Here is a 115,343-nt window from a genome sequence, read left to right as displayed (position 1 = left end):
TGCAAGATGACGGATGTCGCATCGGCAGAGCCCGGATCCATCAGGATCGTCTGTGCGGCAAAGCCTTTTTCCTTGGCGAGCAAAGCGACGCCATCACACGACCAGGTACCGACATTCGGGATGTTCGGTGCGATGCAGACGACCGATTTGGCATGGAGCTTGTCAAGCGCATAGCCCATCGCACCCAGCATGGAGACGCGCGGTCCGGCGTTGGTCGGCGCGATGTTGTCGGCAAAGAAGCATTCGCGCGGCACGCCGACACCGGCCAGGACCAGAATGCCAGCCTTCTTGTAGAGCTCGGCATTGGCGCCGCATTCGACATAGCTCGAATTGCCGACCATCAGCACGGCCTTCTGATCATTGACGAGCTTGGCTGCCAGCTGCGCGGCGATCTCCGGGTTCCACTGGTCGTCCTCGATCAGATATTTGACCGGCCGCCCCTTGATGCCGCCATTGGCGTTGAGGCAATCGAAATAGGCCTTTGCCGATTTGGTCGAGTTCGAGAAATCGTCCGGACCGGTCTTGCCGGTGATGGCCCCGATGATGATCGGCTCGCCGGTTGCCGGCTTGCCGGTGTTGTCGCCGCAGGATGCAGCCGCATGCGCGCTGAACGCCGAAACGAGCGTCAGGAAAAGGCCGATCGCCAGCCCTCTGAGATTGATAGGCATTGTCTCCTCCAGTTTGTTGTCCCGCTCCCCACGGGATCTTTGCTTCAATGATCTCCGGCTCAGCCGGAAATCGCCTTTCCTGTCATGAAGGCCGCAGCCTTCGCCGCAATCATCATCGTCGGCGCGTTGGTGTTGCCCGAGACCAGGGTCGGCATGACAGAGGCGTCGCAGACCCGCAGGCCTTCGATGCCGCGCACCTTCAAGTCCGGTCCAACCACAGCATTGGGATCGTCCGCCCGGCCCATGCGGGCCGTGCCTGCAGGGTGGAACACCGTCTTGCAGGATTGGCGGATGTAGTCCCGCAGCGCGTCCGGATCCTCCTCAACACCGGGCTTCGGCAGCACGCGGCGCTTGACCAGCGTGGCAAGGGCCGGTGCATCGAGGATGCGGATCGCCGTTTCGACGCCGCGCACCAAGGTCTCGACATCGGCGGGGTCGGAAAGCAGATTGGCGTTGAAATCCGTCTGCTCCGTCGGATCGGCACTCTTCAACCGAATCCAGCCGCGCGACCTTGGCCGCAGATAGCAGGGCCCGATGCTGAGGCCATGTCCGGGCTCCGGATCACGATCGACAAAACCGATCAAGACTGGCAGCACATGGAACTGCACGTCCGGCTGTCCCGTGCCTGCCGTGTCGACAAAACCACCGCACTCGACAACGTTGGAGGACAGCAACCCGCGATGCGACGTCAGATAGCGCAACATGTGGCCAGCGGCCCGCAGACCCTTGTCATGACCTAGGATCGAGATCGGCTCATGGGTTTCGCCCTGCACCGGCACTTCCAAGTGGTCCTGATAGTTGGCGCCGACGCCCGGCAGGTCGGCGACGACCTTGATGCCAAGTGACGAAAGATGCCCGGCGTTGCCGATGCCGGATAGCTGCAGGATTTTCGGCGTGGCGATCGCGCCGGCAGTGAGCGCGATTTCACGCTGTGCCTTGAAGATCGTACCGTCGAGCAGTTCGACCCCAACGGCCTTTTTTCCTTCGAACAGGATGCGAGCAACCTTGCGTTGCGTCAGCACAGTCAGGTTCGGCCGCTTCTCCGCTTCGCGCAGGAAGGCCTGGGCGGAGCTCCAGCGACGGCCGCCATAGGTCGTGCTTTGATAAAAGCCGACGCCAGCCTGATCGGCGCCGTTGAAATCGTCATTGTGCGGAATGCCGATTTCGGTCGCAGCTTTGATAAAGGCCTCGCTCAGCGGATGGCGATGACGCGGATCCGAAACGTGCAGCCCGCCTTTACTGCCATGAAAATGGCCGTTCAGTCGCTCGTTGTTTTCAAGCGAGCGGAAGGCAGGCAACACGTCGTCATAGGACCAGCCCTGGCACCCCATTTGCGACCAGGTATCGTAATCGTTTCGATGACCGCGAATATAGATCATCGCGTTCACCGAACTGCCGCCGCCAAGCACGTTGCCCTGCGGAGTGATGCTCGGACGCCCGTTCAAGCCCCTGTCGGGGTTCGAGGCATAGGGATGGATATCGATCCCCTTGCCCAGCACCTTGAAGAAGGTTGCGGGAATATGGATCCAGGGATCGGCGTCCCGCCGGCCGGACTCGATCAATAGAACCTTGTGCGCCGGGTTTTCCGAGAGCCGGTTCGCCAGCACGCAGCCCGAGGATCCGCCACCGACGATGATGTAGTCATAGGTCGCCATCACTTAGCTCAGCACCGTCTGGATTGTCGTGAATTCCTTCAGCCCCTCAGCGCCAAACTCGACCCCCATGCCGGACTGCTTTACGCCGCCGAAGGGTGCGTTGGGCTGAATGGTGCCGTGCTTGTTGATCCAGACGGAGCCGCATTCGAGCTGCATCGCATAGCGCCTCGCCTTCTGGGCATCCGCAGACCAGACGGAGCCGCCGAGGCCTGCCGGATTCTGATTGGCGCGGGCAATCACCTCATCGATATCGCTGTATCGGATGATCGGAAGAGCCGGGCCGAACTGCTCTTCATCGACCAGCCGCACGCCATGGTCGACATCGGCAACGAGCGTAATCGGATAGAAGTATCCAGGCCGGTCCATCGGCGCGCCGCCAGTCAGGATACGGCCGCCATTGGCGCGCGCATCGTCAACGAGTTCACGCACCTTATTGAACTGCATTTCGTTCTGCACGGGACCGAGAATGCTCGCCTCGTCCAGCCCGTCACCGACGGCGATCTTGCCGGCATAATCGGCGAGCCCGCTGCAGACCTCTTCATAGATACTGTCATGCACATAGAGGCGCTTCAACGCCGCGCAGGTCTGGCCATTGTTGATGAAAGCACCCCAGAAGAGCCCCTCGACGATGGCCTTCGGGTCAGCATCGGGTAGAACGATACCCGCATCGTTGCCGCCAAGTTCCAGCGTCAGCCGTTTCAAGGTTGCAACAGCCGACGCCATGACCTTCTTGCCGGTTTCCGTCGAGCCGGTGAAGGTCATCTTGGAAATGCCCGGATGGGCGGAAAGTGCGGCGCCGATGCTATTTTCACCGGTAATAACATTGACAACGCCGGGCGGGAGAACCTCGTTCATGATTTCGACGAGGCGGATGGTCGACAGCGGCGTCAGCGGCGACGGCTTGATGACGACGGTATTGCCCGCGCGCACGGCCGGCACGATATGCCAGCAGGCAATCATGACAGGCCAATTCCAGGGCGCGATCGAACCGACGACACCGATCGGCTTGCGATGCAGCTCGACGCGGCCTTCATTGTCGTCCTGAAGCACCTCGACCGGCAGGTCGAGTTCGGCAGTATGCCGCGTCCAGGCAAGCGCACCACCGATTTCGAAGCGTGAACCAAGGCCGTTGAGCGGCTTACCCTGCTCCCGGGTCAGGATCTGGGCAAGCTCCTCCGCATATTCGTTGATCTTCTCTGCAACCGCACGGCAAGCGATCGCGCGCGCTTCGTTCGAAGCCTGCGACCATGTCTTGAAAGCTTCGGCCGCGGCGGCAACCGCCCGATCAAGATCCGCTTCACTGCCAAGCGGCATATAGCCGACCACATCGCCGCTCGACGGATTTGCGACCGGTGCATGATGGGACGTGGCAACATGCTCGCCGCCGATAAGCAGGGTATACTGCTTCACGATATTCTCCTCCCGTGACTTTCGAGAGGACTATGACTTTTGCAGAAAGACCCGTCTTGGGGAGAAACGCGCCTCGTCTTGGACTGGAGCGCAGACTGCGCTCAGTCCAACCTATGAGCCGGCTCGGCGGAGCGCAGCAGCTCGCTCGGGGCGCAATCGAACAGCTCCTTGAAGCTGCGATTGAAATAGGAAATGTCGTTGAAACCAGCCGAATAGGCGACTTCGGCTATCGTTGTCGGGTTGCGCCGCTCCTTGAGCTGCTCGATCTTTTCGCGGGCAAAGCGCAAGCGCTTGTCACGGATGACGGTCGTGCAGGTCATTCCCATGCCCTGGAAATCCTGTTGTAGGGTGCGGATCGACACGCCAAGCCTGGTCGCCAGCCATTTGGCGTTGAGGTCCGTATCGGTCAGGTGCTTGTCGATCAGAATATCGACCATCTGCATGCGCCTGCTGGCGCTGTCATGCAGCGAATTCAAACTCGTCGCCTGGACGCTTGTCGACAGAAAGGCCTGGCGGGTCGTATCGAACATCAGCTGACGCAGATGCGGAGAGGCCACATCGCTTTCCGGTGTGGTCATCATCTTGGCAATCAGCGCCCGCAGCATCATCGCCATCGGATCGGATGCGACAAGCTTGCGAGCGACGTCAAAATCGATCCTGCTGTCCGAGTACATCAATTGCCGTGGCAGATGCAGCGACAGATGATTGGAGAAATGCCCGCGAAAATAGAAGGTGGTCGGTCGGGTGGAATCCACGAGAATGCATTCGCCGACATCGAGAATGTTCTGCTGGCCGGAATGTTCGACGCCGCAAACGCCCTCGAGCTGCAGGATCAGGAACAGGTGCTCGTTGGCATCGCGCCGGATGTCGTCCCAATCGCGATGAACATAGTCGAGGTCGTTGGAGACGTGGGCGAACTCCATGCCGCAGACATCGATGCGGCTCGCCGTGCCGATGACGCTATCACCGCGCTGCATCACATGCGGGTTGAAATTCCCGCAGATGCTTTGAAGGTCGTCCACCCATTGATCATAGGGTATTGGCGACCAGGTCCGTTCGATGAGGCTGCGATTCTGCAACAGATCCAACTCTGCCTCCCAACAGTGTCAGCGCTGATGGAGACTGCTATAGATCCTCGGTCCCGTCAATTAAATACTTAACACATTAATAAATCGAGGGAAGTGTTTACTCTTCCCCAACCGAGCCGTTCTCCAGCTTCAGCGATGCCAGTTCCTCCAGCATGTCCAAAAGCTGTTCCACACGCTGCACACCGAAACGCGCGTCGATATCGGCATAGACCTTCAGGCTCTCCGGCATGACCTCCGTTACGATCCCCTCGCCTGCCGGTGTGATCTGCAGAAGCACCCTGCGGCCATCCGCTTCGTCCTTGTGCTTGGTGATGAAGCCACGCTCCTCAAGCAGCCGGATCATCCGCGTCAGGCTCGGCGCCAGAATGGATGCCTTGTCGGCCAGTTCCGTCGCATCGAGCTTGCCGGCCTCGTAGAGGACGCGGATAACACGCCATTGCTGTTCGGTAACGTCATGCGCTGCCAGGATCGGCCGGAAATGGCTCATGACCGCTTCGCGGGCACGCAGAAGCCCGATAGCCAGGGAACGACGGGGTTCTCGCAGCGATCGCTTGGGCTTTGCTGCTGCAGTATCGGATGCTGATGGCTGTTTGGCGTCGCTGTCTGTTTTATTCTGCATCGGTTTCGTATGTTCGCTGAGACTACTAATCTCATTGATTAACATGAGAATCACTCAAAGCAAGATGATCGGGTGACATCGATTGAACTCAGGGGACAACGGTCGCCGCATCGCAGCGACCTTTCCAATTGGTGACGAGCGGCCCGACAGGCTGACGTCGAATTTGGACATGGACCAGCCCGGATGGCAATCCAAGCTCAACCTGCCGCCCTCCAGCCTCACATGATCGAGAAGAGCAGGATTGCCGCTGACGACGGCTTCCGCCTTTCCGCCGGGCTGATAGTGCACGGAAGCCGGTATATCGATTGCCAGGCTACCGTCCGAGTTGAAGGGCAGGACGATCTGCTGTTTACTCGACCCTTGCGAACCGCAACTGAATTGCGCGCCATCCCACCAATACCTTCTGCATGCCGACGACGCAGCAATTACCGCTGCGGCGGAGATCGAGGAAATTCGCTGGGTATCGCCCGCTCATCCGGGCGCCATAGCCATGGCGCCCCTGACTGAACATCATATCCTGCCGCTTCACCGGCAGTGAAAGTCCCTCTGGAGAACAGGGCTGGTCGTTGAGACCAGCCAGCATGCCGTAAGGGATTGCGATCAAAACCTATAGGATCTCGGCGGTCTTGGCATTGACGGTAATCGCGCGACCGGCAAACCAGCCGTTGATGGCAGCGCAAAGACCGAGCAGGACGAACAGAACGGAGCACCAGGCAAAGCTACCCGTCCAGCCATGGATCATGCCGACAATGAGCGGGCCGATGGCTGCAAGCAGATAGCCGACGAATTGCGCCATGCCGGAAAGATGCGCGGCGATATGTGCATCCGGGGAACGTAACACGATGACGGTCAGCGCCACGGCGATCAGTCCGCCCTGCCCGATGCCCTGAAGTACTGCCCAGAACCAGACCGTCCAAAGCGGAGCAAAGAGCAAGCCAAGCAACGCAACGACAGCGATCGCGCAGAGGATGACATTGATGGCGCGCTGATCCTTACCCTTGACGGCGATATGGGGGGCAACCAGGCAGGCGGCGGCCTGTACCATGACCGAGACGGAGACAATGGCGCCAGCTGTCACACCATCGAGGCCGCGTTCGCGCAGAATGGGGACGAGCCAGCCGAAGACGCAATAAGCGAGCGCCGATTGCAGCCCCATGAAGAGCGTCACCTGCCAGGCGATGGGATCGGTCCACAGGCCCGTTACGCGAAAACCGCTGCGACGAACCTGGTTGCGCGTTCCGATGACCTGCGGCAGCCAGAGAAGCCCGACCACCACAGCCGGGAGAGCCCAGACAGCCAGCGCACCACCCAGCGATCCGCCAAGCGCATGCTCGATGGGAAGCGTCAGCCCCGCCGCACTCGCCGCGCCGGCACACAGCGCCATCGTGTAGCAGCCCGTCATCAGGGCTGCCTTGTCCGGGAAATCGCGCTTGACGACGCCGGGTAAAAGCACGTTGCCGATCGCGATGCACGCGCCGGCCAGCGCAGTTCCGAAGAACAGCATTGGAATCGAGGAGAAGCCGCGCAGCGCCGTGCCCAAAGCGAGCAGCAGGATCACGCCAAGCAGGACGCGCTCCGTTCCCAACCGCTGCGCGAGCCTGGGCGCAAGCGGTGAAAACAATCCCAGGCAGACCACCGGCAATGTCGTGAGGATGCTGGTGCCGGACGCCGACAGGCCAAGCCCGGCCCGGATCTCCGGCAGCAGCGCCGACGCGCTGGAAAAGACCGGCCGGAGACTGAATGCAATCAGGACCAGGCTCACGCCAAGAATAAATCTGCCAATCGGCGATTTACCCCTGTGAGGCTGCGGCGGCGGAATTTCATCGGCCTCGGCGTCGATCATTTCGAGGGAGGCGGCATTTTGCGGAGACATGGTCATGACATCAGTAACCGATCAAGTGTGGCAATAACGGGAGCCATGAAGCGGCGCACTGCAGCATCGGCCGCTTCAGGATTACCGGACGCAATGGCGTCGACGACGGCGACATGCGCCTGCATGTCCGGCTCCGGAACCTCTTCCCCGAGCGTCGCCTCGATGGTTTCCGCGATCGACATGGAGAAGAAATCGTAAATCTCGACCAGCGCCAAGTTCCGCGAGGCGGCAACGACCGCCTTATGGAAGGCAAGATCGCGCTTGATGAAGCCCGCCTTGTCTTCCCCGCTGTAATTTCCTCGCGCAGCAAGCAGCGCGTGCAATTGCGAAATCACCTCCGGAGTATGGCGCAGAGCAGTCAGCCGCGCGGCTTCGACCTCGAGAGCCAGTCGGGCTTCGAATTGGTCCCTCAATCCGGCGCGACGCGCCACGTCGAGCGGACGACCGAAATCAGCCGTCGAGCGCACATAGGTGCCAGACCCCTGCCGCGTCTCAAGATAGCCCTGCGAAGCCAGCACTCGCACAGCTTCGCGGATTGTGCCGCGACTGACGGAAAGCATCGAGGAAAGAGCGGCCTCATTCGGCAGCTTTTCGCCGACACCCCAGCGTTGGGCAATGATTTCGCTGCGAATTGCCTCCACGGCTGTATCCGCGAGCGTCGTTTTGGTCAGAGCGCGCATGATTGAATTTCATCAAGTCATCAGATGACTTTACAACTAGCTGAATGCCATCCGTTCGTCAACGGATGTTCAGGTCCGCAGCGAATCGTCGGAAAAGGCTCGTGATATCCCTATCGACGCCGTCTCACGCCGTCGCAGTAGAGCAGCATGGCGAGCCCAGACAGTCCGGCGAAAGCGCCGATAATTGCTGTTCCGGAATAGCTGCTCACGGCCGTTCCAAGCGCAAAAAGGAGCGCGCTCAGGCCGGCGCTCAAGAAAATATTGACCGAAATCAAGGCGCTGCCGAGCCCAGGGCGCTCGGCAATCAGGTCCTGCAAGTATGTGATCGGAATACTGATAAGAGCCGCCGCGCCGATGCCGCTGACCAGCGTCAGGGCATACATATGCCATGGCGCCGATGCCAGGCCGAGCAGCAGCAGATAAATCACATAGATCACCGTGCCGATCGCGAGCGCCGTGACGTGGCTCATGATCCGCTGGGCGCGTCCCCATACGACGATGAAGATGACTTCGAGAAGCGCGACGATCCCGACGAGAACCCCGATGTCGGCGACGGTTCCATGCGCCGCGCCGGTGACGACAAGAGGCAGGATAGCGCCATTGACGTGAAGCGTGCTGCTGATCAACGCCACTGCAATCACACGCACGAATACGGGCGGCGAGATGACCTGCCCAAGTGCCGCAAGATAGGAGAGATGGCGCGTTGCCGCTGCATCGGTGCCGTTCTGGCGCGGAAGGAAGACGGCAATCAATCCGAAGCAGGCGGCACAGGCCAGGCCGGCAAAAAGATAAGCGGGCAACATGCTCTCGGAGTTCACAAGCAATGCTCCGGTAATTCCCGGCACGAGGACCCAGGAGAGCGAAATCATCGCCCGGACGCCCGAGTTGACGGTCGCGACATCATTGCGCTCCATCCCCCTCGTCGCAACCCTGACATTGGCAAAGAGCAGCGAATTGAGGGAGCCGTAAATCGGGAGGAGGAACAATGCGCTGAGAACGAAGGTCGCCTGCGCCGGCACGATATAGACGGCGCCATAGCCCAGAGCGCCGAAGATGGCGACCGTCAGCATCATCGTGCGATATTCGCCGATCCTATCCGCCAGATTTCCGAGGAGAATGCTGACGACGACATTCACCGCAGCCGCACAAAAGATTAGCGCCGAATACAGTCCATTGCTCAGCCCAAGCTCGCGGATGCCCACGACGGACTGATAGGGAGAGGTCGCCGCTCCGGCAAAGCCGAAGGCAAAAATGGCAAGCATGCTCACCCGGATCGTCGGGTCGCGAAAAACGTCAGGAAGGAGGCGGGTCATCTGTGATGTCGAGGGTCTGGCAAATCACCCGGTAGCTGGGCACAGGGCTTTTAACAGGTTTGGGGTTGTCCGAAACCTGCCAAAGCAAAATAATGGCAGCACCATGAAGAGGCGGCGCGCTACCGGATGACGCCGCGGCGCGCCATGATCGCCAAGCCGACAACGGCCACCAGCGAGAACGCCGCGGGCAGGTAGAAAACATTCGGAAGGCCAAGGTATGCGACACCGATGCCGCCGACACCGCCGCCAAGCGCCATGGCCAGCGCAGAAGAGCTCATGAAGATGGCGGAGGCGGTTGCGACGGCATTGGGAAGAAGACGCTGGGCAACGATCAGCCCCAGCACCATGTAAAGCCCCCAGACGCCGCCCATCAGCGTCTGCCCGGCAAACATGCCGGTGGCGCTTGGCCAAGCAGCAAAACACAAATTGGCGACGACGCCGAATGCCGCCGCGATGCACATCAGCCAGAGCGTGCCGATCCGTCGGGCCAGCATGACGCTGAACGGCATCAGAATAAGCTCGATCAGCGGCTGCGTTCCGATAACCGCACCGCGCACGCCAGGATCGATCCCGAGGTTCTCCTCCATGTAAAGCAGAAGGAAGCCGTATTTGATGGGCTCGCCGGCATAGACGAGCACGTAGAGGCCGGTGAAGGCTAGAAGCGGCACCATATCTGACCAGCTGAGCGAGCTGGTCCTATCGGTCGCATGCGTTGTTTTTGGCTTAGGGCTCGACGAGACGCTCAGGGTTCCCAGGGGGACGATCTGCGCCACGAAACAAATGGCCGTTGCCCAGAACATGGTGCGCAGACCCGTTTCTGCCGCCAGCCACGCGCCGATAAACGGGCCGACGATCCAGCCTGCCGTCAACGCCATCCGGATGACTGCGACCACGCTTTCGTTCGCGCCCGCCGGGTTTCTCTTCAGATCGTCATGAATGGCCGTGAAAAGCTGCGATGTGGCGGAGCCGGAGAACGCCAGAACGACGGCGCCGATAACGAACGGCATCCAGGGTGCATTCGAAAGTGCAAAGCCCATCCATCCGAGAAAGCCGGCCATGGCACATAGTCGGAACAGGCTGAGGCGTTTGCCTGTCCGGTCGGAGTAGCGGCCGACCAGATAGCCGGCAACCGGCGCAGTCAGGCCCGTCAGATAATAAAGCCCGGCCACAGGCATCGATGTCCCAAGCTCCTTCACCAGGAAAACGACGATCTGCGGCAGCGAAGCCGAGGTTCCCAGCCCCGAGAGAAACAGAGCGAGCGTCGCACCGCGATAGAGCTGTGAAGCCCATACCTGCTGAATTGCCGTGGTCCTGCTGGAGCCTTTCAAGGATTGCGCGTCCATTCCATCTCAATCCGTAGTAGCCGGTTGCCTATTTAACGTATTCCGGTTCGACGTGCATGGTCGCCCTGATCGACGACAGCCAAGATCAGCCTGTCTAGGCGGATGGAATCACGATTTCGCCCCGGATAGCAGGGATCCTGCCGCCAAAGCCGCGTGTGACGCAAATGTTTGCTTGGAGACACAACCTATCCGGCTATGATTTCCACAATGAATATCTCGGCTGCGCCTTCAGCTGGGAATCGCTCTGGAATAGGCGGCCAGGATGAACCGTTCGGCTTGATAAAGATATTTCTCCAGCGCTTCGGCTGCGCTCGCCGTTGCTCCCTCCTCAAGATGGGACAGGATCGTGGCGTTCTGCCCCACATAGGGAGCATGGAGGTACTCGGGATCACGTATCAGACCGAACACCAGGCGCAGCTCGAGGGAGATTTGCGCGTAGAATGCCGAGAGCCGCGGGCTGTCCGCCAGCTCGACAATAGCGGTATGAAAGGCAATGTCCGCGCTGCCGACGTTGAGCCATTCTCCGAGGTCACGATACCGGACCGCGGCGTCCACCGCCGCCCGCATCTTGCTGACGCTCGGATGACGATGATGGGCGCCGGCAAGCGCCGAGCACTCTATCAGCCGGCGAATGTGGAAGATGTCCATGATGGTCGACATGCTCGGTGTGGTGACAAACACGCCGCGGTTGGCCTCGTGGCGCAGCACGCCTTCCTTTGTCAGCAGCCGAAAAACCTCGCGCAGCGTATTGCGTGAAACCTGCAACTCCTCGCACAAGGCCGCTTCGGAAAGGTGGCTGCCCGGCGACAGCGTTCCGCTGATCACCCGTTCGCGGATCCGCGCCGCAGTCAATTCCGTAACCGTCTGTCCGGCTTCCGCCGTACCCGACGTCGGCTCGATACTCGCGAGGTTTGTCTGCTTCATTTGCTCTCCTGGCGCCCGGGGGCAGATCAGCTGCAGGTGCCTGTCCACCCCCTGCGCTTTCCGCCAGGCTATGCATCGCTGCGACGGCTCGCAAGCAATCGGATTCCTGACCACAACTATTAATTCACGTCTTCGACGATGCCGGTCCGTTGGACGATCTGGCGCGACTTCCGCCTAATTTTCCGTGCGCATCACGAAAATTGTTCAACAATGTAGACCAGATTGTTGCTTGATGCTATCTCATGCCCTAACAAATATGGTGGGAACGCGGATATAGACGATCGTGAGGCGCCTGCTTTGGAGGAAAAAGTCGCTTGGCTTTCCAGAATCAAAATGGTTGCGGGCGGCAACATGCCATTGTCCAATCCAAGCGGCGATCTCGGAGGGAACTCCAGCGCGTTCACGTCAAAGAACGATATCGTTGCCGTCTGGGATAGAGTGAGAATGGAATTGCAGATCGCGCCTATCAATCCGCAGAATTCCGGAAGCTTCAGGAGCAACCCACCCAATACCAAGGTGAGTATATGACAATGGCGACGGACACGAACAAGCCGCTTCTGTCAGTCTCGGATTTGACGATACGATTCGGCGAAAATCGCGTGGTGGAAGGACTTTCCTTTTCCGTGGCACCCGGCCGGACGCTCGCTGTCGTCGGCGAATCCGGCTCGGGAAAATCGGTGACGTCGCTTTCGATCATGCGGCTTGCCGACATGATGGGCGCCCGTTTCGAGACCGGCAGCATTACTTTCAGCGGCAAAGATCTTCTCAAGGTTTCGCAGAAGGAAATCCGATCCATCCGCGGCAAGGAGATCGCCATGATCTTCCAGGAGCCGATGACCTCACTCAATCCGGTCTTCACGATCGGCGACCAGATCTGCGAAGTCCTTCTGCTGCATGAAGATATCGGCAAATCCGCCGCGCAGGCCGAAGCGCGCCGCCTTCTCGAAATGGTGCGGCTGCCCGATGCCGAAGCGCTGCTGAGGCGCTATCCGCATCAGCTCTCGGGCGGCATGCGCCAGCGCGTGATGATCGCCATGGCTCTCGCCTGCCGTCCCAAGCTGCTGATCGCCGACGAGCCCACGACGGCGCTCGACGTCACCATCCAGGCGCAGATCCTGAACATCATGCGGGAGCTGCAGAAGGATCTCGGCATGGGCATGATCTTCATCACGCATGACATGGGTGTCGTCGCCGAAATGGCCGACGACGTGGTGGTCATGTGGCAGGGAAAAAAGGTCGAGGAAGGGCCGGTTCGCGAGATATTCGCCAATCCGAAGCATCCCTATACCCGCGCCTTACTCGCAGCTGTCCCGAAGCTCGGCAGCATGGCCGGCGAGGACTTTCCCAAACGTTCGCCCCTCATCGTTCTCGAGGGCGGCGAACCGAAGATCGTCGGCGAGGAGCGGATTCAGAACACCGCTCGCTACGATCAACCGCCGCTATTGTCGGTACGCGACCTCTTCGTGCGCTTCGACATAAAAAAGAACATATTCGGCCAGGTCACGCACCGCTGCAATGCCGTCCAGAAGGTCGGTTTTGACATTCATCCGGGCGAAACCCTCGCTCTGGTCGGAGAATCCGGCTCCGGCAAGTCGACGATCGGCCGCACCATCCAGCAATTGCAAAAGGCGCGGGCGGGCGAGATTTCCTTCGACGGCAAGAACTTTGCCGCGATGTCGGCGGCGGAGCGTTTCCGCATGCGCCGGGACGTGCAGTATATTTTCCAAGATCCTTTCGCTTCGCTCGATCCACGCAAAACGGTCGGCTTTTCGATTGCCGAGCCCATCAACACGCATGGCATCATTTCCGGATCAAAGGAAGTTCGCCGCCGCGTGGACGAGCTTCTGGAGCGCGTCGGCCTGACATCGGCCCATGCCGAGCGTTATCCGCACGAATTCTCCGGCGGCCAGCGCCAGCGCGTCTGCATCGCCCGCGCGCTTGCCTCCGACCCCAAGCTCATCATCGCGGATGAAGCGCTGTCGGCGCTCGACGTGTCGATCCAGGCGCAAATCATCAACCTGTTCATGGATCTGCAGGCCGAACGCGGACTTGCCTATCTCTTCATCAGCCATGACATGGCGGTGGTGGAAAAGATAAGCCATCGGGTCGCCGTGCTCTATCTCGGACAGATCATGGAAATGGGCAGCCGCCGGCAGGTCTTTGAGACGCCGATGCATGATTATACCCGCCGCCTGCTTTCCGCCGTGCCCGTCGCCGACCCCACTGTCGAGCGTAAGACCGCGCTGATCGAAGGCGAAATTCCAAATCCCGTTCGCCGTGTCGGCGATGAGCCGCCCATTCTTACTCGCGAGGAAATCGGTGCGGGTCATTTCATCGCCAAAAGCGCCTGAACGACCGCTATCTTTTTGCAACGATCTGAAGAGGAAACAGGTTCGATGAAAAAAATGAAATGGGGACTGAGAACCGCTCTTGCGGTGCTCGCCTTGTCGGGCGTCACCGTCAACGCCGCCCCCGCTCTTGCCGCCGGCAAGATGACCGTCGCCTCGCCACAGGATCCCGGCAGCTGGGATCCGATCGACACGTTTCTCGTGGCCTGGGCTGCCGTCTCGACCAATATTTTCGACGGTCTGACCTATCGCGGCCCCGATCTCAAGCTGGTGCCGGGTCTTGCAGAATCCTGGGAAGAACTGGACCAAGGCAAGCGCATCCGCTTCAAGCTGCGCCATAACGTCAAATTCCATGATGGCGAGCCCTTCAATGCGGAATCGGTAAAGTTCACCTTCGATCGCCTGCTCGGCGAACAGGGCGCCAAGGGCCCGCAGCGCTCGAACTACACGTCGATCGAAAGCGTTGATATCATCGACGACTACACCGTCGACATGAAGCTGAAGACGCCCGATCCGGTCCTCTTGACGAAGCTTTCCGGCTATGGCGCCATGATCGTCCCGCCGAAGTACATCAAGGAAAAGGGCGAGGACTATTTCAATCTCAACCCAGTCGGCACCGGTGCGTTCAAGTTCGTCTCCTATTCGCCGAAAGTGAATATCAAGCTCGCGGCCAATCCGGACTACTGGGGTGGTGCGCCGAAGCTCTCCGAACTCGAATATCGCTTCATCAGCGAGCCCGCGACCGCGGTCGCCGAGCTTCAGGCCGGCCGCGTCGATCTCGTCATTCCCCCGATCATCCCGATCGGCATGATCCCGGTCATCCAGGGCGATTCCAAGCTGGAGATCGCCAGCGTTCCCGGCCCGACGGTCGACGCGCTGCGCTTCAACACTCGCGACGGCATTACCGCTGATCCGCGCGTGCGCAAGGCGATCATCATGGCCGTCGACCGTACGACGATCGTCAAGTCGATCCTCGTCGGCCAGGGCGCAGAAATCACCAGCTTCCAGAGTGCATTGTCCTTCGGCTACGATCCCTCGCTGAAGCCGCTTCCCTATGATCCGGCAGGTGCCAAGAAGCTGCTTGCCGAAGCCGGCGCGAAGCCTGGCGCGACCATCCAGATCGACATTCGCGGCAATGACGCAACCATGAACGAGGTGGCCCAGGTCGTCGCAAGCTATCTGCAGATGGTCGGCCTCACCGCCACCCTGAAACCCTATGAAACCAACGTCATGCTCAACGACATCATCCCGCAAGGCAAGACCGGCGCGATGTTCCAGGAGAAGTGGGGCGGCTGGACCTTCGATTTCGACAATACCGCCTATGCGATGTACCACTCCGGCGAAAAATGGAATCCTTACGAAAAGGATGCGACGCTGGACAAGCTTCTGGAATCCCAGCGCCCGCTCACCGATCGCGCCGAACGGGAGAAGATCCTCAGGGATATCGGCAAGTATGTCGCCGACAAGGCGCTGGAGCTGCCGCTCTATAATTCCAACGCGATCTACGGCATCAGCAAGCGGGTCAAGGGCTTCGTGCCTGCGCCGGACACCCGCATCAAGCTGAACGAAGTCACGGTCGAGTAATCGTCAAGCGTAACGCCGCCGGTATCACCGGCGGCGTTCATTCTGGAAACTTCGGAAAAAAGAACGTGGCCGGTTTTCTCATCAAGCGATTGTTGCAGGCGATTTTCGTCGTCATCGCCATCACACTTCTCGTCTCCTTCGCCATTCGCCTCACCGGCGATCCCGCCGTGATGATGTTTCAGGGCGGTGGCAGCATAACGGAAGACGATCTGGCGCGCATCCGCGCAGCACTCGGCACGGACCAGCCGTTCATCGTCCAATATATGACCTTCCTGAAGGGCCTGCTGACGCTGGATCTCGGGCGCAGCTTCACCGGCGGCACGCCTGTTTCGCGGTTGATCGCCGATGCCCTGCCCGCGACCCTGCTGCTCGCCTTCATCGCAATGGCAATATCGATCGTGCTTTCCATTCCGCTCGGCATCAAGGCCGCGACGGCGCGTGGCAAGACCGCTGACCAGATCATTCGCGTTCTCTCGCTGCTTGGGCTTTCCTTCCCGAATTTCTGGCTGGCGCTGATGATGGTGCTGTTCTTTTCGATCACCCTCGGCTGGCTGCCACCGAGCGGCATGGTCGGGGTTGCGAGCTATGTCATGCCTGCTTTGACCATGGGCGTCATCCTGACGGCGACGAATGTGCGACTGGTGCGCACAGCCATGCTGGAAACCTTGCAGTCGCAATATATCATGGTCGCACGCGCCAAAGGCCTCAGCGAGAGCAAGGTGCTTTACAAGCATGCCCTGCGCAACTGCGCCATTCCGCTGATTACCTATTTCGGTATCCAGTTCGGCGGACTGCTCGGCGGCATCGTCGTCATCGAGCGGGTCTTCAACTGGCCAGGTCTCGGAACCCTGGCCTTCGACGCCGTGGCTGCGCGTGACTATCCGTTGCTGCAGGGTGTCATCACTGTGCTGGCCCTGTTCATCGTCGGCGTCAATCTGCTGGTCGATATCGCCTACGGGCTTGTCGATCCCCGTATCCGCACGGAGTAACCGCCCATGGCCGCCACGACATCAAGCCGTTCGCGCTTCCACAGCTTTGAATTCATCGTCGGCGCGTTGCTTACCGTCGTCATCTGCCTTGCAGCCATATTCTCGGACGTACTCTTTCCAGGCGGCGCGGAGAAGATCGATCTGATGGCCCGCCTTGCAAGACCCTTTGCCAGCCTCGCTCATCCGCTCGGAACGGATCCTCTCGGGCGTGATGTTCTTGCCCGCGTTGTCGCCGGCGGCAGAATATCGCTGCTGGTCGGCCTTACCTCAGTCATCGGTGGCGTCGTTCTCGGCGTACTGGTGGGTCTTGCCGCCGGCTACTATCGCGGCATCTGGGACATGATCCTGATGCGCTTTGCGGATATTCAGCTTGCCATGCCCTTCATTCTGCTGGCGATCACCTTCATCGCCATCGTCGGCGGCAGCCTAACCAACACCATCATCCTGCTGATCGTATCGCAGTGGGTGCAATATGCCCGTCTCGTCCGCGGATCGGTGCTGACCCTGCGCGAACGGGAATTCATCCTCTCTGCGCGCGCCATCGGCGTGAAAGACTGGCGCATCATCTTCCAGCATCTGCTGCCAAACCTTCTGGGACCGGTGATCGTGTTGATGACGCTGAACATCGCCAACAATATCCTCCTCGAAAGCAGCCTCACCTTCCTCGGGCTCGGCGTCGATCCCACGATCCCGAGCTGGGGCGGCATGCTGGCCGATGGACGCACCTATCTGCAGACGGCCTGGTGGGTCAGTCTTTTCCCGGGCCTTGCCATCCTGCTCACCGTACTCGGCCTCAACCTCCTGGGTGACTGGCTACGCGACAGCCTCGACCCAACAGGCAGAACGACAAGGTAAGACATCATGACCATGATTTTCGAAAGAAGTTTCGAGCGGACGCTTTCCCAACTCGTCGCTAATGCCAAGGCCGGCGAGAAGTTCGAGGCGTGGACTTTCGACGACAGGCTCAGCCGCGCAGATGCGGAGCGCAAACTCAAGGAAAAGGGCGTGCAAGCGCTCATCCACAGCGCTTATAAGCCCCTCGTCCATGCGTTTCTCGAGGAAATCGATCTGCAGGACGTGGAAGCAATCGAGATCCACTATCCCGTGCACGCCAATGCGCCCGCCAACCGTTTCCGGCTGGAAGCCTATCCGCTTGCGGCGATGGTGGGAAATCGCGATATCACCTTTATCGCCAGAACCGACAGCGATTTCCATTATGACATTCTGTTGAAGAGCAATTCGGGCGGCGAGCGCGGGGTCAAAGTATTGGTACCCAATCGCGTCCATATCGACGTGGCCGGTGAAACGAGCGTTTCCCCAACCGGCTGGCTGGTGCGTGGCAACGCGACAGGCGAACGACTGATCACGGACTACGAACAGCTTTTCGAAGAGACCATCGCTGCGATTACGCAGTTCGACTGGGGTGCAACCGAGCCCTATTTCGAGGAGCTCAATATTCGCGTTGCACTACCGGCGGCCGACGAGGCCTTGCCTGTCGGCGACGAAGTCATGAGCCTTCGGGAAGCGCTGCACGAGGACTTCTATTTTTCGCTGCTCGAGTTTTTCCAGAAGAAATCCGGCCGACCGCTTGGCGACCGTGGTCTGAAGCCGGGGCAGATCGTCCCGCAGATCCTGCAATCCCTCGGCGAAATCTCCGCCAAAGTCGAAACGCGGCCGTTGACCGCGGGCTACTGGGACTGCGCGCAACAGCAGATCGAGACGGCTACAGAGCCTCTGGCCGTGCAGCAGATCGGCACCGAACTCGACAGGGTCGGCGGCGAAGCGTTTGAAGCTGTCACACGCTCCGGACGCGCGGTCAGAGCACGTTATATCAAGGGCCGCGATGCGGCCGTGATGATCAGCGGTGGGCAACACGCCAATGAGACGACCGGCGGTGTCGGTGCGCTGCGCGCCGCGCAACGGCTCGCCGCGATCGAAGGCGCACATTTCACCATCTCGCCGCTGGAAAATCCCGACGGCTATGCGCTGCACCAGCGTCTGCGCAAGGACAACCCGCGCCACATGTATCATGCCGCGCGTTACACCGCGCTCGGCGACGACCTCGAATATCGCACCGAGGACAATGCCGGCCCATATCTTTACGAGAAGAAAATTCGTTTCCAGGCGGAAAAGCTCAGCGGCGCGCAGCTGCATGTCAACCTGCACGGCTATCCGGCGCATGAGTGGACCCGTCCTCTTTCCGGCTACGTGCCGCGCAACTTCGCCATGTGGACATTGCCGAAAGGCTTTTTCCTGATCGCCCGCTATCATCCCGGCTGGGCGGTGCAGGCAGAACAGCTTCTGGACAGAGTCACCAAGCATCTCGGCGCCATTCCGGGGCTGCTGGACTACAACAACAGGCAGATCGCGCTATACGAAACACATGCCGGCGAAACAGGCTTCCGCATCATCAACGGCTTCCCGTGCCTTGCAGATATCGACGATCGCCACACGGTGCCGGTGACGCTGATCACCGAATATCCGGACGAGACAATTTACGGCGCCGAATTTGTCGCCGGTCACACTGCGCAGATGGAAACGGTCCTCTCGGCATATAGTGCTTGGCAGGACATCATGGCTTCGAGCTGAGCGGAACGGATTTCGATCGCACCATATCGAGAAATGCGGTCATCGCGCTCGATGTGTAAGCGTCCGAGCGACGCACGAACAGCGTATCCACGAGCGATCGCTCCGGCGGGAGCTCGTGAACCGCGACCCTGCCCTCCTGCCATGCCGAGGCCACGATACCTTTCGGAAGAAGGGCGATGCCGACGCCTGCCGACACGCAGCTTATGATCGCGTCCAGTGAGCCAAACTCTAAAGGCTTTGCGGTGACGATGCCCATCTCCGCCAAAAGCGATTCCAGTCGCTGGCGATAGGAACAGCCGATCTGGAAAACGATGGTCCTGAGGTCGATGATCTCTACCAGATCATCCATTGAACGCACGGAGCGGGAGGTAACGAGAACGAGTTCCTCCTGAAATACTACCTCGTGCTCCAACTCCGGATGGCTGACCGGCCCCGCTACGAAGGCACCCTCAAGCTTGCACTCCAGTACTTCGTCAAGAAGCCGGCGCGTCGTGCCCGTGGTGACAACAAGGCGAACTTCCGGATAAGTCATGGCAAAATGGCTGAGTAGCGGAGATAGTCGCAAGGCGGTTGTCGTCTCCAGGCTGCCAAGAAGCAGCGCTCCACTCGGCGAGCCATCGTCCTGGGCGGCATTGCGCGCATCTGCGAGAAGCTTGGTAATGCGTCCGACGAATGGCAGGATGCGCTGCCCGGCAGGCGTGGTCGACACGCCGCGGGCGTGCCGTTGAAACAGGCTGACGCCCAGCTCCTCTTCCAATGTCCGGATGCGCGCCGTCACATTCGATTGAACCGTATGCAGCTCCTGGGCTGCCCTGTTCATGCTGCCGTGCCGGGATACTGCCTCGAAGACCCTAAGATCCGATATGTCCATGCTTAACCTATCTCCATTTGAGATAACTATTCTCATAATAAATCAATTTTAATGATATATCCAGCGACGTATTATCTCAAGCAGTGATAGCTAAGAGAGTTCACATGACTAGGATTGCCGCTCCCGAAATCGATCGCAGTCATTCGACAGCAAAAACCGCCTGGCGGGCCGTCTTATCGGCATTTTGCGCCAGCCTCATCGGCATTGGGCTGGCGCGTTTCACCTATACGCCGCTTTTGCCGGCGATCGTCGATGCGCATTGGTTCGACCAGTCCGCTGCAGCCTATCTCGGCGCCGCGAACCTTTCCGGCTATCTGGCGGGCGCATTGCTCGGACGCCCGATGGCGGCTCGTATTTCTATTGTCTCCATGCTGCGGATCATGATGCTTGCGGCAACGGCGGCTTTCTTTGCTTGTGCTTTCCCCATCGATTTCGCCTGGTTTTTCGCATGGCGCTTCGCAGCTGGTTTTGCCGGCGGCGCTTTGATGGTGTTGGCAGCGCCGACCGTGCTACCGCTCGTCGCGCCTTCCCGCAGAGGCCTTGCCGGCGGCGTGATCTTCATGGGCATAGGCGCGGGTGTCGCGCTATCGGGAACGCTGGTGCCGTTGCTCTTGCAACAAGGCCTGCGCGAGACATGGCTCGGCCTCGGCGCGCTCTCGCTACTGCTGACCGCTATAGCATGGACCGGATGGCCGCGGGACGGCGCGGCATCGCCCGCACCAATCCAGCATCACGCCCAAGTGCCGGCCCGGGGGACGCTACGTGCCCTCTATATCGAATATGCATTGAACGCTGCCGGCTGGGTGCCTCACATGATCTTTCTCGTCGACTTCGTCGCCCGCGGATTGGGAAAGGGCCTGCAGGTGGGCGCTGAATATTGGGTTCTGTTCGGGATCGGCGCAACGCTTGGCCCGATCCTCGCCGGCCATCTCGCGGATCGCACCGGCTTTGGCGCGGCAATGCGATTTGCCTTTCTGCTTGAAGCAGTTGCCGTTGCCATTCCTGCCTTCGGCCTTGGGCAGTCATGGCTCATCGCCTCGAGCCTTGTGGTCGGCGCCTTTGTGACCGGAACCGTGCCCCTGATGCTCGGTAGGATCGCAGAATTGCTGCCGCACCATCCGGCACAGCAGAAAGCCGCCTGGGGCATAGCGACGGTCTTCTTTGCATTGTTTCAGGCTGCCGCTGCCTACGGGTTCTCCTTCATCTTCGGCCGAACCGGCGGAAACTACCAGATGCTCTTTTTCATCGGGACGGCCGCTATGATCCTGGCACTGGCAATCGACCTCACGGCTGCGGTGTTCTTCCGCACGCCGCAGCAACAAAACGATAACCAGGATGCAACAAAATCCGGCTCCGTCGCCACGAACTGAAGCGAAGCACCAGGCATGGATAAGCCACTTGGAAGAATCTGGGGAGTTTCGCCGGCGCGCGATTTTATTCCTGGCGTCATATCATGCCCACTTGGTGCCAAAGTTTCGCGCGACTGAAGATTCATGAAGCAATTTCTGCTTTTTCTGGCCGGCCTGTTTGCCATCTGCCTGGTGTCGATCGCGTCGCCGGTGCAGGCACAAGGATTTGTACGGACCGATCACAAGCAAATCGTCGATGCCAACGGTAATCCGCTGATCTTGCGCGGCCTCGGCCTCGGAGGCTGGATGGTTCAGGAAGGCTATATGATGGGCCTGTCCAATCTGAAGGCACAGCACATCATTCGACACCGCATTTCCGAGATCATCGGCAGGAAGAAGACCGAGCAGTTCTATCGCTCCTGGCGCGACAATGCCGTGACGAAGGCCGATATCGACGCGATGGCCAAATGGGGCTTCAACAGCGTTCGCCTGCCGATGCACTGGAACCTGTTCATCAAGACGATGCCCAGCCACAAGACGAATAGCCGTATGGTCTGGAACGAGGAAGGTTTTCGGCGCGTCGATGCGCTGGTCGGCTGGTTGAAAGCCAACGGCATGTATCTGATTCTGGACCTGCATGCAGCGCCCGGTGGCCAGGGGCAGGATATCGCCATTTCAGATCGCAATCCGAACAGCCCTTCGCTCTGGGATAGCCATGTGAACCAGGCGGCGATGATCGCGCTGTGGAACGAGATCGCCCGACGTTACAAGGACGAGCCGACCATTGCCGGTTACGACCTCCTCAACGAGCCGAATTGGGGCTTTCAGAACAGCCAAGATAAAAGCGGCTGCCGTGAAACCGGCAACGCGCCGCTGCACGATCTCTACGAACGCACCATAAGAGCGATCCGCGCTATCGACAAAAATCACATGCTGATTATCGAAGGCAATTGCTGGGGCAACAATTACGCCGACGTGCTGCCGATCGCGGACAGCAATACGGCGCTGAGCTTCCACAAATACTGGACGCCAACGACACAGGAATCCATCGAGCCTTTCCTGAAGCTGCGCGAGCAATACGACATGCCGCTTTGGAACGGCGAATCCGGTGAGAATACCAATGACTGGTATGTCCGCGCCGTCGCGCTGCAGGAAAAGAACGGCATCGGCTGGTCGTGGTGGCCACTGAAGAAGATCGGCCGGGGCAATCCCCTCGAAATCAAGGAAAACGCAAATTATCGTCGCCTGACCACCTATCTCCGCGGAGAAGGCAAAAAGCCTTCGGCGAAAGACGTTTTCGCGGGATTGATGCAGCTGGCAAGAGACAGCCGCTTCGACAGAAATATCCACCATCAGGGTGTTATTGACGCCTTGCTCGGAGCCTCCCGCGGATCAGGCGCTCCGAACTAGATACCCGCGTGATATACTCGAGAGCTTCTCGAAACGACCCATTGCACGGAGCTCCGTATCATTTTCAGACCGATGGCCTTTTGGCCTAAGCCCACAGCACCTGCCACCGATAGGCATCATGCTCTAAGCGGCGGCCGCAGTCTCTCGATCATCAAACTGGCATCCCTTTCTTGCCGAACCTGCTGTTAGTCGATGAAATGTTCCGCAACGATAGCGACGCAATAGCTGCGGGGGAACTCGCAAGGTTGATGCTTAACTTATTGCCAGCAGCAGTCTGGCAACTTGCATCGTGCAAATGGGAGTGCGGTATATTGACGGAAGTCCGTGATAACGACGTTCGTTCTCTGCGCTATCATCTCGGAAACATCCGCCTTATCTAGCCTGCTCTTCGTGCCGGACTATATCTGCGTAAACTCTATTCGTTCATCCCTGCATTGAGAACTCGACGGGTAGTCCGTGCTGATGAACATCGCGATCAACTGATGCATCCCGATATCCCAAGCGAGCTCATAACCATGTTGGTAGGATCGTTCGATTTTATGCGTCGCGCATATGAACATTATGACCGATGTCTTCGGACGGCATGCTCTGGTGGTTTAAGTAACGACCTCAAAAGAACGGCGCCCAGCAATCTAGCTAAGCGCCGTGGACGCCGATGAAATAGTTGAGGCCTGCTGGAATAGATAAAGCCCGCACGAGGCGGGCTTTATTCTTACCCGGCTGCGGCTTCAGCCTTTGGCTTGCGGCCCCGCTTCGGCTTCTCTGCCTCGGCAATTGCTGCAGGAGCAGCCTTCACCTTAGTGACCTTCGGGGAGGGTTTGCTTGCAGCAGGCTTTGCAGCAGCTGGCTTCGCCGCAGCCGGTTTTGCCTTTGCCTTGGAAGCGGCCGTATCGTCACTCGACTTGGCTGCTTTCAGCAACGCGACACGACGCCTACGGTTCTGCTCGAGCGCCTGCTGAAAGCCCGCATCCTTCTCCGCGTGAAAGGCTAGATCCTCGAGAAACTCCGCCACTTCCTTGACGGATTCGACGACGATATAGCTCAGTCCGGCACCGGCATTGACCGAGTCGCGACCAACCGTGACGCCGAAACCGCCGGGGACGCGCTGGAACCAGGTGGAACGCCACTTCTTGAAGCCGGCGACGTCCTTCTCATACTCTTCCAGATATGCTTTCTGCTCCGCTACTCTCGCTCGAAAGGTATCGACTACATTCCGCGCTCCAGCCTTGGGCTTTTCAGCCTTTTTCGAAGACCATTTCTCCAGAAAGTTTGCCATTGTCCGTTTCTCTTCAGGTTAGCGTTTCGTCCAGGCGGCCGTTTGTTCGGAAGCGATAACCGAGCTGTTCCACATGGATAACGATATATATGTATAAGATATGTGTATAATGGCAACATTATCTGTCATCATCGTTAGTAGACGCGCTTCAGTGTCTCTACAATTTCCGACTTCCGGTCTTGATGAAATACTAATCTTGCGGGGCCGAGCACTCATGTTGATCGGCTCTTGCTAATGCCTGGATGGGAATATCCAGCCGCCTTTAGCTGAAATAGAGCGCGTGACAAGCGGATGCTGCAGTGCAACAGCACTCCTTCATCTACGTCGCCCCTTGCGAAGATAGGGCGATATGAGCTGTATTGCCGATATGTTGCCGGCATTTCGTTGTCCGGCAAACTCGCAGCAGTTGCTCAAAACGACGCTGGGAACCGGAGGATCTCTCCGCGTTCCCAGCGTCAAGCTCATTTCTGTTAGTAAAGGTTCATGCGCGGCTTCTGCCCGCTCATGCAGCGTTCAGTTCTCCATGCGGATCGAGAACAAACTTCGTCGCCGCACCCTGGTCGAAGCTCTCATAGCCCTGTGCGGCGTCTTCGAGCGAGATGATCTTGGCATTGACGATATCGGCAATCGGCAACCTGTCATGCAGGATCGCCTGCATGAGTTGCCTGTTGTATTTGATCACCGGTGTCTGGCCAGTATGGAAAGACTGCGCCTTCGCCCAGCCGAGGCCGAAGCGTAGCGACAGGCTGCCATGCTTCGCGGCAGTATCGACCGCACCCGGATCTTCGGTAACGTAAAGACCGGGAATGCCGATCGAGCCCGCCGCACGCGTGATCTCCATCATCTGATTGAGCACGATAGCCGGCTGTTCGCCACCGGAATGACCTCGGGCTTCGAAGCCGACAGCATCGATTGCACTGTCCACTTCATTGGTGCCGACGACTTCGGCAATCATCTCGCCGAGGCGATCGCTCTTGGAGAGATCGATCGGCTCGAACCCAACCCTGGCCGCGTGTGCAAGGCGGTCCTTGTTGAAGTCGCCAATCATGACGACGGCAGCACCCAGGATGCGGGCGGAAGCAGCCGCGGCCAGACCGACGGGGCCAGCCCCTGCAACATAGACCGTGGACCCCACGCCGACGCCGGCGCGAACGGCACCGTGGAAACCGGTCGGCAGGATGTCGGACAGCATGGTGAGATCGCGGATCTTCGCCATCGCCTTGTCGCGATCAGGGAATTTAAGCAGGTTGAAGTCCGCATAGGGCACCATGACATAGCGTGCCTGACCACCGATCCAGCCGCCCATGTCGACATAGCCATAGGCACCGCCAGCGCGTGACGGGTTGACCGTCAGGCAGACGCCCGTATCCTGCGACTTGCAGCAGCGGCAGCGGCCGCAAGCCACATTGAATGGAACCGAAACAATATCGCCGATGTCGAGCATTTCGACATCGAGACCCTTTTCGATGACCTGTCCGGTAATCTCATGCCCGAGCACCAGGCCCGGCATGGCCGTCGTGCGTCCGCGCACCATATGCTGATCGGATCCGCAGATGTTCGTGGAGATCACCTTCAGGATCACGCCATGCTCGATGCGCCGGCCGTCCGGTGCTTCCAGTTTCGGGTCGTCGATATCGCGAACCTCAACCTTGCCGGGCCGCAAATAGACAACGCCTCTGTTCCCAGTCATGCCATCTCCTCCTTGGTTTAACGCTGATCGTCGTTACTAGCGATCGCTCGCAAGCGCCTTCAGGTCGGCCCGCTCCTCAACGGGCTGAACAGCAGCAAAACGGGCACGGATGCCGCGATTTTAGCGACACCCCTGTCCGGGATAGGTATAACCGACCGGACGAGAAGCAAGAGGTGAACGGAGCTTTCCATTCGCCCCCAGATCACTCACCGCGATCAGTCAGGCCTGTCGTCAAGGCTGATGTCCGACTGCGAACTTGCCCAATGGCACTGTCTCGACGGCTTCCGACCCGTCGGCCAGCGCTGTGTTCGAGACACTCAGTCCGATACCATATACGGGACAGCGCCGACCTGCGGCGTGTTTCCCGACTATCCATCGAGGACATCTCGATGGAACCTTGAACACCGCTAGAAGATCACGCCTAGGGGTGTGGCGCGCACGGGAAAACGACATCGGTACCCTGCAAGACGACATGGCGCGCTTTCGTCTCCGATCGCGGTCGGAGCAGATGCAGATCCAGTTCATGATATCCTCGCCGGAACCGTGCAGGACGGCGGCGCCAAAGAATTGCTAGGCAAGACGACGCTCGCTGCATCGCCTGTCTCGAAGATCAGGACGGTTTTCCGGCAAGCTCTCTCCCAGAGGCAAGTTGCCGATGCGACGGCAACTTGCCTAGATCATCGCGCAATCAATTACTTGATCGCCGCATCCTCGGTCGACTGAATCCAGATCGCGACATCGACAGGCGCAACACTTCTGCCGCCGACGAGGAACATCGCATCAGCTGCGGCAGGCGCGCTCGCGGCGGCACTGCCGTAGTTGAAGGCGAAATGCAGCTTGCCGCGTCGCGAAAGACGCAAATCGCCGAGATCGGGCAGGCTGTCGACATTCGCCCAGGCGAGCGTGTCGCCCATCAGCTTCAGCAGGAATTCGTCGCGCGGAAGCGTTGCGCAGTAGCGCGCCTTTTCATTGCCGATCAGAGCCGGTGAATCGGGGCGATAGTCTCCTTGGAACGTTGCCAGTACTGTTTCCGTCGTCCGGATTGTTTCCCGCCATCCGGTTGTCTGATGGCTGGTATTGCCATGGAGCACCGTCTCAGCCTGAAACGCCGGCAGGGATTCGACGCGCGTGACCCGGAAATCGAGAATATCTCCGAGCGCACCCGGCGGCAGATCGGCCGGAATATGCATGTCGCGGGTCTTGCTGCCGCTGCGGGGGCCGAACAGAACCTTCGCGTCCGATGCCTTGAGCCGCGCAATAAAGCCCGCATCGGGGATGACGAGATCCGGCGCCACCACCAGTCTGTATCCATCGAGATCGGAATGCTGCCCGATGAAATCGACATCGACACCGAGGCGCGAGATGGCGGAGTACCAGTCTAGCGCAATGGCGGAGGCGGCATAGTCACGCCCCTGCGGCAGGGCACGAGTTGCGAAACGTGAGTCATAATCGAGCAGCAGCGCGACGGAAGCCTTGCCGCGCTCTTCGCCCTTCGGCAGCCGCTTCATCTCCGCAACGACCTGTGCCACTTCCTTGTAGCCCTGATCCTCCTCGCTATTGGGCAGAAGAAGGCCGGCATGGAATTGCTCCTGCGCAAAAGGCGCCTGCCGCCAGCGGAAATAGGACACCATGTCGACGCCGTGCGCATAGGCAAGCCAGGTCCAGAGCCGCACCATGCCATCTGCCGGCGACTGATTGTGCGAAGCCCAGTTCACCGGCCCCGGCTGCTGCTCCATCACCCAGACACGGCCGCGGCCGACTGCCCGATAAAGATCGTGGTTGAAAGCCGGCTGATCGGGATCGCCGACACGCAGATAGCGCTGCTTTTCCTCCGCGCTCAGCCGGCCATTGATAAGCCCACCCATGGGATAGACGTCCCATGAGGCGATATCGATGTCTTCGCCGACCTTGTAGTGATCAAAGTCGGTATTCTGCGACATGAAATTATGCGTCACCGGCCGGCCAGGCGAATGGCGGCGAATGAGATCAACCTGCGCCTTGTTGAAGCTCTGCACCTGATCCGAGGAGAAGCGGAAGTAATCGACGAGATGCGTCGGGGTCGGCTCCTCGACCAGATTGTTGGGCAGATCCACCTCGTCGAAGCTGTTGTAATGCATGCTCCAGAATGTGGTGCCCCAAGCGCGGTTCAGCTCTGCGATCGTGCCATATCGCGCAGCGAGCCATTCGCGGAATGCGTGAAGGGCGGCCCTCGAATAGCTGTGAATCGTGTCGTGATCGCCGTACTCGTTGTCGGTCTGCCAGGCATGGACGAAGGGATGCGCCCCATAGCGCTGCGCGACCGCCTCGGTGATGAGGGCGGCCTCCAGGCGGTAGCGCTGGCTGGAGAAGCAGTAGTGCCGACGCGCGCCGAATTTGCGGACAACGCCGCGAGCATCGACGGGGAGGATATCGGGATAGCGATCCACCAGCCACTTTGGCGGTGCGGCCGTCGGCGTGCCGATGATTACCTTCAATCCCGCCTTGCCGAGCACGTCGACCGCCTCGTCGAACCATTCCCAATGGAAGACGCCGGGTTGCGGCTCGATGCGCGACCAGGCGAACTCGCCGATGCGCACCCAGGCAAGCCCCAGCTCCACCATGCGAGCGGCATCCTCTTCCCATTTTTCCCGCGGCCATTGCTCCGGGTAATAGCAGACGCCAAGTTCCAGCATGCCGGCCTCCTGCCGGCTTGCATCGAAATTGTTCTGTCTGGCGAGCGGCTTGTGCACTGTCTTGTCCTTCATCATTCAAGTCGCCGAACGTCGGGCATCACCCTTGTCGCAGTCGAAATTTAAACGTTTATATCGCCGCCAAAACTATTGCGGCTTGATCTCTATTGTGGGGCGGAAGCTTAGCGGCCCGGCAGGCGGGACAAGGTCTCGTCCAGCGCCCCCAGGAACCGATCGCAATCTTCGGTGCTGAACGGTGCCGGCGGCTTCACCTTCAGCACGTTATGGTGCGGGCCTTCGCTGCTGAGCAGGATGCGATGGTTGCGCTTCATCTCCGCAATCACGAAGTCCAGCTCGGCGGCTGCGGGCTCCAGCGTTTCGCGATCACGGACGAGCTCGACGCCGTTGAAGAGGCCGTGGCCGCGCACATCGCCGATGATCTCGTGACGCGCAGCGAGTGAACGCACACCGTCCAACAACCGGTCGCCGACGACACGGCAATGGTGCATCAGCCGCTCGTCGCGGATGACATCGAGAACGGCAAGACCGATCTCGGCCGAAACGGGATTACCGCCGAAGGTGTTGAAATACTCCATGCCATTGGCGAACGAGGCTGCGATGGCTTCCGTCGTCACCACAGCGGCCATCGGATGACCATTGCCGATCGGCTTGCCCATGGTGACAATGTCAGGCACCACGCCCTGCAATTCATGCGCCCACATGTGGCTGCCAACGCGCCCGAAGCCGACCTGAACTTCATCGGCCAGACAAAGACCGCCCGCAGCCCGCACATGGGCATAGGCTTCCTTCAAATAATTGGCCGGGAGCGTCAGCTGACCACCGGTCCCGAGAATGCCCTCGCTGAAGAACAACGCGGGACGACGACCTTCCACCGCAAGAGCGGAAACCTGGTTGCGCACGTCCTCCGCATATTTGCGGCCGGCATCCGCATCGCCATAGCGGAATCGGCCACGATAAAGATCGGGCATCTCGGCGACGCGAACATGCCGCGGACGCCCTTCTCCGCCCTTACCGTCAAACTTATAGGGGCTGACATCGATCAGGCTCGACAGATGCCCATGATAGGCATGATCGACCGTGATGATATCGTGGTTACGGGTATAGGCGCGCGCCAGCCGGATCGCGAGATCGTTCGCTTCGCTGCCGGAATTGACGAAGAAGCAGACATTGAGCGGATCGGGAAAAAGGCTTGCCAGACGGCGCGAATATTCCACCAGCGAGTCATGCAGATAGCGCGAATTGGTATTGAGCTTGCCGATCTGCGCCTGTGCCGCCTTCACCACGCGGGGATGGCAATGGCCGACGTGGCAGACATTGTTGACCATGTCGAGCCAGCGGGTGCCTTCCTCATCGATCAGATAGGCTCCCTCACCGCCGACGATTTTGAGCGGCGTCGCGGAATAGGCGATGCTGAGCGAACGGCCAATGCGACGATGACGCTCTCGCACCAGAAAATCCTTGTCCCTCGCGACGACGACCGAGGCAGGCTTAGAGAAACCGAAGACCACGCTCGGATCGGGGCTGATGGCCCGCCACACCTGCCATTGGTCGCGCACGCCGACGCCATGCATCTGCGCACCGAGACCGAGATGATCCGTGACGATCTGGAAATGCAGATGCGGGGACCAGTTGCCGTTTTCCGAAGCCTCGCCGAGGGTACAGAAAGCCTCGCCCTTGCCGATCTCCTGCCCCACTGAAAGCTCGATGATGCTCTCACGCGAAAGATGGCCATAGAGGGTCCAGAAGACATCCCCATCATTCGTGCGATGTTCGAGTAACACCGTAGGGCCGAAGCCGAACTCGACTGCATCATCGTGAATGAAAGCAACCGTCCCGACGAAAGGCGCATGTACCGGCTCTTTCGCTCGCCCGAAGAGATCGATGCCAAGATGGATGCTCTGGCGCTGACCAGCCGTCGGCGTCCGATAGGCATCGCTCTTGTAGATATTGCGATCCTCTCCGTAGAGACCGATCGCAAAATCGGCCCCAGCCTGTTCGACACGCTCTTCGATCAAGCGGGCCGCGCCAGTGGCATCGAGTGACGCCCAGGTGTCGGCATCCGGTCCCGCAGCGGTCAAATCGAGTGCCAAGACCTTCGGCCCCACAATCGACGGCTTGAAGATCCTGGCGAAGTCATGAGCGTTTCGTTCCAGCCAGCGCTCGATGCGGGTGCCGTGCGGGATCGGATCGAAGCCGCACGCATCGCGGATGCGGGCAATCGCCAGCGAGCGATTCTCGCGTTGCAGGCGCTGCAGTTCGCGCCAGACATCCTCCTGGCTCACCAGAAGGTAAGTGTTCTCCGGATTGTCGCGGATCTGCTTAGCCGCCATGCACATGCTCACCGCATAGCGCGTGCAAGTCAGATCGAAAATCAACTCAGCTTCGATCTCGCTGATCGGGTTGACGGCGTGATAGGCGCCAGCGAGGCGACCGATCGTATCGACCGGATCTTCCGCACCGATCAGCGCATACGCGCCGGCAACCGCGATTTCGATGACCCGCCAAGTCTCGACCATATCGCCGAAATCGAGCAGGCCGCTGGCGGCACCGGTCTCGTCGAGCAGGACGTTGTAGTCATTGGCGTCGTTATGGATGACCTGACGCGGGCATCGCTGCAGCCATGGCAGCACCTCGCTGGCGAAGCATTCAAGAATGGCCCTCACGACCTGTCGCTTGTCCTCGTCGGTGATGAAGACGAGATTTTCCAGATGCATGCCGGCACGGCCGATATCCCATGCATAAGAGCGTTTGGCGCCTGGGTGGCTGAAGTTCTCGAGGCTGCGATCCATCTCACCAAGCAAGCGGCCGAGCGTAACAACGCTTTGCCTGCCGCGTGTCGGTGATTTCGCCCAGACGCTGCCAGGCAGCCACGTCAATAACCGAGCGGTACGTTTGCCACGCAGTTCTGCAGCGATCGCCGTTGCACCGCTTCTATCCGCCAGCGGGCGCGAGATCGGAAGCTGCGGAGCAGCGTGAGCGAGATGATCGAGCACGGCAATTTGCATCTCGAGGTCGTCCGCCTCGGCGGGGGCATGCAGCTTGAGCAGAAAGCGCTCTGCATCCTCCGCCTCGATGCAATAGTTTAGGTCGTGCTCGCCCGGTAGTGCGGTGATCTTGCCCGAAATGCCATAGCTGTCGCGGAGAAGCGCGCCGATCATTTCGATCTCGCCGCCATGTTTTCCGTTCGCGTCGGTCATTGCCCCACCCTTTCTCTTACCAGGATACAGTCCGGCCGTCATAGGCCCGGAAACTGCCGCTGTCGGCCATCGTCGTCGTGTCGATCAAGTCTTTCAGACCCTGCGCACTTTGCGCGATGTCGACGACTGCATCCGGACCGCCCATGTCGGTGCGAATCCAACCCGGATGCAGTGAAATCACAGCAATGCCGTCACGCTGGAAGTCCTGCGCGAGCTTTACCGTCGCCATATTCAACGCGGCCTTCGAACAGCGGTAAGCATAGTCGCCGTCGTCATCGTCAAGTGTTCCCTCCGCAAGCGAGCCGGCGCGGCTGCTGATGTTGACCAACAGCTTGCGCCGTCCCGCGAGGAGATTTGGCTTGAGGGCCCGCGCGACCAGCAGCGGCGCGAGCGCGTTGATCCGCATGACCTCCATGAAATCATCCGCCCGCAGCGACATCAGTCCGCCAGTATCGCCGCGAACCGCCGCGTTGTTGATCACGATATCGATCGCCGTGCCTTCGAGTATCTTTCCCAAAGTTTCGATCGATACCGCATCGCTGACGTCGAGAGGATAGGACAGCATCGAAGCTGCCGCTCCCAACAGCTGCTGGCGTGCGCAAGCCAGCACGCGCCAGCCGTCACCGGCATAGAGTTCGGCAAGCGCCTTGCCGAGACCGCGCGATGCACCGGTCACCAGAACCGTGCCCCGTTCCTGCGACCGCGAAGAGCTGTTAGCGGTGCTTGACGTCATATTTCTTCTCGATGAGGCTCACGAAGCTTGCGGCAGCAAGCGTCAGCAGGATGTAGAGAACCGCTGCGGAGTTATAGGGCGCAAAGGGCAGGAAGCTTGCCGACTGGAACTCGCGCATGCGCTGCGTGATGTCGCGGATCGACAGGATCGACAGAAGCGACGTGTCCTTCAAGATGGCGATGAGTTCGTTGCCGAGCGGCGGGATGATGATGCGGAATGCCTGCGGGATGATAATCAACCGGGCAGTCTGCCAGCGGTTGAGCCCGATGCTTGCCGCAGCCTCTATCTGGCCGACTGGGATGGCGTTGATTCCGGAACGGAAAATTTCGGCGAGATAGGCCGAGTAGGCCAGTGCCATCGCGACGATGCCGCGCATCAGGTTCGGAGGATCTAAGACGCCCTGCGTCGCATCCTTCAAGGCGCCGCTGAGCGGCAGGCCGACATAGAGAACGATGACCAGCATCGGAATGCCGCGGATCGTATCGACAATGAATTCCGAACCGATCGACAACGGATGCCGGCGATGGAGAAAGCCGCCGAGGGTCAGGAGGCCGATCACGATGGCAACGACCGAGAAGGTGATACCCGCGGCACGATCACGGTCGTTCAACGCCTGCGTGCGCCAGATAACCGGCCAGTCGGACGGAACCGATGCTTCGGGCAGCAAGGCACCGCTGACATCCTGTTTCTTGCCGACAGCCTCGATGGCCTGTGGAGGAGCGACGAAGGTCCTGAGCGGCGTTTCCGCCTTCGGCGCACCCTCATACTGGCCGAAGCGCACTGCACTGATCAGCCCTGATGGTGTGTTGGTGACGATGCCGATCTTGCCGCCAAGCGTACCTGCCAGAACGTAGTTGTCACGCGGCTGCAGCAGGAACCAGGTGGAAAGAGCAGCAAGGCCAAACGTCATCGCCACGAAGCCGATCAGGCTTGAACGCGTATAACGCAGCTTCTGCAGACCGACCCAGAGGAGGCCAAGAAATGCGGCCAATAGATAGGCCGCTATCGCCGCTCGGATCGTGGTGGCAAGACCTGAGGCGAAAGCGATATAGGCAATCAGGAAAACAAAGGCTAGGCCGGCACCGTTGATCACGCCAAGGAGCCACGCCCCTGCCCAACGCGCAGCGCTTTCAGCCGGGATCGAGACGCGACTACCGATGGCGAGCAGGCTGAGACCGGCCACGAGCAGTACGGCATAGGCCGGCCAGATCCAGGCCTCCACTTGTCGCACCATCACATCGGCCGTCGGCGTCAGCTGACGAGGCGTCACACCCTTGACGACAAGATCGGACTTGAAGGGATCGACGCTGTTGGCGACCACCGAGGCAATGAAGGGATGAACCATATCGCCTGCAAGGATCGCAGCGGTCGCGATGAGGCCAAGAAGCGTCACGGTGATGGTCAGGCGCGGCCGCGCAACTTTCGCCCGCGACAGATAAAGGACGGCAATACCGGACCCGAACGCGGCCGTCAGCAATAAGAAGCCGGGCACGAAAGCCGAAGATCCGGGCTCCACGCCAAGGATGGCTTGCAGCGAACGCTGATAGTCCGGCGAGGATGCGAACAGATAAACGCTGAAAGGCAGCGCCGCGAGAATGATCAGGTTGCTGGGCCGCACGCTTTTGATGAATAACATTCCGGCCTCCAGCGCCAGATCGAGCAGACGGTGCCGGGAGCGCGGCGACGCGCTCCCGGCAAAAACTTACTTGAGGCCCCAATATTTGGCGATCAGCTTGTCCAGCGTGCCGTCCTTCTTGATCTCCTGCAGACCTTCGTTGAAGGCAGCAGCATTCGCGTCGCCCTTACGGAAGACCAGCCCGATCGGATCGGATTGCAGTCCCTTGATGGCCGCTACCAGCTGGCCGGCAAATTCGCGCTCATAGGCTGCGGCATTCGCACCGTTGATGACGACGCCGTCGACATCCTTGTTCTTGAGCGCGATGATCGCCGCGCTGAACGTGTCGTAGGCGCCAACGTTTTCCTTGCCGACGAGACCCTCTGCAACCTGGGCATCGGTCGTATTGGCCTGCGCCGAAAGCTTGCGCCCCTGCGCCTTGAATTGCTCGAGCGTCATACCCTGATCTTCTGCGCGCGTCAGGATGACCTGGCTGTTGACGATATAGGGATCGGAGAAATCCATGGCCTTCTTGCGCTCGTCGGTGATCGACACGCCAGAGGCTACGAGATCGAAATTGCCCTGATCGAGCGCGGCGAAGATACCATCCCAGCCCGTCGTCACGAACTCGGCCTGGCAATGGATCTTGGTGCAGATGGCGTTGACGACATCAACGTCGAAACCGACGATCTGGCCGCTCGCCGGATCGATGCTCTCCATCGGCGGCGAAGTTGTATCCGAGCCGACCTTGAGCAGCTTGCCGCCGAGATCGGCGGCCTGAGCAGCGCCCGCGGCCAGCATGGCAAACGCAAGCGTCACGACAAATTTCTTCATTTCTTCCTCCTCAACGTCGGCACAGCCATCCAGGCAGGGCGCGACAAACCCCTAATGAAGATCCCAACTCCTCGGTGCTACCAGTCCGATCTTCGTTTCTCACTCCGACTTCCTAACAAGGAATATAAACGTTTTCAATATTAATATAAACGTTTTTATTTCAAATCCACAAAGCCATGAAAGAGGCCGCATGGAACAAAAACCCAGAGCAATGCCGCTCTGGATGTCTGGAAGACATGCCAGATATCGAGGGGCGCGATATGGAAAATAGCGGTGGGATCAGCCGCGAGGCATCAGGCGATCGTCCGAACGCTCGATCAGCTTCGGCATGATGAGGACCTGAAGGCTTTCCGGAGACTCACCTTCCATGCGGCGCAAAATATAGGTCCCAAGCAGCTCGCTCGGCTCGTGAATCGGCAGAAAATAGGTGGTGATCGGAGGAGCGAAATATTGGCTCACATTGAGATCATCAGTCGCGTTGATCACAGCGTCGCGTCCGTGCACCAGACCGCGTTCATGGAAGCCGGAAAAGGCACCGAGCGCTGAGGCTTCATTGGCGCAGATATAGGCCGTCGGCGGATCAGGCAGACGGGACATCGTCAGCACGGTTTCCCGACCAAATGCGGGCGTCAGCCGACCGTGAACGACGAGTTCTGGATCGAACGAGAGCCCTGCGATTTCCAGAGCATGCCGATAGGCATCGAGCCGGGTGATGGCATAGGTGAGATCGGACATTGGATTGACGAGCGCGATGCGGCGATGGCCACGCTCGACAAGCCGTGCGACCGATCGGCGGATCATCTGCTCATTGTCGGCATCCACATAGGCGTGCGGATCGTTGTGGATCGTCGTGCCATAGGTGACGAACGGAAAATCGGCCTCCTGCATGATGCGGACGCGCGGATCATCAGCATGCGTGCCAGAAACGATAATGCCATCGGCCTTCTTCAGCGAGACGATCTGCCGGATAGCGGCCAGGCTCTCTTCGAAAGAGCGCACGGCATAGAGGGAAACACGATAGGGGCTTTCTTCGAGCGCCCACGAGATGCCGCTGAGGAGCTGGGCGTATTCGACACCTTCCCATTCCTGCTGCTTTGGTCCGGGCGCCGTCATGATGGCAGCGACCTGATAGGTCTTGCCAGTCCGCAGCTGCACGCCGTGCATGTTCAGCTCGTAGCCGACACGCTCCGCAGCGGCCACGACGATCGCTCGGGTTTCCGGGCGAACCTGCGGCGAATGCTTCAGAGCTTTCGATACGGTGGCGATCGAAAGGCCCGTTTCCTGCGCGATAGTCTTGATCGTCGGTCTCTGCATGCAGTTCGGCTCGCTACGACTGATTCCTGCCAAGGGAGGCGGCCAAGAGGATATAGATCGCGGATGCCCAAGCGAAAGCCCGGTCGCGCAATCCTCTCCTCCGACCAAGCATCGGAGTTTTCGGCCATATCGCTTTTAGAGGCGGGAGAACAGAACTTTTCCGCGATTGTCCGCGCTATTTCTATCTCTCCTTGCCGACACTTCGAACCGAATCCACTGGCGCGGGTTGCGTTCAAGGGCGTTTTGCAAGGCTCCGGCATTCTTGATGCCAGCCTTGCAAATGCGAAATGGAGCGGGGATTTGTGCCGGCATTCGAGGGAGCGGCGCGACATCTGCAGACCATGCGCAGATTATGCATGAGGGAAGCCTGGCCGGCGATTTGCCGCCGGCCAGGCTTATACTTGTCAAGCGGCTCTCTTCAGCGCATCGCCGACCACGGAGACGATCGTTTCGATCTGAGCGCGTTCGATGATGAGCGGCGGCGACAGTGCGATGATGTCGCCGGTCACGCGGATCAACAGCCCCTTCTGGAAGCAGTCGACGAAGACGTCGTAAGCACGCGTGCCGGGCGCGCCGTCGCGTGGGGCGAGCTCGATTGCGCCGACGAGGCCGAGATTGCGGATGTCGACCACATGCGGCAGTCCCTTCAGCGAATGCAGCGCATTTTCCCAATCGCTCGCCAGCTCGCTGGCACGCGTCAATAGGCCTTCCTCCTCGTAGACTTCCATCGTTGCAAGACCAGCGGCGCAGGCGACCGGATGCCCCGAATAGGTATAGCCATGGAAGAGCTCGATCTGGTTTTCCGGGCCAGTCATGAGGCCATCATAGACCTTGCGGCTGGCGAAGACCGCACCCATCGGGATGGTACCGTTGGTGATGCCCTTGGCCGTCGTCACAAGGTCGGGAACGACACCGAAATAGTCCGTCGCAAAGGGCGTGCCCAGGCGGCCGAAGCCGGTGATCACTTCATCGAAGATCAACAGGATGCCGTATTTGTCGGCGATCGCCCGCAGCCGCTCGAGATAACCCTTCGGCGGCAGAATGACGCCTGCGGAACCGGACATCGGCTCGACGATGACGGCGGCGATGGTTTCCGCGCCGTGCAGCGCCACCAACCGCTCGAGATCCTCCGCAAGCTCGATGCCATGCGCCGGCAATCCCTTGCTGAAGGCGTTGCGCTCGACATCAAGCGTGTGGCGCATGTGGTCGGCCGGGATCTGCGGGAAAACGCGGCGGTTGTTGACGAGGCCGCCGACGGAAATGCCGCCGAAGCCGACACCATGATAGCCCTTTTCGCGGCCGATGATGCGGGTGCGGGTGCCCTGCCCGATCGCACGCTGATAGGCGATGGCGATCTTGAGCGCGGTATCGACGGATTCGGAGCCAGAGCCGGTGAAGAATATACGGTCGAGCCCGGCCTTTGGGCCGCCTGGCGCGTGTGCGGCAAGCTTTGCGGCGAAGTCGAAGGCGATCGGGTGCCCCATCTGGAAGGTGGGGGCGAAATCCATCGTCGAAAGCTGACGCTCGACTGCCTGGGTGATCTTCTTCCGGCCGTGGCCGGCGTTCACGCACCAGAGGCCGGCCGTGCCATCCAGCACCTTGTTGCCGTCAACGTCGGTGTAATACATGCCATCGGCCGCAGCCAGCAGCCGAGGCGCCGCCTTGAACTGGCGATTTGCCGTGAACGGCATCCAGAAATTGTCGAGAACCGGGGTGTTGGTGTGGGTGATCTTGTCCATCGTCGCCTCCATTACGCTACCACTGACATCATTGATTTTCCTGCGCCGAACAAGTCCTTTTCTATGCTGATTTAAGCTATTGATATTACTGATGCGATGTGTAGAGTTTTCGATATTTCGAACACCTGAAACGCGGGATCACAATGTCTGTCGATATCGGCAATCGTCTTCGCCATTTGCGTCTGGCGCGCAGCCTTTCGCAGCGCGAGCTTGCCAAACGCGCCGGCGTGACCAATTCGACGATCTCGCTGATCGAATCCAATTCGGCCAATCCGTCGGTCGGTGCGCTCAAGCGGATTCTCGACGGCATCCCGATCGGCCTTGCCGAATTCTTCGCCTTCGAGCCGGAAGCGCCAAAGAAAGCCTTCTATGCAGCCGAGGAACTCGTCGAGATCGGCAAGGGTCCGATTTCCTATCGGCAGATCGGCGAGAACCTGTTCGGCCGCAGCCTTCAGATCCTGAAGGAGTGTTATCAGCCGGGAGCCGATACCGGCAAGGTGCTGCTTGTGCATGAAGGAGAAGAAGGCGGCATCGTTTTGTCCGGTCGCCTCGAAGTTACCGTCGACGACGAACGGCGCATTCTCGGACCTGGAGACGCCTACTATTTCGAAAGCCGCCGCCCGCATCGTTTCCGCTGCGTCGGCCCGGTTCCTTGCGAGGTCATCAGCGCCTGTACGCCACCAAGCTTCTGATTACTTTTGAGCTACTTGCCCTTAGTCCTATGGGTTTCGACGGAAGCACACGCTGGCAATGCTCATCACGCAACCGCATGGCGGCGAAGCCGCGGGTCATGTCCTTAAGCTCGGTCAGATTAGCCGGCGGCAGAAAAGCCGGCTTCGCTCAGGATTTGCTGCCCACGGGCTGAAAGCAAAAAGTCCCTAAAATGCCTCGTTTCCATGTCCGCATCTCTGCGAATTGCAACGCCATACTCGATGAGCGGCTGAAATTCGCCGGGGATATCGACAACGGCGAAAGCCGGGTCGGCCGCCAACAGCCGCGCATTCGAGGAGTAGCTCATCATGAGGTCGACCTCGCCGTCGGTAATCAGATAGCCGCCACTCTTGCGCGGTGGCTGCGGCGGCGAATTACGCCCGCCGACCAACTGACAGGCCCGGGATTTCAGCGCCTCGCCTTTTCCCGGATATCGGGCTTCGATGCGATCAAAAACCTCGAAAGCATAGTCACCGCCCGGGTCGTCGCCCGGTGTCGACGTGCCAATCCTCACGGCCGGGCCGGATAGAACTGAGAGAAAATTCTCTGTTGTCAGGCCGAGATCGGCCCGGGCAAGCACGCACAGCCGATTTCGGGCGAAGCATATGGGATCTTCCGTCAGACCGGCGGCAGCAAGACGCCGCGGATGTGCCATATTGGCGGAAGCGAAAAGATCGAATCTTGCGCCCGCCTCGATCTGCTCGCGCAACAATCCTGCCGGCCCGAGCGTCAGCGAAACGGCAATGCCGGTTTCCTGACCAAAAACCCCGATGATCGCCGGGAAAGCATGGCGCAGACTGCCGGCGGACAGGACATGAACTGCATCATTCACGGGCGATTTCCTCTCTTATTCCCTTGCCTGAACAGCGGTACGAAAGCCGTTTCCATGAGTTCGCCACTTGCAAGCACCGTCGAACGGACCGGAACACCGTAGAGCGCTTCAAGGTTGGCCTCGGTCATCACGTCGTCGGTGGAGCCGAAGACCGCCTTCGCCTGATCGAGCATAAGCAGGACTTTGTCGGCAACAGCCACGGCGTGGTTTGGCTGATGCGTCGTGAAGGCAATGGCCAAACCCTCGCGATCGGCGAGCATGGCGAGCAACGAAAGCACCACGTCCTGGTTCTTGAGATCAAGCGCCGAAGCCGGTTCGTCGAGCAGCAATACTGCGTTCTCACCGGCGAGCGCCCGGGCTATCAGCACGAGTTGACGCTCGCCGCCGGAAAGCGCGTCTATGTTCCGCCGCGCATAGTCGGCCATGCCGGTAGCATCCAGTGCCACCATCGCCTTCTCGACATCGGCCTTGCGCGGCGTCTGGAAGAGGCCGATGTGGCGAGCGCGGCCCATCAGCACCACATCCAGCACCGAATAGGGAAATGAGCCGGAAAATTCCTGCGGCACGAAACCGGTCCGCTCGTTCCGCTGAATGCGGCCTGACGTCGGCTTTTGAAGCCCGGCCAGCACGCGCAGCAAGGTCGATTTGCCGCGACCGTTCGGCCCCAGGATAGCAACGATCTCCCCAGCGCTCAGCTCAAAGTCGAGATCGCGAAATTGCCAGCGCTCGCCGTCGTAGGACTGGCTCGCCCCAATTATTTGCAGCCTGACCGGATCAGAAGCCACGCGCGCCTCTCTGGGTCTGCCGCAACACAAGAGCGAAGACAGGCGTGCCGATCAGCGCCGTGAGGATCCCGAGCGGAATTTCCGAACCTGTCGCGGTCCGCGCAACGGTGTCAATGATCAACAGATAAAGCCCGCCGATCAGCAGAGAAGCCGGCATCATCAGACGATGATCCGGACCGACAAGCATGCGCGCCATATGCGGCACGACAAGCCCTACCCAGCCGATGATGCCGCTGACGGCAACCTGCGCCGCGACGATGCAGGAAACGAGTATCAGGATCAGCCAGCGCAGCGGCTCGACATTAACACCGAGCGCACGAGCATCCTCATCGCCGATCGACAGCAGGTTGATACGCCAGCGCAGACCCAGCAACAGCAGGCCACAAATCACGACCGGACCGATAACCAGCGAGAGTTTCTCCCAGTTAGCCGTCGCAAAGCTGCCGAGCAGCCAGAAGACCATGGCGGGCAGCTTATCCTCGGAGTCGGCGAGATATTGGACAAGACTTACCAGCGCCCCGAAGAAGCCGCTGACGACGACGCCTGCAAGCACCAGCGCCAGGATGTTGCGGCGCGCGACAATACCATTCAGGGCATAGACGATGATGAGAGCGGACAGCCCGAAGGCAAAGGCTGAGCCGAGCAGGCCATAACGCGAGAAACTCAATAGGATGGCGAGCGTACCACCGAAAGCGGCCCCGGAGGAAACGCCGACGACCTGCGGCCCGACCAGAGGATTGCGGAACACCCCCTGCAGCGTCGCCCCAGACAGGGCGAGGCCCGCGCCCGTCAACAGCGCCAGCAGGATGCGCGGCATGCGTACCGTGAAGACGACATTGGCCTCAGTCGCCGTTATGGGCACTGCAGGTGCCGAGATCGGCGACCAGAGAATTTCGACGACCCGCGGGAATGGAATGTCGTAACGCCCCATCCCGAGCGAGACGACCGCAGCAACCGAAAGCAGGATCGCCAACATGGCGATAACAGCCTGTGGCGCCCGCCGCGGGAAAGCGCTGGCGCTCATTGCGCCGCGCGATAATCGGTGCGGTAGAATTCCTTGTAGTAGGCGTCCGCTTCCTTCTGCATGTCGATATCCTTGAAGCGCTCGGGATAAAGCTCCTTCGCCATCCAGAGTTCGCCGAGCGCCATCGCCTCCGGCATCGGATAGCCCCATGCCTTGGCATATTCCGGCATCAAATAGATGCGGCCATTCTTGACGGCATCGATGGTCTGCCAGGAGGCAGCCTTCTTGATGTCACCAACGACGGCGGGGTAGCGCTCCTGAACGAAGATCACGGCGGGATTCCATTTCAGCACGTCTTCCATCGTCACCTGCTTGAAGCCGCTGATCGAATTGGCCACGTTGCGGGCACCGGCGCGCTCCATCATCAGGCCGGTATATTTACCGCGGCCGTAAGTCGTAAGGTCGGGATTGGCCATATAGACCGGCACGCGCTTGTCTTCCGAAATATCGGCAAGGCGGTCGGCAACGAGCTTGCGGGTCTTCTTGGTGACCGCAATCATCTCCTCGCCCTTGTCCTTGCGACCGAGAACATCGGCGATGAGCCGCACGCCGGTCGCAAAGCCGGAATCGATCGCAGCCGGCTCATCCTTGACAGAGGGATTGAGCTTGACGGCTTCTTCCGGCGGGACATCAAGAAGCGAGATCGCCACGACGGGAAGGCCGGCATCCTCGATCTGCTTCACCATATCGGCTGGTGCATAATTGGTCACGAAGACCACGTCCGGCTTCAATTTCAAGAGCTCTTCGATATTGACCTTCGTCAGGCCGCCCGGCATCGGCAGATTGGGCAGTTGCGGCGCCAGCAGTACATAATTGGCGCCCAGCTGCTTCTTCCATTCGTCGAGAACGCCGACCACCTTGTCCATCGCATCGAGCTGAACCGCGATATTGAGCGTCTGATGCTGCAGGATGACGATCCGGTTGACTGTGTCCGGAATATGCACCTGACGGCCGATCTGGTCGGTGACGATACGGTCGGCCCAGGCGGGAGCGGAAAACAGCAAGCTAGCGAAAAGGAGGGAAATTTTCGCAATGAAAAGCAGATGGCGACGGCGCATGGAATTCTCCTGAAAGGGTGCCAATCGCTATCATTATATTTCTGCGTATACAACGGTCCTGTCGCGCAGAAGTACACTCTCGCTCCGACGGTACATCGGGGGCGAAGCCTCAGAAATATTTCAACTTTCTGAAATAGCGCAGCATGCCACTCTCGGAACGACAAAGGCGCGAGGTGAACCCCGCGCCTTATTGGAAGTCGTTGAAATTCAGCGGCAAATCACCGCGTTTCAAGTATCCGCATCAACCGGCCGCGATAGCTATCGAGAATGACTGCCAGCACGATGACGGCACCGATGACGATCGGCTTGATGTTGTCGTCAGCACCGAGCAGCTGCAGCCCCGTGGACAGCACCTGCAGAATGCAGGCACCCACCAGCGTGCCGACGATCGATCCCTTGCCGCCCGAAAGGCTGGTTCCGCCGATAATGACTGCGGCGATGGCATTCAGCTCATAGCCGATACCAGCGACAGGGCTGCCGACATTGAGGCGCAGCAGATAGACCATGGCTGCAATGCCCGCCGTCAGCCCGGAAATCGTGAAGACCGCGATCTTGATCTTTTTTGGCTCGTGCCCCGACAGTCGGACCGCCTCCTCATTGGTGCCGACCGCGAAGACGAAGCGGCCGAACACCGTGTAGCGCAGCACAAACCAACCGATGAGGACGACGACGACCGCAATCAAGAAGATCGATGGGAGTATATCCCAGAAGATCAGGTTGCCGAAATCGACGAAAGGCTGCGGCAGGCCGGTGATGGTCGAATTGTCGCTGACAACACGCGCAAGACCGCTTGCAACGTTCAGCATGCCGAGCGTGACGATGAAGGACGGAAGCTTCCACTTCTCGCACACCCAGCCATTGATCGCGCCAAGGACGGCGCCCGTGCCCATGGAGGCGAGCGACGCCAGAATGATCGCCTGCCATGGAGAAAGCCTGGGATCGACCATGATCGTCGCGCCGATAACAGTGCAAAGGGCAAGCAGCGAGCCGACGGAGAGATCGATGCCGCCGACGAGGATGACGAAGGTCATCCCCGAGGCAAGCACGGTGTTGATGGCGATCTGTACGAAGATCTTCAGAAAATTCTCCGGAGTCGCGAAATATGGCGCGGTGGCCGAGAAGAATATCAGGATCAGAACGAGGGCGATCGTAACGCCCGCCTCCTTCATCGAGATTCGAATGAGCTTGTCCCAGAAGCTGCTCTCTTTCGCCTCGGTCGTTTGTTCAATGTTGCCGGACACGACTGTACTCCTTGTAAGCGAGTGAGAGGATCCTGCTCTCTTCGAATTGGTCCCGAGCTATTTCTCCGGCGATCTTGCCGTCCGACAGAACGATGATGCGGTGGCATATGCCGATGAGTTCCGGCAGGTCTGAAGAGACGACCAGAACGCCCTTCCCTTCGGCGGCGAATTTCCACAGAAGATCGTAGATTTCGGCCTTTGCCCCCACATCGATGCCGCGGGTCGGCTCATCGAAAATCAGCACCTTCGGGCCGCGGAACAGCCATTTGGCAATGACCACCTTTTGCTGATTACCACCGGAAAACGTCCTGACTATCTGATGAATGGAGGGCGTTTTTATTCGCAACTCCCGTACAAGACGCTGCGAATAATCATCCTCTATCTCTCGACTGATCAGACCGTTACGGGAGACCTTGCCGAGATCGGTTATCGTGGTGTTTTCGGCGCAGCTCATGTCGAGCATCAGGCCCTGCATCTTGCGATCTTCTGTCGCCAGGCACAGCCCGACGGCAACCGCGTCCTTCGGAGAGCCGATCTCGACCCGTTCGCCATTGATGCGAATTTCCCCGGCAGCCTTCGTATCGGCACCGAATATGGCGCGAACCGCTTCCGTCCGGCCGCTGCCGACCAGGCCGGCAATGCCGACGATTTCGCCTTTGGCGACGGAAAATGACAGCTCCGGGCTGTTGCGCGTGACCTTCAGGCCGGAAACCCCGAGCGCTTCGCCGGATAGGACGCTGTCACCGCGAAACGCACCATGATCCGAGAGTGTCCGCCCGACCATCAGTTCGACGATTTGCGGGATGCCCAACCCTGCAAGCGGCCGCGTGATGACATGCTGGCCATCGCGAAGGACAGTCACATCGTCACCGACTTCGAAGATCTCTTCCAGCCTGTGGGAGATGTAGAGCGTCGTGACGCCACGCGCTTTCAGCCGCTTCAGAATTTCGAAGAGGCGATCGACTTCCTTGGAGGTCAAGGTCGCCGTCGGCTCATCAAGAACGAGAAGTTTGCTTTCGTAGCAGAGCGCCTTGGCGATCTCGAGCAGCTGAAGCTGCGCAACGCTCAAGCGGCTCGCCAGCGTCGTCGGCGCCACATCGAGGCCAACCTCGGCCAGGAGTTCAGCCGCCCTGCCGTTCATTTCCTTGTAGTTCACCAGGCCGTATCGGCGAGGGAGATGCTCGAAGAGCAGATTTTCGGCAACCGTGAGATTGGAAAGAGGATGCAGTTCCTGATGGATGACACGAATGCCTGCCTTGAACGCCTCCAGCGGCGAGGATGGATCGTAACGCTGGCCATCAAACAGGATGTGGCCGTCGTCCGGCCTGAAAACACCCCCGAGCAAATTGATCAGGGTGGACTTTCCGGCACCGTTCTCACCAAGCAGAATATGTCCCTTGCCGCGACCGATCTGCATGGAGACATTCCTGAGCGCCACGACGCCCGGGAAGCGCTTGCCTATTCCGTCCAGCTTCAGGATGAAATTATCGTCAGTGCCTGACACGTCCACCTCATGCATGTTCTATTTCGAATGGGAGATGGTCACCCTTCCGCGCTGCGTGCACCGGGACGGTTCGGAAACGGCCTGTCCGGAGCAACGAGCAGAGGAAGCGGTCGGTAATGGATTGCGCCGGTCAGAAACCGGCGCCACCCTTGGCCTCAAAGCCGATAGTGTAGACTATTTGACGTCCTTGGTGGTGACGAGCTTGATGTCAGTCTTGACCCAGCCGCTGAATTTCTCACCGCCAAGTTCGCGAAGTCCGTACTTGATGCCCATGACAGCCATTTCCGCGCCGTACTGCTCGACGGTGGCGAGCATCTTGCCATCCTTGATCAGCGGCTTGACCGGCGGAATGTTATCGAAACCGACAACCTTGATCTTGCCGCTCTGTCCGGACGCATCCAGCGCCTTGACGACGCCGAGGGCCATGGAGTCATTGGCAGCCATAACACCCTGAATATTTTTATACTTCGTCAGGAAATTCGTCATGACGGTGTTGGCTTCTTCCGTCTCCCAATGCGCGGTCTTGCTGTCGAGAAGCTCAAGCTTGCCGCTCTTGATGGAGTCCACGAAGCCTTCCTTGCGCTCCTTGGCGTTGTCGGCCTCCGGATTGCCTTCGAGGATCACGACTTTTGCACCTGGCCCCAGATCCTTGGCAAGCGCGTCGCCTGCAAGCTTGGCGCCTTCCTTGTTGTCAGGCCCGAAGAAGGCGAGATCGATACCGGCTGCCTTCTTCGCGTCGGCATCGAGCGGCACGTCGATGTTGATGACCTTGACGCCGGCCTTCACGGCCTTTGCAAGCGGGGTGGCCATAGCCTTGGAATCGGCCGGCGCGACGACGATGATGTCGTATTTCTGCGTCACGAAATTCTCGACGGCATCGACCTGCGCGGCAAAGTCACGCTCGTCCTTCATGCCGACGGCCTTGAAGTCGAACTTGTCCTTGTTCTCAGCCGCATATTTGTCGGCGCCGGCCTTCATCTGCTTGAAGAACTCATTGGACAAGGATTTCATGATCAAGCCGACCTTGGGCTTGCCGGCAGCAAAGGCGGGCGACACGCCGCAGGACAATGCAAGCACCAACGTGCCTGCGAGACCGAGCTTCAACGCAGCGCGACGCGGCGCATTGAACAAGACGGATTCATGCTTAGTGGAATTGGACATTTCTTTCCTCCCGAACGGCTCTGGGCTCAGCTCCACCTGAGTTGTCGGCGACAATGAACCGTTTCCAACATCTATTGGGTAGCAATGCCTCCGAAAATTGTCAAGGCGCCATAAACCGGCCTAAAAACAGCATGGATTGCAATTTTTATCATATGCTGCAGTATGTACATTGAACCGTTTCCAAAGGGCATCCCGCTGTTTCCGTTGCATGAGCGCGGCGGCAGGCAAATTTAGGATGCGGCGCTTTGATGAAGGCGCTAGAGACCGCTATCTGCAAGCCCGGCTCAGACGCCTTTTGCGGCGGCTGAAGACGAAGATGAAGGACATGTGTTGCCGTTATGCCAAAGGTCGGGATCCGAGACGTTGCCAAGCTCGCCGGAGTGTCTACCGGGACCGTTTCGAGAGTCTTGAATGACCATCCCTCCGTCACGCAGGAAGTGAGAGCGCGTGTCAGCGGCATCATAAAGGACCTCGGCTATTTGCCCGATCCGTCCGCAAGAAGCATGCGCAGCAAGGTCAGCCGCCTCATAGGCATCGTCATTCCGGATCTGACCAATCCCTTCTTCTCGGAACTAGTCCAATCTGCCGAGCAGGCCGCTGCAAAGCACGGTTACAACATCATCGTCATGACGTCCTTCGATCATGCCGCAAAGGAGGCGGACCGGATCGGGCAGCTGACAAGCCGGAAGGTCGATGGCATCATCCTGGTGCCGAGCAACGATTTCCATACACTGAAGCTGCCGAAGGGACTGCCGATCGTCGTCGTCGATCGCCTGATGCCCGGATATTCCGGGATCGCTTCGGATCATCGCAGCGGGGTTAGGCTTGGCATCGACTATCTTTTGAAGCTTGGTCATCGCCGCATCGGCTTCATTTCAGGCCCTCAGCATTCCGTTCCCGCCAATGATCGCCTCAAGGGCTATCTCGACGCAATGAAGCAGGCGGGAGAAGGCGGACGATTGGCGGAGCCGCCGCTGATCGCCGAGGCGGGCTTCGACTATGAAAGCGGCCGCTCGGCCGGAAATTATCTTCTCGCGCGTGCCCGCAACGAGCGCCCGACCGCCATCTTCGCAAGCTCGGACCAGCAGGCGATCGGCTGCATGAGGGCGGCCTATGATCTGGGTATCCCAGTACCCGCGGCCCTTTCCATCCTGGGCTTCGACGGCATTCCGCTCTCCAGCATGACGATACCGCGCCTGACGACCGTGAAGCAGCCGATCCAGAAGATTGCGGCAGCAGCGGTGGAGGTTCTCTTGAATGAACAACCCGTACCGAGCGTCGATGACCCTGTGCTGTTCGCCTGCGAGTTGTCCGAAGGCGAGACGACGGCGGCGCCACAGCCCGACTAAGGTTGCGCCATTGAAATAGGGCAACCCGATCGCAATCTGGCATGTGATACTCAATCTTGAAGGCGTTTTGTCGTGACAGCAAGATCTATTCCGCGCTCACATATCCAGACAGCCCGTCTCCTGCTCCGGCCGACATCGGAAACAGACGCAAACCGGGCAGTGGAAATCCAGAGCGATTGGAATGTGGCACGCATGCTGAGCAACGCCACCTATCCTCCTGATCTAAAGGATATAGCAGACTGGTTTTCCAGCCATGGGCGAGAATGGGATGAAGGCACAGCCTATCGTTTCGCCATCGAGCGGGAAGGAAGAATGATCGGGATTGTCGATGTCGACTGCATTGTCGGTAGCGAGGGCAGCCTTGGCTATTTTGGCTGGAAAGATCGGCCTGGGGCAAGGGCTACGCCTTCGAGGCAGCGCAAGCGCTGATCGGCTTCGTCTTCTCGAAAGTCAGTCTTTCCAACCTGGTATCCGGTCATGCATCCGACAACCCTGCATCGGGCCGCGTGCTGACAAAGCTGGGTTTCACGCAAATCCACAGCAGAGAGCTTTTCTCGCGGGCACGCCGCGAGACCATCGTCCAGTGCTGTTATACGCTTGCACGCTAGGCGCCGCGACGCGACCAGCTCTCCACTTCCGAAGCAGAGCGCGGGCCGCATCCTTGCTCAATCAGACTCTCGTTACAGCTCGATTTCGTAGACCCGTTCATGCGTCGCAACGAAAGCCTTGCCTTCGGGCGTCACCCAGCCGCGAAACATCCCCGGCGTATTGTATGGCGCAACGGCGACACCCTGAGCGTCCACCGCGATCAGCCCCGCGCCTATCTGATATAGCGCCAGATCATGGTTGATCAGCGTATCCGTCGCCGTCTCGATGTCCTGCCGCAGATAGGCGATGCGAGACGCCACCTCGTGCCCGACGACATAGCGGATGAAGAACTCGCCCTTGCCCGTGCCTGAAACCGCGCAGACGCCATCGCGTGCATAGGTGCCCGCACCGATAACCGGGCTGTCGCCCACGCGCCCGTCAGGCTTGTTGGTGTAGCCGCCTGTCGAGGTCGCGGCGGCGAGATGGCCGTTCGCGTCGAGCGCTACGGCTCCGACCGTGCCGTGCTTCTCGTTCTCCGTTGCTTCCGTGCCGGCGGCGGCGTGACGCTTCATAGCTTGCAGCGCATCGACCCGCTTCTGCGTGGTGAAATAGGATTGCGGCTCGACCTGCAGACCCTTGGCTTCGGCAAAACGGTCGGCTGCAGGGCCGGTCATGTAGACGGCACGGCCATCTTCCATCAGCGCGCGGGCAGCCTTGATCGGATTGCGGATCGCGCAAGACGCACTGATGGCGCCTGCCTCCAGCGTTGCCCCGTCCATGATCGATGCATCGAGTTCGTGCACGCCGTTCTCGTTAAGTGCGGCGCCGTGGCCGGCGTTGAAATGCGGGCTGTCTTCCATGACCACGACAGCGGTTTCGACCGCATCGATCGCGCTGGCACCGGCCTTCAGCCGCGCATAGCCCGCGCGCAGGGCGGCGGCCAGATCACGGCGCGCACCGTCCCATTCCTCCGGCGTCATGCTGTCTTCCGGCATGACACCGCAACCACCATGAATAGCCAGTGCAATTTTCGTCATTTTCCACTCCGATCCGGTGCCGGGATACCCTGCCCGTTGATCACCGCTCTCACGAATGATGCCCGACCTTGGAGATCGGACGTCGCGATTTAGTTGAAGGCGATATCGCCGATGACCCTTACTCTTACGCGGCGCGCACCGCCAGGCAGATAAGCGATTGGAATGTCCTCGACTTCGAGCGTCTTCAGGCTGGCGCGGCTGGCGCCGGAAGCAACGGCAGCGTTCTGAGCCTCCGCCTCCGCCTTGGCGAGAGCTTCGTCGCGGCTCAACCCCGAGAACACCTGGTCGACTTCGCCCGAAACCTGCGCCATCGCAGCGCCAAGCGCATTGGCAACGCCGGCATTCTCGACGCGAAGAACCTCTGAAGCACCTGCGATCTTATCGGGGATCAGGAAAGCGCCGCCGCCGACGGCGATCAGTTGCACATCCTCCGCCGAAGTCTTCATCTGGTCGAAGCTGTCTGTCACCATGTCGCGGATGCGTCCGAGGCTTGCCTTCACGAAGGCCGGGTCGAGATCGCGAACGCGATCCTTGTCTCCCATCTCGATCAGACCGGCGGCGACGGCGACGTCCGACGTCGTCAGCGTATTGCCGCCGAAGACGCGTGCCTCCGTCAGGATGCGATAGCCAACCGAACGCGGTCCGATCTTTCCCGTTTCCGGATCGATGATCGTTCCGCCGCCAAGCGCGATCGGCAGGAGATCGGGCATGCGGAACAGCGTGCGCACGCCGCCGATATGGACGATGTTGTTGGCCTCGCGCGGGAAGCCGCCGACGAGGCAGCCGATGTCCGACGTCGTGCCGCCGACATCGACGACCATGGCATCGCTCAAGCCTGTCAGAAATGCCGCACCGCGCATCGAGTTCGTCGGGCCGGAGGCAAAACTGTGAACCGGATTGGCCGCGGCGACATCTGCAAGCGCTACAGTTCCATCGTTTTGCGTCAGATAAAAGGGAGCGGCAATGCCTGCTTCGCGCAGCGCATCCGAGAACGCCTGCACCGTGGTCCTGCCGAGCGACTGCAGTGCCGCATTGAGAAGCGCGACATTTTCGCGCTCGAGCAGGCCGATCCGTCCAAGCGTGTGCGACAGCGTGATCCTTGCATCGGGGATCACCGAACGGACAATCTCAGCGGCCTTGACCTCGCATTCGGTCGTCAGCGGTGAGAAGGTTGCCGATATCGCGATCGACGTGATGCCGGCATCGCGGATCTTCATCGCGGCTTCGCGGATCTCGTCGGGGATCATCGGAACGAGCGGACTGCCATCATACTCATGGCCGCCATGGACCATGAAGATCAACGGATCCACAGCCGCGCGCAAATCGTCCGGCCAATCGCACATCGGCGGCAGGGACGCGCCGGTCGGCAGCGCAATGCGGATCGCCGCCACCCTTTCCAGCCGCGCCCGCTCGACGACGGCGTTGGTAAAATGCGTGGTGCCGATCATCACAGCGTCGATCGGCCGGCCGGATGCGCCGGCATGGCCGGCCACATGGCTCAAGGCGGCCTTCACGCCGGACATAACGTCCTGCGTCGTGGGAACCTTGATGGAAGCGATGATCTTCTCACCGTCGATCAGAATGGCATCCGTATTGGTGCCGCCAACGTCAATACCGATGCGTTTCATGCGAATACCGATCTGAAATCAATGTCATAGCCGAAAGCGCGGGGGCCGACGGCGGCGATCCCCGCCGGAGAGGTCAAGAGCTCAGGCGCGGGCAAGGCCACGACGGTCACGCGTTGGCCGTAGCGCACGGATTCCGTGCCGATCGCGCTACCGGAGATCGTGTCGAGGAGGCAAAGAAGATCCGGCGTCATCGCCACCGGCTCGCCATCGCGGAAGGCGACCGCCCATTCATTCTGGAAGGCCAGCTCCATGCGAGCGCCCTTGTCGGCGTCGATGCCTTCGATCACGGTTCGCCCGCGCAGGAAGCCGCCGGTGGTTTCGCGCGCCACGTCTGTCACCTTGCCGCGGAACAATTGCTTTCCGCCCTCGTGGTCGAGAACCGCCTTGACCGGATCGTCATGACGTGCACGCGCCTCGATGACGGTGCGGCCGAGTTCCGTCGCCTTGGTGATCGTGTAGTGAATGCCCCAGTCCTTCACCTCGCGGCCGGTGCGCGGCGCCTTGCAGGTAGCGGCGGTCGAGCCGACTTCGGTGCAGACCTTGCGCGAAATTCGCTCCATCCACTTCCAGGATGCAGCCCTGGTGACGATGACCTCGTTGTCGCGCACGTCGACGAGAGAAAGCGGATACATCGGCAGATTGCCGATGGCGAAAGAGGTCATCTGCGCTTCGGGATAGGCACGCCCCATCGCATCGGCGTTGACGACCGGCCGACCCAGCATCGCAGCGGCAAGGAAGGACGACAGCGCATTCGAGCCGCCAATCTCGACGCTCATGATCGCGCGGAACGGCTTGCCGAGATAATCCTCCATGACCTCGACGGCCCGCGCAAGATGCACGGGATCGCTCAGACGCTCCTGCCCCACCAGCGGCGCTCCCATTTTCGAGACGACGGCAACCATGTCGTCATCGTCGAGCGCCATCGGATCCATCACCTGAACGCGACGGCCTTCAGCATAGAGCCTGCGAAGGTTGAGGGTCGAGATATAGGGATTGCCACCGCCGCCGGTTCCCAGGATCCAGGCTCCCGTTGCGAGCGGCTCGATATTTTCTTCGGAAAATTCCTGAAACATGTTTCACCTTCGGCAATAGCAGTCCCGACCCCGTGCGGGGCCGGGTTTATTTCATGTGCAGGCGAAGATCAGTTCGCCTTGCAGTCCCAATGGAAATTCGAGAAGTTCAGATCCCAGCTCTGCATGGGAATGAACGCGTAGCCCTGTAGGCACTTGTTCGCCGCATAGCGCCGGTTCGGCGATACCGCCCATACGTCGGGCTGCAGCTCGGCAAGCTTTACCTGCAGCTCCTTGTAGGTCGCGTTCTGCCCCTTGATGTCGGTGGTCGCCCTCACCTTGTCGATCAGGGCATCGACCTCGGGATTCTGCAGCCATTCCATCGACATCCAGGTGCCGGAAGCCTTGGAGTGATACTGGTTGTAGAATATCGCGTCGGGCGACGGATAGTTGGGAGAAATGTTGACCTGCGTCGAAGCCGGGGTGGTTTCCGGTTTGGACGAGAGTTCGACGATGCGGTTCCAGGGCTCGGGTTTGATATCGAGCGTGATGCCGATCTGCTCGAGATTGGCCTGCATCAGCAGCGCCACTTCCGACTCGAAGGCGAGCGAGGCGACATAGCTGTTGACCAGCGTGATCTTCTGGCCCGCATATTTCGACTTGGCGAGTTCCTCCTTCGCCTTCTCGATGTCGAAGACGCCGGGCTGGACATCCTCGTTATGGGCGTCCTTGAAGACGGTCGAAAGCGGGCCGGTCATGTCAAAGCCCGGATAGATCGCCTCCTGGATGGTTTTATAATCGGTGGCATAGGCGATCGCGCGCCGCACATGCACGTCGTCGGTCGGGTAGACCTTGCTGTTCAGCTTGATCACGAAGCCGCCGGCCGTCGTCGACTGGAGCAGCTTGTAGCCCTGCATCTTGCCGATCGTCTCATAGGTATCGTTGCCGAGACCATGCGAGGAGAGGCCGAGTTCGCCCTTTTCGGCAAGCGCCTTGACGGTAGCGTCGTCGCTCGTCTGGACGAAGCGCACTTCGTCGATCGGCGTTCCCTTGGTCCAGCCGAGGAAATAGTCGGGGCTGCGCGCGATCACCATGTCGGCGGAACGATTGTAGCTGATGAGCTTGTAGGGCCCCGAGCCGGCAGAGTGCTCGCCCACATAGGCTTCGCCCCATTTGTCATCCGGCTTGGAGTTGGCCTCGATCAGCTTCTCGTTCAGCGCCATCATCAGCGGCGTGACGGCCATGAACGGCGAGAACTGGCGATCAAGCTTGACGACGACGGTCTTTTCGTCCGGCGCGGTGACGTTGTCGGGTTTCACGAGGCCGACGACGAGATTGGATGGGCCCTTGTTGATGCCGATCAGGCGCCGGATCGACCAGACGAAGTCGGAGGCTTTGACGGGCTTACCGTCCTGGAACTTGGCATCGTCGCGAAGATGGAACGTGTAGGTCAGACCGTCCTGGGAAATCTCCCAGGATTTCGCCAGATGCGGCACGATCTCGCCGGTAGGGCTGACCGTCGTCAGGGCGTCATACATATTCACGATGGCCATGTAGCCCGTGTAGTCGGTGACCTTCGCCGGATCGAGCGAGCTGAAAATCTGCATCGTGTTGACCGCGATCGACACCTTGTCGGTCGCCGATGCCGCGACCGAAGTCAGCGGCAATGCTATGGCACTGGCAAGCAGAAGCGCCGAAAGACGCAAACCGTTGGAACCCATCTTCATTCAAGTTCTCCTCTTTAATGCGGGAACTGCCCCGCTTATGGTTAGGCTGCCTTTTGCCCCCGGGCCGGCAGCGGGGAATAGGTGATGTCCGGGTAGCCGAAGGCTGCCGGGCCGACGACATCGAGGGCACGCGCGCTGCGCAGCAGCTCGTGGCAGGGGATGGCAACTACGGCGACGCGCTGGCCGTAGCGCAACATTTCGGTGGTGATCGGATAGCCTGTTTCGACATCGAGCAGCACGATCAGGTCCGGCACGCAGACTTCGATCACGCCATCGCGGCGGAAGACCAGGAACTCGTTCTGGATCGCCACGTTCGCCGTCTGGCCGCTGCAGTCGTCGAAGCCGGCAAGCTCCATATCGCCGACGACGAAACCGCCGCGCAAATGGCGCTTCAGGTCGGTAATCTTGCCGTTGAAGACACGCCGCCCGCCTTCCAGTGCACAAACGGCGGCAATCGGATCTTCCTGCGCCTTGCGCGCGCGGATCACCGCCTCACCGAGCGCGATCGCCTTGGCGAAGCTCTTCGGGATGCCGTACTGGTGGACGTAATGGGCCTGCATCGGCGCCGTCGCCAGCATCGCACCGCCGCCCTGCGCGACCACGCAGGCGCGCGCCATGCGCTCATGCCAGACTTCCGATACGGCATGGCTGAAGATCACCGCATTGCCATGCAGGTCGCACATGACAGAAGGCGTGGAGCTATGGCCGTAGATCGAGAAGGTCGTCATCTGCATTTCGGGGAAGGCCCGGCCCATGCCGTCGCAATCGAGGATCGGCAGGCCGCCGAGAGCCGCCGTGACGAGCGGGTTCATCGCGTTCGCGCCGCCGATCTCCTCGCAGACGATGGCATCGATTGGCGTGCGGATAAGCTCTTCCATCGCCCGCAGGCAGCGCAATCCTTCGCGCCCCTCGCGGATGCGCTCAACGCCGACAACCGGTGCGCCGATGCCGCCGATCGACATGCAAAGCGCATCCGGCTCGATGGCGTCGGTCGCGAGAACCTTCATCTCGTAGCCAGCCTTCATGGCTTCGAGGACGAGGAGCTTGCCCTGATAGGGGTTGCCGCCGCCGCCGGTGCCGAGAATGCCTGCTCCGATTTCCAGCGCATCGAGATCCTCGGGCGTCAGCCGGCGAAGAGCGGCATCATCGTATTTCTGCTTGCGCGTCTCAGGCATGATGGCCTCCCATTTCACCGACGACTTTGACGTGAATGCGCGTGGCGTTGCCCGGCAGATAGGCAAGCGGCGTGTCCTCGCGCTCGATAACTTCAAGGGTTTCCGCAAGCGCCCCGGCGGCGATCGCCTTTTCGCGCGCCTCGGCTTCAGCCTCGGCGAGCGCGCTCTCGCGGGTGCGGCCATCGACAAGCGAAAAGACGCGATCCGTCTCGCCGCTGATCTGGGCAATGGCGGCACCCACCGCGTTTGCGACGGCAAAATTCTCGGGCATGATCACTTCGAGATCGCCGATGCGATCAGGCATCAGGATCGAGCCGCCGCCGACCGCGATGACCGGCACCGGCGTCGAGGAAATGCGGCTCCGCTCGACGCAAGCCTCCAGCATGGCGTTGATCTTAGCCACTGCGGCATCAATTAGTCTCTTGTCGAGTTTGGTGACGAGCGCGCTGTCACCGATTTCGGCCTTGCCGGCTGCTACAGCAATGTCGGTTGCAGTGAGTGTCGTGCCGCCGAAGCACATGGCTTCTCGGCGCACGCGATAACCGACCGACTTCGGTCCGACTGACATACCCGTATCGCCGTTGACGACGAGCGAGCCGCCACCCAGGCCGATCGAGAAGACGTCGGGCATGCGGAAATTCGTGCGAACTCCACCGATGTCTACTGTCGTGGAAGCCTGCCGCGGGAAGCCGTGCGAAAGAGAGCCGACGTCCGAGGTCGTGCCGCCGACGTCAACGACGACAGCGTCCTTCAAACCGGTCAGGAATGCGGCGCCGCGCATGGAATTTGTCGGACCGGAGGCAAAGGTCAGCACCGGAAAGGCGCGCACGACATCGGCTGCCATCAACGTGCCGTCGTTCTGCGTGATGTAGAACGGGCACGGGATGCCGGCAGCGACAAGCGCCTTGCCGAAAGCAGCGACCGTACGATCCGCAAGAGACAGCAGGCTCGCATTCATGATCGCGGCGCTTTCACGCGCCAACAGGCCGTGACGGCCGATGTCCTTCGACATGACGACGGGCAGGCCGGGGCAATGCTGCTGCAGGATTTCCTTGGCTCGCAGCTCCATGGCATCGTTGATGCCGCTGAAGACGCAGGTCACGGCGGCCGCCTTCAGACCCTTCGCCCGGATTTCGCCGGCGATGCGCACGATGGCATCCTCGTCGAGCGGCGATAGCTCACGCCCATCGAACTCGTAGCCGCCTTTGACCTGATAGCCGTGATTGCCGACGATCTCGCGCAGATCATCGGGCCAGTCCACCATGGGCGGCAGGCCGGCGCCAGACGGCAGGCTCAGCCGAATGGCCGCAACTTCGTCCATGTAACGGCGCTCGATCACCGCATTGGTGAAATGCGTCGTGCCGATCATCACAGCTGCGATGCGGGTACGATCGATGCCGGAGGCCTCGATGACCTTCTCCAGTGCCTCGATCACGCCCGAGGTCACATCCTCGGTCGTCGAGGCCTTGACCCCAGCCAGAACGGTCTTTCCCTCCAGGACGACGGCATCCGTATTGGTGCCGCCGACGTCAATTCCAACGCGATACACGTTAGGCTCCTCTTCGATCAGTCTGTGGTTTTGACAAGGAAGCGCGTGCGCTCTTCCTCGCTCACGGTGGGCTTCAGGCGCTCTTCTTCGTCGGTGACGACGGGAATCGCAGCTATCAGCGCGCGTGTGTAGGCGTGATTGGGTGCGGCAAAGACTTCGGGAGTCGGTCCTTCCTCGACGATCTCGCCGCGCAGCATGATGGCGATGCGCGAGCAGAAATTGCGCATCAGCGACAGATCATGCGAGATCATCAGATAGGTGAGACCAAGTTCCTCGCGCAGCTGCAACAGCAGTTCGATCACGGTTTTCTGCACCGAGACGTCAAGCGCTGCCGTCGGCTCGTCGAGGATCAGGATCTTCGGCTCTGCGGCCAGCGCGCGGGCAATCGCCACACGCTGCTTCTGGCCGCCCGAAAGCTCATGCGGATATTTTGCCAGATAGGATTGCGGCAGGCGCACGAGATCCATGAGCTGCTTCATCCTTGCCTCGCGGGCCGGCCCATCCATGCCGATGGATTTCAAAGGCAGCGCAAGCGTTTGCTGAACATTGCGCTTGGGATTGAGCGACGTGCCGGGGTTCTGGTAGACGATCTGCGTCAGCCGCTTGCCGCGGCCAGGAGCCGGCGCATCGATGGTGACGCTGCCCGAAGTCGGGCGCGACAATTCCATGATGATGCGTGCGACCGAGGTCTTGCCCGAGCCGGACTCGCCGGCCAGTCCGAAGATTTCGCCCTGGCGCAGGGTCAGGTTCACGTCGCGAACGGCGTGGAAACCGGGTTTCCTGCCATAGACCTTGTTCAGGCCCTCAACCTTGACGATCGGCGCGCGGTCGCTCTGCGGCAGATCGGTGACGCGCTCGCCATAAAGCGGAGGCACCGCATCAAGGAGCGCTTTGGTATAGGCCTTATGCGGATTGGTGAGGATCTCGCCGCAGGGACCTGCCTCGACGATATCGCCGTGATGCATGACCACAACCCGGTCCGCGACTTTGCGCACGACGCCGAGATTGTGGGTGATCATGAGAAGAGCCATGTTCTCCTCGACCACCAGCTGGTTGATCAGATTGAGGATCTCGTCCTGCGTCGTCACGTCGAGCGCCGTGCCTGGTTCATCGGCGATCAAGAGCTTCGGCTGATGAAGCAACGCAAGCCCAATCAGGACGCGCTGGCGCATGCCGCCCGAAAGTTCGGACGGATAGGCGTTCATCACACGCTCGGCGTCGGCAAGCTGCACGCGGCGCAAGACGGCGGCGATCCGCGTCCGACGCTCGGCCTTCGACGAGCGAACGCCGTCACGCTTGTCTGCAAAGCGCATGACGTCATCGAGATGCGTGCCGATCTTGAAGACCGGATTGAAGGAGGAGAGCGGGTCCTGCATGATGAGGGAAAAGGCCGTGCCCTTCAGCGTCTCGCGCTCCCGCCGCGGCATCTTCAGGACGTCACGCCCCGCGACGCAGATTATGCCGGAACCGATCGTGGCATTCCTCGGCAAGGTGCCGATGATCGCCTTTGCCGTTACGGACTTGCCCGATCCCGTCTCGCCGATCAGCGCGACACGCTCTCCGGCGGCAACAGTGAGGGAGACGTCACGGAGCACCTGTCGGGTGCGGCCATAAGTGGTGAACGAGACATTCAGAGCCTCGATCTTGAGAAGCGGCTCGGTCATGGCTTAGCTCTCCACATCAAACATGTCGCGCAAGCCATCACCCAGAAGATTGAAACCGAGCGTCACGTAGAAGACCGCAGCACCGGGGCAGACGACTTCCCACCAATAGCTGGGCATGAACTGGCGGCCATCAGCGACCATGGAACCGAGGTCGGGAATGGGCGGCTTTACCCCGAAGCCGAGGAAGCTGAGGGTTGCGCCGAACAGGATGACGAAGGCAGCATCCAGCGTCGTCTTGACGGAGATGACCGCAACGCAATTCGGCAGGATCTCGCGGAACAGGATGTGCATCGGCCCGGCGCCGGCAAGGCGAGCCGCTTCGATGTAGTCTTCGGAGGCGATTGACTTGGAAACGGCATAGATCAGCCGGGCATGCCACGTCCACCACAGCAGCGTAATTGCGATCATCGCGTTCATCAGGTTCGGCTCGAGCAGGTTTGATACGGCAAGCGCCATGACCAGCGGCGGCATCGCCAGCATGACGTTGGTGAGGCCAGTGATGATCTTCTCGATCCAGCCACCGAAGTAACCGGCGATTAGACCTAGGACCGTGCCGATCGGTACGGAAATGCCGAGCACGCCAATAACCAGAAGCAGGGAGACGCGCATGCCGAAAACGGTGCGCGAAAAGATATCCCGGCCCACCTTGTCGGTGCCGAACCAATGAGTGGCGTCAGGCGCAACATGCCGTGCACGGAAATCGACCACGGCGCCGACGTGCTTCGGATAGGGAGTGAGCCACGGCGCAAAGACCGCCAGCACGACGACGGAAATCAGGATCAGCGTGCCGATCACCGCAGCCGGATTGCGGCTGAAGCGATACCACATCATGTAACCCGTGCTCAGGGCGCGGTCAGAGGCATCAAGCATCTTCATATCGGCCATCAGCGTGCCTCCTTGCGGCGCTGGCGCGGGTCGATGATCGAGATCAGGACATCCACGGCCAGGTTCGCAACGATGAAAAACAAGCCGGCGACCAGCACCACGGCGGTAACGGCATTGAGGTCTTTTTGCAGGATGGCGTTCAGCCCGTAGGAGGCAAAGCCGCCCCAGGCGAACACCATCTCGATGACGAAGGCATTGCCGATCAACGATGCGAATTCGAGCCCCATGATCGTCAGCGGCGCAATCGACGACAGCTTGAGGAGATAGCGGAAGATGATGACCCTCTCCGGCACACCGAAGCTTTGTAGGGTCAGCACATGGTCCTTACGCTGGTTCTCCAGCATGGAGGAGCGGGTGATGCGGGTAATCTGGCCGATGCCGGCCATGGCGAGAGCGAACGCCGGCAGCACGAGATGCTGGAGCGCGTCGACGATCACATCCAGACGCCCTGCCAAAAGTCCATCGATCAACAGGAAGCCGGTCGGCCCGGCCTGAAAGCTCAGGGAATGATCGAGGCGACCGATGATCGGCCAGTTCGGCAGACAGCGCGCCGCCAGCAGTTGCAGGCTGATCGCAAACAGGAAACTTGGAATGGTGACTCCGGTCAGCGACAGGATGCGGCCGATATGGTCGAGGGCTCGGTCGCGGAAATGCGCCGTTATGACCCCAAGAGGAATCGCCACCACGAACATGAAGATCACGGAGACGAGAACCAGTTCCACGGTGGCCGGCACCGTCTGCTCCAGATCGGTCGTGACCGGACGCTGCGAAACCAGCGACATGCCGAGATCACCGCGCAGCGCTTTGCCGACATAATCGACATATTGCACAGGAAGAGGCTTATCGAGACCCATCTGCACGCGCAGCGCATCGACCTGTTCCTGCGTTGCCGCCGGGCCGAGAGCCATGCGCGCGGGATCTCCCGGCACGACGCGCGCCAACGCAAAAATCATGATGGAGAGCGCGATCATGACCAGCACGAAAGTGCCAAGCCGCGTCAGGATCGCGACCAACGGATGTTGCTGCATCGACGGGAGGTTCCTTGTTCGCCAGCTAACTGACAGACAACAATCCCCATCTGCAGACGATGGACAACCGGTCAAAAGTATAGTTTTTCAGCTTTATGGTATAGGTTGTTTATTCATCGGAGCTTACAAAGCCACATGGATATGCCGATCCTCCGACACCGTCTTTGCCGCCGCATTGCTGACCAACGAGCCGGCGTCGTCTTTCTGCGAGCCCCTGCCGGGGCGGGAAAGACCGTGACCCTGTCGATGACCGCCGAGGCAATGGGCAAGCATGTTTGCAGCCTGCAGCAGCCGCGCATGAGCGATGTCGAGGATGGCTGGCTTTTCTGGGATATACCGATTTCGGCAAGATCGGCGCGGCTGTCCGCGCAACTGCTGGAAAGCATCGACGTGCTGGTCGTTGCCTGCCGTCCTGACCAGCGCATCAGCGGACTGGCGCGGCTCATTCTGCATCACGGCTCCGTGACGATCGATGCGGACGAATTGACCTTCTCGCCGGAAGAATTGCGTGGCTTGCCTCCCGAAGAAGCGAGCCGCCTTCTCGAACACTATGCCGGCTGGCCGGCCTTCCTACCGTTGACCCGTTCAGAAGCTCCGCGCCTGGCTATCGACTATTTGCGCGAGAGTTTTCTCGCGCACCTCTCACCCGCGCAAACGGCCACCCTTTCGATCTGGCTCGAAGCACCGATGCCGACAACAGACCAAGATTGGACTGGGCTGCTGCCGCCCCTTCTCATCAATGAGCCGAACAGGCACATCGAGTTGCGGCAGCTTCTCGCCATCGCCGTCCGAGAGCGTCTGGCGACCTTCGAAAACACAGTGGCCGTGATTGAAGTCGCATCCGCTTTCGAAAAGGCGGGACGAGCCGTTGCTGCGATGACCTTGCTTCTAGACCATGGACACGAGGCGCATGCGGCACAGATCCTCGAACGCTCCCGCGGCCTGGAGCTGATCTACAGAAGCAGTCTCGACGCCTTTCGCGACATCATCATGCGCTTTTCCCACGAGATGATCGCGACCAACGAGATCGTGCTCTTTGCTCTTGCCCGCATGCTTTTGAAGCTGGGAGAGCTGCAGCGTGTCCGCCACCTCGTCGGCAAACATCTGGGCTCGGACTATCTGGACCCGCTCAAGGTCTTGCTGCGCGGATCGCGCTTCTCCTTTGCGGCGCGAACCTTCAGGTTGAACCTCATGATTTCAGAGGACCTGATGCCGACCGATGCCATGATCACCCGCCTCGGGGAATTCATGGCCGACTACCCGATGGGCGACCATGGCAAGTGGGCAGCCTACTACAATGCCCTGCTGGAATTCGAAATCCGCCGTCGAAACTTCCGGGAGGCGGAGGCAGCAGCCGCGCGGGCGCTGATTTATCTTGGCCACATGGGCGGTCAGCCGCTGCTCGAATTCTTCATCCATCTGCATCAGGCCGTATTGCGCCTTATGGGCGGCGACGCTCTGTTTGCGCGCCGCGCCGCGCAAGAGGCACGACGGAAACTGGAACAGGTTCCGCACGCAGCCGAGGCGGAATTCCGCATGCTGCGGCTGGCGGAAGCCTGCATCGCCTATGAAGCCGGCCAGCCGCGCGATCTGCTCCAATTCGTTCAAAACGAGTTCGACGGCTTCGCAGCCTCGGAAATCTGGCCGAGCCTGATGCAGTTTGCTCTTCACTATGCGTCACAGGTATTGGGAGATCACTTTCCGATGGTGATCCGGCCAGGCTTCCTTGACGGGCTGTGGATCCATCTGTCCGAAGGCCTGCAGTTCCATGCCATGATGGAAATCCGCACCGCCATCGCCTATCAGAATGCCAATCGATGGGGCGATGCTGCTGCCACGCTTTCAGCGGTCCGCATGCGGATCGGCCGCAACTGGGTCGAAAGCGCCCATGAAGAACTGACGAGACTGATGAGGCGCGACGAGATTTCCTATGTCATGGCCTGGCTGCGCGATGCCGTCCGCCTCCCGACGCCCCGCCCCTATCTCTCCCGCCAGATCGACGCACTGATCGCCAACCCGAAGGTGACAAACCGCGAAAAGGTCGCTCTGCAACTATGGCGGAGCTATGCCGCGTACCAGCGTCGCGACAAGGCGGCAACCCGCGCTCACCTTCTGTCCGCACTCGAAGCGTCGACACGTCTCGGATGCAATGGCGTGCTCTCCGAAGAGCGGATCTTTCTCTCGCCACTTCTCAAAGATGAGCGCATTCGCGGCTTCATCGAGACATCTTCCGATGTCCGCGCCGCGCTCTCGCTCTTTGCTGCTTCCGTAAATTCGCCGCAGGCTCGGGCGCTGCAAGGCGGACTTTCGCAGCGCGAGACGCAGATGATGCAATTGATTGCCAGCGGCATGTCCAACAAGCGCATCGCTCACACGCTCAGCATCTCCGAGGTTACCGTGAAGTTTCACCTCGGAAATCTGTTTCGCAAGCTCGGTTGCCGGCGCCGGGCCGAAGCGATCCGGGCTGCGACCGCGCTTGGCTGGCTTTGAGCGCCGAAAGAACGAGCCGGTCGTCTATGACAACGGCCCTTCGGCCGAGGGCTCGCCTTGTGCACTCTTGGGCGGAACGTTGCCGTTCTGCTCGGCGCGATCGCGATGAAGCGCCGCGCGCGCCAGCAGCATGAAGGTGATCGGCGTCGTCACCGTCACGAAGATGCCGATCAGTAGCTCATGGATGACGAGAGACAGCGTTGACGTCGAGAAGAAGATCATCGAGGCCACCATGATCGCGCCGATGCCACCGCTTGTTCCCAATGTCGGAGCGTGAATGCGCTCGTAGAACGTTCCCATCTTCAGAAAACCGATGGCGCCGACGAGGGTCAGAAAGGCGCCGACGACGAGCAATCCGCCGATTGGGATAGCGGCCCAGAGCGGCACGTTTTCGAATGGGGTACTCATTCGATCACCTCCCCGCGCATCAGGAATTTCGCCAGGGCGACGGTCGCCACAAAGCCGAGCATGCCAATGACGAGAGCCGCCTCGAAATAGACGACCCGTCCGGTACCGATCCCGAAGGTGAGCAGCAGCAGCATCGCGTTCACATACAGAGTATCGAGCGCGATGATGCGATCCTGGGCACGAGGGCCGCGAAACATGCGAATGGAGGAGATCGCCATCGCAGCCACGATCATCAGCTGCGCTGCTGCGACAGATATTTGAATGATCATCGCGCTCATGCGAATATCTCCATCAACAAGCTTTCATATCGGTTGGCGACGGTTTCGCGCCATTGCGCTTCGTTCTCAAGATCCAGCACATGGAGCAGCACGGTGTTGTCGTTCGAATCATATTCGAGCCATGCGGATCCGGGCGTGCTGGTGAGGATAACAGCCAGAAGCGCCAGCGAGATCTGATCCCGAACCCTGAGCTCCAGGGTCACGAAGCCGGGCGTCGTGTTTCGCGAGCGGCCGCGCAGGATGATCCAGGCCACTTGCGCATTCGATTTCAGGACGTCGAAAACGACACGAAAGAACAGCTTCGGCAGGAGATACCACTTTCGCAGTTTCGGCTTTTCGGGGCGCAGCGACGCCATCGCCCAGGAGGCAAAGACAGCGACAATGACGCCGAGGATGAATTGGCCGAGCGTAAAGTCATTCAACAGCAGCCAAAGCAGGACCAAGATGAGCGTCAGCAGCGGATAGGGAAACATCACGAACCTCCCGCCTTGCTCGACAGGGTCGCCGCATTGCGAACCGCATCGACATAGATGCGGGGATCGCTGAGCGTTCGGATGGTCACTTCCATATATTGCATGACCGGGCCGGCCCAAATGGTCAGCGCCAGCGTCAAGGCAAGCAGGCCCATAACAGGCAATATCTCGATCACAAGCACACGCGGAACCGTGCCTTCAAGCGAGCTCCAGAATGTGCGTATGCCGGCCCGCGTCATGGAAATCAGGGCGGCGATGCCCGAAAGGATCACCAGCAGGATCAGCGCCCATACGGCCGCACTCGGCGGCACGCCGATCGCGCCTGTGCCCATCATGGCCGACAGCATGGCGAACTTGGCAACGAAGCCCGAAAGCGGCGGCAGGCCGGCGAGCAGGATTGCGCAGGCGGCAAAGCAGATGCCGAGCATGGCCATGGTGCCAGGCATGGTGACCCCCTCACCTTCCTCCGGCTCCTTTTCCTCGGCATCACCATAAGCTTCCATGGTGACGGCCAGAACGCTGGCGCCCGCATCCTGTCCGCGCTCGACAAGTTCGATCAGCATGAAAAAGGCGCTGATCGTCAGCGTGGAACTGACGAGATACATCAAAGCACCGGCGGAGATGGAACCGTCATTGATGCCGATCACCATGAGCAAGGTTCCCGAGGATACAAGTACGGAAAAGCCCGCCAATCGGCCGAGCGCCTGCGATGCCAGCACTCCTATGATACCGAAAATCAGCGTCGCCATGCCGCCATAGAGAAGCATGGTCGCGCCGAAACCGGCGGACGGTCCTACGCTGAAAAGAAGCATGGTCAGCCGCAGGATGACATAGATGCCGAGCTTGCTCAAAATGGCAAATATACCGGCAACAGGTGCGGAAGCGGCACTATAGGCCGTGGGCAGCCAGAAGCAGAGCGGCCACATGCCGGCTTTGATCAGGAAGGCGATGCCAAGCACACCTGCGCCTGCCTGCATGAGCATGCGGCGATCGGCGGCCATTTCGGGAATGCGCACAGCCAGATCGGCCATATTCAGCGTTCCCGTCGTGCCGTAGATCAGGCTGACGCCTATAAGGAAGAGCAGCGCTGCGGCGAGATTGACAGCGATGTAATGCAGGCCTGCCTTGACGCGAAGCGGTCCGGAACCATGAAGCAGGAGGCCATAGGAAGCAGCCAGCATCACCTCGAAGAAGACGAAGAGATTGAAGAGGTCGCCGGTCAGGAAGGCACCGTTCACGCCCATGAGCAGCAGCTGGAACATCGTGTGGAAATGGGCGCCCACCGCATGCCAGCGCGCCAGCGAGAAGATCAATGCGGCAACGGCAACGACGGAGGTCAGCAGAAGCATGAGCGCCGAGAGACTGTCGAGCACCAATACGATGCCGAAGGGAGCGCTCCAGTTTCCGAGCAGATAGGCCCGCTCCTGACCGGCCGATCCACCTTCGGTACGGAAGAGCGCAAGCGCAACGCCGACCAGCAAGAGCGTCGCAGCAAGGCTGACAAGCGCCTTCAACGTGCGCTCGCGTTCATCGATGAACAGCAGAATAGCAGCCGCAACCAGTGGCAGCAGGATAGAAACAATGATGAGATGGTGCGACCAACCTGTCATTTCCGGTCGCTCCTTCCATCGACATGATCGGTGCCGGTCAGCCCGCGCGAGGCAAGCAGCACCACGAGGAACAAGGCAGTCGTCGCAAAGCCGATAACGATCGCCGTCAGCACCAGAGCCTGCGGCACCGGATCAGCGAGCGCAGCTGTCGCCGCACCATCTGCCAGCAGCGGCGGCATATTCGACTTCACGCCACCGACGCCGAAGATGAAGAGATTGACCGCATAGGACAGCAACGACAGCCCGATAATGACCTGATAGGTGCGTGGACGCAGGATCAGCCAGACGCCGCAGGCTGTCATCACACCGATAGCAACGGACAAGATGAGTTCCATCAATCCCCCTTTACCTTGTCGGCATCAAGCGCGCGCAGTCGGTTGATGCGGATCGACTGGTGCGCAAGCGCGACGAGGATCAGAACCGTGGAGCCGACGACAAGCAGGAAGACGCCGAGATCGAAGAGCAGCGCGCTCGCAGCCGGCACTTTGCCGATCAGCGGCACATCCAGATATTGGAAATGCGACGTGAGGAAGGGATAGCCGAAGAACCAGGCCCCGGCACCGGTCGCGGTCGCCACGAGAAGGCCAGCTCCCATCCAGCGTAACGGCAGGATACGGATGCGATCCTCCGCCCAGCGCGTGCCGCCGGCCAGATATTGCAGCAGGAAGGCGATCGACAACGTCAGGCCGGCCGAGAAGCCGCCGCCCGGAGCGTCATGCCCTCGCATGAAGATATAGACCGACAAGGCGATGACGAAAGGGAACATCCACTGCATGATGACGGACGGCACGAGCAGATAGTCGCGCACTGTATCGCCGGCCGACCGCTCCGGCCGTTCCTCGTCGAAACGGTTCTGGATCTGCTGCTGCTCCGGCATCTCCATGCTGTCGGGAGCTGGTCGGAAGCGACGCAGCAGCGCATAGACCGTCAACGCGACGACGCCGAGAACGGCGATTTCACCCAAGGTGTCGAAGCCGCGGAAATCCACCAGGATCACGTTGACGACATTGCGACCGCCGCCCTTCGAATAGGCGTTTTCGAGGAAGTAGTTCGCAATGGCGTCGGGCACCGGCGTGGTCATGACGGCATAGGAGATGAACATCATGCCGACACCGCAGATGACGGCCAAAGCGAGGTCGCGGAAGCGACGGAAACGCGCGCGAAGATCAACCGTATCGTCGATCCCCTCGGTCCGCTTCGGCAGCCAGCGCAGCCCCAGCAGAATGAGAACCGTGGTGACGATCTCCACGAGGAGCTGAGTGATGGCGAGATCGGGCGCGGAGAGCCAAATGAACGTCAAGCAGACGATGAGCCCCACTCCGCCAAGCATCACCAGGGCTGCGAGCCGGTGGTATTTGGCGAAGAAAGCGGTGCCGATCGCCAGGCAGATACCGATGGCCCAGATCGCCGCAAAGACCGGATCGGCGCCCGAAAAGGCAAAACGCCTCGCCTCGAAGCCGGACAGATAGAGCGGCAGCAGGCCGGCCGCAAAACCGGTTACGACCACCCAGCGAAGCTGCGGCTGCAGCTTGCGCGTCCCGATCCGCTTTTCCGCCGTTCTCGCCCAATGCCAGGAAACCTCGACCAGAACGCGCTCAAAGATGCGCTGGCCTTTCAGGCGACGGAAAAGGGGAGGCCCATCCTCGCAGCGCGACAGATAATCCTTGAAGACGAAATAGAAGAGGGTGCCGCCGACCAAGGCGATCACGCTCATGACAAGCGGCAGATTGACGCCATGCCAAAGCGAAAGGCTGTACTCAGGCGTATCGGCAAGTAAGACGCTTGCGACGGCCGTATGCAGGAAAGGCGCGATCGAGACAGCCGGCACGATACCGACGATCAGACACACCACCACGAGAAGCTCGATCGGGAAACGCATCCATCGCGGCGGCTCATGCGGCTTGGCAATCGGCACATCCGTCGGCGCGGGGCCGAAGAAAACCGTTTGGATGAAGCGCAAGGAATAGGCGACGCTGAAAGCGCTCGCCAGGGTTGCGACATAAGGCAGGATCCGGTCGAGAATGGAATCGGCATGCGTCTCGATGGCTTCCGCGAAGAACATCTCCTTCGACAGGAAGCCGTTCAGCAAGGGAACGCCGGCCATGGCCGCACTCGCGACAATCGCCAGCGCGCCCGTGAACGGGAGATAGCGGAACATGCCGCTCAGGCGGCGCATGTCGCGCGTGCCGGTTTCGTGATCGATGATGCCGGCGGCCATGAACAGCGATGCCTTGAAGGTCGCATGGTTGAGCATGTGGAAGATGGCGGCGACCGTGGCGAGCGGACTGCCGAGGCTCAGCAAAGTGGTGATGAGGCCGAGATGGCTGATCGTCGAATAGGCGAGCAGCCCCTTGAGGTCCTGCTGGAACATCGCGAAATAGGCACCTAGCAGCAGGGTTGTTATACCGGCCGCACCGACGAGATAGAACCATTCGTCCGTACCCGCCAGAACAGGCCAGAAGCGCGCGAGCAGGAAGACGCCGGCTTTGACCAGCGTTGCAGAATGCAGATAGGCCGAAACGGGCGTCGGCGCCGACATGGCGTTCGGAAGCCAGAAATGGAAGGGGAACTGCGCGCTCTTCGTCAGCGCGCCCAGAAGGATCAGCACCAATGCCGGCGTATAGAGCGGGTGGTTGCGGATGACGTCGCCGGACGCCAGGATCTTGTCCAGATCATAGCTGCCGACGATATGGCCAAGCAGGATCAGCCCGATCAGCAGGCAGAAGCCGCCGATCCCGGTAATCGTAAGCGCCATTCGCGCGCCGTCACGGGCGGCGGCGCTATTGTGCCAATAGCTGATGAGCAGGAACGAGAAGATGCTCGTCAGCTCCCAGAATATCGAGAGCAAGATGACATTGCCCGACAGCACGATGCCGAGCATCGCCCCCATGAAGGCAAGCAGAAAAGAGAAGAAACGCGGAACCGGATCCTCTTCCGACATGTAGTATCGGGCGTAGACGATGACGAGAAAGCCGATCGCCGTAATGACGACCGAAAAGAGCCAGGAGAAACCATCCATTCTCAGGCTGAAATCAAGCCCGAGCTGCGGCAGCCACTCGATGCTGACACGCAGGACGCCCCCGTCCATGACGGCAGGATAGGAGCTGACCGAGATCAACAGCGCCAGAAAGGTGATCGATCCGGCGATCCAGGCTGGCGTGCGCCGCGACTGCGTGCGCAACAGGCAAACAGAGAGAAGACTTCCGACAAACGGCAGAGCCAAAAGTGCTAGAATAAGAATGGGCCCGCTGGTTATCCCAAAACGTCGTTCCTTCCTTCAGCCGGATCACCACAGCCGCCTTAGGGGGCGAACACCTCTAGCAAACCGGCGTAATATGGCCTATATGATAGATATTGACCAATATGGGCAGGTTTAAACTGCACGTCAAGGTAAGATGGCGATGATTTTAACACCCGCGCTCTGTCGAGCGGCCCGAGGCTTTCTCGACTGGACTCAGATGGACCTCGCCGACCGCTCCGGTGTATCGCGCAGCACGATCCGCGACTATGAGGGCGATCGCCACAGCCTGCATCGGGCAACGGAAGCACAGTTGCGACTGGCTCTCGAAAACGGAGGAATCGCCTTCTTCCGCGTCGAGGGGCACGAAATCGGTATCTGTCTTAAAACTCCTAGCACAGATGCGCCCACGCCGGCACATACAGAGAGTGGCGAGATTCTGCCGATTTCGGGCGGATACAGCCAGACGACACGCAAAACCGGACAGTGAAGCTCAGGCGGCCCGATGCGGGGACCGCATCGGAGCTCTGGCGATCAACATATCCGAGGGCGGCATTCCGACCTCGAAACCAATCGCGATGTTTCTGGCTCTTTCGCGAGAAGGTGAACGGAGAGGCCAGTCTCCGCGGCCGCCGCGACCGCAGCAGACACGGCAGCCACCCGATACCTACTATCGCGGTAGATGCCTCCATTGGCTCATGGTCATCGTGATCGTTTCAGCGCTCGATATCACTCACGAAGGGGATTGGATTCACGAAACGCATTTCCAAAACCAATTCTGCTGTCGAGGATGGGCCAGGAAAGAAATGCCTTTCCAAATCACTTCGGAAAAGTGCATCTCCAATCATCACACCGTTTCCAAATACAGGGCCGATGTCAATTCTTCGGACAGTACGATCTTGTCGCGAACCACCAGGAGGGCCGATCGATGACAGATAATGCGCGCACCATGATTGTCATGGATGCCGGAATTTCACGCTTCCAACTGCGGGCAGGCGCCTTGATCCGCTCCAACGGTCACCTCCTCATTCACCGCGCGGTCGGCGACGCGTTCTGGTCCCTGCCCGGCGGCCGGGTGGAGTTTCATGAGGCGGGTGCCGAAACACTGGCGCGCGAGATCGAGGAAGAGATCGGCTGTCGGGCAACGATCGGATCACTGCGCTTCGTCATCGAGAACTTCTTCGAATTCGTGGGACGGCGTGTTCACGAGGTCGGGTTCTATTATGAGGCGGAGCTGTCCCAGCCGCTACCCTTCCACGAGAGGGAAATCGTGCATCGGGTCAAGGACGGCAGTGCCGACCTCGAGTTTCGCTGGACGCTGCCGACGCGGGCCGCCCTGACCCAATTCGACCTGCAGCCCGCGCCGTTGCAAACTCTTATCGAAACCATGCCCGCCGGCGTCCAGCACCTTGTCCGCCGCAACACGGCCTGACTATCGGAACAGTTGACCGCGACGTGCAGACTGGCTTGATTGCAACGTAGCGAGCGGTCGGTTTCGTCAAACCGCGCTCCACTCGACCCGATAATCCGGCACAAGGCGGTTGCGCGCATTCGCGGGCTCGGCCAACATATCAAAGAGTTCGACACCGAAGCCTCGCCGGAAATGCATGAGGACATCTGTCACCATGGCGGCAGCGGGCATTCCCTCAGCACCAGCAATCGTGATTATCTGCGGCATGTCCCGCCGCATTGACAAGGATTGAACGCATGACCACGATCTTCGACGCCCCGGAAGAGTTCGCCGCGACGGCGCTTGCGGGCTTTGCCGCGCTCCATGGCCGCTTCGTCCGCCTGGTAAAGGGTGGCGTTGTCCGCTCGACATCGGTGCCGGAAGGCAAGGTCGCCGTCATCGTCGGTGGCGGCTCGGGTCACTATCCGGCCTTTGCCGGCTATGTCGGGCCGGGCCTTGCCGATGCGGCCGTCGCCGGCGATGTCTTCGCTTCCCCTTCGACGGCAGCCGTTGCCCGAGTGTGCCGAAAGGCGCATCGCGGTGGAGGCATCCTGCTCGGCTTCGGCAACTATGCCGGCGATGTTTTAAATTTCGGCGTGGCAGCCGAGCGGCTGCGGGCCGAAGGTATCGATGTGCGCATCGTGGCGGTGACCGACGATGTCGCCAGCGCTCCCGCCGAGACCGTGGCAAAGCGCCGCGGCGTTGCCGGCGATCTCGTGGTCTTCAAGATTGCCGGCGCTGCGGCGGAAGCGGGACTTTCGCTTGATGAAGTCGAGCGCCTGGCGCGGCATGCGAATGCCCGCACCGTCTCCTTCGGCGTGGCCTTCGACGGCTGCACCCTGCCCGGCTCTGCCGGCCCGCTCTTCACCGTACCGCGCGGCAAGATGGCCCTCGGCCTCGGCATCCACGGCGAACCCGGCATCAGCGAAGAAACGATCGTGAGTGCCAGCGATCTCGCAGCGCTATTGACGCAAAAGCTTCTGCCGGAACGTCCAAATGATGCGCGGAAGGTCGGCGCCATCCTCAACGGCCTCGGCGCCACGAAATACGAAGAACTCTTCGTACTCTGGACGGCTATTTCGGCGCGATTGGAACAAGCCGGCCTGGAAATCGTCGCCCCCGAGGCCGGCGAATTCGTTACCAGCCTGGATATGCAGGGCTGCTCGCTGACGCTCATCTTCCTGGACGACGAGCTCGAGCGCTATTGGACCGCGGCCTGCGACACCCCGGTCTTGCGCCGCGGCGCGGCGATTGCCACCACGTCGGCAACAGACATTCTGGTCGACGAGGACGGACTGGCGACCTATCCGCCAGCCGATGCCGAAGGCCAGCGCGGCGGCGCTTGCATCGCCCGCATCTTCGCAGAGATTTCCGTGCTGCTCCATGAGGCCGAAGAGGAACTCGGCCGGATCGACGCTCGCGCCGGCGATGGCGACCACGGTCAAGGCATGGCCCGGGGCGCCGCAGCGGCTTTGGAAGCCGCCAAAGCGGCAAGCACTGCTGGCGCAGGTACGGCGAGCGTGCTGGCGGCGGCAGGCGATGCCTGGGCCGACCGCGCCGGCGGCACGTCGGGCGCGATCTGGGGACTTCTCCTGCGATCCTGGAGCAGCGCGCTCAGCGATGACGGTGCCGTCGACGGCCGCGCTGTCGTCAAGGGTGCCCGCCAGGCGCTCGATAGCGTGATGCGATTGGGCGGCGCGAAAATCGGCGACAAGACGCTGGTCGATGCATTCTCCCCTTTCGTAGATGCGTTGGAAAAGAGCTTCGCTGAAAGCGGATCTTTGGCCACCGCCTGGGCGCACGCGGCATCGGTGTCCAAGCTTGCGACGGATGCGACGACGCAGCTTACGCCCAAGCTTGGGCGCGCCCGCCCGCTTGCAGAGCGAAGCCTCGGCCATCCCGACGCCGGCGCCGTTTCGCTTGCGATGATAGCGGGCCGCGTTGCCACTCTGCTTACTTAGCCGAGTAGCAAGCACGGAAGCTCAGCCTCTACGCAGACCATCGCTCTGGCGATCACGCGAGGGTAGCCCCTGCATGGAAATCACAAATCGCCTCTGAGGCGACATGCTCGTCGAATGAGGCCCATGAACGTCCTGTCGCGATCACCTCCACCAAGGGTAGCGGCAGCAAAAAACCATTCCAAGAGACGGGCAATCTTTGAGACGATCTTCTTTGCTTTGGCAAATAATGAGCCCTAGCCTCAGCTTAATCGTCAGGACGTTTTGCCTTGCCTGACGGAGCCGCGAGGCCGGATGCGCCTTTCGCGCACATAACGACCTCATCGTCGCCTCGGAACAGGCGGCAAAGGCAATTTGAAAGAGGAAATATCTCATTGACCGTTCACACGACGCCCGTCGAAGCATCGCTGCCGACCTTGGATCTCTCCCGCTTCCATGCCTCGCCGGACGAGCGGCAAGCCTTTATCAGCGAATTGCGCAGCGTGCTCCACGATCATGGCTTCTTCTATTTGACCGGCCATGGCGTCGATCCGAAGCTGATCGAGGATGTGGTGGCGACGGCGAAGCGTTTCTTTTCGCTTCCTCTTGAAGAGAAGCTCAAAATCGAAATGGTGAAATCGCCGCATTTCCGCGGCTACAACAGGGCCGGCCAGGAACGGACGCGCGGCGAGCAGGACTGGCGCGAACAGCTCGATATCAACACCGAGGACGCACCTGCCGAGATCGGCCCGGACACGCCCGCATGGCGACGGCTGCAGGGCCCTAACCAGTGGCCCGAAGCCTTGCCGGAACTCAAGCCCTTGCTGCTCGCCTACCAGGCGGAAGTCACGCGGATCGGCATCGATGTGCTGAAGGCCATCGCCGTGGCCCTCGGTCAGCCGGAAAACGTCTTTGCCGACATATATCAGCCTCAGCCGTCGCAGCTTCTGAAGATCATCCGCTATCCGGGCCGGGACGTCGCCGAAACCGACCAGGGGGTCGGTGCCCACAAGGATGGCGGCTTCGTAACTGTGCTGCTTCAGGACACGACGCCCGGCCTGCGTGTGCGTACCGAAGACGGCGTTTGGATCGAAGCGCCGCCGGTTCCCGGCACTTTCGTCATTAACACCGGCGAATTGCTCGAGCTTGCGACGAACGGCTTCGTGCGGGCGGACGTGCATGATGTGATCGCGCCGCCTGCAGGCGTCGAGCGGTTTTCCGTTGCTTTCTTCCTTGGTTCCCGCCCGGACGCGACGATCCCCGTTATCGAGCTGCCGGAGGATCTGAAACGTGCCGAGCGCGGCATTTCAGTCGATCCCCTTAATCCGATCTTCCGCGAAGTCGGCCAGAATCAGCTCAAGAGCCGGCTGCGCTCTCATCCGGATGTCGCCCGCGCCCACTATGCGGAACTGCTGGCCTCGGAGCCGGCATCGACGGCAGGCCGATAGTCGTTGCGCCGGCATCATAGCCGGCGCAATCATTCGATAATGAAGGTCGAATCCAAAGAGACTATCTCGGCGAACCGAGATCCCGGATATCAGTGCTGGCTATCGGGGACGATAACGCGCATGCCGTCAGTGGCGGCACTCATCAGGAGCTGACAGCTGAGGCGGCTGTTGGCCTTCGGTTCCATCACGAACTCGATCATGTCAGCCTCTTCCTCCGAAGGCGGAGGCAGGAGATCGAGATGGCGCTGATCGATGTAGCAATGGCAGGTGCCGCAGGCCAGGGCTCCCCCGCATTGCGCCACGATGCCATCGATACCGCTTCTGACGGCGACAGCCATCAGCGTCTCGCCATTTTCCGCACTCACACGCGTCTCACGACCGGCGGAATCGACGAACACGACTTCACTCATTGCATTCTCCATGCTTTCGATAAACCCGTTCAGGCGGGAATAAGACGGATGTTGAGGCGCTGAGGCCCGCGAACCGACAGCCCGCGCTTGTATGCAGGACGCTCGTCCAGCAATTCGATGGAACGGGTGCGCTGGAGCAGGGTCGAGAAGATGATCTCCATATCCAGCCGGGCAAGATGATTGCCGAGACAGAAATGCGCGCCGCCGCCGAAGGCCAGATGCCGGTTAGGCGTTCGCTCGATATTGAACCGATCGGGCGCTTCGAACTGTTCGGGATCGCGGTTGGCTGCGCCATAGAGCAAGCCGACCTTGGTGCCCTTCGGCAGGCTCTTTCCGGCAATGACCTTGTCTTCAGTCAGATAGCGATGGAAGAACGGCAGCGGCGACTCGAACCGGAACATTTCCTGAATGGCGGTCGGCATGACAGCCGGCGCCTCTCTGAGCTTGCCCAGGGCATCGGGATACTGCAACAGCGCATGCATTCCGCTGCCAAGCACGTCGATCGTCGAGCCGTGGCCCGCCATCAGGATCAGCATGCAGGTGGAAACGAGTTCGTCTTCAGTCATCTCGCCGCCCGTATAAGCCTCAGTCAGCCGACAGAGAAGATCTTCGCGCGGATTGCGCACGCGATCGGCAATGAGCTCCTTGAGCAGTTCGTAGAACTCGGTCGTTGCGCGCTCGGCAATGGCCTTGCGCTCGGCACTGCGGTCGACGTCGAAATATTGCACGACCTGTTCAGACCATTTGCGCAGCTGCCCCGCATATTCATCCGGCACACCCAGCACCGAGCCGATGATATGGCCGGGCACCTGCGAAGCAAGATCCTCGACGAAATCGATCGTTCCGACCTCAAGCAGGCGACCGAGCAAACGGTCGACGAAGTCCTGGATCATCCCGCGCTGACGCGCGACGAGGGCCGGGGTAAATTCGCGAAAGACCTTGCGCCGCAGGCGGTCATGCGTTTCGCCATCCGAATCCAGTAGGCTGAACTGCACGAAGCGCGAATGGTTCGGCATGTCGTGCCAGTTCAAGCGAACCTTCTCCTCCTCTACCTCCTCGGGGGAGAGGAAGAACTCCATCGAACGCACCAGCGTCTTGTCGGCCGCCGCCGCAGCGACATCCTGATAGCGCGACAGCAGCCATATGTCGAAATGCTCGTAGTAGACCGGGCCAGGGCTGGCGCGCAGCTCGCTATAGGATGCATAGGGATCGTCTGCGAATGCCTGTGAGAGCGGATCAAATACGGGGCTCGCCGTCATCACCTGGATCTCCTCTATTCCGGTTCAAGAACCGTAGAATAGCCGCTCTCCAGACAGAAAGACATGGATGCAAACCGCAGCCATATGGATAAAACTCTCATCCTCGGATACAGTCCAATCATCATGACCGACGATGCAGCCCCGGCGGAAATCCGCACTCTCGATGAAGTCCATTTCCAAACGCCGGGCCGCCTATCTCGCGCTTTGCCCTATTCGCTTCGTGCCGCCGGACGGCGGATCTGCACGCCCACGGAAACGCCGATCGCCCACCGCTTCAACCAGCACACGCTGATCCTCACTCTCAGCGGGAAAGGCGTGCTTGATATCAACGGGCGAGCCAATCTGCTGCCGGAGGGAACCGTAGCATGGCTCGATTCCTCGATGCTCTATTCGCATGGCTGCGAGCTGCGTTGCTCCCACTGGTCCTATCTCTGGCTCGGTTTCGTCGGGCACGGACTGGACACCTTGTTCGACAGCCTTGAGGTGGGCGTGAATCCGGTCTTTGAAACGGCGACCCAACACAATCTGCAGCCGCTGTTCGAGAATATTCTGAGCGAAGTGGAAGGAAGCAGCTTTCTGGCCGACAGCCGATGTTTTGCCTTACTCGCCCAGCTGATTTCGGCGCTGATATCCGAGCGCGCCGATGGCGGCGATCTCAGCAGCGCGGTGCAGCGGTTGCAGCGCGTCGTGGAAATGGTACGGGCGGATCTCTCGCATTCCTGGAACGTGGCGGAACTTGCCGATGCGGCCAATCTGAGCCAAGCGCAGCTGTTTCGCCGCTTCCGCCAGAGAATGGGGACGACGCCTCTCGACTGGCTGCGCCACGAGCGTGTCAACGCCGCCAAGCGGCTGCTCGTGGTCACTGAAGATCAGATCGGAAGGATAGCTGCCAGATGCGGCTATCCCGACCCTTTCCATTTCGCGCGCGACTTCAAGAAGCTAGCTGGCGTTACGCCCAGCGAATTTCGACAACAGGGGCAGAGCGCAAGAAAGCGGGAGCCCCGATAGTGCTTAGTGCCCCCATTCGCCCCCTTGCTCCATCAGCTTGCATGATACCGCAAAGCCCGCCGTATACTATGATATTGCTTGAATCATTAGGCTGGGCATCCCTCCCGAGGACAGAAGAGTGATCACTGAACAAAGCGTCCTGCGTATATCCATCATCGTGACATTCATTCTTGCGGCGGCCGGCATCGTCTTCGGGCTTTTGTCCGGTTCTTACGCCATCGTCTTCGACGGCGTCTATGCCCTGACGGATGCGATCATGACGATCGTCGCGCTGATCGTTTCCAATCTGATTATTGCCGCGGCAACGAACAGCGCAAACACCGGCAGGTTCATCAAACATTTCACCATGGGCTTCTGGCATCTGGAACCCATGGTCCTCGGCCTCAACGGCATCCTGCTGACCGGCGCCGCCATCTATGCGCTGATCAACGCCATCGGCAGCATCATGGCGGGCGGCAGGCACCTCTCCTTCGATCACGCCATCGTCTATGCGGTGCTGACGATGATCATTGCCTTTCTCATGGCAGCTTATGCCAGAAGAGCGAACAAGACGCTCGGCTCCAATTTCATCGCGCTTGACGCAAAAGCCTGGGTCATGACCGGCAGCCTCAGCGCGGCCCTGCTCCTCGCCTTCATCTTCGGCTTCGCCATTCAAGGAACGACGCTGCAATGGATGTCGCCCTATGTCGACCCGGTGGCGCTCGCCATCGTATGCCTCGTCGTCATCCCCATGCCGCTCGGAACGATCAAGCAGGCATTCGCGGACATATTGCTCGTGACGCCGGCAGCCCTGAAGGAACATGTCGACCGCGTCGCCGCTGACGTCGTCCATCGCTACAAATTCGACTATTATCGCTCTTATGTCGCCCGCGTCGGGCGCGGCAAACAGATCGAGCTCTATTTCATCGTCCCGAAGGATGGGCCGGCGAAAAAGCTGGAGGAATGGGATCAGATCCGCGACGAGATCGGCGAAGCGATCGGCGGTGAAAGCCCGGATCGCTGGCTGACGATCGCCTTCACAACCGACCCCGAATGGGCAGATTAATTTGGAAGAAACGCGAACGTGCCGAGGTCGCGATGAAGGATGTCAGGGCGTTATCGCGATCAAGCGGCCCCAATAAGCAAGCACCGGATCGCTATTTCAGCGACACCTCTTTGCCTGCCGCCTAAGCACTGCTGTTAGGCGCTTCCCGTGTCGATACCTGAGGCGCTCGCCGGTCTCACAGGCTTCTGCCGTTCGAAACGGCGCGTGAAGCCTTGCACAAAGGCAGTCAAGGGCTTTTCGATAAATCTGAAGAGCGCGAGTGCAAATATAGCGGCGGCGATGGCTCCACAGGCAACAAAAAGACCGAGAGGAAGCTGATCGCCGACGAACTTCGCCCAGATGGCGCGCAGCGGCCGCAGGATGAAAGGGTGAGAAAGATAGAGGCTGTAGGAGGCGTCCCCGAGCGCGACACCCAACAAGACCAGCCTGTTGGAAGGCAGCGCAGGCCCGATTGCGGCACCGAGGACGAACAACGCGGCCGGCAAGCCACTCCGCAGGAACTGTGGCAGGGCTGCGTCATCCCAGGCGGAGGAAAAGTGCACGAAACCGAGGAGCCCGACAGCCATCAATGCGAGTGCCGCCCCACCGCCGATGCGCCGCCCGCTGCGAAAGATCAGCGCCACATAGACGCCGAACAGGAATTCGAGAATGATGGGGCTCATCCAGAAAGCCAGCTGTACCTGCTGCGGATCGACCAGGTTGCCGATGAGCGCCAAACCTATCATCAGTGCCGACAGCCAGAAAATCCCGAGCCGGATCGGCAGGATAAGCGCCAACGCAAAGAACACGTAGAACAGCATCTCGTAGTTCAGGGTCCAGCCGAGAGCGAGTACGGGCCTGATTTCATCCACACCACGGCCGGAGGGAATGAAGAAGTACGATGCCAACACATGCGAGATGCCGCCGATCGGAACATTGAGCAGCGAAGGTGCAATGGCGGCACCGAGCAGCAGGACGCTGGTCAACAGCCAGTAAAGCGGGATGACCCGCGCGCACCGACGCAGGAAGAAGCGCAGCGGCGCACCGCTCCTGCCGAATTCGGCAGCGGCGGTATGGGTCATGATAAATCCCGACAGGACGAAGAATATGTCGACACCGAAGCCGAGATTCCATGTGGATCCATCGAGGGGCACGCGCCCTGCCACGTCAGCCAGACTTGCAGTCTCATGCATGGCATGGGCAGCCACAACGGCAAAGGCCGCGAGCGCACGCAAAACCTGAAGATTGGGAATCTTTCCGGACGACGTTCCGGCCTTGATGCCGGCAGCCGGACCACCGGGTATTGTTCGATAAGGCTCCACCAGAAATCCCAGTATCTATTCCCTCGGATCCCTATTACGTACGCCCTACGATATAACAACTTGTCGCCGAGCGTATAAATTGGCGGCTTTGCTTTGAAGTATAGTTATCCCCCCGTTAATCCTTCAGAGGTGGGGCAGATTGTTGACCAGAGGCTGTTAGATCTTGCCAAGTGCGGAGCAGGATATTCCGCCCTTAAGTAACAGCAAGGATTACATGCGCCTGAATTTTGGCAGCAACCTCGCCGCCGCCATGTCTCTCTGCGAGCGCCGCTTCGGCATAGTCGGTCGCAGCCACCAGCTTCCCCGCTTCCCGGGCCTCGATTTCGTTGCGAAGAAGAGTTCCCTGACAATAGGCAAGAGCCGGAAGGCGCGGCGAGGACGCACGGCTCTCTTCGGCTCTCGTTTCGATCACGACATCAGAGAAACCGGCGCGCTCGAGATCACTACGGATCACTTCCACATCGTGGTAGCCGTGCGGCGTGCGCGCCAGAAAACGCGGCGGGTCGTTTGGAAAAATCCTGGCGAGCGCGTTCGTCACGTCATCCGCAAATATATTCTCCTCTATGCGATCCCACACATTGAACAGGAAATGTCCTCCCGGCTTCAGGACGCGCTTTGCTTCGCGATAGGCAGCCGTACGATCGGGAAAGAACATCGCGCCGAATTGGCAAAAAACGAGATCGAAGGCCGCATTTTCAAACGGCAGCGCCAGAGCATCCGCTTGCCACCATGTGATACGGCTGTCTGGGTGTTGCCGCGAAGCCGCATAGTCGAGCATCGGCTGATTGAGGTCGGTGACGACATAGCTTGCGCTGGGAGACAGTTTGGGCGCCAATGCGCGGGTGACGACCCCGGTGCCTGCGGCAATCTCCAAGACGGCTGTCGGCGCTAGGGAGCCTGCACGCCGCGCAATGTCCGCGGCGTAAGGCTCGAAAATCAGCGGCACCATGTAGCGGTCGTAGTCTTCCGGTATCGAGCCGGCGAATACCTTGTCCGTCTCCAGCATCACCACCATCCCCCGCACGCCTGAGAGATTATTATGTTAGCACGTCAGAACGGAAACATCATTCCTAACGTCTCAGAAGCAGGTGCGCGGCGTGGATCTGTTCAGATCACATCGCCACGCGCGAGCACATCCAGAAGCTGGCTGGTATTGTCGATGGAAAACTGCACACGTTCACCTGGCCATATAGATTCGGAATAGGAGATCGGCGTGCCCTTGAGGTCCACATCCACCTTTCTGAGCGCGACCACCGGCTGCGATGCCGACTGACATAGCTGCTTTGCCTCCTCATTTGTCGGCAAGCGAACAATAATATCCGTGCGCAGGCGGATATAATCGGGGATGCCGTACTCAGCCAGAATAAGTGTCACGCTTCGCCCGCTGCGTCGTGCCTCATCGAAACCTGGGAAGCGGCGCACGGGAAAGTAGGCGTGCGAATAGTTTATCGGCTCTTCGTCAGCGAAGCCGCGCCTGACAATGTGGTAGACCGGCTCGCCGTGGGGAAGCCGCAAGGCCTCGGCAATCAGTTCCGAGGCAGGAACCACCTCCTCGTGGATGGCTTGCCCAAGCGGTTCCCTGCCCTGATCCAGCAGGTTCTGGGAAAACCGCGTGCGCTCGGACAGGCGGTAGTCGAGGCGGCTGTCTCTCACGAAGGTTCCACGGCCCTGCTCCACCAACACGAGCCCTCGGCTCTCGAGCCGTGAAATCGCGCGCCGGATGGTATGGCGGCCAACACCAAACCGCTCCATCAGATCCGCCTCCGTCGGAAGCTGCGCCTTGGGTGACAGGCGGCCGGTCAAAATATCTTCTGCGATATCGCTCTCGACCTGTTGCCATTGCCCATGCAGCAATTTTCTTTCCATGCCCGCTCATCCGAATTTATTGATGTCATTCGAATGTCATATATCGGCTCCAGCATTGCTTTTCAATCTCCGTCTCATGACCGGTGCCCGCTAGATAGCTGCAGAAGTGAAATTCGCCTCTGATCTTTTACCGTTAGGCCATCAGATCTTCATACGCATGTCACCTGCCGTCACTAGATAAATATTCGGATGTTTTATTAATCATTCGAATATTGAGGATATAATGGTAGCGCTTAATCGTCGGCAATTCATCGCGGGCACGACCGCAGTCATCGGCACATCGATCGCAATGACCGGCAAAGCCCGGTCTGCCGATGCGGCGATTGAAATTTCGAGCACCTGGGGTCCCGACAAGCCCTTCCAGAAAGTCGTCGACGCGTTCAACGCAAAGAATCTCGGCCTAACCGTTACCAACCGGTTCGACGGCGACTACGAAGCAGTCACCGCTAAAGCAGTCGCCAGCATTGCCGCAGGCCGCCCGCCGGCCATGATGGTCACCGGCTGGAAGTTCGGCTATTTCGCCAAGCGCACGCTCGGCGCCCGCGATCTGCGCGAGATCAACGCCGCGAAAGCAGAAGCGATCCTTGCCAATTTCCGTTCGTCCGTACTGCCGCTCGTCACCGTCGATGGCGCAGTCATCGGCCTTCCTTGGGCGATGTCGACGCCGATCACCTATATCAACAGCGAAATATGGAAGGCCGCGGGTCTCGATCCCAACCTGCCGGAAACGCCGGATACAAAGTGGCTCTACGAGAGCGCACGCAAGCTCGATGCCGCGCTCAAAGGAAAGCATCCGACCTACCGTTCGCCGATTTCGCTGTCCAACAACGAATGGACGAGCCAGTCTTTCATCCAGAACGCCGGCGGCTTCATCATCAATCCCGATGGCAAGCTGTCCCTGAATAGCCCGGAAGCAATTGTCGGCATGAGCGAATATTGCGCTCCCGCCCATGAGGGCCTTTGGCTGCCCGTCAGCGACAAGGAGCAGGTCGCTGCGTTCCAGTCGGGCGCGCTGGCCATCTGCACGACGAGCTCGACATTGGCCATCACCTTCCCGTTCGGAGCCGCGAAGGCCATCACGACGAAGTTCCCCGGCCTCCCCGGACATCCGCGCAAGATGAACAGCGGCGGTAATTTCCTTGCCGTCTACACGCGGAACAAGGAACAGGCGGAAGCTTCGCTTGCCTTCCTCGAATTCTGCGCTTCGAAGGAAGGGCAGGCACTGTGGTCCCAGACCGGCTATCTCAACACGTCGCAACACGACATTCCGCTGATCAACGAATTCATGAAGCCCGCAGCCGCGCAACTGGCGGACGGTTTGACCGCGGAAACGATCTGGCCGGGCAAGCGCGGTCTCGAAGGTCAGGCCGTATGGCGCAAGTGGGTTTCACGCATGCTGCTCAAGGAAACGACGGTTGCCGACGGCATCAAGGGCGCTCACGACGAGCTTGCAGGACTGATTTCGGCATAGGCTCCGCATCATGCCATTCCGTTTCCGATCGCTGGCCCCCTACCTGTTCGTGGGGCCGGCCGTGCTTGCCGTGGCGATATTTCTCTATGGTCCACTGATAGCTTCGATGTTGCTATCGGTGGTCGACTGGAATCTGCTGTCGGCAGACATTCGCTTTGTCGGCGTCGATAACTACGCATCGATTTTCGACAATCCCGACTTCCGCATGGCTGCATGGAACACGCTGCTCTACTGCGTCGTCCTGATCCCGGCCGAGATCGTCATCCCGTTGATCTTTGCCGTCATGCTGCATTCGGTGCGGAAGAATCCCTTGCAGGGGCTTTATCGCGGCAGCCTGTTCCTGCCGACGATCGTCGCCTATTCCGTTGCAGGTGTTGCCTGGTCCTGGCTGTTCAACCCCGTCAACGGTCTCTTCAACGAAGTTCTCGGATATTTCGGCTTTCCGCCGTCGCGCTGGCACACGGATCCGAACCTTGCGTTGTTTTGCGTCAGCCTGGTGACCTTCTGGAAGACCTTCGGCCTCAATATGCTTCTTTGGCTGGCAGCGCTGGCAAATCTGCCGAAACAATTGCGTGAGGCGTCACAGCTCGACGGCGCTGGCTCCACACGACATTTCTTCAGCATCAGCCTGCCGCTGATGACGCCAACTGCCTTCTTCATCAGCGTTACGACCTTCTTCCATGTCCTCGACGACATCGTCGGCATCATCGATGTCCTGACCCACGGTGGACCGGCAGGCAGAAGCTCGAGCCTTCTGTATTTCCTGTGGCAACAAGGCCTGCTGTTCTTCCAGTTCGGGCCGGCAAGCGCCGTCGCCGTCATCATCATCGTCCTCGTGCTCGCCATCACATGGCTGCAGTTCCGCGTCAGCGAAAAGCGGGTGCATTACAGATGAACGGTATCGGTCATAAGTTTCACAGGTTGCTGCTGCACTTCGTGCTCATGGCAATCTGCATCGTCACCGTATTTCCGCTTGTCTGGATGGTGTCCGCAGCCTTCACGCCCAATGACATGATCATGGCCAAGTCCGTGCGCCTTTGGCCCGAAAATCCGACGCTGTCGAATTTCACCATAGCCGCAAGCCGCCATCCCATCTGGATGTGGCTGTGGAATTCCGTCCTCACGGCAACCCTTATCACCGTCGGAAAGCTTGTTCTCGCGATCCCGGCGGGATTCGCCTTCGGGCGGCTGGAGTTCAAGGGGAGACAGACACTGTTCTGGTTCGTCATCGCCACCATGTCCTTTCCGAACGTGCTGGCGATCCTCCCGACCTATATCGCCGTGGTAAAGCTCCAAGCCTTCAATACCTATGGCGCAATGATCATCCCGTCGATTCCCTATATCGGTTTCTACGTCTTCTACATGTGTCAGGCCTTCCGGTCGCTGCCCGGCTCGATGTTCGAGGCGGCACGGATCGACGGAAGCGGCCTGTGGCGGCAGTTCATCGAAATCGGCGTTCCGAACGTCATCCCGGCAATCGCGGCCCTTTCGGTGATTTCCTTCATGGGCGCCTGGAACATCTATCTCTGGGGCCAGCTTGTGCTGGACGACGCCTTCAAGAAGACGCTGACGACAGGCATTGCCGTCTTTGCCGATCTCGAAGGAGCTGAGCGAGCCTGGGGTCCATTGATGGCGACAAGCCTGTTGTCGACCGTCCCCGTTCTCTTGATCTTCCTGCTGGCGCAGCGTTTCATCGTGGACGCACTGGCACCAGGCATTGACGACAGATAGGCAAAGCATGCCCCGAGTCATCGTAATCGGATCGGTAAATCACGATCGTATATGGCAACTGGATGCCCCGTTGGTTCGGGGCGGCCGGATGCAGTTTTCATCCAGAATAACCCGGCTTGGCGGCGGAGCTTATTATACCGGCCAGCAGCTTCTGGAATTGGGAGCCGACGTCGCCGTCGTTTCGCGGCTGATGCTGGACGAGCAAGGACAGGCGGCGCTCAAGTCGCTATCCGAAGCCGGTTTCGACACCGAATACATAGTGATGGCAACGGGAGAAACCGCGCCGCTGGAAATTTTCCTGGAGCCGAACGGCGAGCGGACGATCATCGCTCCCGCGGGGCGGTCGTATCCTTTAACGGCCGCGGGGAAGTTGTCGAGCGCAGGCGTCTATATCAATGCCCTTGCTCTTGACGACGACCTGGTGGATCAGATCAATGCCCAGCCGCTCGTTGTCTCGCAATTTCCGCTCAAGCCCGCGACGCCTCGCCCGGCAGACTATGTCATCTCCTCTCGTGACGACGTTTCCGACGATCTCGCGCTCGCCTGGCAGCGCGCGCGCCAGATCGCCGGCTCACGCCTGAAGATGCTCGTACTCACCGACGGGCCGCGCCCGATCACACTGTTCGACGGTTCGGACGCCGTAGAGGTCGAACCGGCGGCGAGGATCGATACGGCAAATACGATCGGCGCGGGCGACCGCTTCGCGGGCGCTTTTCTGTTCGCTTTGCTGCAAGGGCAGACGCCGGCGGCAGCCGTATGGGACGCAAGCCGCATCACGGCCGAATGGTTACGCCAGCGCGACGACTGAGCGCTTCGCGCGGGTCGAGGAATCTCGCCTCTCAAAGCAAAACGTGATGGACAATTCATTCGGATGACTATAGTAGTCGTCCGAATGTTTCCGGTGAGCTACCACCGACCTAAGCGACCCCTAAGTGCCAAGGAAAAGATGATGACTGAGGAGAAGACTGGTGATCCGGTCGGCGCATCCTATGCCCATGCGCAGGCTCTGGAGATTCTCGCTGCGAGCCGTCCGGCAAGCATAAAGGCGACCGCCGAACAGCTGCTCGACACGCTCGGCGGCGTCGACGTTGTCGTCAACCGCACTGGCCTTGTGATGCTTCCGTTGACGGATACCGTCCAAGGCACCGCCTTTCATCTGGGCGAAGTCCTGGTGTCCGAAGCGCATATCCGCGTGCCGGGACGATCCGCCGAAGGCTACGGCGCCGTTATTGGCCGCGATCTCGAGCATGCCATGGCAATGGCGATCATCGATGCGGCCATCGCCAGCAATCATCGCGCCGACATCATCCTTGAGCTTCTGAACGCCGAAAGCGACCGCCAACGGGAAGAAAACCGCCAGTTGCTGCGAAAAGTCGAAGCGACCCGCGTGCAGATGGAGACATTCTGACCATGGCACATTCCCTCGTACCGACCGCGGACGATACTCGCACCAACGCCACGTTCGAAGATCTGATGTGGGCTCTGAGCCGACCCGGCCAGCCGCGCGACATGTCGGGAGAAGGCTTCTGGGGTCTCGCGGAGAGCCTGCTCGATCGTGAATGCAGCTTCCATTGCGAAGACGACGCCTCTTTGAGCGTCTTGCTGGCCGCAACTGGCGCCCGCCCGACGCCGCTTGCCGAGGCGGATTATGTCTTCGCGGCAATCGACGCCCCCGCAAAAGTCAAAGCCCTCGCCTCGCTGCGCATAGGCAGCCTCGCCTATCCGGACGATGCAGCGACCTTGTTTGTCCCCGCACGATTTGGCGCCGGACAGCGACTGCGTCTTTCCGGTCCCGGTATCAAGGACAGCGTCACGATCGATATCGATGGCGTCGATCCTGCCTTCTGGCAGATGCGTGCGAAAGCGATCCGCTATCCGCTCGGCTGGGATCTCTATCTGGTCGATGGCAAGCGTCTGCTCGGCATTCCCCGTTCAACGAAAATCGAGGTGCTGTGATGGCTTATGTAGCAACCCGCGGCGGCGAATATGCCATCGAGCAGGCGGAGAGACTTTTCCGCAGCGATCTCGGTCCGATTACCCGCGGGCGCGTCGAAGCCGTCCGCACCGGTCTCCCTTATCTCATCGACCGTGTCATGGGCGAGGCATCGCTCTATGAGCCCGATCTCGCCGCGCTGGCGCTGGCTCAAGCAGGCGGCGATCTCTACGAAGCGATCCTTCTGCTGCGCGCCTATCGTACCACGCAGCCTCGTATCGCGGTCGCCGAACCAGTTGGCCAGACAGATCTCTTCACCGTTCGCCGCATCTCGGCCGCCTTCAAGGACATCCCGGGCGGCCAGATCCTCGGCCCCACGCTCGACTACTCGCACCGCTTGCTGCAGGTCGACGTGTTGAAGGGCGAAGACTATGTGCCGGAACCGGTTATTCCGGCAGCAAAACCGGCTCCAGCGACCCAACTGTCTCTAACCAGCTGGCAGAAAGCGCAAGGCCTCATTCCCGAGCATCCAGCCCAATCCGTCGCGCCCGACGACATTCCCGATTTGACGCGCGAGCCGCTGCTCTTCCCCGCGACCAGAGCACACAAGCTGCAGAGCCTCGCGCGCTCCGACACCGGGGGAACCCTGGCGCTCGGCTATGCCACCATGCGCGGCTACAGTTCCGTGCATCCGACGGTCAACGAATTGCGTCTGGCCGAAGCACCGGTCCGGATGCGTCACCCCTGCGGCACCGTCTTCAGCGCCGGCCGCGTCCGCGTCAGCCAGACCGAAGTCATATCCAAGGCGAGAGAGCTGGAGCTGGGCTTCTCCGCCACCTTCGGGTGGAATGAGGTGAAGGTGATTGCGGCTGCGACGCTCGATCTCGCCTCCACCCAGCCCAATCCGCATCCAGCCGCCAACGAGGAATTCGTCCTATATCACACCGAACCGGTCGAAAGCTCGGGGTTTTGCATCCACTTCAAGCTTCCGCACTATGTCACGTTCCAGTCGAGCCTGGATGCGCTGCGCCGGGTCAAGGCGGACAGGAGTGCTGCCACCACCAAACCCGCCGATGATGAGAAGCTTGCCGCCCGGCAAGAGGAGGTCGCACTGTGAAACTTCAGGAACTGACGAAGCCTTGGGTGGCTTTCAACTACGGCTTTCTCGACGAATCCGCCAAGCGCGAAATGCGTCGCCGCATTCTGAAAGCGATTGCGGTGCCGGGCTATCAGGTGCCCTATGCCAGCCGCGAGGTGCCGATTGCCCGCGGCTGGGGAACCGGCGGCCTGCAGGTGACGCTGACACTTCTAAAGCCGACCTCTGTGGTCAAGGTCATCGATCAGGGCTCCGACGATTCGGTCAATGCCAGCAGCATCCGCAAATTCGTCGGGCGCGTTGGCGGAGCGGTCGAGACGGAAGACACGATGGCGGCCACCATCATCCAATCCCGCCACCGCATCCCGGAAGAAAAACTGCGCGAAGACCAGATCCTCGTGCTGCAGGTTCCGGACCCGGAACCATTGCGCGCCGTCCAGCCGGACCTGTCCGTCGCCCGCGAAATGCATGGCGATGCCGATTACGGGCAACTATGGCTCGTGCTCTACGAACAGCTCGTCAAATCGGGGCGTATCATGCAGGGATCGAGCTATCCGAGCATGGTCAACGGCCGCCACGTCATGACGCCGTCGCCTATACCGCGCTGGGACGTGCCCAAGCTCAATCAGGCCGACCATCTGACGATCCTGTCCGCCGGTCGAGAGAAGCGCATCTTTGCCGTGCCGCCCTATACGAGCGTCGAACCGCTGGTCTTCGACGACGTCCCGTATCGCGTCGAGGATCACCAGGACAAGACCTGCTACCGCAGCAACGTCACGGGCTTCTTCATGAACGAACTTCCGCAGGACGACGGCTCTTCGCAATACGAGCTGTCCGACAGCCACTTCGGCGTCAAGCACATCCGAAAATCGGAAGCAGAACCGGTCGCGATCGGCGAAACATGGTACAACAATGGAAAGATGGACTGATGGTCACGCTTGATCCCACTCAATCAACAGAGTTGACCCGCCAGCCGCCCCGACTGATGATGGCGCAGCCCATCCTGACGATGCGCGGCATTGCCCGCAACTATGGTGACGTGACGGCGCTCGGTGGCGTCGACGTTACCGTCTATCCGGGCGAAGTTCTCGGCATCGTCGGGGAATCCGGCTCCGGCAAGTCGACGCTTCTGAGGATGATGAACCTCGAGGATACGCCGGATACCGGCACCTACAATCTCGCCCTTCCCGGCCACGAGGGCCGCAACTTCTTCACGCTCGATCGCTTCGAGCGGCGGATGCTGAGGGCACATCACATCGGCATCGTTTACCAGAACCCGCATCTTGGCTTGCTGATGAACCACACCAGCAGCGGCAACGTCGCCGAACGCCTGCTGATTGCCGGCAATCACAACTTCGCAGAACTGCGTGACCGGGCGCGTCAGTCGCTTAACGCGTCCGAATTCCCGATCGAGCGCATGGATGCCAGGCCGAAAGAGCTATCCGGCGGCATGCAGCAACGCGTGCAGCTCGCCAAAGCGATTGCGCTCGAACCAGCCGTGCTGCTGCTCGACGAGCCGACGACGGGCCTCGATGTCAGTGTTCAGGCGCTCGTCCTCGATACGCTGAAGCGGCTGCAACGCGAGCGTTCCATCACCATGGTGTTGGTATCGCATGATCTTGGTGTCATCCGCACGATGGCCGACAGGGTTATCGTCATGCGGCGCGGTATGGTGGTGGAACAGGGTCTTGCCGACCAGATCTTCCAGGATCCGCAACACGCCTATACGCAGCAGCTCGTTCACGCCAAGCTTTGAGAGGGAGCGAAAGATGAACATTCAGGTTTCCGCCCGCCAGAGCCAGCCCACGGTGTTGCGCGTCGAGGGCCTTTCGAAGCAATTCGAGATGCACCACCTCAAGCGCACGCTGTTTGCCTTCGAGAATATCGATTTCGAACTGAATGCGGGCGAGTTCATTCTGCTGAAGGGCGAGAACGGCGCGGGCAAATCGACGCTGCTGCGCACGCTCTACCGCTCCTACCTGCCCCGCGCCGGCCACGTCTATTATCACACGCAGGAAGGTGTCATCGATCTGGCGACCGCGGCCGATGTCGATATCGCCGTGCTGCGACGCCGGGAAATCGGCTTCGTCACGCAGTTTCTCAACGCGCGTCCGCGCGTCGCGGCCGAAGAGATCGTCGCCGAGCCGCTGAGGCTCGCCGGCACGGCGCATTCAGAGGCGTTGAGCGAAGCCCGGCGCTGGCTCGATGCCTTCGGTGTGAAGAGGCAGCTTTGGTCAGCCTATCCCTCGACCTTCTCCGGCGGCGAGCAGCAGAAGGTCAATCTGGCCCGCGCGCTCATCCTGCCGCAGCGCCTGCTGCTGCTCGACGAGCCGACGGCATCGCTCGATCATGCCGCCCGCCGCGCGCTGGTTGAACGGCTGGCGCAGCTCAAGGCATCCGGCGTTGCAATGATCGGTGTCTTTCACCATCCAGAAGATGTAAGGGCATTGATCGACCGGGAATTGCATCTGGAAGCCATCAAGATCAAGGACGAGCAGGACGATGTGGCTGAGTAATTTTGAAATTGTATTGCAGGATCATGTTATCGAGCGCGGCGCCGTCAGGATCGAGGATGGGTTGATCGCTGATATCAGCGAGAGACCGGTCGAAGGGGCAGAGATAGATGGCCGTGGCCGGCTTCTGCTTCCCGGTTTTGTCGACATGCATGGTGACATGATCGAGAAAGACGTGGAGCCTCGCGTCAATGTCCGCATGCCGATCGAACTTGGCGTCTACGACCTCGACAAGAAGCTTGCCGCCTGCGGCGTGACGACGGCCTATGCGGCGGTTGCGTTTACGCCCGCCACCTATGGCCATGTCCGCTCCGTGGAGCATACCCGAGCAATGATCGAAACGCTCGCATCGATGCGAGACGAACTCTTGATCGACCACCGTGTCCACGGCCGCTTCGAAGTGACCTTCCTGCCCGCCCTGAAAGAGGCGAAGGCTCTGATCGACGCTGGTGCACTCCACCTGATTTCACTCATGGATCACACGCCGGGCCAGGGCCAGTACCGGGATATCGAGTTGCATATCGCCAACACGGCGAAAGCTAGGAAGATCAGCGAGACCAAGGCGGCGGAGCTGGTCAAGCAGCGCATGGCTGCCCGCAGCGAACACGGCGACAGCATAGATATCATCAACGGGCTGGCGGAGCTCGCACGAGAGAGCGACGTGGTGCTTGCTTCCCATGATGACGACACCATCGAGAAGGTCACGCTTCTGCATGGCCTTGGCGCCGCAATCAGCGAGTTTCCGATCAATGTCGCGACAGCAGCCGAGGCCAAGCGGCTGGGATTGGCGACGGCCATGGGCGCTCCGAATGCCCTGCGAGGATTGTCCTACTCCGGCAATCTTTCAGCGCGCGAGGCCTATGAGGCGGGCGTGCTGGATATCCTCGCGAGCGATTACCATCCATCAGCCATCCTTCCGGCCGTTATCGCTCTTGCGGAAATCGGTAAGGGGGGCCTCGCCGCCTCGGTCGCATTGGCGAGCGCCAATCCGGCAAAGGCGCTCGGTCTCTACGACCGCGGCCAGATCGCTAAAGGGCTGCGCGCAGATCTCGTGATTGCCGAGCGGGGCCGGGTGCCGCGGCTGCGCAGCACGATCCGCGGCGGTAATATAGTCTGGTCCGACGGCTCGATAAGAGGCTTTTGAGCTCATCAGCGCAACTCGTCTCGAGAATGGCCCTCAATACTGTGCGTCGCAAGGCGCACTTCATTCGGGGCCATGCCGGCAAGGTGCCTCTGAACGGATGATGGAAGGTTTGCCCCGGACAGCAGACCCGGATGTTTTGCGCTCAACACAACCCAGGGAAGATTGTGAGCAGCAGCAACATCCAAAAGCGGCAGAACAATATCGGTCTTAACCAATTTTTTACGTTTAAATTGAAGAAAAGGCGCCCCTAATGTAAATAAGGCTAGGTAAATTATATCTCTGCCGGATCGCCACTTGAATACTGATATACTATCTCAAACTATGGCACTTACCGAGGACTATGCGGGGAAAATTCTTCCTGTCGCAATGATTTTGCTTGCCGCGGAATTTATTTTCCCGAAATCCAAATACACGTATATGTCGCATGTCCGCGGCGCTGTCTTCTGCGTCGCCAACATTGTTATCACGAAGGTCAGCCTCACGCTCTTTTACAGGCTATGGGAAAAAATCGGCATAAGACCGCTATTCCATATCGACCTTAGGTTTCTATCGGAGTTCTCCAGCTTTTGGCTGCCGCAGGCCCTGGGCGGGATCGTGGCGTCCCTGATCGTGCTGCAAGCCAGCGAATTCTTCTATTACTGGTTTCATCGGCTTCAACACAGCAACAAATTCTTCTGGCGTTTCCATGCAGAGCATCATTCGCTGGAAGAGATGAGCGCGTTTAACAGCAACCATCACTTCAGCGAGGAAATATTCCGGATCCCCTTCCTGATCATCCCCGTCTCGCTGCTGTTCAGCTTCGAGCAGGGATATGTCCCGTGGATCTGGGTATTCCTCGTCCGCTGGCAAGGCTACTTCGAGCACAGCTCGACACGCCTGCACCTCGGCTGGATCCGCTATCTGTTTCCCGACAACCGCTATCATCGCGTTCATCATTCGGTCGAGCGGCAACACTTCAACAAGAATTTCGGCAGCGGATCCGCAATCTGGGACATATTGTTCGGCACGGCATATTACCCGAAGGCGAATGAATGGCCCGACGTCGGCCTGCCGAACAAGCGTGAGCCGCAGAATTTCAGAGAATTTCTGCTTCGCCCCTTCCAGCACGGCAAGATACAACTGCATCCCGTACCGGCAGGGAAAGAAGCCAACTTCAAGCCTGCGGCCGAGTAATCCTTAGCTCGGGCGTTCATGCGATAGGGCAGCGCGCTTAAAAAGTCAGGGCCGCTCCCCAGCGGCGAGCCGACGTTCGATATCATCGATGACAGGCAGCAGATCGGCGACCGTGTCGACGATATAGTGGGCTCCGTGCTTGCTGAGTGCGCCGGATGCATGCTCCCGCACTTTCGCCAGTGCGTCCGGTGCCATGGTGGCGACCTCCTGCGGCGTCAGACCAGCCTCGTTGCCGCTCAATGCGACGCCGACCGTCCAGCAGCCGGCTGCAATACCTTCTTCGATGCCCACACCGGTATCGTCCACCTTGACCACCGCATGCGCCGGCCAGACGTCGAGGTCGAGAAAGCATTTGTACATGTTCATCGGCGTCGGCCGGCCATGCGGCAGGTCGCCGGCGCAGACGAGATTGTCGACCTGATAGCCCTGCTCCTTCGCAAGCGGCAGGACGCGCTCCATGATCGACCGGGTGTAGCCCGTCGTCGAGCCGATCTTCATGCCGCGCTGACGCAGCGATGCCACGACGTCTGTCGTGCCGGGCACCAGATCGGCGAATCTGTGCACCACCTCCTCGTTCATCGGAACGAAGACCTCATAGACGGCGTCGACATCCGCCGCCGTCGGCGCGTTGCCGTGACGCGCAGCCCATAGCTCGCGAATGCGCGGCTGTTTCAGCATAGCGTCGATATGGTCCCATTTCGGCCGGCCCATCGGCTCACGCGCTTCCGCGATCGTAACTTCGATGCCGAAGCGGCTGAACGCCTCGACGAACACGCCCATTGGCGCGAAGGACCCGAAATCGATGACGGTTCCCGCCCAGTCGAATACAACGGCTTTCAATTGGCTCACTGGTTTCACTCCCAAGAACGAGATGTTGAAGCATAGAGATCCTCGATGACCTGCTCGCCCAAGGCGAAGCCGGTCGACGCGCCTGTTCCGCCCGTCACCATGACGAGACGGATATGGTCTGCGGGGCGCTCCACCAGCACCGTCCGCTCCTTCGAGGAGGCATAGGTGCCGATCCAGCGATTGACGACCGTGCGGCCCGGAAGGTCGAATACCCGGTCGAACTCGTCGAGGATCAGCCGGTCGAAGCGCTCGCTGGCGAAGGGCTGCTGCGCGTTGCCATAGACATGGCTGTCGCCCACGACGAGCGAGCCATCGGCCGATTGGACGGCGATCAGATGAATGCCGGCGGCGCGGCTTTCGGCCTCTTCGAGATCGAGCCGCTTTGCAAGCGCTTCCGCCTCCGGCCGGGCGGCAAAACCTTCATAGCGGGCAAGACTCATATCCGACATGACAGCGACGCCGAACCGGCTCGGCTGGGCCGGCGCGACCCGCAGCATCTGCAGCGTGCAGATCGTCAGGGAATGCTTGGCGATGACATCGGGGAAGAGCGTCGAGAAATCATCGCCAGGGCAGACGACCATCGCATCCGCCTCGACTGTGCCGTGGCTTGTCTCGATCCGCGTCCCTTCGATGCTCCGAACGGCCGTATTCCACAGGAAGTCGACCTTGTGCCGAGCCTCGAGCCAGGCAGCAAGTTTCGGCAGCGCTTCGGAGGATTCGACCCGCAACTCGTGCGGGCTGTAAAGAACTGTCTCGACACCATCCAGACGCAGGCTCGGCACGAGATCGCCGGCTTCGGCCTTGGTCATCAGGCGGCACTTTTCGCCCATCGGCGTCTTGAGAAAGGCATCTGATACGACGGCGGCCTCGGAACGCCGCGCCGGCATCACCAACCCGTGATGGATGACGGCGATGCCCGCTTCGTCGACGATCCCAGCCCAAATGTCGCGAGCACGCATGGCACGCTCCCAATGGGCACCAGCCTTCTGCCCTGAAACCGTGATGAAACCGAAATTGCGAATGGAGGCACCGACTGCCTTGGCATTGCGTTCGATGACGACGACTTTCTTGCCCTGACGCACGGCGGCCAGCGCCACGCCGATGCCGACAATTCCTGCACCGACAACCGCAAGATCATATCCATTCGCCATCACATCACCCTTTCTTCGGCAGACCCTGAACCGTGGCCGCCAGTCTATAGGGCAGAGCTTAGCGAAATCATATGACGCAATTATAAATTCTCATAAATTATATGATTATCCTATGAATATAGATTCAAACCGAAGGCAAGCCGCCACCGACTTCAAACGCGTGTTCCTTGGCAACATCAAAGAAGGCCTGGATGGCGGCGTGGTCGCGGCATTCCGGCAGGGTGACGAGGTAGTGTCCGATGGCCAGCTCCGGCTCCACCAGCGGCACGACCTCGATATGATCATCTGATGAAACTTCGCCTTCGATGGAAATCGCCAAACCGATGCCGGCAGCAGCGGCGGCATAGGCGACGTCAAGCGTTGCTACTTCGAGAACCGGCCTCAGCCCGATACCCAGCTTGCCGGCAGCGTGTTCCAGCAGCGTGCGAGTGCCGGAAGCTTTGTTCCACAGGACCATATCCTGACCGTCGAGATCGGCGAGCGTGAGCCGGCCCTTCTCCAGCCTGCGATCTCCCCTGCGGCCATAGATCGCCACGCGGGATTGATGCAGCAAGAGTGATGAGAGACGGCTATCCGGCGCGACCTGCGAAATAGTGGCGACATCGAGTTCGCCGCGCAGCACCGCATCGGCAAGCTCAAGCGACGGCCCGCCGCGCGTCGTCAGGCGCAAGGATGGGAATTGCCGAACGAATGCCGTAAGGACCGGCATGATGAGCCGATGGGCGCTGAAGCCGATAGAGATCGTGCCGGTGTTCAGCGACGTCGTGTCGGCAATCACGCGATCGACCTCATTGAGGCATTTCAGCGTAACCCTGATCTTGGCGATCAAATCCATCGCCGACGGCGCCACGCTGACATTGTGACCATCACGGATGAAGACGCGGGTACGACACAACTCCTCGAAGGACTGAACCTGTGTGGAAACCGAGGGTTGGCTGATTCCCAGATCCTCGGCTGCACGCGAGAACTTTCCGGTGCGTGCCAGTGCGTCGACGGCCTTCATTTGCGCAAGCGTAACAGACGGCATTCTCGATAGTCCCACCCTGAATTCGCATGGATATACTTCAATAGGTCGCTGAATCCACCGTGGCAACTCGCTTCCATCGAACGCAAAACATGTCAGCGACGCGACAGTCGCCAAAGCACGATCAACGTCGCCGCGCCAAGGGTCATCGTCGGCGTTGCGGCATCGAAAATCGCGCCGCGATCCGAAAGCACGAAGATATTGACCGGCAAGGTGACCCAGCCTGGGGATAGATCATCACCGTCGCCCCCAGTTCGCCCATCGACAACGCCAAGCTGAGGCTGAAGGCGGCGTGTTCTGGAGCCTGCCGACCCGTCATCTGGGCGGCGTCGACGCGGCAGGCGGCATTGCCCTCATCGTCTCACTTGGCATTCTCGGCAGCTTCGCCTCGCCACACGCATTAAAGGAGTGCGGCATCAAGAATGCGATGACGCGCCCCGTCAAACCGTGACGCCCGACCGGACGGATTTCGGAAGACAACCGTTGCGGACAGCGGCGGAAGCGTCTAGCCTCCGGTTCCGCGGGGAACTGGGGCAGAAGCGCCGCTCTCGCGACAAACCTTCCGAATTGTGAGAGATCGATGATCAGCCTCGGTGTTTTGACAACCTATATTGCCGTCGTACTGGGGCTTATGGTCATTCCTGGACCGGCGACCCTCCTGACATTGGCAAGGGCCGTCAGCGACGGCAGGCGAACGGGACTTGCGACCGGCCTCGGCATTGCCGTCGGCGATCTCTTCCACACGATGATGGCAACGTTCGGATTGTCGGCTTTGCTAGCCACGTCGGCGCTGGCGTTCGAGATCGTCAAATATGCTGGCGTTGCCTATCTGATCTATCTCGGGTTCAAGGCTTTCCGCGAGAAGGCCGAGATCCTGGACATGCTGACAGCGCAGTCAATGACCCCCATGCGCGCCTTTCGGCAGGGGTTCTTTACCGAAATACTCAACCCCAAGACTGCGCTGTTTTTCCTGGCCTTCCTGCCGCAGTTCATCCACCCGGAAAGCGGGTCGGTCATCGGACAATTTGCCCTGCTGGGCGCCATCTTTGTCGGGCTCAGCATATGCGTGACGTCGCTTCTGGCGGTCGGAGCCGGTTCGATCAGCGGCTGGCTTCGCCGTCATAGCAAGGTTGGCCGGTGGCAGGGAAAGATCGTCGGGGCGATCTACATGGCCGTTGGCTTAAGGCTTGCTCTGCAGCAACAGTGACCAGGCTCTACCGACCTCAGCGACGATCGTCCCGCAGGGTATCGTATAACTCCTGCCGGCGGGCGATTTCTCTCGGCGCATAGCCAAAGGCGCGCTTGAACATCGATGTGAAAGCAGCCGGGTTTTTGTAGCCGAGATCCAGCGCGATTGTCGTCACCGGCGTGCCGGCGACAAGCCGCGGTAGCGCTGCGTGCAGACAAGCCTGCTGGCGCCATTCGACGAAGCTAAGGCCCGTTTCCAGGCGAAACATCCGCGTGAACGCACGCCGGCTCATGCTCAGATGCTTCGCCCAGGTATCGATCGTATCATGCGCAGTCGGATGAAGAAGGAAGTCCTGGCATTTCTGCGCAAGCATAGGGTTCCGCGGCAAAGGCAGGGAAAGCGGCAGCGGCTTCAGTCGGGCAAGTTCATACAGAAGCAGCGCCATCAGCGCACCGGAGCGGTCGTTCGGATCATATTCGACCGGAATATCGACGGCTTCGGCAATCAAGGCCCGCAGCAACGGCGATATTTCAACTACCTGGCAGTGATCCGGCATCGTTTCTATGGCGTGCGGCTCGATATAGATGCTGCGCATGCTGACATTGCCGAGCATGCGGACGCTGTGGGTGACGCCGGGAGGAATCCACATGCCCCTTTCCGGCGGCATGACGTGCGTACCGTTCGGAGTGGTCGCCAGCACCACGCCGGAAAAACCGTAGAGCAGCTGCGCACGGCGATGCTGATGCGGATCGACGCGATGCCCATCCGCGTATTCGTTGCCGAGCGCCAGGAGCGGTCGCTCGACATCAATGAAAGGATCGATCCGGCTGTTCCTGACCATTTTGGCCCAGTCTCGTAATAATTGCGCCTAATCGCGGTGGCGGGCGATCGGCTCTTTCAATATCAGCGCGGAAGACGAATTGAAAGCGAGTGCCATGAGCCAGGTCATGAACGCGCCCCGCGCGGCTACCACCATATACCCGATCCTGCTGGTCGCCAGTCTCGGCCATTTCATCAACGATGTGACGCAGTCCCTGCTGCCCGCAAGCTATCCGGTGCTGAAAGCCGGCTTTGCCCTGAGCTTTGCCCAGCTCGGCGTGCTGACATTCGTCTATCAGGTGACCGCATCGATCCTGCAGCCCTTCGTCGGATGGTACACCGACGGCAAGCCGCAGCCTTATTCCCTTCCCTTCGGCATGGCCTGCAGTTGCGCTGGCATGGTGACGCTGGGGTTCGCACCGAACTATTCGGTTCTGGTGATGGGCGCGGTCCTGCTCGGATTTGGTTCCTCGATCTTCCATCCGGAGGCGTCGCGCATCGCGCGCCTGGCATCCGGCGGCAAGCATGGTTTTGCACAATCCGTGTTTCAGGTCGGCGGCAATTTCGGCACGTCGCTCGGCCCATTGCTGGCGGCGTTCTTCATCCTGCCGCATGGGCAACGCGGCATGGCCTTGCTCGCCATTCTCGCATTCATCGGCATCCTCATTCTCAGCGGTCTCGGCCGCTGGTATCACATGCATGGGCAAAGCCTTCGCGCTCCGGCAAAATCCGGCAGGAAGCATAAGGCGCTCAGCCTGTCGCGTACGCGTATCGGCATTGCCATCGCCGTGCTGATCGCGTTGATTTTCTCGAAGTACTTCTATCTAGCGAGCTTCACCAGCTACTACAATTTCTACCTGATGGACCGGTTCGGGCTTTCCGAACGGTCGGCGCAGCTCTGCCAGTTCGTCTTCTTCGCCGCCGTCGCTTTCGGCACCATGATCGGCGGCCCGGTGGGCGACCGCATCGGCCGCAAGAAGGTCATCTGGGGCTCTATCCTCGGTATATTGCCGTTCACGATCGTCCTGCCGCATGCCAGCCTGGAAGTCACCGTGATCCTCAGCGCCATCATCGGCACCGTCATCGCCTCGGCATTTTCGGCAATCGTCGTCTATGCGCAGGAGTTGATGCCCGGCCGCGTCGGCATGGTCTCGGGCCTGTTCTTCGGCTTCGCCTTCGGCATGGGCGGCATCGGAGCTGCCGCCCTTGGGGCCCTGGCGGACCGGACCAGCATCGAGTTCGTGTTCGAGCTTTGCGCATTCCTGCCGCTGATCGGGCTTTTGACGATCCTGCTTCCAAATGTCGAGGATTGAAGGCGGGCCGCGGCTGTGAGGGGCTTACTCAGCTCGGCAAACCTGTCTGGCGCATACGCGACCGGCAACGGCAACGAGACAGCCGTCGATCCTCAAGCCGCCAAATGATTTTGCTTGGGTCAACAGGACCGGCCCGCGAAAGGGGGTTCGCTCCTCGTAATTGGAACGCTTCCGCGTCCGGTCCTGCATTCCTCGCAGGCCGAACCTGCTGGAGGCGGCGCTATTGCCCGCCGATTGCGGCAAGAGATTGGCTGTCGATAAGAAAATTCGAAAGGTCTTGGATTCAGGGCCTATTAGGTTGGTTTGAGGCGTAATTCAGGGCCTTTCGAGAAAGAAGCTGCCTCGAACTACCTTTGATAAGCGAACACACGCCGAGGTCGGCCGCAGCCCCCCGCGATCCAGCATCTCGGCGAACGACTCCGGCCACTCCGCCACGGCGACCTGCAGTCGGATGTCCAACCGCCTCTTTCGCCCCGTCAGCCAATTCAGGCGCAGCAGCGTCTACGGTCGTGTCTATCGCCACCTACGGACGAGGCCCGCAACGATCGCGCCCAGCGCGTCCTTGACGTTAACCATCTATTAAGATTTGGCGCCGCTCGGCGACGGGCCAAATTGACTTCACCGCCTGCAAAACTTAACAGTTCGTTAACACTGTTCCTTTGGGCAAAGGCGTTTGTATGTTTTGCGTCGTCCGGCCAGCCAAGCTCTTTTCTATCGGCAAGAGCATTCTTTCTGCCTTGATTTTCGCAAGCACGGTAATCGCCTGGGAGGCAGGCGCCTCGGCGGCTCCAAGCCCGGTCATGTCGACAGGTTCGATAACCTCTCAGCCGATAGGACATTATGATTTTTGCCAGCGACGGCCAGACGAATGCTCGATCCATCCGAGCGACTTGCGTCCCGTCAAGATCACGCAAAAGACCTGGGACGAGATTGTCGAGGTCAATGCCTCAGTCAACAAATGGGTCAAGCCCATCAGCGATTTCGATCACTACGGCGTGGTGCAATACTGGAACTATCCTGACGATGGCATGGGCAATTGCGAGCATTACGCTCTCGAGAAGCGCCGAGAGCTGATGGAAAAGGGCATATCGCTTGCCAATCTGCTGATCACCGTGGTGCGCCTCCCCAATGGCGAGGGTCACGCCGTCGTCACGGTGCGCACCGATCGCGGCGACTTCATTCTCGATAATCTGAGCGATCAGGTGAAAAGCTGGACGCAGACGCCGTATCACTTCCTCAAGCGCCAGGCGATCAATGACACCGGCCGCTGGGTCGACATCATCCAGAAGCCGATGGTCGTGGCGAGTGCGATAAACTAGGCTAAGAGGCTGCTATTGAGGCCTCTACCCTTGCAGCATGCGCGCCAACATATGCCTGATAGATCCTGGCCACCGAAGAAAATTGCAGCAACGGTAATCGTCTGCAGGTAGAAACCAGATAACGGCCCTGTGCCGTCGTAGAAAGCGGATGCCGGAGTGAATATCCGGTCGCGATGTGCCGATGTAAGGTGTTTCGACCAGGCGATCAATGTCGAGGCGGAGCTGACGAATTTGGTCAGCCGCACGCGCCCAAGCCTCTTCGGACGTATGCCGTCTTCTGGTGCTATCAGCTCGCCGGATTGCAGGCTTTGCTAAATCCCTCCTAAAGCACGCGCAGCCGACCAATGATCATTCAGGAATTGCAACCCTGTTGTGATCGCCCCCCATGATCCAGCGAACCATTGCGAGGCCGAAATCGGAGGCTTTGCCCTCTGTAGCCAGCTAGGGCGATAGAATCGCCTTAGCTGCATTGACAAAAGCCCCATTCGCCATAGCAGACCACACGGTGTGCCTGTCGAAGCCATTCAAGGGCATTCATCGCCGGCTCTTGCCGCCTCGTCGATCGGCATCGACCACCACCGACGGGGCGATCGATCTGATCTCCAGCCGCACGCAAAAACCGTGATTGGTGTCGAAAAACGACACTCTGCCGCCGTGAATTTCAGCGGCTCGCTTGACCAGGTTCAAACCGAGGCCGGCGCCGGACGAGCTGGTGTTGATGCGGCGGAATGGTTCGAAAACGCGGTCGCGCTCCGACGGCGGTATGCCCAGGCCCTGATCGCAAACATCGATCGTGCCGGCGGCGCCGACCTTGACGACGATCGCGCCCTTGCCGCCGGCATGGTCGATCGCGTTTCGAATGAGGTTCACCACCGCCATTTCGATCGTCGACGTCTGGATGACGAAGACGGCCTCCTCCGGGCTGGGTTCGAATTCGAAATCATAACCGACATCCATTGCGATCGGGGCAAGATCAACGGCGATGTTTTCGACCAACACGTTCAGGTCCTTCCGTTCCGCGCGCAACTCGACCACGCCTATGGCCTGCATCTCCAGAAGCTGATGGGCAACGCGCGAAAGGCGGTCGATATCGCCTCGAAGCTGCTGACTGACCTCGGCCTCGGGAAGGAGATCGGCTCGAGTTCGCGCGATCGCGATGGGCGTCCTCAGCTCGTGAGCCGCATCGGCGAGAAAGCGATTGTGTCGATTATAACCTTCGTCGAGCTTGGAAAGGGCCTGGTTGAACGCATCCACCAGTGGGATGATCTCGTTCGGCACTTTCGAGCGATCGAGGCGGGCAGACCGGGTATCGAAGTCGATCGTCTGTGCCTTTGTTGCCGTTTCCACCAGCCCACTCAATGATCGACCAACGGCACGCGGCGTCACGAGCAAAGTGGCCACCCCCGTAAGCGCGAGCATGGGCACGACAGCAATGAGAATAATGAATCCCACAGCCGGCAAGACACTAAACCAGGGGGTTTGCCCATCAGCATCCTTCGCGACGTCGACGCGGATGTTGATCCAGACATTGAGACCCTCATTGGGAAAGCCCCGTTCGGTCGCGGCGACGAATTGAAGCTTGCCGATCGGCGTGTCCCGGTTTTCGAGTGTGGCATGGGTTCCGTTGCCAACCTCCACCCTCGCCCGATCGATCGTCCGGGGAAAGCTTTCCCTGAGCGGGGCCGCTGGCGCCTCTCCATATTGGAAGATGGATCCATCGGCGTCGCGAATGATGAACCACAGTTCAGGAGAACGACGCTTCAGCTCCGTGATCTCGAGCGCCTCGATCACCTGCAGCCGGCCGTCAGTATCCCTTGCCACATGTTCCGCAACGATGCGAACGGCCTGTTCATTGCCGTCTTCCAGCTCCGGATTGATGATCCAGATCCAGCCGACGAGAAGGACGACAAAGAGAACGAGAAGAAATGCCTGCAATGGGATCAGGCGCTTTATCAGCCCCCATCGCAACGATCGGCTGCGTTCTGCCTTCATGCCTTCGCCCGGATTAGATAGCCGATGTTTCGCACAGCTCTTATCTCGACCGCGGCTCCGGCCATAACAAGCTTCTTTCGGATTCGTGAAATATGGGCATCGAGCGCATTCGACCCGATTTCGTCTTCCAATGCATAGACCGACTCGATCAAGTTAGACCTCGTGACGATGCGGTTCGGGCGGCGCATCAATGCCTCCAGCACCAGATATTCCCGTCGTGGGAACTCGATCACCGACCCCGCAATGGAGACCTCGTTGCTCCGGGGATCGACGCTCAGATTGCCGAAATCCAGATATTTGTCGGAGAGCGTGGGGCCTCGCCTCTGGAGCGCCCGCAACCGGGCAAGCAGCTCCTCGATTGCGAAGGGTTTGGCTAGATAGTCGTCGGCGCCGCTGTCCAGCCCATCGACGCGGTGATCGACGCTGCCGAGAGCGGTCAAGACAAGAATCGGCACCGAATGCTTGCGTTGCCGAAGCGCTGCGACCAGGTCCAGGCCTTCGCCATCCGGCAGACGGCGATCCAGGACCAGAACATCATAGGTGCCGACGCGGGCCATGGCATCGGCATCCGCGATCGTGCGGACATGGTCGGCAAGCACATCGCGGCGCCTCAGCGCCTCAAGCAAAGCCTGAGCCATCTCTGGTTCATCCTCAAGTAGCAAGATCCGCAATGGCCTCTCCATAAAGAAGACAGCACCCTGCCATCCCCTTCCCCACTGACATGCCAAAGATTGCCGAAACATTACATGTGCGCTTCCCGTATAGAGCGCAAGGTGGGATCCGAGCGATATCGATTGGATGAAGATCCGGCGTTCAAGGCGAGACCGAAGAGCGGTACGCCGAGCCTGCGTTCACAACTTGGTCAGACTGCTTAAAAGTTGTTAAGGACTTGCCATTCCACCTTTTGTTGGTCTAATCCAGCCACAAATCAAATCTACGGGTCGGGCGACAGATTCACCCGCCCGCCTTATTCGTTAACAACGCCATCGCAATCCTCATGAGCCGCATTTCATCCTCCTTATCCCGCCGAACTTTCATTTTCGGCTCGCTGGCCGCTTCTGCTACGCTGGCCGGCTGCTCCACAGTGCCCGGCGCGCAAGGAGCTCCCGGTGAGCAAGCACAGCTACAGACACCGCTACCGGTCACTCCATCGACCAAGCCGCTCGTCGAGCCGGAAGTCACTCCCGAGGTCGCCTCCGCTCCCGCAGTTTCCCCTGAAATCGCCGCGCGTTATGCGCAGCTCCAGGATGGCGATTTCACGATCCCTGCGATTCCCTATCAGAAGATCGATCCGAAATATTATCGCCAGCAAGTCACGGACCCGACTGGCGAGCCTGCCGGAACCGTTGTCGTCGACACGGCATCGCGCTTCCTTTACCTGGTACAGCCAGGCGGCAAGGCGATACGCTACGGTGTGGGGATCGGTCGTGAAGGTTTCGCCTGGAAGGGCGAAGGCACCATCCACTGGCGTCAGCATTGGCCTCGCTGGAAGCCGCCGTCGGATATGATTGCCCGCCAACCGGGCCTCGCAAAATTCTCCGTCGCCAATGGCGGCATGGCGCCGGGATTGAAAAATCCTCTCGGAGCTCGCGCGCTTTACATTTTCCAGAATGGCAAGGACACGCTCTATCGCCTGCACGGCACGCCGGATTGGAAATCAATCGGCAAGGCAACGTCTTCCGGCTGCGTCAGGCTTATCAACCAGGATGCGATCGACCTCTACGAACGGGTTCCATACCATGCCCGGATCGTTGTCTATCAGACGCCACTACCCGGAACTGCGGCCTGAGAATGCGCGGATAATCAGACGGGCGGCGATCTCCGACGCCGCCTCTCTTGTCAGGATATTGTCGCAACAACGGACTTTGTGGAACAATTCCTCGCGCTTGACGGCAAAAGGTCTCGCGCAGCCTATTCAGTGGTTCTTGTTCGGCCCTTTGCCCGTGGTGAAGCTGCAGGTCTTTATCTTGCAGCTCGGCTCGTCACTTGTCGGGACGCTGGCGCTGGCCATAACACCCTGGCCGAGGCACGACATCGAATTGGAAACGGTTCGGTAATACATCATCAGGCCTGGATGATGCGACGGGTATCTCAGGACTATAGAGTCTTCCTGTGACACCTTTTCGTGGACGGCAGAGCAAGTCATCGACTTGGAATCGTGGGCCGACATCGCCATGGCATCTGTGGAAATCATTCCGATTGCGGCAAGTATGATGATCATCTTCATGAGGGCTTCCTTTAGTCGGCACTGAACGACGCTAGGAGGTGACATATCCCATCATTAGCATCACATTTATGACTGTGAGCCGGCTTCCTTTTCGCTGGACTGCAAGCAGCTGCCATGGCCGATTGCTCACTAATACATCACTCAACGTGGTCAAGCGGAAAACCGCCTTGGGCCACATCCCATCTGTTGCAGGCTCGGGCCGGGCAGGATTTTCAATTGCTTCTGATGGAATATAAAAGGCCCGGTGCACATACCGGGCCTAATCTCGGATTGGAGGCTGAACCAAACCAAATAGGGTTAGAAAGTCCGTTCGAAGCGCAGGATGCCCGAGAAGGAATCGTCACCCGGAAGATCGTAGTGAACATAGGTCACTTCCGGCTCGATCAGCAGGTTCTTGACCGGATTGAACTTTACGTTCGTGGTCGCCTCGAAGATCTTGGAGTCGGTATAAGCGAGCTGGACGTTCCACTTCAGCTTGTCGTTGATCGGCACGCCGACGCCGCCCCAGACAGCCCAATCACCCCAGCCGCAATCTGCGCCATGAACAACACCGGAAGAGGTCGTGCAGGCAGAAACGTTCTGGTTCGATCCGGCATACTGGTTGAGCTTGCTGCCATCAGTGTTCCAGCCCCCCATCAGGAAGGCGGAGAACACGCCGAAATCGGCGTCGATACGAGCCTTGACGGCACCTTCCTCGACGATGGAGTCATAACCGCCGACGACGCGGAACTGCCAAGCGCCAGCCTTGTAGCCCAGCCCGGCAACGACATTCGGAGCGTAGTGGTTGGCCTCCGACAATTGCCAGCTTCCGCCATAAGCGCTGGTGGTGGATCCGGAATTGCTGTCTTCGAGCGAAATGACGCCGGTAAAGCCGGTGCCGCTATCGTAGTTGTACGTCAACTGGTTGAGTTCGTAGGGGCCGTCATAAATGACGTCGTCCTGAATCACATCGCCGGCATAGCCGATGAACTGGTTGTATTGCGAGTCTGTCTTACCGACGGTGAAGCCGCCAAGCGTGATATAGGCCCACAAGAGGTTGGTGCTGGTGGCGTTGCCGTCGTTCCAATCCCAGCGAACGATGGTCTCGGTCTTCAACGGACCGTATTCGGTGTCGGTCGCGGTGTTGAGGTTCAGCTCGGCGCGGGTATGCCACTTTGTGCCAAAGCTGCTGCTTCGATTGTAAGGGTCCTTCCACTGCCCTTCCGTGCGCACCTTGCCGCCCACTCTGAGGCAGGTTTCGGTGCCGGGAATGAAGAAGTAGCCAGCGCCGAAAGCATCGCAAATGCGAACATATTCCAACGGTTCCGGCTCGGCGGCAACGATGGCGTCGGCCGCGTGAGCGCCGGATACTACGCTGAACGCAGCAGCGGAGCCGATAAGCAAGCTCTTGATGTTCATGGTAACTCCATTCGTCAAATGAACTTGCGCGATGAACAAACCTGGGGCCTCTCGACGTCAAGTTCAGTGCCAATCTCGAAGCATGGCGCTCCGCCTCCCAGCGGCACGATGCGTTCGGAGCAGGCCTTTTACAAGGAGCTAATAAAATGTGACAAAATGTGACAGCGCGTACATATGGTGTGTTGCTGAAACAGCGCATGTCTCGGGAGGAAGCAAAGCATTCACTTGCCCGCCAACGACGAAGTCGCAGGTCCGAGGGCCGCAATATTCCGCGACGGAGGTCCTATTCGATCGCTGTGATTTCCAGCTCTTCGTTGCCGAGGATGACGAGATCGCCCACAGACTTGCCCATCAGGAGCCTTGCCACAGGGGATACGTAAGAAATCGACCCTGCCTTGGGGTCGGCCTCGTCCTCGCCCACGATACGATATTTCTGAACGCGCCCGTCTTCGCGGCTATAGGTCACCGTGCTCCCGAAAGCGACGACATCTGCGGAGGCCGGTGCCGGCATGACTTCGGCAGTTCGCACCCTTTCGACGAGGTAGCGCACATCGCGCAAGGGAATGGCGGCCTGCCGCCGGCGCTCGTTGACGTCTTCGATCCCGTTCGTCGCTTCATAGGCCTCGCGTGCCTGCTGGAGCTGTTGCTCCAGTGCCTTCAATCCAGCCTCGGTCACAAGGTTCGGATGCGGTGAGATAGCCCGGTCCGGCAGCAGGGTTTCCGCAGCCGTCTCGGCACTTTCTTCCTTCATGAACGCTGTGCTCAATTTCTGACTCCACTTCGGCGCTACGCTTTGATCGCAGATGGATATGCGCCTCATTGGCCAGCAAAGCCCATGGCCTCTCTGGAACAATGAGGATCGTATACCAAATCAGTTCTATACCATAGGCCCGACGGCAGCCGCGGAGAAAAGCAATGGCGAAGAGAACATCCAAGTCAGAGATGACGGCCGAGCCCGAACAGGCCGCATCAGGCCCCACACTACTTTCGGGCGGTAATCCGCAGATCGCCAAGGGTTATGGCGACGGACCGGTGCAGGCATACATCGCCGCCATGCCGGGCTGGAAAAACGATGTCGGCCGCCGCCTCGATGCGCTCGTCGCCAGAGCTGTCCCCGATGTACAGAAGGCGGTCAAATGGAATTCTCCGCTCTACGGCATCGAGGGCGATGGCTGGTTTCTCGGCATTCATTGCTTCGCGAAATATGTGAAAGTCGCCTTCTTCCGCGGCAGGTCGCTTCAACCGGTTCCACCGGGCGACTCCAAAAGCGAGCAGACACGCTATCTCAACATCCATGAGGGTGATCCGATCGACGAGGTACAGCTTGCCGATTGGGTGAAACAGGCAAGCCAATTGCCCGGCGAGCGGATGTAGCGGCCAGCAGCAGGGCCGCCGTTACGGAAATTTCTTGGGATTTCCTGCACGGCTGCGTAGCATCCGGCGAAAATTGCAATCATCCCGCGGGACAACCTGTCTACATGTCCAGCGCCGTGCCAATCGTTGAAACCGGCGCGGTGGTCGATCGGCCCTGTATGCTTGCCTCTCCGTCTCGCTTGACATGATGATCGCCACAACCTGTCCGGCCGGCTATCGGCATATCTACGCGCCGCAGCACAATATCGACAGCCGGATATCCCTGATCGATGCCACGATTATTCCGCAGGACGTCATCCGCCTCAAATTGCTTTTTGCCACTCGCTTCGGCGTTGCGCTCTGAAAAATCGGGCGGATGGCGACCAGAGCAAATCGTACTAGCGCGCGACGTGCTGCCGGATTGCCGGCATTCAACGACAAAAGGCCGCCCGGTTTTCACCAGGCGGCCTTTTGCCAAATGCATTTTCTAATGCGCGGACTCGAGCCGATATCCCTCATTGAGATGATCGAGGGCGACGCCATTGACCGTCACCGAATATCGGTCTCCCGCGGCGTCCTTCGAAACCGACACCTGGTACTTGCCGCTTGGCAAATCGAGATCCGCCGAGAAGTTGTCCCACTTTGCCGGCAGCGCCGGCTTTACATGGAGATGGCCGTTCTCGACGCGGACGCCGAGGATGCCCTCTATCGCCGTACGATAGAGCCAGCCGCCCGAGCCGGTGTACCAGCTCCACCCGCCGCGACCCTTGAGAGCGCCTTCGCCATAGACGTCGCCGGCAATCACGTAGGGCTCGACGCGGTAGACATCCGCCGCCGATTTATCGAGCGAATGATTGATCGGGTTGAGCATTTCAAAGCAGCGCCAGGCATCTTCCGACCGGCCCATGCGCGCGAAGGCGAGCGTGGTCCACACGGCGGCATGAGTATACTGTCCGCCGTTTTCGCGAACGCCCGGAGGATAGGCCTTGATGACGCCGGGATCGTTGGTCGGCTTCGAGAAGGGCGGCGTCAGCAACCGGATGAACCCGCCTTCCTTATCCGCGAGCTTTTCGAGAACGGCATTCATTGCCATCTCGCTGCGCTCCGGATTGCCCTCGCCGGACAGAACGCTCCACGACTGGGCGATCGAGTCGATCTTTGCCTGATCGGACTGGCTGGAGCCGAGCGGCGCACCGTTGTCGTAATAGCCGCGACGATAGTAGTCGCCATCCCAGCCGGCAGTTTCGAGCGCTTCCTTCAGCTTGGTCAGGTGTTCCGACCAGCGGCTAACGCGCTGCGTGTCGCCGCGGGCCTCGGCATAGCCGATGAACTGGCGAAGCGAACCAGCCAGGAACCAGCCGAGCCAGACGCTTTCGCCACGGCCATCGATGCCGACGCGATCCATCTTGTCGCACCAGTCGCCGCTCATCATCAGCGGTAGGCCGTTTACTCCCGAGCGCTTGATCGCCAGATCGAGACCAAGAGCGGCGTGCTCGTAGAGCGATGCCTTCTCGGCGGAGACGCGCGGCACGAGGAACGCGTCGTACTGGCCGGGGCTGAGTTCGGCCCCTTCGACGAAGGGCAGCATCTCGTCGAAGATCGCCGTATCGCCGGTCGCCGTGCAATATTGGTCGACCGCATAGGCGAGCCAGACGGGATCGTCCGAAATATTCGTCCTGACGCCGGCACCGCTATCGGCCAGCCACCAGTGCTGGAAGTCACCCTTCGCAAACTGGCGACGGCCGGTATTCAGGATTTGCTTGCGGGCAATCTCTGGCGAATGCAGCAGGAAGGCCAGAGAATCCTGCAGCTGGTCGCGCAGACCCCAGGCGCCGCTCGACTGGTAGAAGGCGGTACGCGCCATGATGCGGCAGCTAAGCGTCTGATAGGGCAGCCAGTGATTGACCATGAAATCGAAGCGCTGATCCGGGGTCGAAACCCGCGTCTTGCCCGTAAACGTCTTCCAGAAGTCTTTGGTCTTGCCGAGCACCTCGTCGAAGCTGACCGAGCGGATTTCCGCCATAAGGGCAGCCGATTCCTCGCGCGAGCCTGCATCGCCCATATAGAAGCAGATGTCGCGCACCTCACCTGACTCGATCGTCAGATCGAAGGCCATCGCCGCTGCCGGATCCCCATCAAGCTCAATCACGTCAGACAGGCGAGAGCCTGCCGAAACCTTGCGAGGCTGCTGGATCGTTCCATGGCGGCCGATAAATTCGCGGCGGCTGCCGGAGACGCTGGAGGGCTTTTCGCTCGCCGCAAACGACGCCACGCGCCCGCCAAAGTCGACGCTGAACGGATTGTTCGCGAAGATCACGCCGGTCTCCCGATCGAATTCGGAGACGATGTATGGTTTGCTTTTGGTCGGGTTGTTGCCGAGAATCCATTCGGCATAACCGTAGAGACGAAGCTTGCGGGCGACGCTCGCAGTGTTGCGAATGCGAAGCTGCGTCAGCTTAACCGGCTTCTGCATGTCAAGCGTCTGAGTGACGTCCAGCGCAATCTCGTCCTGGACGGTCGAGAAGACCGAATAGCCCAGGCCGTGACGGACCTCGAAGCTCGTATCCGAATTCTGTGCCAGGGCAGCATAGGGAACGATGACCGAACCGCGGTCGAGATCTTTGAGGTAGAAGGCTTCGCCGGGCCTGTTGATGACCATGTCGTTGGTCCAGGGCGTCAGCTGATGGTCGCGGGAGTTCTGGCTCCACGTGAAGGCGGCACCTTCGGCCGAGACATGGAAGCCGAAGCTCTCATTGGCCATGATGTTGACCCACGGGTGCGGCGTTTGCTCGCCGCCTGAAAGGCGCACGACATATTCGCTACCATCACTAGCGAAGCCGCCATAGCCGTTCCAGAATGTGAGATCGCTTCCGTCGCCGGTCGCCGACGCGGCCTTGCTGCGTGTCATTCTCGGCACGAGGGTGGAATCGCCCCACTGGCCGAGCAGCGCCGGCGATCCTGCGACCGAGCGAGCCCGTTCCAGCTGATCGTTCAAGCTTCCGTCCCGTCCACGCAGCACGATGCGCGACGACGCGATGATCGCATCGTAGACGTCGGGCGCGGTCATATCCTTGCGAATGACGTAGATGTTGCGCTGAATGCCGGCGGCCTCGCTTGCATGGCGCGCGCCATCGCAAAGCTGGTCGATCGTACGCTGCATCTCCGAGGCGTCCTCGCCGGTGCGCTCGTTGAAGATCACGAGATCGACCTCGACGCCGCGCGATTGCAGGAAGCCTTGAGCGCGCAGCAATTCCTTGACGAGATCGGTGCCGAGCTCGTCGGTGATGCGCAAGGCCATGATCGGCGCGTCGCCGGAGAGGGTCGCTCCCCAGAGAACTGACTGAGACCGGAGCCCGGCACGAACTGCCTGCTTGTCCGCGCGCAGCGACATCTCGGGATAGACGATGTAGCGGGCAAAGCGCTGATAGGCCGCCGCTTCCTTGGAGTTGACGCCGATCTGGCGCAGCTGCTTCTGGGTCCGGGTCCATGCCTGGACGAGGCCTTGGGCAAAGCTATCCGGTTGGCGATAATGCTCCACCGCTGTCTCGAGCTCCGCCCGGTTTCCGGCTGCGATGGTCCAGAAGACCAGGCTGACCTTCTGGCCGGCCGGAATGCGCACGATGCGACGCAGCGAGACGCAGGCATCCATGGTGAAGCCATCCGTGCCTGAAAGCGTAGCGCCTTCGTCAAAGGCGGCGGCTTCCGTCAACGTGCGTCCCCTGCCGAGGAAACGCATGCGGTCAGTTTCGAACTGGGTCGGGCCGTCTCCATCGCTACCATCCACGACAAGCTGCGCGATCGCAACTTCCGGATCGGTCACCCCGCGCTTGCGGCGCTCGACGAAAATGGCGTCGCCACGGCTGGCGATCTCGGTATGCACGAACATGCGGGCGAAGACAGGATGTCCCGTATCGACGATATCGAGCGTGGCAACCGGCTCCATATAGGAGGTAATCTCGATCACCCGGTCTTCCGTGCCGGAATTGGTAATCGTCAGACGGCGGCCTTCCGCATCGTGATCGCTCGCGATGAAGACTTCCATTTCGCTGGTCAATTCGCCGATAGTCTTGACGAATTCAGCCTTGTCGTCGCTGAAGGTGACGCGAACATGCTCGTTGGCAATCGAGCGCGGCTCGGCGGTGGCGGACCACCATTCGTGCGACGCAGTGTCGCGCAGGAAGATGAAGGAACCCCAGCGGTCTTCCGTCGGATCGGCACGCCAGCGATTGATGGACAGGTTGCTCCAACGGGTGTAGCCGGCGCCGGTCGCCGTCAGCATGGTCGAATAGCGGCCATTGGAGAGCAGCAGCAATTCCCGCTCCCGAGAGGCCGGGTCTTCGACGCGACGCACCTCTGGGCGCATGAGATCGCCCTGGATGGTTGCCGGAGCATCGGTCTCGTGCTTGGAGGCCATGACCGGGATGTCGCGCGGCGCCTTTTCCTGCAGCAGCAGCTCGGCTGCCTCGATCACCGGATCGGCGTGGAAGAGCTCGCGCAGAAGCCCGTCGAAAGCGACGTTGGCAACGGCTGCGATCGACATGCCATGATGGTGGGCATAGTAGTTGTAGACAACCGCACACTTCTTGCCTTCCGGCACGCGGCTCGGCGTGAAATCGACGGCATCGTGGAAACCATACATGCCGAGCGCACCGACGGCCCTGAGCTTTTCGAGGTTCTCAAGCGCGGCGATCGGATTGTACTGGCTTGCCAGCAGCGAAGCATAGGGCGCGATGACGGCATTCTGGCCGAGGCCGCGCTTCAGGCCGAGCGTCGGCACGCCGAAATTGCTGTACTGATAGTTCATCTGGTGGTCGCGAGCATTGAAGGCCGCTTCCGAGATGCCCCAGGGAATGCCGACACCGAGGTGCTTGGCATAATTCATCTGTTCCTGAACGATCAGATTGTTGGTCTGATTGAGGATACCGCCCTGACGCTCCTGCATGACGAGCGGCGGCATCAGATATTCGAACATCGAGCCCGACCAGGAGACCAGCGCACCGCGCGGTCCCACAGGAACGACGTGACGTCCGAGCTTGTACCAGTGCTCCGTCGGCAGATCGCCCTTGGCAACGGCAAAGAGGCTGGTCAGGCGCGCTTCGGATGCCAGCAGATCGTAGCAGGCGGCATCGACCTCTTCGGTCTCGACCCGGAAACCGATCGACAGCAGGCGGCGCTCGGGCCGGAAGAGGAAGCTGAAATCCATGGCGAAAGCAATATCGCGGGCGCGACTGCCGACCTTGATCAGCCTTTCGGAGATGGCGTCTATCTTCGCCTGATCGAGGGCATTGTCGACCAGATGGAGCTCGCAGGTTGCCACCAGCCTGCCGGCCCAATAGACGACCTCCCCGCTTCGCGCGGTCTTGACCTCCTGGTCGAGATTGCCGGCAAGCTTGCCGATCTCGCGGGCATCTTCCACCAGCCGCTCGGTACCGGCCAAAGAGAATTCTTTCTTCTGCTTGGCAGCGGCGAGCGTGTTTTCGAAAGTGGCAATCCGCTCGTCGACGCGATCCCGAAGGTCGCGGCTCGTCTTGTTGTCATCCGCAAGCTCGGCAAGGACCTCGCGAAGAATACCGACAATATCGCCGATACCGTCGAGACTACCGTGAATCTGAGCGGTAGGCGCCTGTGCCCAGCCACGGCAGGCAGAGCCGACGGCGATCAGATGGCCGGCCAGGTTGCCGCTATCCACCGACGAGACGTATTTGCGGCCGAGCGGCTTCAGCGTGTCGGTGTGATACCAGTTGAACAAGTGGCCACGATATTTTTCGAGCTTCTCGGTGGTGTCGATCGTCTGCTCGATGCGCTTGACCGCTTCCTCGAACGAAATCCAGCCGAAGTGACGCGCCGAAATCACCGACAGGAGGTAGACGCCGATATTGGTCGGCGAGGTGCGCATCGCCACGACGGCGTGCGGCGTCTGCTGCACGTTATCAGGCGGCAGGTAGTGCTGGCCGGGCACGACGAAATTGTCGAAGTAGCGCCAGGTCCGCCGTGCAATCTTGCGAAGCTCGCTCCTGACCTTGTCGGGAACGACCAGCCGGTCTTCGGTCTCCGCCGTCTGGCTAACGATCCAGGCGATCATTGGCGACAGCACCCAGAGAATGATGAAGGGAACTCCGACCAGATAGGCGCTGTCGCCGGAATACATGGCGAAAAGCAGCGCGAGAATGGCAAGCACGGGAGCGCGCCACATGACCTTGTAGTGGCCAAGGACGGTGGTCTGCGCCGAGGCCTGGGCGCTTGCGGCGGTGCGCCATTGCAGCATCAGCTTGTGGCTGACGAAGAGACGATAGAGCGAGCGGAGGATGGCATCGGCCATGACGCATGCGCTGTCGGCAATGAAGACGACACGCAACGCGACCTGGGCGTTCGCATTCTGGATATCGGTCCAGACCATATGCAGATGCGCGCCCAGGATGATGTCGCTCGTGCGCGGGATGATGCCGTTGATCAAAGACAGCGTCGGCGCCACGAACAGGCTGAAGATCAACACGATCTGCCAGAGGAGCGCGCCAAGCGGGCTCATCCAGTACCAGCCGAGAGCGGACGCCAGGAACCAGGCGATCGGCGTCAGCGAACGGCGCAGATTGTCGGCCATCTTCCAGCGGCCGAGCGCCGTCACGCCACGCTTCGGATCGAAGATATAAGGAAGAAGCTGCCAGTCGCCCCGAGCCCAGCGATGCTGGCGCGAGACTTCCACTTCGTAGCGGATGGGGAAATCCTCGACGAGTTCGCAGTCGGTCACCAGGGCGCAGCGGGCCATCGAGCCTTCGAGCAAGTCGTGGCTCAGCACCGAGTTTTCGGCGATCCTGCCCTTCAGCGAGGCTTCGAAAGCGTCGACGTGATAGAGGCCTTTGCCTGTGAAGGTGCCTTCGCCGGTGATGTCCTGATAGACGTCGGAGACCGCAAAGACGTAGGGGTCGAGGCCGCGATTGACCGAGAAGATGCGCTGGAAGGCCGACGCATCCTTGCCCGTCGTCAGCGACGGCGTGACGCGCGGCTGCAGGACGCTATAGCCGTCGACGACGCGCTGGCTCTTGGCATCGAAAACCGGACGGTTGATCGGATGATGCAGCTTGCCGACGAGCTTGGTCACCGTATCGCGAATGATGCGCGTGTCGCTATCCAGGGTCATGACGTATTTCACGTCCTGCGGCACAGTATCGGCACCGGGAAGGAAGGTCGTGTTCGGATCGCCGCGCAGCAGCATGTTCAGTTCATGCAGCTTGCCGCGCTTGCGCTCCCAGCCCATCCAAGCGCCTTCGGCCTCATTGTAGAGGCGACGACGGTGCAGGAGGTAGAAGCGCTGCTTGCCGTTCTCGGCATAGCGCGCATCCAGATTGGCCATCTGGCGACGTGCGTAGTCGAGAACTTCAAGATCACGCGCGTTCTGTTCTTCCTGGCTATCGGGCCAGTCGCTGAGCAGGGCGTAGTAGATTTCGCCGCGCGGGTTGGCGAGATAATGAACTTCGAGATTGCGGATCAATTCGTCCACATGCTCGCGTTTGCCGATGAGGCTCGGAATGGTGACGAGCGTGCGGGCCTCTGCCGGCAAGCCCTTCTTGAATTCGTAGCCGATCAGGCGATCAGGGGCGATGAAGAAGGTGGCGAAAAAGTTGAAGAGACCTGTCGCGCCTTCCGAGGCCGGAAGCGCGAATGCCAGCAGAAGAACGATCGTCGCGACAAGGGGAATGCCCGTGCTGACGAAAACGCCGCCAACGGCAATCAGCGCCAGCAGTGTCAGGGTGAGCACAGGTATGGCGATCGCAAGCCAGTTCAAACGGCGGATCGCACGCATGAACCGTACGCCGAGCGGTTTGCGGAAGCCGATCTCCGTCTCAAGCGCGGGACGTCCCGCACCGACCAGGAAGTAGCCGACGTTGCTGGCTGCGGACGAAGGATTCTTGCTACTGGCGCTTGCGCGCTCGGCGAGCTGGATTGCCGCTTCTGCGATATCGAGCTCCGTCTTCTCGCTGCGTTTTGCGAGCTTTTCGATCTGACGGCGATAGGAATTGCGTGAGCCGGAGTCGAGTTCGGCATAATCCGTCTGCTTCCACAGAAGCTTGTCGATCTTGCTGACCTCTTCGACCCAGGTCGACCAATCGGTATCGTTAATCTCCCTGAGGCTCTTGATGATGCTGCCCATCAGCGTATTGCCGGCCGCAAGCCGGCCCTGCTCGACCGACATGACGGTTTCGGCATCGGCACCATTGGCGGCAAGCTTTGCCTCCAGCCAGCCAAGCGCGGCCTCGGTGGGCTCAAGGGCGTTGCGCAGACGATAATGCAGCTGGGTGACGAAGGTCGAATCGCTAAGATTGGCGGCCAGCGTCTCGAGGAATTCGACGGACTTGGCATCTCCGAGAGCGATTGCCTTGTTGGCGGCATCGTTGGCGATGCCGCGCATCTCGCGGCTCTTGTCGATCCGTGTCGCAACGCGCCTGAGATTGTCGATCAGCACGTAGCGAACGAGCGACGGCAGCGCCCAGAGTTCGCCGATATGCAGGGTCTGTACGTCCTGGAAACCTTCGGTCGCGGCCGCCATGCCGGCATTGCTGATATTGCTGTGGGAATGCGCCATGTAGAGCCAGGCAAGCGCCAGGGTGCGGGGGACATCGACCCCATTCAGCTTGATGGTGCGCAGCTCGCGATAGAATTTCTTCGGGAAATCGCGACGGACTTCCTGGATCGCCTCCTCGACGATGTAGTGGTTGTCGAGCAACCATTCCGTCGCCGGCGTGATGCTTTCGCCCGCGTCGACATCTGCCGCTGCGGATTTGTAGACCCGCAGGATCTCGCTCTCGTTTTCGCGATGTCTCTGGAAGAAATCGAAATTTTCGAAGCTCGTGACGTCAAGCTGCCGGCGTTCCGCAAACTGCGTGGCCTTCGCTCTCAGCTGATCATTCGATAAAAGAGGAGAGCGAATCCCGAAGTCGAGATCCGTGTGAGGCGATTTGGCCTGTGCGGTCGAACCGCCCGCTGAATTTTGAGGCACCATGGCATCTGCTCTTCTATTGAGATCATTATCGAGATCATATCCGACCGTGTATTCTAACCAAACAAGATGCGCAGTTGGGAGCTAGCGTTTCGTGTTCGGGTTCTTCATTGGCATGAAGGGAAATAGCTAAGTTCAGACATGAGATGTTGGAAACAGTTAACGCTTCTCAATAGCGGCTTCAAAATGAACGCGCGATTAATCAAGATATTTATTTAACAAGCAAGAATGAGGAGTTGGCGCGATACGCGGTGCTTGGCGCCACCTGGCAAGTTGAGCTGCCGGCCGCTGACGCGGGTAGCATGCCGCCGCTGCCGCGATCCAATTCTGCTAAAGACATAGAAAAGGCCCCCGAGGGGGGCCTTCAGACTGCTGACAAACCTCTGGCTTTGGCCGGAGGTTTTTGATTCAATGGGACATGTTGAAGAAACCTGCTGCCGAACAGACGGGTCTCGAGATGGTGACGCTCGACAGCCTGGTGCCGAGAGATCATCTGCTTCGCAAGATCGATGCGGTGATCGACTTTACTTTCATCGATGATCGCGTTGCGGGATTGTATTGCGCCGACAACGGCCGGCCGCCGCTCGATCCGACATTGATGTTCAAGGCGCTGTTCATCGGTTATCTTTTCGGCATCCGCTCGGAACGTCAGCTGGTGCGCGAGATCGAGGTCAATGT

96 protein-coding genes and 2 pseudogenes (1 of these 98 running past the window's edge) are annotated in these 115,343 nt (G+C 60.0%); 37 read left to right on the top strand and 61 right to left on the bottom strand.

Translation table 11 applies throughout. The features are described 5' to 3' along the window. The 11 genes from QD409_RS10570 to QD409_RS10520 form a co-directional block, all read right to left on the bottom strand. Positions 1–668 carry the 5' portion of an ABC transporter substrate-binding protein gene (locus QD409_RS10570; protein ID WP_430762674.1) on the bottom strand. The gene continues 586 nt to the left of window position 1, outside the view, so 668 of the gene's 1,254 nt are visible here — the first part of the coding sequence; it begins with the start codon at positions 666–668; its stop codon lies off the left edge, out of view. A 59-nt stretch (positions 669–727) separates the two neighbouring features. Next, complete coding sequence (locus tag QD409_RS10565; RefSeq protein WP_430762673.1) at positions 728–2,323, bottom strand: GMC family oxidoreductase; 1,596 nt, start codon at positions 2,321–2,323, stop codon at positions 728–730. A gap of 3 nt (positions 2,324–2,326) precedes the next feature. Beyond that, on the bottom strand, positions 2,327–3,733 hold the full coding sequence (locus QD409_RS10560; RefSeq protein ID WP_430762672.1) for an aldehyde dehydrogenase family protein: 1,407 nt from the start codon (positions 3,731–3,733) through the stop codon (positions 2,327–2,329). 101 nt (positions 3,734–3,834) lie between these two features. Continuing rightward, on the bottom strand, positions 3,835–4,821 hold the full coding sequence (locus QD409_RS10555) for a helix-turn-helix domain-containing protein (protein ID WP_430762671.1): 987 nt from the start codon (positions 4,819–4,821) through the stop codon (positions 3,835–3,837). A gap of 97 nt (positions 4,822–4,918) precedes the next feature. Beyond that, positions 4,919–5,440 (bottom strand): homoprotocatechuate degradation operon regulator HpaR, encoded by a 522-nt coding sequence (hpaR, locus tag QD409_RS10550; protein ID WP_208858609.1) that lies wholly within the window; start codon positions 5,438–5,440, stop codon positions 4,919–4,921. Positions 5,441–5,789: 349 nt separating this feature from the next. Next, positions 5,790–6,044 (bottom strand): hypothetical protein, encoded by a 255-nt coding sequence (locus QD409_RS10545; protein ID WP_430762670.1) that lies wholly within the window; start codon positions 6,042–6,044, stop codon positions 5,790–5,792. 3 nt (positions 6,045–6,047) lie between these two features. Continuing rightward, positions 6,048–7,319, bottom strand: a complete 1,272-nt coding sequence (locus QD409_RS10540) for a CynX/NimT family MFS transporter (protein ID WP_430762669.1) — start codon at positions 7,317–7,319, stop codon at positions 6,048–6,050. Then, complete coding sequence (locus QD409_RS10535; RefSeq protein ID WP_430762668.1) at positions 7,316–7,993, bottom strand: FadR/GntR family transcriptional regulator; 678 nt, start codon at positions 7,991–7,993, stop codon at positions 7,316–7,318. The genes QD409_RS10540 and QD409_RS10535 overlap by 4 nt, the downstream gene beginning before the upstream one ends. A gap of 110 nt (positions 7,994–8,103) precedes the next feature. Next, positions 8,104–9,306 (bottom strand): MFS transporter, encoded by a 1,203-nt coding sequence (locus QD409_RS10530; RefSeq protein ID WP_430762667.1) that lies wholly within the window; start codon positions 9,304–9,306, stop codon positions 8,104–8,106. 119 nt (positions 9,307–9,425) lie between these two features. After that, a complete protein-coding gene (locus QD409_RS10525) occupies positions 9,426–10,649 on the bottom strand; it encodes an MFS transporter (protein WP_430762666.1) in 1,224 nt (407 codons plus the stop codon). 228 nt (positions 10,650–10,877) lie between these two features. Further along, positions 10,878–11,573: a GntR family transcriptional regulator gene (locus tag QD409_RS10520; protein WP_430762665.1), complete on the bottom strand. Its 696-nt coding sequence runs from the start codon at positions 11,571–11,573 to the stop codon at positions 10,878–10,880. Positions 11,574–12,097: 524 nt separating this feature from the next. Here QD409_RS10520 and QD409_RS10515 point away from each other — a divergent pair. The 5 genes from QD409_RS10515 to QD409_RS10495 all read left to right on the top strand — a co-directional run bounded on the left by QD409_RS10515 (position 12,098) and on the right by QD409_RS10495 (position 19,083). Then, positions 12,098–13,924 (top strand): dipeptide ABC transporter ATP-binding protein, encoded by a 1,827-nt coding sequence (locus QD409_RS10515; RefSeq protein WP_430762664.1) that lies wholly within the window; start codon positions 12,098–12,100, stop codon positions 13,922–13,924. 45 nt (positions 13,925–13,969) lie between these two features. Then, entirely contained in the window at positions 13,970–15,505 is a 1,536-nt protein-coding gene (locus tag QD409_RS10510) for an ABC transporter substrate-binding protein (RefSeq protein WP_430762663.1), read from the top strand. Positions 15,506–15,570: 65 nt separating this feature from the next. Further along, on the top strand, positions 15,571–16,494 hold the full coding sequence (locus tag QD409_RS10505) for an ABC transporter permease (protein WP_092844600.1): 924 nt from the start codon (positions 15,571–15,573) through the stop codon (positions 16,492–16,494). Between the two features lie 6 nt (positions 16,495–16,500). After that, a complete protein-coding gene (locus QD409_RS10500; protein WP_430762662.1) occupies positions 16,501–17,349 on the top strand; it encodes an ABC transporter permease in 849 nt (282 codons plus the stop codon). Positions 17,350–17,355: 6 nt separating this feature from the next. Further along, complete coding sequence (locus tag QD409_RS10495; protein ID WP_430762661.1) at positions 17,356–19,083, top strand: M14 family metallopeptidase; 1,728 nt, start codon at positions 17,356–17,358, stop codon at positions 19,081–19,083. Here the strand turns inward: QD409_RS10495 and QD409_RS10490 are convergent. Beyond that, complete coding sequence (locus tag QD409_RS10490) at positions 19,067–19,954, bottom strand: LysR substrate-binding domain-containing protein (RefSeq protein WP_430762660.1); 888 nt, start codon at positions 19,952–19,954, stop codon at positions 19,067–19,069. The genes QD409_RS10495 and QD409_RS10490 overlap by 17 nt on opposite strands. A gap of 104 nt (positions 19,955–20,058) precedes the next feature. Between QD409_RS10490 and QD409_RS10485 the strand changes: the two genes are divergently transcribed. Further along, positions 20,059–21,324, top strand: a complete 1,266-nt coding sequence (locus tag QD409_RS10485; protein WP_430762659.1) for a YbfB/YjiJ family MFS transporter — start codon at positions 20,059–20,061, stop codon at positions 21,322–21,324. A gap of 123 nt (positions 21,325–21,447) precedes the next feature. Then, positions 21,448–22,713 (top strand): glycoside hydrolase family 5 protein, encoded by a 1,266-nt coding sequence (locus QD409_RS10480; RefSeq protein ID WP_430762658.1) that lies wholly within the window; start codon positions 21,448–21,450, stop codon positions 22,711–22,713. Positions 22,714–23,425: 712 nt separating this feature from the next. Here the strand turns inward: QD409_RS10480 and QD409_RS10475 are convergent. The 9 genes from QD409_RS10475 to QD409_RS10435 all read right to left on the bottom strand — a co-directional run bounded on the left by QD409_RS10475 (position 23,426) and on the right by QD409_RS10435 (position 37,801). Continuing rightward, the gene (locus QD409_RS10475; RefSeq protein ID WP_430762657.1) at positions 23,426–23,989 is read right to left on the bottom strand and encodes a hypothetical protein; all 564 of its coding nucleotides are present in this window, start codon (positions 23,987–23,989) and stop codon (positions 23,426–23,428) included. A 502-nt stretch (positions 23,990–24,491) separates the two neighbouring features. Continuing rightward, complete coding sequence (gene fdhA / locus QD409_RS10470; RefSeq protein ID WP_430762656.1) at positions 24,492–25,679, bottom strand: formaldehyde dehydrogenase, glutathione-independent; 1,188 nt, start codon at positions 25,677–25,679, stop codon at positions 24,492–24,494. Positions 25,680–26,371: 692 nt separating this feature from the next. Continuing rightward, a complete protein-coding gene (locus QD409_RS10465) occupies positions 26,372–28,408 on the bottom strand; it encodes a beta-galactosidase (protein ID WP_430762741.1) in 2,037 nt (678 codons plus the stop codon). Between the two features lie 122 nt (positions 28,409–28,530). Beyond that, on the bottom strand, positions 28,531–31,566 hold the full coding sequence (locus QD409_RS10460; protein ID WP_430762655.1) for an aminotransferase class III-fold pyridoxal phosphate-dependent enzyme: 3,036 nt from the start codon (positions 31,564–31,566) through the stop codon (positions 28,531–28,533). Between the two features lie 16 nt (positions 31,567–31,582). Continuing rightward, entirely contained in the window at positions 31,583–32,299 is a 717-nt protein-coding gene (locus QD409_RS10455) for an SDR family oxidoreductase (protein ID WP_430762654.1), read from the bottom strand. Continuing rightward, positions 32,280–33,935 carry an amino acid ABC transporter permease gene (locus tag QD409_RS10450; protein WP_430762653.1) on the bottom strand — a complete coding sequence of 552 codons (1,656 nt, stop codon included), beginning with the start codon at positions 33,933–33,935 and terminating at the stop codon, positions 32,280–32,282. The genes QD409_RS10455 and QD409_RS10450 overlap by 20 nt, the downstream gene beginning before the upstream one ends. 66 nt (positions 33,936–34,001) lie before the next feature. Further along, positions 34,002–34,748 (bottom strand): transporter substrate-binding domain-containing protein, encoded by a 747-nt coding sequence (locus QD409_RS10445; RefSeq protein ID WP_430762652.1) that lies wholly within the window; start codon positions 34,746–34,748, stop codon positions 34,002–34,004. Positions 34,749–35,027: 279 nt separating this feature from the next. Next, positions 35,028–36,062 carry a LacI family DNA-binding transcriptional regulator gene (locus QD409_RS10440; protein WP_430762651.1) on the bottom strand — a complete coding sequence of 345 codons (1,035 nt, stop codon included), beginning with the start codon at positions 36,060–36,062 and terminating at the stop codon, positions 35,028–35,030. 404 nt (positions 36,063–36,466) lie between these two features. Next, the gene (locus tag QD409_RS10435) at positions 36,467–37,801 is read right to left on the bottom strand and encodes an aspartate aminotransferase family protein (RefSeq protein ID WP_430762650.1); all 1,335 of its coding nucleotides are present in this window, start codon (positions 37,799–37,801) and stop codon (positions 36,467–36,469) included. Between the two features lie 143 nt (positions 37,802–37,944). Between QD409_RS10435 and QD409_RS10430 the strand changes: the two genes are divergently transcribed. Next, positions 37,945–38,493: a cupin domain-containing protein gene (locus tag QD409_RS10430; RefSeq protein ID WP_092844629.1), complete on the top strand. Its 549-nt coding sequence runs from the start codon at positions 37,945–37,947 to the stop codon at positions 38,491–38,493. Between the two features lie 119 nt (positions 38,494–38,612). Here QD409_RS10430 and QD409_RS10425 read toward each other — a convergent pair whose 3' ends face one another. The 7 genes from QD409_RS10425 to QD409_RS10395 form a co-directional block, all read right to left on the bottom strand. Next, positions 38,613–39,344, bottom strand: a complete 732-nt coding sequence (locus QD409_RS10425; protein ID WP_430762649.1) for a molybdate ABC transporter substrate-binding protein — start codon at positions 39,342–39,344, stop codon at positions 38,613–38,615. Then, positions 39,341–40,129, bottom strand: a complete 789-nt coding sequence (locus tag QD409_RS10420) for an ABC transporter ATP-binding protein (RefSeq protein ID WP_430762648.1) — start codon at positions 40,127–40,129, stop codon at positions 39,341–39,343. The genes QD409_RS10425 and QD409_RS10420 overlap by 4 nt, the downstream gene beginning before the upstream one ends. Continuing rightward, positions 40,119–41,153: a FecCD family ABC transporter permease gene (locus QD409_RS10415; protein ID WP_430762647.1), complete on the bottom strand. Its 1,035-nt coding sequence runs from the start codon at positions 41,151–41,153 to the stop codon at positions 40,119–40,121. The genes QD409_RS10420 and QD409_RS10415 overlap by 11 nt, the downstream gene beginning before the upstream one ends. Next, positions 41,150–42,211 (bottom strand): ABC transporter substrate-binding protein, encoded by a 1,062-nt coding sequence (locus tag QD409_RS10410; RefSeq protein ID WP_430762646.1) that lies wholly within the window; start codon positions 42,209–42,211, stop codon positions 41,150–41,152. Before QD409_RS10410 ends, QD409_RS10415 begins: the two co-directional genes overlap by 4 nt. A 218-nt stretch (positions 42,212–42,429) precedes the next feature. Beyond that, the gene (locus QD409_RS10405; protein WP_092844637.1) at positions 42,430–43,452 is read right to left on the bottom strand and encodes an ABC transporter permease; all 1,023 of its coding nucleotides are present in this window, start codon (positions 43,450–43,452) and stop codon (positions 42,430–42,432) included. Further along, positions 43,436–44,971: a sugar ABC transporter ATP-binding protein gene (locus QD409_RS10400; RefSeq protein WP_430762645.1), complete on the bottom strand. Its 1,536-nt coding sequence runs from the start codon at positions 44,969–44,971 to the stop codon at positions 43,436–43,438. Before QD409_RS10400 ends, QD409_RS10405 begins: the two co-directional genes overlap by 17 nt. Positions 44,972–45,130: 159 nt before the next feature. Beyond that, on the bottom strand, positions 45,131–46,117 hold the full coding sequence (locus tag QD409_RS10395; RefSeq protein ID WP_092844641.1) for a sugar ABC transporter substrate-binding protein: 987 nt from the start codon (positions 46,115–46,117) through the stop codon (positions 45,131–45,133). 338 nt (positions 46,118–46,455) lie between these two features. On the opposite strand from QD409_RS10395, the gene QD409_RS10390 reads away from it, so the two are divergent. The 3 genes from QD409_RS10390 (at position 46,456) to QD409_RS10380 (ending at position 48,074) form a co-directional block, all read left to right on the top strand. After that, on the top strand, positions 46,456–47,466 hold the full coding sequence (locus QD409_RS10390; RefSeq protein ID WP_092844643.1) for a LacI family DNA-binding transcriptional regulator: 1,011 nt from the start codon (positions 46,456–46,458) through the stop codon (positions 47,464–47,466). 72 nt (positions 47,467–47,538) lie between these two features. Continuing rightward, positions 47,539–47,895, top strand: coding sequence for a GNAT family N-acetyltransferase (locus QD409_RS10385; protein ID WP_430762644.1), 357 nt, complete (start codon positions 47,539–47,541; stop codon positions 47,893–47,895). Continuing rightward, positions 47,841–48,074, top strand: coding sequence for a GNAT family N-acetyltransferase (locus QD409_RS10380; protein ID WP_430762740.1), 234 nt, complete (start codon positions 47,841–47,843; stop codon positions 48,072–48,074). The genes QD409_RS10385 and QD409_RS10380 overlap by 55 nt, the downstream gene beginning before the upstream one ends. Positions 48,075–48,146: 72 nt before the next feature. Here the strand turns inward: QD409_RS10380 and QD409_RS10375 are convergent, their stop codons facing one another. The 9 genes from QD409_RS10375 to QD409_RS10335 form a co-directional block, all read right to left on the bottom strand. Next, complete coding sequence (locus tag QD409_RS10375) at positions 48,147–49,091, bottom strand: isoaspartyl peptidase/L-asparaginase family protein (RefSeq protein ID WP_430762643.1); 945 nt, start codon at positions 49,089–49,091, stop codon at positions 48,147–48,149. Positions 49,092–49,180: 89 nt separating this feature from the next. Next, complete coding sequence (locus QD409_RS10370) at positions 49,181–50,719, bottom strand: hydantoinase/oxoprolinase N-terminal domain-containing protein (protein ID WP_430762642.1); 1,539 nt, start codon at positions 50,717–50,719, stop codon at positions 49,181–49,183. Continuing rightward, a complete protein-coding gene (locus QD409_RS10365; RefSeq protein ID WP_430762641.1) occupies positions 50,716–51,792 on the bottom strand; it encodes a DUF917 domain-containing protein in 1,077 nt (358 codons plus the stop codon). Before QD409_RS10365 ends, QD409_RS10370 begins: the two co-directional genes overlap by 4 nt. 68 nt (positions 51,793–51,860) lie before the next feature. Continuing rightward, the gene (locus QD409_RS10360; RefSeq protein WP_430762640.1) at positions 51,861–53,456 is read right to left on the bottom strand and encodes an ABC transporter substrate-binding protein; all 1,596 of its coding nucleotides are present in this window, start codon (positions 53,454–53,456) and stop codon (positions 51,861–51,863) included. A 41-nt stretch (positions 53,457–53,497) separates the two neighbouring features. Then, positions 53,498–54,631: a DUF917 domain-containing protein gene (locus tag QD409_RS10355; RefSeq protein WP_430762639.1), complete on the bottom strand. Its 1,134-nt coding sequence runs from the start codon at positions 54,629–54,631 to the stop codon at positions 53,498–53,500. Further along, positions 54,624–56,180 carry a hydantoinase/oxoprolinase N-terminal domain-containing protein gene (locus QD409_RS10350; protein WP_430762638.1) on the bottom strand — a complete coding sequence of 519 codons (1,557 nt, stop codon included), beginning with the start codon at positions 56,178–56,180 and terminating at the stop codon, positions 54,624–54,626. Before QD409_RS10350 ends, QD409_RS10355 begins: the two co-directional genes overlap by 8 nt. A gap of 17 nt (positions 56,181–56,197) precedes the next feature. Next, entirely contained in the window at positions 56,198–57,844 is a 1,647-nt protein-coding gene (locus tag QD409_RS10345) for an ATP-binding cassette domain-containing protein (RefSeq protein WP_430762637.1), read from the bottom strand. A gap of 3 nt (positions 57,845–57,847) precedes the next feature. After that, positions 57,848–58,729, bottom strand: a complete 882-nt coding sequence (locus QD409_RS10340; RefSeq protein WP_430762636.1) for an ABC transporter permease — start codon at positions 58,727–58,729, stop codon at positions 57,848–57,850. Then, the gene (locus QD409_RS10335; protein WP_430762635.1) at positions 58,729–59,757 is read right to left on the bottom strand and encodes an ABC transporter permease; all 1,029 of its coding nucleotides are present in this window, start codon (positions 59,755–59,757) and stop codon (positions 58,729–58,731) included. The genes QD409_RS10340 and QD409_RS10335 overlap by 1 nt, the downstream gene beginning before the upstream one ends. A 135-nt stretch (positions 59,758–59,892) precedes the next feature. Between QD409_RS10335 and QD409_RS10330 the strand changes: the two genes are divergently transcribed. Continuing rightward, complete coding sequence (locus QD409_RS10330; RefSeq protein WP_430762634.1) at positions 59,893–62,247, top strand: helix-turn-helix transcriptional regulator; 2,355 nt, start codon at positions 59,893–59,895, stop codon at positions 62,245–62,247. Positions 62,248–62,271: 24 nt separating this feature from the next. On the opposite strand, the gene mnhG is transcribed toward QD409_RS10330, so the two are convergent. Genes mnhG through QD409_RS10300 form a run of 6 tightly spaced genes read right to left on the bottom strand, consistent with a single transcriptional unit; the run spans position 62,272 to position 68,272 of the window. Continuing rightward, positions 62,272–62,655 carry a monovalent cation/H(+) antiporter subunit G gene (mnhG, locus tag QD409_RS10325; protein WP_430762633.1) on the bottom strand — a complete coding sequence of 128 codons (384 nt, stop codon included), beginning with the start codon at positions 62,653–62,655 and terminating at the stop codon, positions 62,272–62,274. After that, on the bottom strand, positions 62,652–62,933 hold the full coding sequence (locus tag QD409_RS10320; RefSeq protein ID WP_092844670.1) for a K+/H+ antiporter subunit F: 282 nt from the start codon (positions 62,931–62,933) through the stop codon (positions 62,652–62,654). The genes mnhG and QD409_RS10320 overlap by 4 nt, the downstream gene beginning before the upstream one ends. Then, on the bottom strand, positions 62,930–63,406 hold the full coding sequence (locus QD409_RS10315) for a Na+/H+ antiporter subunit E (RefSeq protein ID WP_092844672.1): 477 nt from the start codon (positions 63,404–63,406) through the stop codon (positions 62,930–62,932). The genes QD409_RS10320 and QD409_RS10315 overlap by 4 nt, the downstream gene beginning before the upstream one ends. After that, complete coding sequence (locus QD409_RS10310; RefSeq protein ID WP_430762632.1) at positions 63,406–65,016, bottom strand: monovalent cation/H+ antiporter subunit D; 1,611 nt, start codon at positions 65,014–65,016, stop codon at positions 63,406–63,408. The genes QD409_RS10315 and QD409_RS10310 overlap by 1 nt, the downstream gene beginning before the upstream one ends. Continuing rightward, a complete protein-coding gene (locus QD409_RS10305) occupies positions 65,013–65,351 on the bottom strand; it encodes a Na+/H+ antiporter subunit C (protein ID WP_430762631.1) in 339 nt (112 codons plus the stop codon). The genes QD409_RS10310 and QD409_RS10305 overlap by 4 nt, the downstream gene beginning before the upstream one ends. Next, positions 65,351–68,272: a monovalent cation/H+ antiporter subunit A gene (locus QD409_RS10300; RefSeq protein WP_430762739.1), complete on the bottom strand. Its 2,922-nt coding sequence runs from the start codon at positions 68,270–68,272 to the stop codon at positions 65,351–65,353. The genes QD409_RS10305 and QD409_RS10300 overlap by 1 nt, the downstream gene beginning before the upstream one ends. A gap of 139 nt (positions 68,273–68,411) precedes the next feature. Between QD409_RS10300 and QD409_RS10295 the strand changes: the two are divergent. Together QD409_RS10295 and QD409_RS10290 are read left to right on the top strand one after the other, a co-directional pair. Then, positions 68,412–68,645 (top strand): annotated as a pseudogene (locus QD409_RS10295) (helix-turn-helix transcriptional regulator); the annotation flags it as partial. A gap of 537 nt (positions 68,646–69,182) precedes the next feature. Further along, the gene (locus QD409_RS10290) at positions 69,183–69,686 is read left to right on the top strand and encodes an NUDIX hydrolase (protein WP_430762630.1); all 504 of its coding nucleotides are present in this window, start codon (positions 69,183–69,185) and stop codon (positions 69,684–69,686) included. 66 nt (positions 69,687–69,752) lie between these two features. Here the strand turns inward: QD409_RS10290 and QD409_RS10285 are convergent, their stop codons facing one another. Continuing rightward, positions 69,753–69,932, bottom strand: a complete 180-nt coding sequence (locus QD409_RS10285) for a hypothetical protein (protein WP_430762629.1) — start codon at positions 69,930–69,932, stop codon at positions 69,753–69,755. 29 nt (positions 69,933–69,961) lie between these two features. Between QD409_RS10285 and QD409_RS10280 the strand changes: the two genes are divergently transcribed. Further along, positions 69,962–71,665, top strand: coding sequence for a dihydroxyacetone kinase family protein (locus QD409_RS10280; RefSeq protein WP_430762628.1), 1,704 nt, complete (start codon positions 69,962–69,964; stop codon positions 71,663–71,665). A 371-nt stretch (positions 71,666–72,036) separates the two neighbouring features. Further along, entirely contained in the window at positions 72,037–73,089 is a 1,053-nt protein-coding gene (locus QD409_RS10275) for an isopenicillin N synthase family dioxygenase (protein ID WP_430762627.1), read from the top strand. 89 nt (positions 73,090–73,178) lie between these two features. Here QD409_RS10275 and QD409_RS10270 read toward each other — a convergent pair whose 3' ends face one another. Both QD409_RS10270 and QD409_RS10265 read right to left on the bottom strand, forming a co-directional pair. Beyond that, positions 73,179–73,499 (bottom strand): 2Fe-2S iron-sulfur cluster-binding protein, encoded by a 321-nt coding sequence (locus QD409_RS10270; protein ID WP_430762626.1) that lies wholly within the window; start codon positions 73,497–73,499, stop codon positions 73,179–73,181. Between the two features lie 29 nt (positions 73,500–73,528). Further along, positions 73,529–74,758: a cytochrome P450 gene (locus QD409_RS10265; protein ID WP_430762625.1), complete on the bottom strand. Its 1,230-nt coding sequence runs from the start codon at positions 74,756–74,758 to the stop codon at positions 73,529–73,531. A 123-nt stretch (positions 74,759–74,881) separates the two neighbouring features. On the opposite strand from QD409_RS10265, the gene QD409_RS10260 reads away from it, so the two are divergent. Continuing rightward, positions 74,882–75,766, top strand: coding sequence for an AraC family transcriptional regulator (locus QD409_RS10260; RefSeq protein WP_430762624.1), 885 nt, complete (start codon positions 74,882–74,884; stop codon positions 75,764–75,766). Between the two features lie 121 nt (positions 75,767–75,887). After that, complete coding sequence (locus tag QD409_RS10255) at positions 75,888–76,811, top strand: cation diffusion facilitator family transporter (RefSeq protein ID WP_430762738.1); 924 nt, start codon at positions 75,888–75,890, stop codon at positions 76,809–76,811. A 134-nt stretch (positions 76,812–76,945) separates the two neighbouring features. Here QD409_RS10255 and QD409_RS10250 read toward each other — a convergent pair whose 3' ends face one another. The 3 genes from QD409_RS10250 to phnF all read right to left on the bottom strand — a co-directional run bounded on the left by QD409_RS10250 (position 76,946) and on the right by phnF (position 79,978). Next, complete coding sequence (locus QD409_RS10250; RefSeq protein WP_430762623.1) at positions 76,946–78,112, bottom strand: acyltransferase family protein; 1,167 nt, start codon at positions 78,110–78,112, stop codon at positions 76,946–76,948. Positions 78,113–78,305: 193 nt separating this feature from the next. After that, the gene (locus QD409_RS10245) at positions 78,306–79,118 is read right to left on the bottom strand and encodes a methyltransferase domain-containing protein (RefSeq protein WP_430762622.1); all 813 of its coding nucleotides are present in this window, start codon (positions 79,116–79,118) and stop codon (positions 78,306–78,308) included. A 101-nt stretch (positions 79,119–79,219) separates the two neighbouring features. Then, positions 79,220–79,978, bottom strand: a complete 759-nt coding sequence (gene phnF, locus QD409_RS10240; RefSeq protein WP_092844706.1) for a phosphonate metabolism transcriptional regulator PhnF — start codon at positions 79,976–79,978, stop codon at positions 79,220–79,222. Between the two features lie 223 nt (positions 79,979–80,201). Here phnF and QD409_RS10235 point away from each other — a divergent pair, with 223 nt between their 5' ends. From QD409_RS10235 to QD409_RS10180, 12 genes are all read left to right on the top strand, one after another. Beyond that, a complete protein-coding gene (locus tag QD409_RS10235) occupies positions 80,202–81,449 on the top strand; it encodes an extracellular solute-binding protein (RefSeq protein WP_430762621.1) in 1,248 nt (415 codons plus the stop codon). 10 nt (positions 81,450–81,459) lie between these two features. After that, complete coding sequence (locus QD409_RS10230) at positions 81,460–82,344, top strand: carbohydrate ABC transporter permease (RefSeq protein ID WP_430762620.1); 885 nt, start codon at positions 81,460–81,462, stop codon at positions 82,342–82,344. After that, positions 82,341–83,180: a carbohydrate ABC transporter permease gene (locus QD409_RS10225; protein WP_245297925.1), complete on the top strand. Its 840-nt coding sequence runs from the start codon at positions 82,341–82,343 to the stop codon at positions 83,178–83,180. The genes QD409_RS10230 and QD409_RS10225 overlap by 4 nt, the downstream gene beginning before the upstream one ends. Before the next feature lie 88 nt (positions 83,181–83,268). Continuing rightward, positions 83,269–83,988 carry a PfkB family carbohydrate kinase gene (locus QD409_RS10220; RefSeq protein WP_430762619.1) on the top strand — a complete coding sequence of 240 codons (720 nt, stop codon included), beginning with the start codon at positions 83,269–83,271 and terminating at the stop codon, positions 83,986–83,988. Positions 83,989–84,129: 141 nt separating this feature from the next. Further along, on the top strand, positions 84,130–84,588 hold the full coding sequence (phnG, locus tag QD409_RS10215; protein WP_430762618.1) for a phosphonate C-P lyase system protein PhnG: 459 nt from the start codon (positions 84,130–84,132) through the stop codon (positions 84,586–84,588). A gap of 2 nt (positions 84,589–84,590) precedes the next feature. After that, a complete protein-coding gene (gene phnH / locus QD409_RS10210; protein ID WP_430762617.1) occupies positions 84,591–85,136 on the top strand; it encodes a phosphonate C-P lyase system protein PhnH in 546 nt (181 codons plus the stop codon). After that, positions 85,136–86,230 carry a carbon-phosphorus lyase complex subunit PhnI gene (locus tag QD409_RS10205; RefSeq protein ID WP_430762616.1) on the top strand — a complete coding sequence of 365 codons (1,095 nt, stop codon included), beginning with the start codon at positions 85,136–85,138 and terminating at the stop codon, positions 86,228–86,230. The genes phnH and QD409_RS10205 overlap by 1 nt, the downstream gene beginning before the upstream one ends. Next, complete coding sequence (locus tag QD409_RS10200; RefSeq protein WP_199146820.1) at positions 86,227–87,138, top strand: alpha-D-ribose 1-methylphosphonate 5-phosphate C-P-lyase PhnJ; 912 nt, start codon at positions 86,227–86,229, stop codon at positions 87,136–87,138. The genes QD409_RS10205 and QD409_RS10200 overlap by 4 nt, the downstream gene beginning before the upstream one ends. Further along, complete coding sequence (locus tag QD409_RS10195; protein WP_430762615.1) at positions 87,138–87,965, top strand: ATP-binding cassette domain-containing protein; 828 nt, start codon at positions 87,138–87,140, stop codon at positions 87,963–87,965. The genes QD409_RS10200 and QD409_RS10195 overlap by 1 nt, the downstream gene beginning before the upstream one ends. A gap of 13 nt (positions 87,966–87,978) precedes the next feature. Beyond that, a complete protein-coding gene (locus QD409_RS10190) occupies positions 87,979–88,725 on the top strand; it encodes a phosphonate C-P lyase system protein PhnL (RefSeq protein WP_430762614.1) in 747 nt (248 codons plus the stop codon). Then, on the top strand, positions 88,712–89,866 hold the full coding sequence (locus tag QD409_RS10185; protein WP_430762613.1) for an alpha-D-ribose 1-methylphosphonate 5-triphosphate diphosphatase: 1,155 nt from the start codon (positions 88,712–88,714) through the stop codon (positions 89,864–89,866). The genes QD409_RS10190 and QD409_RS10185 overlap by 14 nt, the downstream gene beginning before the upstream one ends. Positions 89,867–90,160: 294 nt before the next feature. Beyond that, a complete protein-coding gene (locus QD409_RS10180; protein ID WP_430762612.1) occupies positions 90,161–91,039 on the top strand; it encodes a sterol desaturase family protein in 879 nt (292 codons plus the stop codon). Positions 91,040–91,084: 45 nt separating this feature from the next. Here the strand turns inward: QD409_RS10180 and phnX are convergent, their stop codons facing one another. From phnX to QD409_RS10165, 3 genes are all read right to left on the bottom strand, one after another. Further along, positions 91,085–91,888, bottom strand: a complete 804-nt coding sequence (gene phnX, locus QD409_RS10175; RefSeq protein ID WP_430762611.1) for a phosphonoacetaldehyde hydrolase — start codon at positions 91,886–91,888, stop codon at positions 91,085–91,087. Between the two features lie 5 nt (positions 91,889–91,893). Continuing rightward, positions 91,894–93,039, bottom strand: a complete 1,146-nt coding sequence (locus tag QD409_RS10170; RefSeq protein WP_430762610.1) for a TIGR03364 family FAD-dependent oxidoreductase — start codon at positions 93,037–93,039, stop codon at positions 91,894–91,896. 124 nt (positions 93,040–93,163) lie between these two features. Further along, positions 93,164–94,066: a LysR family transcriptional regulator gene (locus QD409_RS10165; protein WP_430762609.1), complete on the bottom strand. Its 903-nt coding sequence runs from the start codon at positions 94,064–94,066 to the stop codon at positions 93,164–93,166. 289 nt (positions 94,067–94,355) lie between these two features. On the opposite strand from QD409_RS10165, the gene QD409_RS10160 reads away from it, so the two are divergent. Both QD409_RS10160 and QD409_RS10155 read left to right on the top strand, forming a co-directional pair. Next, positions 94,356–94,514: a hypothetical protein gene (locus QD409_RS10160; RefSeq protein ID WP_430762608.1), complete on the top strand. Its 159-nt coding sequence runs from the start codon at positions 94,356–94,358 to the stop codon at positions 94,512–94,514. Positions 94,515–94,643: 129 nt separating this feature from the next. Continuing rightward, positions 94,644–95,270: a LysE family translocator gene (locus tag QD409_RS10155; RefSeq protein WP_430762607.1), complete on the top strand. Its 627-nt coding sequence runs from the start codon at positions 94,644–94,646 to the stop codon at positions 95,268–95,270. A 16-nt stretch (positions 95,271–95,286) separates the two neighbouring features. On the opposite strand, the gene QD409_RS10150 is transcribed toward QD409_RS10155, so the two are convergent. After that, positions 95,287–96,093 carry an AraC family transcriptional regulator gene (locus tag QD409_RS10150; protein ID WP_430762606.1) on the bottom strand — a complete coding sequence of 269 codons (807 nt, stop codon included), beginning with the start codon at positions 96,091–96,093 and terminating at the stop codon, positions 95,287–95,289. Between the two features lie 79 nt (positions 96,094–96,172). Here QD409_RS10150 and QD409_RS10145 point away from each other — a divergent pair, with 79 nt between their 5' ends. Next, entirely contained in the window at positions 96,173–97,384 is a 1,212-nt protein-coding gene (locus QD409_RS10145; RefSeq protein WP_430762605.1) for an MFS transporter, read from the top strand. Between the two features lie 677 nt (positions 97,385–98,061). Continuing rightward, entirely contained in the window at positions 98,062–98,703 is a 642-nt protein-coding gene (locus QD409_RS10140; protein WP_430762604.1) for a transglutaminase-like cysteine peptidase, read from the top strand. Between the two features lie 24 nt (positions 98,704–98,727). Here the strand turns inward: QD409_RS10140 and QD409_RS10135 are convergent. From QD409_RS10135 to QD409_RS10125, 3 genes and pseudogenes are all read right to left on the bottom strand, one after another. Then, positions 98,728–98,964, bottom strand: a pseudogene (locus tag QD409_RS10135) (type II toxin-antitoxin system RelE/ParE family toxin); the annotation flags it as partial. A 273-nt stretch (positions 98,965–99,237) separates the two neighbouring features. Further along, positions 99,238–100,695, bottom strand: a complete 1,458-nt coding sequence (locus tag QD409_RS10130) for a sensor histidine kinase (RefSeq protein WP_092844741.1) — start codon at positions 100,693–100,695, stop codon at positions 99,238–99,240. Beyond that, entirely contained in the window at positions 100,692–101,366 is a 675-nt protein-coding gene (locus tag QD409_RS10125) for a response regulator transcription factor (protein ID WP_092844743.1), read from the bottom strand. Before QD409_RS10125 ends, QD409_RS10130 begins: the two co-directional genes overlap by 4 nt. 326 nt (positions 101,367–101,692) lie before the next feature. Here QD409_RS10125 and QD409_RS10120 point away from each other — a divergent pair, with 326 nt between their 5' ends. Then, complete coding sequence (locus QD409_RS10120; protein WP_430762603.1) at positions 101,693–102,484, top strand: L,D-transpeptidase; 792 nt, start codon at positions 101,693–101,695, stop codon at positions 102,482–102,484. A gap of 126 nt (positions 102,485–102,610) precedes the next feature. Here QD409_RS10120 and QD409_RS10115 read toward each other — a convergent pair whose 3' ends face one another. From QD409_RS10115 to greA, 3 genes are all read right to left on the bottom strand, one after another. Next, entirely contained in the window at positions 102,611–102,922 is a 312-nt protein-coding gene (locus tag QD409_RS10115) for a hypothetical protein (RefSeq protein WP_092844747.1), read from the bottom strand. Positions 102,923–103,219: 297 nt separating this feature from the next. Beyond that, positions 103,220–104,320: a porin gene (locus QD409_RS10110; RefSeq protein WP_092844749.1), complete on the bottom strand. Its 1,101-nt coding sequence runs from the start codon at positions 104,318–104,320 to the stop codon at positions 103,220–103,222. 283 nt (positions 104,321–104,603) lie between these two features. Further along, a complete protein-coding gene (greA, locus tag QD409_RS10105) occupies positions 104,604–105,086 on the bottom strand; it encodes a transcription elongation factor GreA (RefSeq protein ID WP_430762602.1) in 483 nt (160 codons plus the stop codon). A 149-nt stretch (positions 105,087–105,235) separates the two neighbouring features. Between greA and QD409_RS10100 the strand changes: the two genes are divergently transcribed. Then, positions 105,236–105,694, top strand: coding sequence for a DUF1801 domain-containing protein (locus QD409_RS10100; RefSeq protein WP_430762601.1), 459 nt, complete (start codon positions 105,236–105,238; stop codon positions 105,692–105,694). A 100-nt stretch (positions 105,695–105,794) separates the two neighbouring features. On the opposite strand, the gene QD409_RS10095 is transcribed toward QD409_RS10100, so the two are convergent. Together QD409_RS10095 and QD409_RS10090 are read right to left on the bottom strand one after the other, a co-directional pair. After that, complete coding sequence (locus tag QD409_RS10095; protein WP_430762600.1) at positions 105,795–106,151, bottom strand: hypothetical protein; 357 nt, start codon at positions 106,149–106,151, stop codon at positions 105,795–105,797. Between the two features lie 9 nt (positions 106,152–106,160). After that, the gene (locus QD409_RS10090; protein ID WP_430762599.1) at positions 106,161–114,668 is read right to left on the bottom strand and encodes a GH36-type glycosyl hydrolase domain-containing protein; all 8,508 of its coding nucleotides are present in this window, start codon (positions 114,666–114,668) and stop codon (positions 106,161–106,163) included. 415 nt (positions 114,669–115,083) lie between these two features. Between QD409_RS10090 and QD409_RS10085 the strand changes: the two genes are divergently transcribed. Next, positions 115,084–115,343, top strand: a 260-nt coding sequence (locus QD409_RS10085) for a transposase (protein ID WP_430762598.1), incomplete at its 3' end; no start/stop codon positions are given.

The sequence above is a fragment of the Rhizobium sp. BR 315 genome, from assembly GCF_050577975.1.
Classification (GTDB): domain Bacteria; phylum Pseudomonadota; class Alphaproteobacteria; order Rhizobiales; family Rhizobiaceae; genus Rhizobium; species Rhizobium miluonense.
Note: the sequence above shows the minus strand (reverse complement) of the source record. Positions and strands in the feature narration are given on the sequence as shown.

Coding starts and splice junctions, on each gene's coding strand:
- QD409_RS10565 (WP_430762673.1), bottom strand. CDS start 2,323: ATGGCGACCTATGACTACATCATCGTCGGTGGCGGATCCTCGGGCTGC.
- hpaR (WP_208858609.1), bottom strand. CDS start 5,440: ATGCAGAATAAAACAGACAGCGACGCCAAACAGCCATCAGCATCCGAT.
- QD409_RS10540 (WP_430762669.1), bottom strand. CDS start 7,319: ATGACCATGTCTCCGCAAAATGCCGCCTCCCTCGAAATGATCGACGCC.
- QD409_RS10535 (WP_430762668.1), bottom strand. CDS start 7,993: ATGCGCGCTCTGACCAAAACGACGCTCGCGGATACAGCCGTGGAGGCA.
- QD409_RS10530 (WP_430762667.1), bottom strand. CDS start 9,306: ATGACCCGCCTCCTTCCTGACGTTTTTCGCGACCCGACGATCCGGGTG.
- QD409_RS10525 (WP_430762666.1), bottom strand. CDS start 10,649: ATGGACGCGCAATCCTTGAAAGGCTCCAGCAGGACCACGGCAATTCAG.
- QD409_RS10520 (WP_430762665.1), bottom strand. CDS start 11,573: ATGAAGCAGACAAACCTCGCGAGTATCGAGCCGACGTCGGGTACGGCG.
- QD409_RS10515 (WP_430762664.1), top strand. CDS start 12,098: ATGACAATGGCGACGGACACGAACAAGCCGCTTCTGTCAGTCTCGGAT.
- QD409_RS10510 (WP_430762663.1), top strand. CDS start 13,970: ATGAAAAAAATGAAATGGGGACTGAGAACCGCTCTTGCGGTGCTCGCC.
- QD409_RS10500 (WP_430762662.1), top strand. CDS start 16,501: ATGGCCGCCACGACATCAAGCCGTTCGCGCTTCCACAGCTTTGAATTC.
- QD409_RS10495 (WP_430762661.1), top strand. CDS start 17,356: ATGACCATGATTTTCGAAAGAAGTTTCGAGCGGACGCTTTCCCAACTC.
- QD409_RS10490 (WP_430762660.1), bottom strand. CDS start 19,954: ATGGACATATCGGATCTTAGGGTCTTCGAGGCAGTATCCCGGCACGGC.
- QD409_RS10485 (WP_430762659.1), top strand. CDS start 20,059: ATGACTAGGATTGCCGCTCCCGAAATCGATCGCAGTCATTCGACAGCA.
- QD409_RS10480 (WP_430762658.1), top strand. CDS start 21,448: ATGAAGCAATTTCTGCTTTTTCTGGCCGGCCTGTTTGCCATCTGCCTG.
- QD409_RS10475 (WP_430762657.1), bottom strand. CDS start 23,989: ATGGCAAACTTTCTGGAGAAATGGTCTTCGAAAAAGGCTGAAAAGCCC.
- fdhA (WP_430762656.1), bottom strand. CDS start 25,679: ATGACTGGGAACAGAGGCGTTGTCTATTTGCGGCCCGGCAAGGTTGAG.
- QD409_RS10460 (WP_430762655.1), bottom strand. CDS start 31,566: ATGACCGACGCGAACGGAAAACATGGCGGCGAGATCGAAATGATCGGC.
- QD409_RS10455 (WP_430762654.1), bottom strand. CDS start 32,299: ATGACGTCAAGCACCGCTAACAGCTCTTCGCGGTCGCAGGAACGGGGC.
- QD409_RS10450 (WP_430762653.1), bottom strand. CDS start 33,935: ATGTTATTCATCAAAAGCGTGCGGCCCAGCAACCTGATCATTCTCGCG.
- QD409_RS10445 (WP_430762652.1), bottom strand. CDS start 34,748: ATGAAGAAATTTGTCGTGACGCTTGCGTTTGCCATGCTGGCCGCGGGC.
- QD409_RS10440 (WP_430762651.1), bottom strand. CDS start 36,062: ATGCAGAGACCGACGATCAAGACTATCGCGCAGGAAACGGGCCTTTCG.
- QD409_RS10435 (WP_430762650.1), bottom strand. CDS start 37,801: ATGGACAAGATCACCCACACCAACACCCCGGTTCTCGACAATTTCTGG.
- QD409_RS10430 (WP_092844629.1), top strand. CDS start 37,945: ATGTCTGTCGATATCGGCAATCGTCTTCGCCATTTGCGTCTGGCGCGC.
- QD409_RS10415 (WP_430762647.1), bottom strand. CDS start 41,153: ATGAGCGCCAGCGCTTTCCCGCGGCGGGCGCCACAGGCTGTTATCGCC.
- QD409_RS10410 (WP_430762646.1), bottom strand. CDS start 42,211: ATGCGCCGTCGCCATCTGCTTTTCATTGCGAAAATTTCCCTCCTTTTC.
- QD409_RS10400 (WP_430762645.1), bottom strand. CDS start 44,971: ATGCATGAGGTGGACGTGTCAGGCACTGACGATAATTTCATCCTGAAG.
- QD409_RS10395 (WP_092844641.1), bottom strand. CDS start 46,117: ATGTCCAATTCCACTAAGCATGAATCCGTCTTGTTCAATGCGCCGCGT.
- QD409_RS10390 (WP_092844643.1), top strand. CDS start 46,456: ATGCCAAAGGTCGGGATCCGAGACGTTGCCAAGCTCGCCGGAGTGTCT.
- QD409_RS10375 (WP_430762643.1), bottom strand. CDS start 49,091: ATGACGAAAATTGCACTGGCTATTCATGGTGGTTGCGGTGTCATGCCG.
- QD409_RS10370 (WP_430762642.1), bottom strand. CDS start 50,719: ATGAAACGCATCGGTATTGACGTTGGCGGCACCAATACGGATGCCATT.
- QD409_RS10365 (WP_430762641.1), bottom strand. CDS start 51,792: ATGTTTCAGGAATTTTCCGAAGAAAATATCGAGCCGCTCGCAACGGGA.
- QD409_RS10360 (WP_430762640.1), bottom strand. CDS start 53,456: ATGAAGATGGGTTCCAACGGTTTGCGTCTTTCGGCGCTTCTGCTTGCC.
- QD409_RS10355 (WP_430762639.1), bottom strand. CDS start 54,631: ATGCCTGAGACGCGCAAGCAGAAATACGATGATGCCGCTCTTCGCCGG.
- QD409_RS10345 (WP_430762637.1), bottom strand. CDS start 57,844: ATGACCGAGCCGCTTCTCAAGATCGAGGCTCTGAATGTCTCGTTCACC.
- QD409_RS10340 (WP_430762636.1), bottom strand. CDS start 58,729: ATGGCCGATATGAAGATGCTTGATGCCTCTGACCGCGCCCTGAGCACG.
- QD409_RS10335 (WP_430762635.1), bottom strand. CDS start 59,757: ATGCAGCAACATCCGTTGGTCGCGATCCTGACGCGGCTTGGCACTTTC.
- QD409_RS10330 (WP_430762634.1), top strand. CDS start 59,893: ATGGATATGCCGATCCTCCGACACCGTCTTTGCCGCCGCATTGCTGAC.
- mnhG (WP_430762633.1), bottom strand. CDS start 62,655: ATGAGTACCCCATTCGAAAACGTGCCGCTCTGGGCCGCTATCCCAATC.
- QD409_RS10320 (WP_092844670.1), bottom strand. CDS start 62,933: ATGAGCGCGATGATCATTCAAATATCTGTCGCAGCAGCGCAGCTGATG.
- QD409_RS10315 (WP_092844672.1), bottom strand. CDS start 63,406: ATGTTTCCCTATCCGCTGCTGACGCTCATCTTGGTCCTGCTTTGGCTG.
- QD409_RS10310 (WP_430762632.1), bottom strand. CDS start 65,016: ATGACAGGTTGGTCGCACCATCTCATCATTGTTTCTATCCTGCTGCCA.
- QD409_RS10305 (WP_430762631.1), bottom strand. CDS start 65,351: ATGGAACTCATCTTGTCCGTTGCTATCGGTGTGATGACAGCCTGCGGC.
- QD409_RS10290 (WP_430762630.1), top strand. CDS start 69,183: ATGACAGATAATGCGCGCACCATGATTGTCATGGATGCCGGAATTTCA.
- QD409_RS10285 (WP_430762629.1), bottom strand. CDS start 69,932: ATGCCGCAGATAATCACGATTGCTGGTGCTGAGGGAATGCCCGCTGCC.
- QD409_RS10280 (WP_430762628.1), top strand. CDS start 69,962: ATGACCACGATCTTCGACGCCCCGGAAGAGTTCGCCGCGACGGCGCTT.
- QD409_RS10270 (WP_430762626.1), bottom strand. CDS start 73,499: ATGAGTGAAGTCGTGTTCGTCGATTCCGCCGGTCGTGAGACGCGTGTG.
- QD409_RS10265 (WP_430762625.1), bottom strand. CDS start 74,758: ATGACGGCGAGCCCCGTATTTGATCCGCTCTCACAGGCATTCGCAGAC.
- QD409_RS10260 (WP_430762624.1), top strand. CDS start 74,882: ATGACCGACGATGCAGCCCCGGCGGAAATCCGCACTCTCGATGAAGTC.
- QD409_RS10245 (WP_430762622.1), bottom strand. CDS start 79,118: ATGCTGGAGACGGACAAGGTATTCGCCGGCTCGATACCGGAAGACTAC.
- phnF (WP_092844706.1), bottom strand. CDS start 79,978: ATGGAAAGAAAATTGCTGCATGGGCAATGGCAACAGGTCGAGAGCGAT.
- QD409_RS10235 (WP_430762621.1), top strand. CDS start 80,202: ATGGTAGCGCTTAATCGTCGGCAATTCATCGCGGGCACGACCGCAGTC.
- QD409_RS10230 (WP_430762620.1), top strand. CDS start 81,460: ATGCCATTCCGTTTCCGATCGCTGGCCCCCTACCTGTTCGTGGGGCCG.
- QD409_RS10225 (WP_245297925.1), top strand. CDS start 82,341: ATGAACGGTATCGGTCATAAGTTTCACAGGTTGCTGCTGCACTTCGTG.
- QD409_RS10220 (WP_430762619.1), top strand. CDS start 83,269: ATGCAGTTTTCATCCAGAATAACCCGGCTTGGCGGCGGAGCTTATTAT.
- phnG (WP_430762618.1), top strand. CDS start 84,130: ATGACTGAGGAGAAGACTGGTGATCCGGTCGGCGCATCCTATGCCCAT.
- phnH (WP_430762617.1), top strand. CDS start 84,591: ATGGCACATTCCCTCGTACCGACCGCGGACGATACTCGCACCAACGCC.
- QD409_RS10205 (WP_430762616.1), top strand. CDS start 85,136: ATGGCTTATGTAGCAACCCGCGGCGGCGAATATGCCATCGAGCAGGCG.
- QD409_RS10195 (WP_430762615.1), top strand. CDS start 87,138: ATGGTCACGCTTGATCCCACTCAATCAACAGAGTTGACCCGCCAGCCG.
- QD409_RS10190 (WP_430762614.1), top strand. CDS start 87,979: ATGAACATTCAGGTTTCCGCCCGCCAGAGCCAGCCCACGGTGTTGCGC.
- QD409_RS10185 (WP_430762613.1), top strand. CDS start 88,712: ATGTGGCTGAGTAATTTTGAAATTGTATTGCAGGATCATGTTATCGAG.
- QD409_RS10170 (WP_430762610.1), bottom strand. CDS start 93,039: ATGGCGAATGGATATGATCTTGCGGTTGTCGGTGCAGGAATTGTCGGC.
- QD409_RS10165 (WP_430762609.1), bottom strand. CDS start 94,066: ATGCCGTCTGTTACGCTTGCGCAAATGAAGGCCGTCGACGCACTGGCA.
- QD409_RS10155 (WP_430762607.1), top strand. CDS start 94,644: ATGATCAGCCTCGGTGTTTTGACAACCTATATTGCCGTCGTACTGGGG.
- QD409_RS10150 (WP_430762606.1), bottom strand. CDS start 96,093: ATGGTCAGGAACAGCCGGATCGATCCTTTCATTGATGTCGAGCGACCG.
- QD409_RS10140 (WP_430762604.1), top strand. CDS start 98,062: ATGTTTTGCGTCGTCCGGCCAGCCAAGCTCTTTTCTATCGGCAAGAGC.
- QD409_RS10130 (WP_092844741.1), bottom strand. CDS start 100,695: ATGAAGGCAGAACGCAGCCGATCGTTGCGATGGGGGCTGATAAAGCGC.
- QD409_RS10120 (WP_430762603.1), top strand. CDS start 101,693: ATGAGCCGCATTTCATCCTCCTTATCCCGCCGAACTTTCATTTTCGGC.
- QD409_RS10115 (WP_092844747.1), bottom strand. CDS start 102,922: ATGAAGATGATCATCATACTTGCCGCAATCGGAATGATTTCCACAGAT.
- QD409_RS10110 (WP_092844749.1), bottom strand. CDS start 104,320: ATGAACATCAAGAGCTTGCTTATCGGCTCCGCTGCTGCGTTCAGCGTA.
- QD409_RS10100 (WP_430762601.1), top strand. CDS start 105,236: ATGGCGAAGAGAACATCCAAGTCAGAGATGACGGCCGAGCCCGAACAG.
- QD409_RS10090 (WP_430762599.1), bottom strand. CDS start 114,668: ATGGTGCCTCAAAATTCAGCGGGCGGTTCGACCGCACAGGCCAAATCG.